Raw genomic sequence first — 115,343 nt, 5'->3', positions numbered from 1 at the left:
ATCGCAACTGTCAATCAGAACGGTGTAATCAGAGGCGTTGCTGAAGGTAAGACTACAGTAACGGTAGCTTCTGCATACGACAACACAGTTAAAGCAGCAATTAAAGTAACGGTTACACCTCCAAGGTATGTTCTTGATGGAGATACATGGACAATCCTTAATCGGAATGACAATGTTATTATCAATAATACCGATTCTGCAACAATCACAACAGAAGCAGGAGTACTTGGCGATAATAACTGGAAAAACATGTTCTCTATGGACGTACCGGAAGGCGATAAAGACTTTACAATCACAGCTAAGATTTCCGGTGGCCTTAAGGCCAATTATCAGGGTGGATTTATCACAGTCGTTAATAAAGCGAATCCGAATAGCTTATCGGTAGCAGCAGGGCGGCGTTATCACGGTGGCATCATGGGAAGTCACCCTCAGGCGTTCGGCGTAATGTCAACCGCCTCAGGAGCTACCTCTGAATATTACAACGCAGATGATGATTTCAATAAGGATGTTTACGTTAAAATTCAAAAAGTTGGAAATACATTTATTAATTCGTATAGCTATGATGGTGAAATTTGGACAGTAATTACCGACAAAGGAACACCAAAAACTACTACAAATGCAAATTTGGCAGCAAGTGCAAATCTTTCTGTAGGTTTCTATGCAGGTTCCGGCGGGGGACAAACAGCAATTGATATCAAAGTCAGCGATTTTACTTACAATGGTGTGAAGGTACCGATAGCAATTGACACCTTGGAACCAGGAGTTGTTGATAAGACGGCGCTAAATGATGCAATAGCATCTGTACAAGCATTAAAAGAAGCAGACTACACATCAGACAGTTGGGCATCATTATTAACTCAATTGAATGCAGGAAACGCTGTAGTTGCAAATGAGAATGCTACACAGCAGGCAGTGGCTGAAGTAACAGCAGCAATTAATGCAGCAGTAGAAGCACTTGTAGCTGTAGATCCAGAAGTTGTTGATAAGTCGGCTCTGAATGAGGCAATAGCATCTGTAGAAGCATTAAAAGAAGCAGACTACACAGCAGACAGCTGGGCAGCATTATTAACTCAATTGAATGCAGCAAACGCTATAGTTGCAAATGAGAATGCTACACAGCAGGAAGTGGCTGAAGTAACAGCAGCAATTAAAGCAGCAGTAGAAGCACTTACTAGAGTGACTGGAACGCCGACAGAAACACCAACAGAAACACCAACAGAAACACCAACAGAAACACCAACAGGAACACCAACAGGAACACCAACACCAATACCAACACCAGTGCCTGTACCCGTTCAGCCGGGAGTACAATTCATGGGCAATGTCGTTGATATTGCCAGTGTGCAAACCAGCTTCGCCCAAAAAATTGAGGAAGCTAAGTCGATTCCGGCTCCGTTGAAATTTACTGATACTTCTTCTCATTGGGCTGACTCCACAATTGGTATGTTTGTGAAGTTAGGATTGGTTACCGGATATCAGGACGGCAGTTTCCACCCGGATAGAAGCATCACCCGAGCGGAGTTCGCTACGGTTCTTGCCAAGGTATTTGGCCTTGCAGGCAACGCTGCCGGAAGCTCCTTAAGTGATATTTCCGGTCACTGGGCCGAAAGCTCCATTAGCGCCCTGCAGCAAAAAGGTATAATTTCCGGCTACGAGAACGGTACATTCCTGCCTGATATGGAAATCAGTCGCGCGGAGATTATTGCAATGATCTCCAAGATCATTAACCTGAATAGCGTTAATACTGCGTCCTCCAGCTTCTCGGATCTTGATGAGACATGGAATAAGGAGCAGATCGGGCAAGCGGCGGCAGCCGGCATCATTAACGGGGTGGGAAATAGTATGTTTCTTCCAGACAAGCAGGCTTCCCGTGCCGAAGCGTTAACTATTGTACTGCACGTTCTAGAAACTAATCCAGAGCTTAAGAGCCTCCTGGATACCCTGAAATAAGCAAGCCTTTGGTTTACTAAAGGGGCTTGTCCAAATAGAAGCCCGCCAAAGTAGGAACCTTCCCATAGCGATAAGCTACGGTCTGGGGATACTGGCGGGCTCTTTTTATTCCTTTGTCTATGCCTCTGAAATTATCAGTAGCACCTTGGAGCATATCCGATTTTGGCTGAGAGATGAATATAATGCCAATAGGGGAAGCAAGGAATTTTACACTTCTACTAACGAATATATGACATAAAAGAAACGAAATTATTACATTTTTTTTTGATGAACATTCAAATTCACTAAAAATAGAAAACGCTGATTATACTCACGGGGAGCACCGAATTGGGCGAGTTGTCTATCAGGACTGAGATTCCGCTTGATAAGTTACTTCAAAAGATCAGCAAGATCAAGCTCAATGGCATTTGTGAAATCCTTGACCAAACATACATTCTGGATGGTGAGGTGCGGCTACCCCGATTAAATATAACCTCTACACCTGATATTAAAAAGAGGCGTCGAGCGACATTGGGTCCCTCGATGACATCGATAATGTAAAGGTGAGCTCATTGATGAGGACTATACGGCATCGAGGAAATGTCTGGACTATCAAATACAGGTCGTTAAAGTTTTCCAAGTGCACACGGAGATGTTCTTCAGGTTATGCGTTAATTAGCGATATGAATGGTCCTTTTTATCATCTGCTAGGTTACCATGGGGTTTGTAAGGTATAAATAGAGATTGGTATAATCTCCTTTTATTTGCATAAATTTCACGCATTCAACAAACAATTGAATACAATTGGAATTTTGCAATATGAAGAGGAGGATTATCGTGTTAGATTGGGTAGAGATTGTTTTACGCACATTTTTATCAATTGTGGTGCTGTTCTTTATGACTAAGCTGTTAGGTAAAAGGCAAGTGACCCAGCTATCCTTCTTCGAATACATAACCGGGATCTCAATTGGTAATCTCGCGGCGTCCATATCGCTGGACATCGATACGAAATGGTATCTGGGGTTGGTCTCTCTTGGTGTATGGGTGACTTGTACGTTAGGCATTGAGTTTCTGCAGATGAAAAGTAAAAAAGCGCGGGATTTCATTGATAGTAAAGGAACTATACTCATTCGTGAAGGCAAGATTATGGAAGATAATTTAAAGAAAGAACGCCTTACCACAGATGAACTCATGGAGCAATTGCGCAAGAGGTCGGTATTTAAAGTTGCTGATGTCGAGTTTGCTATAATGGAACCAAGCGGAGAGATTAATGTCCTGTTAACGCGAGAGAATTTACCGTTGACTCCCAAACATTTAGGCATTAAGGTTGCACCAGAGAAAGAGCCCCAAGTGGTGATCATGGATGGTGTCATCATGGATGAATCATTGGCTACACTAGGTTATAGCAGAGCATGGTTGAATACCGAATTAGTTAAAATAGGTGTTACAGTTGAAAATGTATTTCTAGGTCAAGTAGATTCCTACGGCCAACTGTTTGTGGATTTGTATGATGACAAAATCATGGTTCCGGTCCCACAGGAAAAAGCTACACTATTTGCAACATTAAAAAAATGCGAAGGTGACTTAATGTTGTATGGACTGTCCACGAAGAATAAACAGGCTAAGGAAATGTACGAGCAATGCTCGAAGCAGATGGAAGACATCATTGCTCAATTGAAGCCGATCCTTAAGCGGTGATACGAAAATCGACAAGACTAGCGGCGACAACTGGACTTATAGCCATCTTGACAGCTCGCGAACCAGCGTGTGAAAATAAGAATAGGTAAGATTAGGAAAAAACATAATAAACGATAAAGTGGTGATCGCGATGAAGGATCGGCTGGAGCTTGATACCGAACAATCGCATATAACCCTCTTATTTAAAAAAAGGGGCCGTATGGAAGTTAACAACTTCCGTACGGTCCCTTTCTTTTGGTAAAGCGAGAAAGGAAGGAGTCTGAGTTGTCATGGCGACGGTATACAAACAGCAGGAAAATAGCCTAGAAGCGATCCCAGTGTTAGTAAACGGGGAGAAATTGATACCTGAGTTAGTCGCGGCGGTTGTTTATGATCATGTGCCGGTCCGAATAGATGAACAGGCGCTCCAGCGTGTGATTGCGTGCCGCAACATGGTGGAGGAACTGGTTGCAACCGGCCAAGTGGTCTATGGGGTCACGACGGGGTTCGGCAAATTCAGCGACGTGACGATTTCACCGCAAGACGCTGTCCAGCTGCAGGTTAACCTGATCCGCAGCCATGCCTGCGCCGTCGGCAGACCGCTGCCGGAACCTACGGTTCGCGCATTGATGCTGCTGCGCGCAAACGCGCTGGCCAAAGGACATTCCGGCATTCGTCCCGAAACACTGCAGCTGTTGATCGACTGCATTAACCGTGGCGTACATCCCGTCGTGCCAGAACAAGGCTCACTTGGTGCTAGCGGGGACTTGGCTCCGCTGTCACATTTGGCACTGGTTCTGATGGGCGAGGGGGAGGCATTTTACCAAGGTGAACGGCTGTCGGGTGAGAAAGCGCTCGCAAAAGCAGGCCTCAAACCGATCAGCTTACAGGCAAAAGAGGGGCTTGCGCTTATTAACGGCACGCAAATTATGACATCGATCGGTACGCTGGCACTTATCAACTCACAACGACTTGCGAAAATCGCAGATGTGATCGCATCACTGACAGTTGAATGCTTGCGCGGTATTCCGGAAGCTTTTGCGGAAGAGGTGCATCGGGTACGCCCTTATCCAGAACAGATCGGCGTAGCGAAGAACTTGTGCAACCTTCTGAAAGGCAGCAAGTTGACGACACGCCAAGGAGAGCTTCGCGTACAAGACGCTTACTCACTGCGTTGTCTGCCCCAAGTGCATGGTGCGACACGCCAAGTTCTTGCCTATGTACAGGATAAGATTGCAATAGAAATGAACGCTGCGACCGACAACCCGTTGTTATTCGTGGAGAAAGGTCTCGTCATCTCCGGCGGTAATTTCCATGGTCAGCCGATCGCATTCGCGATGGATTTTCTGAAAATCGGCATGAGCGAGCTCGCGAACATTTCGGAACGCCGTACTGAAAGACTGGTAAATCCAGCGCTTTCAGGTGGACTTCCTGCATTTTTGAGCCATCATCCAGGGATGAATTCGGGCATGATGATCGCGCAATATGTAAGTGCATCGATCGTTTCGGAAAACAAAGTGCTGGCGCACCCATCAAGCGTGGACTCGATACCGTCTTCAGCGAACCAGGAGGACCATGTGTCTATGGGAACAACAGCAGCGCGCCATGCCGCGCAAGTCATCGACAACGTGTCCAAGGTGCTGGCGATCGAGTTGATTTGTGCAGCGGAAGCTGCTGAATTTGTAGGGACTGAGGGCCTTGCTCCGGCGACCCGGGTTCTGTACGACAAGCTGCGGGCGCTCGTTCCCCCTGTTGTCGAGGACCGCTCAACTTCCCGCGATATCGAAAACGTGGCGACTGCTTTACTGGAAGGCGAGTGGCTACAAGCGGTTGAGGCTGTGACTGGCACGCTATTTTGACATGAGAGGAGATCACTATGATGAATGCCAATTCTCAGAAGCGAGAAATACGCGCCCCTCGTGGTACAGATCTGTCCTGCAAGGGCTGGGTACAGGAAGCGGCTATGCGTATGCTGATGAATAACCTTGACCCGGATGTCGCAGAACGACCGGAAGATCTCGTTGTGTATGGCGGCATCGGCAAAGCGGCTCGTAACTGGTCTTCCTTCGATGCCATCATCCGCGAATTGCAGCGCCTGGAAAGCGGTGAAACATTGTTAATTCAATCCGGCAAGCCGGTCGGTGTTTTCAGAACCCATGAACGGGCACCACGCGTGCTGCTCTCTAACTCTGTACTCGTGCCCAAATGGGCGAATTGGGAGCATTTTCGTGAGCTGGAGCAGAAGGGGCTGATGATGTACGGCCAAATGACCGCGGGCAGCTGGATTTACATCGGGACGCAAGGGATTTTACAAGGTACGTATGAAACCTTTGCCGAAGCGGCCCGCCAACATACAGGTGGTTCGCTCAAAGGTACATTGACGTTGACCGCAGGCCTTGGCGGGATGGGCGGCGCTCAACCGTTAGCTGTCACCATGAACGAGGGGGTCGTCATTGCAGTTGAAGTTGACCGAATACGGATTGAGCGCCGAATCCAAACCCGTTACTGCGATGTGCTAGCTGAAACGCTGGATGAAGCATTGCAGCTGGCAGGTCAAGCAATGGAAGCGAATAAGCCGATAGCCATCGGTCTGCTGGGTAACGCTGCGGACATATATCCCGAATTCGTGCGTCGCGGCATTAAGCCACATTTCGTGACAGATCAAACGTCGGCTCATGACCCGCTTATTGGCTATATTCCAATTGGATTTACGTTGGCTGAAGCAGCGCTGCTTCGTGAGAAGGACCCTGAGCAGTACGTGAAGCTTTCGAAAAGCAGTATGGCGACCCATGTGCAAGCGATGCTTGACCTTCAGCAAATGGGCTCCGTCGTGTTCGATTATGGCAACAATATTCGTCAAGTCGCCTTCGACCAAGGGGTTGCCCATGCTTTCGATTTTCCCGGCTTCGTTCCAGCCTATATCCGGCCGCTTTTTTGCGAAGGGAAAGGACCTTTCCGCTGGGTAGCGCTCTCCGGTGATCCGGAGGACATTCGCAAAACAGACGAACTTGTGATGAAGCTGTTCCCAGACAATGATCACCTGCGCCGATGGATTACGATGGCAAGTGAGCGTGTCGCGTTCCAAGGTCTCCCAGCGCGTATTTGCTGGTTAGGCTATGGTGAACGCGAAAAATTCGGTCTAGCATTAAACGACATGGTGAGAACTGGGGAGTTGAAAGCACCGATTGTGATCGGTCGGGATCATTTAGATTGTGGCTCCGTCGCGTCGCCAAACCGTGAAACGGAAGCGATGAAAGACGGTTCCGATGCCGTTGGCGACTGGGCAATCCTGAATGCGCTGATCAATACGTCTGCAGGTGCATCTTGGGTTTCGGTCCATCATGGCGGAGGCGTCGGGATGGGCTACTCCTTGCACGCAGGCATGGTGATTGTTGCGGATGGGACGGATGCGGCAGATGAGCGTCTCCGGAGTGTATTGACCTCAGATCCCGGCATGGGGGTAATCCGCCATGTTGATGCAGGTTACGACGAAGCGATTGAGACAGCGGAAAAACACGGCATTCGCATCCCGATGAATGAGCAGGGACAGTGAGGAGGAGTGAATAGATGGAGCGGATTGATGTGCTCGTTACGGGGATTGGCCGTTTGGTTACCCCTCCTGGGAATGTACCGCGCTACGGGCAACAAATGAAGGAAGTTGATGTAATCACGGACGCGGCGATAGCTATTCGCGAAGGGAAAATCGTCGCGTTTGGAGCAGCACGAGACGTCATGAGTCTCCTTGCAAGCGTAGAAATTGAAGAAACCATTGACGCAGGTGGACGTATGGTCACGCCAGGGCTGGTCGATCCGCACACCCATCTCGTTCATGGCGGTTCCCGTGAACATGAGCTGGCGCTGAAGCGGTCGGGTGTCTCGTACTTGGACATTTTGGCGCAGGGCGGTGGCATTCTTAACACGGTGCAAAGTACACACGCAGCGAGTATGCAGGAGCTCTATGATAAGGCGCATCGAAGTTTGAACGAGATGCTGTTGAATGGTGTCACGACGGTTGAGGCGAAAAGCGGCTACGGTCTCACTCTGGAAGATGAATTGAAGCAGCTGCGTGTGGCAAAATATTTGAACGATAATCACCCAGTCGAAATTGTCTCGACATTTATGGGGGCACATGCGGTGCCGCTGTCGTATAAAGGTTGTACCGAGGAATATGTAGACCTCATCGTCAATGACATGATTCCCAAGGTGGCGGAAGAGGAGCTTGCGGAGTTTTGTGATGTGTTTTGTGAGAAGGGTGTATTTACCGTCGAGCAGTCACGCCGAATTCTGCTGAAAGGTAGGGCGTACGGTTTGCTTCCGAAAATACATGCAGACGAAATAGAACCCCTTGGCGGATCGGAACTGGCAGGTGAAATCGGTGCGATATCCGCTGAACATTTGCTTGCAGCGACCGACAAAGGCTTCGCTGCCATGGCGGAACACGGCGTGATTCCAGTGCTCTTGCCGGGCACTTCGTTCAACCTAGGTCTGGCCAAACATGCGCGAGCACGCGATATGATCGATACGTTTAAACTGCCGGTGGCTCTCGCAACGGACTATAATCCAGGGTCCTGTCCGACCGAGTCGATCCAGCTCGTCATGATGCTGGCATCGCTGAACCTGAAGATGACGCCGGAGGAGATTTTAACGGCATGCACAATCAACGCGGCGAACGCGCTCGGACGTGGGGAAAGTATCGGTTCGATTGCGGTGGGAAAGCGTGCGGATTTAACCATATTTGATGCGCCGAATCTGGCATATTTGCCGTATCATTTCGGGATTAACCATACATTTGGGGTCATCAAAAACGGAAAGGTGATCGTATGGGACCGTACCCTTGTGATGGAAGAATCAGGTAAGGAGGAGGGGGCACGATGAGCCACGAAATTCCTTTTCTCAAATTACCTGATCAAGCTGTGTTCCGAGATCACATGGAAACCAAGGTTGCCCATTGGATTCGCCAATGGGACGGTCAAGAGCCATTGCTTGCAGGGATCATCGGCATTCCGTTGTCTAAGTCGTCGATCTCGCATTCAGGTGCTTCGACGACACCGTCGGCAGTGCGTTCAGCTTTCAAGTCGTTTACGACATACTCGATGGAGTATGGTGTTGATCTGCAAGACTTAGCCGTTCGCGACCTCGGTGATATCCAAATGCATGTGACAGACATCGCGGAATGTCACCGCCGCATTGAGGAAAGCTTGCGCACGCTATATATCGATCAGCCGAGCTTAATTCCAATCATTTTCGGCGGCGATCATTCGACGAGCTGCCCCTCGATCAAAGCTTTCGTGAGTCGTCATCCTGGGAAAAAAGTGGGTATTCTTCATTTTGATGCGCATCATGATGTCCGCAATTTTGAGGACGGTGGCGTCACCAACGGTACGCCGTTCCGCGGCATCCTCGAATCGGGTGTGGTAGAAGGACATCACATCGTACAAATCGGCATTCGAGGCTTCATGAATTCGAAACCGTATCATGACTACGTTAAGGATAAAGGGGTACATGTATATACATCTCGCGATATCCGTCGGATAGGCATGGATGCGGTGCTCGACCAGGCGCTTCAACACGCGGGGAACGGCACGGATGTGCTGTACGTGAGTTTCGACGTAGATGTGATCGATCAGGCCTATGCACCAGGTTGCCCGGCGATCGGTACGGGTGGGATGAATCCGTGGGATGCGCTGGATGCCCTCTACCGACTCGGATCGCTGCCGCAGGTGCAGGGTCTGGACTTCGTCTGCATCGATCCAACCATCGATGTGCGTAATGTGACCTCGCGACTAGCAGTACAGTTCATGCTCAGCTTCTTGGCAGGGGTCGCTGCGCGCCCGAAATAATAGTTGGCATTATGCTTAAGCTAGAAACGCCACTATTTCCTTATTACTGCAGCTAGCGGCGTTTTCTTTGTGTAGCAGGGGCGGAGACTGCGTTAGTCCGAAATTTCCGAATTAAAAATAGGATTACTTGTAAAAAAGACCCATAGTCCGATTCTGCCGAACTATTTACCGACTATCCTTGTTCGGAGGCTTAATTGGTGTATTTACTTGGGTTAATTCGGACTAAACACAATAAAATGAGGCGGATAGTAAGATTAATTTGGCAAATTCGAACTATTTGGTACCAGAAGCGTTATCCGTATCGTCCATACTCACAATATATTTGTAAAAAAAATTATACTATACTAGAGGAAAGCGTTACTATGAAAAATAAGGTATATGTACCGATTCTGGCAATGGGAAGAAAGACATTCTTGCAGGATTGTATGCGCTTACGAAATTATTCTATCATTCTAAATAAGATCGTGAGGGAGAGTAGGAATGATAAGTGGAGATAGCAAGAATCAACAGGTTTATACAGATATCTTGGTTGCCGGAGGCGGCATTTCGGGTGTTGTAGCTGCCATTGCGGCTGCGAGGAACGGTGCCAAGGTTACGCTTTGTCAGGATTGCTCGGTGCTGGGAGGCAATGCCTCTTCCGAGATCCGTATGCATATTGTTGGGGCGGCGCATTCCAAACGCGGGACAGCATTAGAAACAGAAGCGAGAGAAGGCGGTATTCTGGAAGAAATTCTACTGGAGTGAGCTGTTCGCAATCCACAGCGAAGCGCTTCGATGCTGGATCTCCTTTTATATGAAAAGTGCAGAGCCGAGCCCAACCTGACGCTAATGCTGAATACGCCATTATTGGTGTGCGAATGGGCGGAAATCGCATTGTGTCAGCTTGGGCAACGAGGGAAAGTACGGAACATAGCTTCGAAATCTATGCGAACATATTCATGGATTGTACGGGAGATGGCCGTCTCGGCAAAGAAGAAGGAGCGCGATTCACGACAGGACGTGAGTCTTCTGAGCAATATGGAGAGTCTTTCGCTGGGGCAGTAGCCGATACGTATTGTCTTGCTTCTTCGCTGTTATTTACAGCAAGAAATATGGGTAAACCGATGGCATTCATCTCCGGGAATCTCGACGATTCATTGGTCAACATGTGTTGACGCAAAGGGATCTGGAAGAGTCCGTTCATTTCGAACGGGACTTTGAGTGTGAACGTGGTCGCGAATGATGCGGCAATCTTGTATTTGAAAAAGTGATAAGCAGTATATGGTAACTTGTGTAAACTATCCAGCACAAACAGCTAATCGGCTGTCAATTGTGTGGATGGTTTTTTTTGCTTCGTTCTACATGTCAGGGATCGCGATTCTTGAATATGAGTTAGCAATGTGTGACAATAGGAGAGGTAACTCAGGAACAAGTAGTAAGTGATGCAGTTTTGAAGGAGGAATTATTTTATGATAAAAACAATGAAACTTGGAACAAGTAACTTAGAAGTTCCGGTTATTGCAGTAGGCTGTATGAGAATTAACTCGCTGGACAAGCTTGAGGCTGAACGCTTCGTACAAGGGGCTATGGATATCGGAGCTAATTTCTTCGACCATGCGGATATATACGGTGGAGGGACTTGTGAGGAAATTTTCGCGGATGCCATCCATATGAACGATGATGTACGAGAGAAGATCATTCTGCAGTCCAAATGCGGTATTCGCAAAGGGATGTTCGACTTTTCCAAAGAACATATTTTGGAATCGGTTGACAACATTTTGAAAAGGCTCAAAACGGATTACTTAGATATTCTGCTTCTACATCGTCCAGATGCTTTAGTAGAGCCTGAAGAAGTTGCTGAAGCGTTTGATTTACTGGAAAGCTCAGGGAAAGTCAGACATTTCGGTGTTTCCAACCAGACGCCTCTGCAAATTCAATTGCTGAAGAAATCGGTCAAACAGCCGCTTGTAGCGAATCAATTGCAATTAAGCATTACGAATGCAACGATGATTTCAAATGGTATCAATGTGAATATGCTGAATGATTCTGCAGTGGATCGTGATGGCGGCATTCTAGATTTTTGCCGATTGAATGATATCACGATTCAGCCTTGGTCTCCTTTCCAATACGGATTCTTTGAAGGTGTTTTTCTTGATAACGAGAAATTCCCAGAGTTGAATGGGAAGATTGATGAAATCGCAGCGAAATATGAAGTATCCAATACGACAATCGCGATTGCGTGGATTCTTCGTCATCCTGCGCGGATGCAGCCTGTTACAGGGACAATGAATATCAATCGATTAATCGATTGCGCCAAAGCTGGAGATATTCAGTTGACTCGTCAAGAATGGTATGAGATATATCGTGCCGCGGGAAATGTTCTTCCTTAGTGTCTAGTGGTTGAATCGAAGCGTTCACTCCCATGGAGTGAGCGTTTTTTGTCATTTTTTTGCCCGATCTGAACAAAAGAGGCAGTTTTACCTACATGGCGATTTGGTGCACATGAAAAACCAGTTAACATCTACAAAAGCGGAAGTTAACTGGTTTATTTACTATTTACTAGGAGTAACTAAGTCTTATTGGCGTTAGCTATGGTGGAACCTATTCCATATCTCGCAGGTACGTGTCATAATTTAATGGTTGGAAACTGTATCCAGTAAGGTTCGAACATAGGCATCAATACTAAACCAGCGCGTATCTATGGTAACAGGGACTTTATTTTCTACCATGTCAATAGCTTCTCTTGGATGCAGCAGATCATATCTAGGGCTGTACATTTCGGTGAACGGAGGCAGATCATCTCTTCCCTTTGGAGCAATTGGCGTGGCGCCTAGCAATTGAGCTTCGTAGAGTGCCAAAGTGAGACTACCGCCAATCGTGACAGATACCGCTGCTGTTGCTCTGGATAAAAGTTGATAATACTCAGCATGCGGCAGCCTTCCCACTTCAATGCCTAATTCTCTCCACATGGCAACTGGATAATGGGACAAAGGTGTAACAGGCGAGGCGATTACCACGCGATACCCTAACTCCATAAATTCAAACGCCAAGCGGACAGAGAGATAAGGCTGATAGAATTCATTCATGCGACCTGGGAAGACAATTAGTTTCTCCCGCTCATAAGAAGGTGTGATGCCATTCAAGGTGGCATTCACATAGTCATGGTCATAAGGAAAGCCCGCTGCGATGACTTCGACTTGTGATCCGGCAGGCAGACAACGTTTGCCCCAAGGCACCATGCTAGGATTCGTATAGAAAATAGCTTTCAATGAAGGATGACGGAAAATCCATAATGACTCTAAGTCTAACACGTTCGTAAAAGGGTTCCAGACGTCATGTTCTTGAATATATAGATACTGGGGAACTGGACTTGCTTCTTTGATCATATCAAATAGCGTGAAGCGTGTGATCAAAACGGGAGTCTTTGGGTCCTCCGGCAGCTGAGGGGAAAAGGAATACGGGACACCCGCGGAATCAAGTCCTTTTTTTAAACCGCTGAGATAATTGGGATACCACGCTGTTTGATCATTTTCGTCTACAAGTACATGTAACATGATAAGTAAGCCTCCATGGCGACTATGAATTAACTATATATGCAAAATATATCATATTTTTTCGTGGATATCATGCCTATTAACAATTGTGATATGGTAAATTATGATAATGAGCAGGACTAGGACGGTGAGAAATAATGACAGCAATGAACGAGAGAATCTTCTTAGAATCTGGCAAGGTTCGTGTTGGTATTCCGCATGTAAGAGAAGTTATCTATGTGGGGCGTAATGGTCAGAAAGTTGAGCGGATTCAGGCGAATGTAGATGATACGATAACGAGTTTTATTTATAAACCACTTACGAACTATCCCAATAAGGGAAAAGAAGTATGGCTGCAAGCGAATTTATTCGAACGAATTCCTGAGGTGAACATCCCCAAGATCCTCTTTGCTTCTCAAGCGCTGGAGCCGGAAGAGGAATGGATGGTTTTCGAAGATTTGGGCGAATTGGAGCATAACTTCAGCAGTGAGATGATGTTGAAAACATCAGAGTTCATCCCTTATTGGCATCTCTTGCCGACATCACTTCTACCAGAAGATTTTGAGGGTCACACTCCGAAAATTCAGGAAATTCAACGTTATATTTTGACTAAGGATATGCAAACGAGGCAATTATTCGAGCGTTTAGGATTTCTGGATGAGCATATCACTTACTTTTATGAGGATATTCTACACCAGGATCATCTTGAAAATGAAATCGTCATTTCGCACGGAGATTTGTATCCGTTAAACATCGCCGAAGTGAATAATCAAGTCTATATTTTCGATTGGGAGTACGCTCATACGAATAGCGTATTCTGGGATCTGTATACGTTGATGGACATTACGAGCCCTCAATATAGGCGATTGGTCATCCAGCAGGAGTCACGTATCGCAATTCTTGCTAGATATATCTCCGTTCGTGAAAACCTTCAAACGCCTACACAAGGTAACTTCATTACGGATTATCACAAATACAGTGCGCTGTATTCCGTCTGGCTGTTACTTTTAATAGAAGAGGATATCGCCCATGAAAGATTTGAGAAATCAGCCCTTTTACAGCAGTATAAGGAAACACTTGAGATTCTAAAAATCGTTCTTAGCTATCTAAAATACACCAATGGACAATTTTTTTAAAAAAACTGCAAAATTCGACAAAATTGCTTTATAATGAGAATACAAAATGCTGTTGAGGGAGTCGTAAGCATGTTTTCATCATTAGACAAGTTCCCATTAAAAACAATATTAATTTTCTTAATCGCCATATTAAGTATGAATTTAACGTATTTTCAACATTCGAAAGTGCTTTTAAATAATCATCAAAAAGAGAAAATACAATTAGTGACTTCTACGATTTCTGCCGAACTTGGAAAGCAAAGTGAAGTAGAAGCAACTTATGATGAAATGCTGGGTCATGAACTACGAACCGCTTCGATTGTGATTCAGAAGACTTTACATCCTGATTTCCACCAAGTCACGAACGAACAGCTGGTCACCTTAGCAAAGGAATTGAATATAGAAGGGATTACATTATTCGAGAGACGAGGTGATGATTTCATTGGGGTAAGATCCTCGGATCCCAAAGAAATCAACGCAAGCTCGAAAACGTGGGGAATCGTGTATTCCGCCCAATTGCAGTTAACGGATCGCAAAAGTGTCGACGTAGGTACCGGCTTGACCCTCGAAAATTTCTGGAGTGGCCCCATTGATACAGCTTCGACGGATGCTACAAATATCAGGAAATGGGGAGAATATTACGACGGAACGACGAATTATGTTATTAATCCCTATTTGGACGTATCAAGCAGTCTTGAACACTATCGGCAAAAAGTAGGTGTTGATGCAAGTATTCAAGAGCTCCTAGAAAACAATAAAGGAAATTTAATTGAGATTGGCGTCCTAAATCCGGAAAAGATTTTTGATAAAACGCCAACACCAAATAATAGGGCTAGCTGGTATTCAGAGCGACTCTTATTAAACGGCAGCTATAAGTATAGAGACGGCATTGAAGAGAGTAAAATCAAGGAAGCGCTGACCAAGAACAGTACGGTGTTTTACAATGTTGTAATTAATGGAACGAACATTCTGAAAAGCTTTACACCGATGGTCACAACCAATCTGAAATATAAGCGTGATGACTTACCCAAAGTGGTTATGGTTGCAACCGATTACACACAGATCGAAAAAACGTTACATCAGCAGTTTCGTGAAGTTTTTATATTCATGAGCATTGTCACGCTGCTAGTCTGCGTTGTTATTATCATTCTGTATTCGATTACGCGGAAGAAGAATGAAGGAGCTGTGAAAACAGTTCAAGATGTGTATCTGGCGAATATTAATTCGATTGTTCAATCGATCAAAGAACAGCGTCATGATATCATCAACCATATTACGACCATCTCCTGGATGATTAAATTAAAGAAATATGAAAGTCTGCAAGACTACATAGATCCTCTAATCCAAGAAGCGAAAATGATGGATAACAAAATTAAAGCGGTTGAAATTAATATTCCAGCATTAAGCGGAATTATCCAAGCGAAGTTGGCACAATCCGAAGTGCATAACATTGACATGCAGGTTGATTTTAAAAATATGGAAAATTTGCGTCTCACGACGATTAAAACCACTGATTTAGTCCGCATATTAAGCAATCTAATCGATAATGCATTTGACGCGACGATCGAGTTGCCAGTCAACGAAAGAAAAATCAATGTGGAAGGCATTGTTCAAGCTAACCAACTCACGATTCAGGTGCAGAATTCTTGTAATCCCGTTACTCCTGACATACACACAAGAATATTTGAATCAGGCTTCTCGACCAAACAAGGAAAGAACAATAAAGGTCTTGGCCTTCATATTATTAAGCAGTTAATTGAACGCTATAAAGGAAGTATTGATTTCACAACGCAAGAGACTGGCGTAACGTTCTCCATCGTCATTCCATTAAAACATGAAAAATAAATATTTGAATGTATAAGATTTCCTTACACTCCACATCCTAAGTTTACACCACAAGAAGGAGTGATTTACGAATGGCTAACAACAACAGTAGCAGAAGCAACACATTGCTAGTTCCACAGGCTAAAGCCGCTTTAAATCAATTGAAATATGAAGTTGCACAAGAATTAGGGATTGCCTTGCAGCCAAATGGTTATAATGGAAATCTTCTTACACGCGACGCAGGTTCAATCGGTGGTACAATCACGAAGAGACTAGTACAAATCGCTGAACAACAACTGCAAGGCTTTAACCGCTAGACCATTGGTTATAGGCAAGTTTAAAAAGACATCAATCACTCTTTCTACTCGGGTGATCTGGCGTCTTTTTTTTCTTTACAAATGCAATCGTTTAGGGAATTATGTAAGTTGAGACTATGTTAAAGTGAGAGGAAGCAACTATGATTTTACCTGGAATTGTATCCGTGACATTTCGTGAAAGATCAGCAATTGAAATACTCGAATTAAGCAGCCAATGTGGGCTAAAAGCAATTGAATGGTCGGAGAATGCGCATGTTGGGCCTGGGGATGAGGTCGAAGCACACAATCTGTACACAAGAACAATCGATTCCGGCATGCAGGTAGCCGCATATGGTTCTTATTTTCGATTGCTTGCAAACCAACAACCTGAGCAAGTTTTTCGAGAGAGTTTGATCGCTGCGAAAGCTTTGCATGCTCCGCTCATTCGCATTTGGGCAGGAGTAGTACCCTCTTCGGCAGCTGACTCCGATTATTATGCTCGCCTTGCTAAAGAAGCTACACATATCGCTGAAATGGCTGCTGCAGAAGGTATAAAAGTTGCGCTTGAGTGGCATAGAGGGACACTAACGGACACGAATCAATCGTCTATGCGGCTATTGGATGAGGCAGATCATGCCAATCTGTATTGCTTGTGGCAGCCAACACCGGAGCTATCCGTAAAGGAACGTTGTGAAGGTCTGCATGAATTAGCGGCGCGAAAGAAGCTGTTAAACCTTCACGCTTATTATTGGGAAGGCGATATTCGCAGACCATTTGCTGAGGGGATTCACGAGTGGTCTCAGTACTTGGCACAGATTGATAGCCGTGAAGACCGCTACATGCTAATGGAGTTTGTTATGGGGGACACAATTGAACAATTTAGAACAGATGCCGCAGCATTCCAGCAATTATTACATGATTTATCTTAGCGTCTCAAACGTATAAAAACGGAGCACCGCGATACGCGAGCTCCGTTTTTTTCCATTTTCACATACATCTTTAACAATTAGGATTGTAGTTACCTAACAATTATAGGCTAAAGTGAGTGTAATGAACGAAGTTATTACCGGTTACAACCAACTGGATAGGGGAGAGAAGCATGACTCAGAACTTGCAAAATTTATTACTGGACAGCGTCCGAGTATCAATTGACAACATGCTACCGCAATCATTAGATCAAACCGAAGTTCGTATAAGTAATGAACCGATCCGTAAGGATGAAATTGGCGTCTCCATCAATTTCACGAATAGTGAGTATTGTATGATTTTAGATGGGCAACGTGTCGTATTTAGTCGAATGAGCGAAGCGATTTTTGGGATGTACATGGAAGGTGAAATGCTAGATAGCTGTGTGAGCGAAATTGCCAACATTATTGCGGGCAGAACCACCACGATCCTTGGTGAACAAGGTGTTGCACTGGATATTACGCCACCGTCTTTATTGGAGGAAAATCACCATTTTGACTCTCAGACTAACAAACTGATGCTGCCCATTTCCATTCAGACAGTTGGAGATATCCGTGTCGTTTTATTGAAAGAGCAATGATAAGAGGAGTGAGAGATCATGGCAAAAATTTTAATCGTAGATGATGCAGCTTTCATGCGTATGATGTTAAAGGATATTTTGACGAAAGGCGGACATGATGTTGTTGGTGAAGCGGAAAATGGTCTAGTAGCTATCCAGAAGTACCAGGAGCTTAAACCAGATATAGTAACGATGGATATCACGATGCCTGAGATGGAAGGCGTAGAAGCGGTTAAGGAAATTAGGAAAAAAGATGCGAATGCCAAAATTGTGATGTGCTCAGCCATGGGGCAGCAAGGCATGGTCGTACAAGCGATTCAGGCTGGAGCCAAGGATTTCATCGTCAAGCCATTTCAAGGTGATCGTGTTCTGGACGCCATACGCAGAGCTATATAATACATAAAGAAGTACGCTCATCCTTCGCTGAATTTAGCAGAAGGAGGGGTGTTTTTTTTCGCTTTTTTATGTGACAAAATCCTTACAAATTAGGGTTTTTCTAATCACTTTAACCTAAAATACTGACAATCATTAGCTAATTATTAGTAAAAAACATGTTTAGCTAAAATCCGAAATAGAAGTTTCACAACAATTCATCGGTAAGATTAGGATATTGAGAAGTAACAAATTTTGTTATGGAATTGCGAGGGACCTACAACAATGAATCTAATCCACTACTATCGCGAGCAATTTCTCGAATTAATATCACAATTCGAGCCGAATTGGGAGGAGGAGCCATTTTGCCAATTTGGATTTCGATGGAACGCGTTTACGACGAATATGTATAAAGAATTTTTTCAGATGACACAAATGCCAAATGAAACATTGTACTTAATGTATGCCATTGAACTTCCTGAGAAATACAAGAACACGAATATAAGTGAAGTTGTTAAGAGTGTATCTTCTTCCTACGAGCTTTCTATGTATTATTTCACGGATAAGATTCTTTTAACATCCTGTATCTCGATTGAAAATTTACAACAAACATCTTTAGGTTTTTTAAATCAAGCACGTGGGGAAATCATTGATCTTGTGTTCTCAGCGATTCAATTAAAAGACATGTAACCAATACTTAGGGGGATTTAATGATGAAGGCAACAATTAGAATGAAATTATTAGCAGGATTTATCCTTGTACTCGTACTCACATTTACAGTTGGGCTAGTGGCTATTATGAGTATGAATGCCATTCAAAAATCAGCAGTAAATGTTCAGGGAAATTGGCTGCCTAGTATTCTCAAGATTGATCAAATTATGTAAAAAGTAGATATTTCCCGAGCGATGCCAAGTGGCAATCGCTTTTTTTCGATATAGCTTCTGGCAGGTGCTGCTAGGGGTGGGGGCATCCATATAACTGGAAAAACTCCATTTATATTTCAGTTATTAGCCTAATTTTTAAGTTTTAATGGAAAATGTACAGCTAATTCTCAGGATTTGAGTGGTTTCGAAGTATTCCATTCGAATTACATGTATATTTTACAGTTAAATGGAATTATTCAAGATTTCAGGTGAAAATAACTGTATCTTATCCATTTATTTCCTAATAAAATGAAAGAAATTTGTTCAATCCCCCTCTATGTTCTCCCCCCATTGTCAACTATACTGAACTCAAAATTGAATGGGCGGGCACATACAACATGAGTAAATATACTAGCGAGATGCCAGGCTGTTGAGACAAAGGGAGGGATGGCAAGGAAGTTGGATTGTTATTGAGCACACATGCAAGTAAGTCGTTTTATTTTCGCACAAAAGTTAAGCGCTTACAATTAGGGGGAGGCTAGGATCATGGAATTATTTATGAAAAAGGGTAAAAGGTTAAGTGCATTCGTCATAACCATTATGATGATGTTCTCTTTATTGATAATGCTTGTACCGGCAACCGTATTTGCTGCAAATACAACTTACTATGTCGACGCTGGCAACGGCAGTGATTCAAACAATGGCACAAGTACGGCAACGGCGTGGAAAACATTGACGAAAGTAAATAGCACAACGTTCCAGCCTGGCGATCGTATTTTATTTGAGGCCGGAAATACTTGGGTGGGTCAGTTATATCCGAAAGGCTCGGGTATATCAGGGAACCCAATCGTCATTGATCAGTATGGCACAGGAGCCAAACCAAAGTTTCAGGGCCAAGGTGCGGTGAAGGCTACCGTATATTTGTACAATCAGCAGTATTGGGAAATTCACAATCTAGATATTAGTAACCAAACAACCGGTTTCGTAGGTGATCTTCGAGGTGTACATATTACAGGAGCAGATATTGGAACGCTCAATTACTTCCGTTTAGATGGGCTCAATGTTCATGATGTAAGTGGTGAAGTCAATTGGATTGGCGGCGATGTGGCCGATAATGCAACAGGCATCACTTTCCAGACAGGGTGGGATCGTTCCAAGCGAACTGGCGGCATTGTATTCGATATGTCATCGAACGTGCTTGCTCCGGCCGCAGCAACCGTAAAGAGCAAATTCAACGATGTGATCATTTCCAATTGTTCCATTAAGGACACTTCTTTTGGGGGGATTATTCTCAAGCAATATACGGGTGATGGAAAAGATAACAATGGGAATACCTCCGTTTCGGTAGGTTGGGGTGTTCGCAGCTCCGCTTCGGATACAAATTGGGTTCCTTTTACGAATATTACGATTAAGAATAACTTCATTAGCCAAGCCAACACGATCTATGGTTGTAATGGTATTTATTTGACAGATGTTAAAGGAGGGTTGATTGAGAGTAATGTCGTTGCGGCTGCGGGAACTTCGGGGATTGAAACCTACTATGCGGATGATGTTATTATTCAGAAGAATGAGACGTATGGTGTGGTAAAAAAAGCCGGTGGTGCCGATTACAACGGCATCGATACGGATAAAGGTACGACGAAACAGGTCGTCCAATACAATTACATTCATGGCAATGGGGATGGGGTCCTGCTATGTCAATTCAGCTTTGGCGACTCCATCATCCGATACAATGTGATTACAGGTAATTCGAGATATCAAATTTATCTCCATTCCGATTCGGCTGCGACCTCGCAAATTTATAATAATACGATCTACAATACGAATAGCACGTATTTGATTTATGGTTACGGGTCCTATATTAATGCTAGCTATCATATAAGAAATAATATTCTGGATTCGACACAGAGTTCAGCGGTGCTAACAACTGGCGGAGGGATTGCCTATAATACGAATAGTTACTATGGGACTGGGCTTACGGTTCCAGTTGGAGATGCGAATCCGAAAACAGGTGATCCGAAATTAGTGAATCCAGGAACTGGCGGAACGGGAACAGAAGCGAGTGGACCCGCAATGAGCACATTAGGTGGCTATAAGCTTCAAACGAGTTCTCCGATCATCAATCAAGGCGTTACGATTGCGTCCAACGGTGGACTTGATTTCTGGGGAGATACCTTATACACAGGCGCAGCAGATATTGGTGCTGATGAAACACAGGTTACGGGTGGCAGTACTGGACCTACTTACTTGGTAAATGATACGTTCGATGCTGTGGCTACTGGCAGTAGCCTTCACGGCGAACACCTGGTATGACTTCAAAGTTGTGCTAGATACGAATACCGATAAATTTGATTTCTATGTTAATGGCACGTTGAAGCTATCCCAAGCAACAATGAGAGCAGCAGTAGCGAATGTGTCAAAGATCGAATTCTATGCGGATAACTCACAAACGGGCACAACGAATGTAGACATTGTAAAAGTATATACGCCATAACAATTAGTATTGTTGAAATCCCGAATTGCCGGAGACGGTGATTTGGGATTTTTTGTGCGAAGTGAACCCGAATGATTGGAATAGTGAAAGAGAATCGTTCATTTACCTACTGGTATTGATGGGAAAATCGATCTTATAATATGGCATATCGAAATTAAGAGGAGGTCACACATGTTGCTTCAGCCCAAAAGATTGAAATGGTCATCCTTGATCCTCGCCATTGTACTCGTGTTTGGAATTGTAAGTTCTCTGCTTCCGGTATCTCGTGTTCAGGCGTCACCCGTCACGGGGATGATCTACTATGTAGATGCGACAGGAGGTAATGATTCGCATACAGGTACAAGTGAAGGCACAGCTTGGAAAACGCTAGAAAAAGTAAACGCTACCACTTTTCAACCTGGGGATCAGATTTTGCTTAAATCAGGTGAAGTTTGGGAAGGTCAGTTATGGCCCAAGGGCTCAGGTAGCCCAGGCAAGCCGATTATCGTTGATCAATATGGCAGCGGGAGTAAGCCTGCCATACAAGGGAAAGGCTTGGTAGAAGATGCGGTTCGTTTATTCAATCAGGAGTATTGGGAGATTCATCATTTAGACGTATCCAATGCTAAGCCAGCAACGGCTACACCAGGTGAGAACCTTGGTGATTACAGGGGCATTCATATCTCTGGTGATAATAGTTCAACATTGGATTATTTCCGTATCGTAGCTGTCGATGTTCATGATGTAACAGGACAAATCAACTGGATTAGCGGTACACAGCCAGTTCCACCACAGCCAGGCATCCGTTTTAAAACAGGCTGGGACGGCTCCAAAAAAACAGGAGGCATCGTGTTCGACACAACTGTGCCGAATATATTTAGTCCCCCTAGTCAAGCGACTGTTATTAATGATGTAATTGTGGAACAATCCACAATTACGAATACTTCTTTTGCGGGTATTACATTTAAGCAATACACAGGGGATGGAAAGGATGCGGATGGGAATACCATTGCCGTATCAACGGGCTGGGGCGAGCGTGCCAATGGGACCGATCCGAAATTCACACCGCATACCAATATTATAATTAGAGACAATTATATAACGCAGAAAGATACGGCATATGGCTGTAATGCGATGTATTTGACAGATATAAGAGGCGGACTTGTTGAAAATAATGTCGTCTATAAGGCAGGAACCTCAGGGATTGAAATGTACTATGCAGATGATATCGTCGTGCAGCACAATGAGGTTTATGAGACTACGCAAAAAGCGGGCGGAGCCGATTCCAATGGGATTGATCCGGATAAAGCGACAACAAAAATACTCATTCAATATAATTATATTCATGATAATGGAGATGGCATTCTAATCTGCCAATTTTCATTCGGCGATACCGTGATTCGTAACAATGTGATTAAAAGCAACACCAGATACCCCATATATCTGCATTCAGATAAGAAGGCGATAGCCGAGGTGTATAACAACACCATTTATAATGATAAAAGTAATTATTTGATCTATGGCTATGGCACTTCCTTAGACGCAACCTACAACATTCGTAATAATAATCTGTACACGACACGTGCAGGAGCGACAATAACTACTAGTGGAACAACGTTCTACGAGAATAACAACTATTTTGGTACTGGATTAATGATTCCTACTAGTGATACCAAGGCCCTACAAGTAGATCCTAAATTTGTTAGCACGGTGAGTGGCCCCTCTGGAACAATCGAAACAGGACCAAGGTTGGATTCAGCGCTGGGTTTTCGTTCAAAATCAGGTTCAGCGATGATTAATGCCGGAATGGCGATGCCGAACAACGGTTCGAAAGACTATGCGGGTAAAACGCTGTATAACGGACTCCCGGATATCGGGGCATTTGAATATTACACAGAAGCAGACAGCCCAACAGAATCAGTGAACGGAAAAGTAAAGGATGGTTCTGGCAAAGCAGTTGCTGGAGCGAAGGTATCCATGGTTGTTAATACGGTGAGTTATACGGCAACCAGTGATGCGAAAGGCTCGTTCGTGATTGCGGATGTACCGTTAGCTACGGGAGTAGAGCTTAAAACTGAAAAAACGGGTTATACGACGACGACCTCGACAATCGCGATTCAACCACCGAATATGACGACGTTGGATATTGTCATTACTTCCACAAGTCCTTATGGCAGTCTACGTGGAACCATTTTGGATGAGAAGATGTCCGCTCTTGAGGGAGTTTCTGCCAAAGTCATGTATGAAGGTGAGGAAATTGCAAGCGGAGCAACCGATCATACAGGCATTTTGCAATTAGGTCAGGTGCCGATCGGCGAGAATTACACAATTGTGCTTTCGAAAGCAGGTTACTTTACGGTTTTCAAAGGTAATGTCAGCATTACACCGGAGAGTCTCACGGATATTGGCAAAGTGCTGCTATCGAGCAAACAACCGCAAGTGCTGTACAATCATACATTTAATAGTCTTTCGACAGGAACATTGAGCTCGGGAAATAATTTGACAATCAGCGCCAGTGGCGGAAGTGTTGAGGTCGCTGAGGTCCCTAGTGTGTCAGATAAAAGTGTCCTCTTAACGAGAAGCAGCAACTCTGGAAGTACTAGTTTGTCTCAAACTTTTGCTACACCACTAACAGGGATTGTCACCATTGAAGCCGATTTGAAACGAAAAGACACGTATGTTAACGGGAATAACTGGATTAGCTTGCCCTATGTGTATGGCAGTACGAATCTAACGAACCCTGGCATTAGCTTTGCTTTTGATAAAGGCATAATGAAGGGATATAAAGGTACAACGACGACTGATTTTATGAAGTATGTTGTTGGCCAATGGTATAACATGCGTATGGTGATCGACATGGCTGCACAGAGTTTCGATCTATACATCGATGGTCTTAAAATAGTAGACCGTGCCCCATACCGAATCGCCATGGCGGATATTAAGAAAATTGATTTTTATGCGAACAGTACCAATTATGGCAGTGTGTATATCGATAATGTCCGCGTCACGCAAGGGATTGGTTACTCGAAGACAGACGCAACCCTTGCAGAGTTATCGAGTGATGCAGGAACATTAACACGTCTGGATGAAACACATTACGCGATACAAGTGCCGAGTAATGTGGAGCAGGTGAATCTGACACCTGTAGCTAGCAGTCCTAATGTAAAATCAATTCTTGTAAACGGTGTACCTGTTGGAAGTGGTAATAGCTCTGATTCCATTGCTTTAACTGGAGATGACACGGACATTCCCATTGTTGTAACAGCAGAAGATAATCTGACAACGGCAACCTATACCGTTTCGATTCATCGGATCTCTGCTCAGGTCGATGCATCTTTACAAGGACTACTTGTGAATGGTGGTACATTATCACCTGATTTTGATCCGAACATAACGCTATATCAAATCAATGTACCCTATGACATTCATGGCCTCACACTCGTTCCGACTGCAGGCAACAGCCAAGCGGATATCACGATCAATGGAAAAACGGTGTTAAGTGGTGCAACTTCAGAAGTAATTCCATTAGTGGAAGGACAAAATCTCATTGTCGTTTATGTAGTTTCACCTGATGGAACTGCAAACGAAACGTATGAGATTGGCGTTCACAGGGCCAATAGTCCTTATGGTCAAATATCAGGAACAGTCAAGGATCAAAGTAACCATAATGTATTTGGTGCTCATGTAACGCTTTCTAAACTTGGCGACTCAAGAACTACGATAACAGATGCGTCTGGTACATTTACCTTCTCTGACGTGGTGCCTGATACAGAATATACGATTACAGCACAAAAAGCAGGCTATGACGAAGCTACGACGGGGAATGTCACTGTGACAGTTGGACAGACTACGTTGGTTAACGCAATGTTCTTGCAAGCACACGGAGCTATTGCATCTTTAACAGGCGTCGCAGAAGCGACACCAGGCCAATCGATGCAATCTACTTTCCAAATTAACAATGTGTCGAGCAGTGTGTACTCGGCCGTGTATTCGGTTGACCTCATCGTGGGCTTTGATTCAACAAAGCTGCAGTGGATATCCACACTTCCAAGCTCATCGCAATTGCAAATAATACAGGCTGATCAAGCAACTGAGGGATCACTTACGATAAAAGTGTTGATGGCGGATGTCAATCAAGCTATCCCGCCTGATACCGATCTCTTCGTTGTAAAGTGGAAGGTAAAAGACTTAGCTCCCGCAGGTGAAACAGTAATCCGATTAGCGAAATCAGATGTAACGAATGGTCGGGGAGATCTATTTCAAGCGACGGCTTCAGAACATGCGCTTGAGATCAAACGGGTAGTGATTGTAGATCCTGATCCGAGACCAGATCCAGATCCAACCACAGATCCATCACCAGATCCAGATCCGGTTACGAAGCCAGACACGGGAACGAATACGACGAAAGACCCGTCCCAACTTTTGTTAGAGTCGAACGACCAAGGGATTGCTATGCTTACGAAAGCTAACTTAGAAAGCGCTATTCAATCTACACAAGATGATTCCAATGGCAAAAAAGTGATCGTTGTTAACTTGAAATCCAACAACTCATCCTTAGATCAATTTGGCCTGCTGCTCTCAGCTGAGCTGTTGAAGGCGAAGGAGCATGCATTTGAACTTAAGCTTCAATCGGAGTTAGGCACTATTGTGATCTCTGATCAAATGCTGAATGGTCTCAACAATCTAGGTGACATGGTGGAAATTCGCTTAAAGAAAGCTAACTCGATTGATAATCATCCTGTTTACGACATACAGCTGCTAGCGAATGGAGAGTCGATTGCTTGGCATAATCCAGAAGCACCAGTAACGATTCAGATTCCTTATTTGCCTTCACGAGAAGAAAAGCAGAATCCGGATCACATTGTCGTTTTTTATGTCAATCCACAAGGACAGATGATCCCTGTACCGAATGGGCATTATGACGTACAGTCAGGTCAAGTCATCTTTACTACTAAACATTTTAGTCAGTATACAATTATGTATAAGAGTCCGACTTTCACCGATCTAGCTTCAGTGAAATGGGCACAAGCGTCGATTGAAACACTTGCAGCCAAGGGAGTTATTGAAGGTAGAAATGTACAGGAGTTCGACCCACAAAGCAGCATTACACGAGCAGATTTCATTGTTCTATTGATGCGAGCACTAGATCTTTCAGCGCGAACAGTAGATGCCTTCACAGATGTTGACAGCAGTAACTATTATTTCAATGCGCTCACCAATGCCAAGGCATATGGCATTACAACGGGTACAGGAAATAACCTTTTTGAACCGACGAAACAGATCACGCGTGAGGATACGATGGTACTGACCGCAAGGGCACTTCAAGTAAGTAAGCAGCTTCCTAGTCGTCCAAGTTCAATAGAGGTAAAACTAGACTACACAGATGCTTCCGACATTTCTGACTACGCCAAAGGCAGCATTGCAGCCCTTACCGCCAAAGGCTTTGTTCAAGGTGATGAAACAGGCATTCATCCGAAGCAGGAGCTCTCCCGCGCACAGGCGGCGGTTCTGATTCATCGGATTGTAGTGAATAAGTAATCGTATAGAGGCAAGACCCAGGGCGAAAGTGCTCTGGGTCTTCTTTTTTTACTGTGAAATAGTGAAAGAACTTCATTCGATGCGCAATGTAACTAATCGGAGATGCCTTTTATAATAAACCTATAAGATAACAAGCGAATCTCGTAGCGCTTTGAACAGGGAGTGGAATGATTAATGGAAAGCACCGTGGAGCAAACAGACCGTTTGCTTGCAAAACCGAAGAAAAAGAAAATCCCGTTTCTTAGCCGATGGGAGTCTCCCGTGGCCGGATACCTCTTTTTGTCCCCGTGGCTGATTGGTTTTTTCCTGTTAACACTAGGGCCAATCTTGATGTCCTTGTATTACTCGTTTACGGACTACTCCTTGCTGGATGCACCGCATTGGCTTGGGGCACAGAACTACAAGCATATCGTGATGGAGGATGATACCTTCCGCGAGTCCATCAAGGTAACCTTACTATTCGTCGTATTCTCCGTACCGCTGAAGCTCGTTACAGCTCTGTTGGTGGCGATGCTGCTGAATAAGAAAATCAGAGGGATTTCCTTCTATCGGACGATGATCTACTTCCCATCATTGATTGGGACGAGTATCGCAGTGTCGATTCTATGGAAAAATATTTTCAGCAAAGACGGCTTTATTAACCAAGCCTTAGCACTTGTTGGCATTCAAGGGAAGTCATGGATTGCTGACCCTGACACTGCGTTAGGGACACTAGTACTTCTTATTGCGTGGCAATTCGGATCGGCCATGATTATTTTCCTTGCCGGACTGAAACAAATTCCAACGGATTTGTATGAAGCTTCCTCTGTAGATGGCGCTAGCAAGGTACGACAATTTTTCACGATCACGCTGCCGATGTTGTCTCCGATTATTTTGTTCAACTTTGTGCAATCAACGATTAATTCCTTCCAGATGTTTACACAGGCATTTATCATCACCAATGGGGGGCCAGTAAATTCAACGTATGTATACGTCATGTACTTGTATGAGCGAGCGTTCTCGAAGTTTCAAATGGGCTATGCCTCAGCGCTAGCTTGGATTTTACTGGTCATTATTGCAGCGGTAACCGCGCTTATTTTCGCAACCTCTAAATACTGGGTTTACTATGAGACGCAAGGAGGGAAGGGGAAATGATGGCAAGACGCCAAGGTTTGACCCATCTTTTATTACTAATTTCAAGCATCATTATGATGTATCCCGTTTTCTGGTGGTTAGGCGCTTCGCTCAAAACGAATGATGAGATGCGCTCGCCGAATTTATTTCCCGAAACATTCCGTTGGGCTAATTACACCGAAGGCTGGGTATCAGTACCTAACTATGACTTCAGTGTATTTTATATCAATAACTTTCAGTTAATTATTGGCGTATTATTCACAAGTATCGTATCTTGTTCACTAGTTGCGTTTGCTTTCGCCCGACTAGACTTCCCGCTTCGTAAGCTCTGGTTCGGTATCCTGCTGGTGACGTTAATGCTTCCGACGCAAGTAACGATCGTACCTCAGTATGTATTATTCAGTAAATTTGATTGGATTAATACGTATTTACCATTCTATGTCCCTCATTTGCTCGCAGGCGGCGTGGGAGGCCCCTTCTTTATCTATTTGCTAGTGCAATTTATTCGTTCCATTCCGAAAGAGTTGGATGAGTCTGCGAAAATAGATGGATGCTCTTGGTTCGGAATTTACTGGCGCATTATCATTCCATTGACCAAGCCTGCACTGGTTACTGTCGCCATTTATTGTTTCCTTTGGAACTGGGATGATTTCTTTGGTCAATTACTGTATATCAATTCCGTCGATAAATACACGGTTAACTTAGCCTTGAAGCTGTTCATTGATTCTGCAGGAACGGTGCCGTGGGGGCAAATGTTAGCCATGTCCTTAGTCTCTGTTATGCCTGCCGTGATCATTTTCTTCATCGCTCAGAAGCATTTCGTCGAAGGTATTGCTTCGGGTGCTTTAAAAGGATAAGCTTAGGATTGACTAGGAAAGCTGCTGCATTTGCTGCGGCTTTCTTTGCATAAGAGCTTAGTTTGAATCATACGGAGGGCAGAGACATGCTGCAAAATCCATTCAAAACATATCGCATTATCGCGGTTTATTTCTTCAGCTCAGCCGTCATTATTGCCATGCTGATCGGCATTGTTATTGCCGTTAGTTACTCGGGGACTTCGAGTGAAATTGCTTCCAATACTTCTTTTTATCAGCAGCGCTTGCTGAATGAATTGAGCAAAAAAATGAGCACAAGCTTAATTGGTATTGAGCAGACCTCGGGAACCTCGGCTAAGAATGTCGATCTCCTATACGGCCGATTACGAGATAAGGACGCTTATGAGCGCCTGCAAATCGAGACGGATCTGCAGAGTCAATTGAACTATCTTGTCTTCGGCACACCAATTCTGCAATCGATCCATGTCTATTCGGATTACCCGTTTACATCGGACACCCAAGGTCCTGTTACGTTCTTCCAGATGTCGCAATTAGATAAGGAAGCATGGTATCCAAGTATTCTAGACACGGACAGCGCTTGGCTTGGCGAGCACAAAATCATGTCCAATGGACGAGAAGAATCGGTGATAAGTTTCGCCCGTAAGGTCATCAATAATAGCAACCAGTATTACAGCTTGATGGTTTTCAATATTAAAGTATCGAGCATTCGGCATCTGATTTCAAGTGAAGACGATACGACCAATATGGCGTTACTTGATGCAGCAGGCAGATTGATTACGCATTCTGGCAACAGCAGCAAATTGCAGCAAGCGACACTCACATTGAAGGGGGAGTTGGATAAGCCAAGCGGTTCCTTACGTGTGGAGGATGATTTCTTCGTTTGGGCCAAATCACCAGATTCCCAGTGGACTCTCTTTGAGGCAAGCTCTTGGGGTGAAATGACCAAAGGCAGTAAAAGCATGGCGAAGCTCTTCCTTCTTCTTGGAGCTACCTCGATTGTGCTCGTGCTGCTGCTTACCTTATTCTTATCCCGCAGATTCATGAGACCGATGAATCAATTGATTCGAGCCATGGGGCAGTATTCACCAGGGGAAGATCAAGGTTTACCAACCGACTATAAGAATGAGTTTGGGAAATTATTTCATGGGTATCGTAAGTTAACACAACGTATCGAAGACCTCTATGAATCTCTGCGGGAGCAGCATGTGCAGCAGCGGGCAGCAGAGCTGAAATCGTTGCAAATGATGATCAATCCTCATTTTCTATATAATACGCTTGATCAGATTAACTGGACGGCGATCGAGGCGGGGCAGAATAAGATCAGCTCTATGCTCGCGCAAGTCGCGAGTATGTTTCGTTTAGCGCTATCTAATACGAACAGTCTAGTGGCTGTGACGGAGGAAGTCGCGCACATTGAACACTATTTGAAATTTCAGCAGGTGCGTTGGGAAGATAAAATGTCATATCAAATTAAAGTGGATGAGAGTTGTAAGAACTCGCTGATGCCGAAGATTTTTCTACAGCCGTTCGTAGAAAATGCGTTTATGCATGGCTTTCATGGCGCTTCCGAAGCTGAGATAGGTATAGACATTAATCGAGATGAGAACAACTTATATGTAACCATTACGGATAATGGCAAGGGGCTCAGTGTTAATTGGCAGAACAAGCCTAGGAAGCGCGGAGGCTATGGACTTCGTAATGTGAAGGAAAGGCTGGATGCCCTATTCGGCAAGCAATATAGCTTGCAACTGAGTAACCGGGAGCAAGGCGGCGTTCAAGTTGACATTCGATTCCCACTATCAGACGAATAACCATATTTATAACATAAGGGAGTACACGAGCATGTGGAAAATAGCGATAGTGGATGATGATTTTCAGGTTTTGCGAGGTTTACGGCATATCATACCTTGGGCTGAGCTGGATGCCGAATTCGCAGGAGAGGCGATTGACGGAGAAAGTGGACTCGAGTTAATCCGTGAAGTGGAGCCTGATATCGTCATTACGGACTTATATATGCCTGGCATTAGCGGTATTGAAATGATTGAGAAACTGCGGGGGGAAGGTTTTCAAGGCAGATTTATTATTCATAGCGGTTATACTGATTTTGAGTATGCGAGGCAAGCGATTCGACTGGATGTCGACGATTATTTGAATAAACCAATAACGATTGAACAAATTCGCGAAGTTTTGTTTCGGACGATTGGACAATTAGAAGATTTCTATCTGGAAAAAATGGAGAAAAAGCGGCTTGTTCGTTTTGTTCAAAACTATGAGAAACAAATGGCCGATGAGCAGCTAGCCGCTCTGCTTAATGGTACTCTTCAGCCTAATTCGGCTGACATGAAGCTTCCCCATGTCGAAGCGTACTGGACAGATTATGATCAACAGGTCGTCGTGCTTGAACTAGTGAAGACAGACCGAGTTACGGATATCTCGGTGGCAGATTGGCATTTATTTCGCTTCGCCATGTCCAATATTACGAAGGAATTAACGCAGCAGGAATGGCCGGAATCAGCGTTTATTTGGTTATTCGGGCCGTATTCAGCACTTGTTCTGCACATTCCTCGCAGCGAAGCAGATGAGAAATCTCTTGAACGATCTGCTCGCTTCATAGAGACCTTAACAAGCAGCATGCTGCGGTATTTGGGTTTAACGGTGAAAGCGGCGGTAGGTGAACGCATAAGTAAATGGGAAGATTTGAAAAAGTCAGCAGATGTTGCTTTCGAATCATTACAAGCATTTGAACAAGGACAAGGTGCGGTGGATCTGGTTCGTTACCTGTCCCAATCTTTGCAGGAAAGCAGTGAAGAAGAGCTGTGGTCGCATATTCAGCGCTTCATTAACCGGCAAGAGGCGTCAGCCAAAGGCGGCGATCCCAAGCTATTCTATCGTGTCTTAGCTACGGAAATTTGGACGTTGCTGCAATATGCAGCACAGCAAGCTGACATGTCGATCACCCCTACGGATGAGAATGAGTTGGTTACGTCAACGGATACGATTATTCATCGTGCGGATGTAGAGAGCTTCCTGCAAGCCAAGGTGAAGAGCATTGGACTCAAGCGACAGCCAAGCGTTAACCAGAAGCATAAAGGAGCCGTCGATTTCATGCTCGGTTACATTCATGAGCATTATGCGAAAGACATTACGATGGATGAGTTGGCGGGACAGCTATTTATCTCGAAAAATTATTTGAATCAGTTGTTTAAAAAGGTGACAGGGGAAACCTTTATGAACTATGTCATTCGTGTCCGACTGGAGAAAGCGAAGGCTCTTCTCTTAGAAGGCAATTTGTTGATTTATGAAGTCTCTGAGCAGGTTGGATATCAAAATGTGCCATATTTCAGTACTCTTTTCAAGAAATATTGCGGAATTAACCCGAGTGATTTGCTGAAAAAGTAGGTTTTCTCCCCACTTGTTTCAAAAACTGAAAGAAATCAGTTCGATTCTCTCCTATACCGTTCAGGCTTTCAGCGATACGATAAGTGTGTGAGATCGACATATGCGAGAGGGGTAATTATACAATGAAGAAAAAATTAATGACTACTGCACTATCACTTGTTGTCGTGGCATCCATGTCAGCTTGTGGATCCAAAACGGAGGAAGCTCCAGCGAAAGCTACGGTTCAACCAACAGCAGCTGCCACGACTAAAGCGGAACCAGCCGCTCCAGTCAAATTGCGTATTGCTTGGTGGGGAGCGCAAGAGCGTCATGATGCGACTCAGAAGGCATTAACTCAATATACGGCACTTCATCCAAATGTTACTTTTGAAAGCGAATTCTCCGGTTGGGACGGCTACTTCGATAAGCTCGGCGTTCAGTTCGCAGCGAAAAATGCGCCTGACATTATCCAAATGGATGCTGCTTACTTGAATGAGTATGTTGGACGTAATTTGGTTGCTGATCTAGGCAGCATTAATGTTGCAGATATGGATAAAGCGCTTATCGAATCAGGTAAAGTGAATGGCAAGCTCTTCGCAATGCCGTTAGGAACTGCCGCACTTGGCATGGCTTACGATAAAACGGTGATCGAGAAATTAGGTTTAAAGGCACCGGCTTGGGACTGGACTTGGGATGATTACTATAAATTCGGTCAAGATGCCAAAGCCAAACTAGGGAAAGATAAATACGTTTTCGTTGATCAAAGCTCAGATTTAGTTGACTATACAGCTTATCAGCTTAGTCAAGGTAAAGGGCAGTCTTTTACAGATAACAAGCTATCGATCGATAAAGATACATGGATTACCTACATGAATAAGCAATCCGAAATGCGTAAAGCAGGCATCGTTACACCTGCTGATATTACGGTGACAGACAAAGAACTTGATCCGAAAATGGATAGTGTGGTCAATGGAACAGCGCTTGCTCGTCACATTTTCTCCAACCAAGTTGGTGCTATTAATGGTCTTAAACCAGACGCTTTTGGATTTACAACACTTCCTAAAGCAGGTCAAACGGGTGGTTGGTTGAAACCAGGCATGTTCTGGAGTGTGAACGCAGGCTCCAAGCAACAAGATGAAGCGAAGAAATTCGTTGAATGGTTCATTAACGACCAAGAAGCAGGGAAAACATTATCATTAACACGTGGTATTCCAGGAAATGCGAAAATCGTAACGACTTTAGCACCAAATTTCAGCGCGTCTGACAAAACATCCGTTGATTTCATTAACAAAGTAGGACCGGCAGCACAGAAATTCGTGGCTGAACCGCAAGGCTGGGGTAACTTCAAGAAAGACTACAAAACGATCGTAGAGAAAGTTATGTTCGACAAAGCAACAGCTGATCAAGCTTACGAAGAATTAATGAAAAAAGCTAAAGAGTATGATACAGCAGTAAAAAAATAATAGATGGCATAGAATCATGGCGTTGTCGCTTCTTAGGACGCGCCATGATTTTTTCCTTCGATAGGGGTGTAGACTTGCATATAAATGTGAATAGTAAATCAACGTTACGGCTGGAGGGAAGGCTTTCTATTTGTCCGCCAGATCGATTGGGAATGCCAGTTCGTCATGCCTTAAATATGCTTACTAGAGATATCCTACATGTGCTCGGTACGGAACCAATTCTAGTAAATGAACCCGCACATGCAGAGATTGTCATTCGTTATGCGTCTGAGCATGATAGCTGTGCGATGCATACGGAAGCATTTGCTCTACGATATACGCACGATGGTGAGAAGTTGCAATTACATGTCGTTGCTAATGATGACTTGGGGCTCGTTTACGGTATCTTGCATGTGAGTGAAACGATTCTAGGCATTCATCCATTCTGGTATTGGATGGATCAGCCGATTCAGAAATGCACTACGATAGAAGTGAATTGCGAACCCTATAACTCACCTGTAGCTAAAGTGAGATTCCGCGGGTGGTTCGTCAACGATGAGGTATGTCTCATAGGATGGAAAGAGACGTACCCACCTTCGCGTGAAGTATGGCTGCCCGTTTTTGAAGCGCTGCTTCGCTGTGGTGGAAATATGGTGATTCCGGGGACGGATCTACCGAAGACAGGTATTCATTTAGAGCTAGCAGCAGAAATGGGGTTGTGGATTACCCATCATCACGCGGAGCCTTTGGGCGCAGAAATGTTCCTAAGAGCTTATACTGGCAGATCGGCCAGCTACAAGGAGGCCCCTGAATTATTTGAAAAGTTATGGCTGAAAGCCATTGAGAAGCAAAAGAATCAAAACATTCTGTGGGTGCTCTCATTCAGAGGGCAGGGGGATAAGCCTTTTTGGGAGAATGATCCATCCTTTGATACACCAACAAAGCGTGGGGAAATGATTTCCCGCGTCATATATCGCCAATACGAGATGATTAAGGAAGCCGTTGATAACCCCGTCTATTGTGTAGCTTTGTACGGTGAGATTGCAGAGCTATATAAAGACGGTTATATTGAATTGCCTCATGATGTGATCAAAATTTGGGCGGATAATGGGTATGGCAAAATGGTGTCTCGTCGGCACGGGAATTTGAATGTGCGGATGCGAGCGCTGCCTGCTGCGGATGATGGTGGTCAGCATGGTATCTATTACCACGTGACCTTCCATGATCTTCAAGCATCGAATCATTTGACGATGTTTCAGGGTTCGGCTGCCTTTGTGAAGGAGGAACTGGAGAGCGCTTTTGAAGCGGGATGTACCGATTATCTCCTGCTCAATTGCGGGAATATTCGTCAGCACGTGTATTTGCTAGATCTTGTTCGTGAGCTGTGGCTTCAAGGAACGATGGATGTCGAGACTCATTTACAGGCATTTGTTAGTCGCTATTACCCAAGTCATCAGGAAGAAATTGCTGGTTTGTATCGCACGTATACAGATGCCTCCATTGCATATGGGCCTCATGCTGATGATCTGGCTGGAGACGAGTTTTATAATCATCCTGCGAGAAGATTGATCGGTCATTGGCTGCAAGGGCGTACAAATGAAGCGGATCGTGGCTTGCTGTGGGCGACGGGAGAAGGTAGTTTCGCTGAGCAAATACAATGGTTTGAACAGCGAGCTGAAGAGGGACATGCTTCTTGGTCCAAGTGGGTCAAGGCATGTGAGGAGCTGCTTAGCAAATTGGATGGTGAGGACAAACAGCGAGCTATTGACCATTTGTGGCTGCCAGGTGTCATTCACCAGACAGGTTCGGAAGGATTGCTATGGCTCTGCCGTTCCTATGTAGCTGCTCGGAGCGAACAATATGCGCAAGCCTTCGTATTTGCTTCACAATCCATGTGGTGTTACGACAAAGGTTTACAGGCACTTCGCTTGGCAGAGCATGGCAAATGGGCGAATTTCTATCGTGCCGATTGGTTAACGAATATCGCGAGTACCGTTACTAATATAGATACACTGCGCAGATTCCTGCGTATGCAGGGGGATAGTCCAGACTTTTTCCACTGGTACAAAGAATACCTTATGCCAGAAACGGAGAAATATATTTACTTGGAAAACACACACAGGAATCCCCTTTCGGATGATGAGCTCGCTAACCAATTACAGCACTATTTTCTTAAACAAAAATAGCGTGATTTGAACCATTCTTTATTCCGACGTATAATAACAGGACTTCTAGATAAAGGATGGTATTCATGAATGACAATAATGGTAGAGTCTACATCCGGTTTCTGGATGTAAGTGACACTGATGATATGCTGAACCTCATGCTGCGTAATCGTGAATTATTCGAGGGCGTTAGTCCTAAGCGCAATGAATCTGTTTATACAAAAGAAGTACAAGAGAAGGGCATTGAAAACGGGATCAAACAAAGAGAAGAAGATAAGCGTTACGCTTTCGGCATTTTTCTAACGGAAACGGATCAACTTATTGGTGATATTTCGCTTTTTGAAGTCCAACGTGGGCCACATCAGAAGTGCATTCTCGGTTATAGCATGGACCAGGCGCATAATGGAAAAGGGTACATGACAAAAGCGATTCAACTGATCATGAAATTCGCGTTTGAAGAAATAGGATTACTACGTGTAGAAGCAGGTGTCATGCCGCGTAATGTGGGGTCGATGCGTGTGTTGGAAAAAGCAGGCTTCAAGCAAGAAGGGCTGGCACGCAAGTTGTTGGAAATTAATGGCGTACGTGAGGATCACGTGTTGTTTGCTATGTTGGCTGAGGATTATTTGGACGTGTAAAAGAATAATACTTGAACGGTAATGCGGTAGCTCTAGACTTTATATAGGTCTGGAGCTATTTTTTTTCCACAATAAGGAACCTTTTCCGGGTTGTACGGTCTTATTAGTTGAGGTGAGCGCGTGGCGAACGATTTCGAGTATTTAAAATATTTGGCTCAAGGGTATGACCGGGAGCTTGTACTACGAGACTTAATGGAAGAGTTCGGGGATGATGTATGGAACTTTGCCTTTTTCTTAACACGCCGTTCTCATGTGGCAGACGATATATCCCAAGACGTATTTCTTGCGGCATTTACTGGGATGTATGCGTTTCGCGGGGATTGCTCTGTGAAGAGTTGGCTGCTTACAATCACAAGAAATAAATCACTCCATTACCTGCAAGGGGCATTCTTTCGAAAAGTAACTTTGACGGATCGGTTCATCTCGACGGGCAGCTCGCCAGCTGCGGAGCAGGTTGTTTTCGATCGGAATGACACACGTGATCTCTGGGACTTGGTGATGACATTACCTCGTAAATATCGGGAAGTGCTTATTCTGGATTATCATTATGGACTCAAAATGATTGAAATTGCCAAGCTATTGCATGTCTCGGTTGGTACCATCAAATCAAGATTAAATCGGGCCAAGAAAAAGATGAATGCGTTAGTTACCTATAACAAGGAGGAGGTGTAGGGGATGAATGATGAAAAGCCTGCCTGGGCAAAGCGAATGGCAGATTCGCCTTTTGAAGATCGACATTTTACAAAGAAACTCACAAATCGTGTCCTTCATCGTGTCACTGAAACGAGTGATTCCTCCAAACAACGATATAAATTTGGGGCGGCAACTATGATGATTCTAGTTATTGTGATTGTGTTTGGTTTCGTAGGTGGGCCAAGTCCCGAATATGCAAATATCCATGAGCAGAAAGCTTACTATGAGCAGGGGCGTCTGATTTTTTATGTAGCTCCTGAGCCTAACGCGAGGGCTGGAGAAATGAATGGGTATATGTTTCATTTTGAAGCTGCAATGGAGACCTTTATAGGTAAAACGTTAACTATTCAGGCTGTACAGCTACAAACTGGAAGAAGTGAAACGGTCGCTTCTGAGAAAATTGAAACACCTAGCCCTGGGTATCTTAGCCTTGAAAGGTATACGACCCGATTTACGCTTCCCCTTGAAGGCATGTGGCGACTAGACGTGAAATTAGACGATCAGTTATTCGGACATGTAATCGTAAATTTGGAAACACCATCTTGGGAGCTAAGTCCGATGTTTCAATCAGGGAATTATTGGATGCGCGGTATTGCGAAACAGATTGGCTTTATTGATGCTGGATTTATAGCTGGAAGAAATCAGAAATATATGTGGCATTTCTGGGGGACGGATGAAGAGCTTGCTGGGCCATTCCAAGTTTATGCCGTAAAAGAAGGAACGAATTCATTTGTCGAAGTATTTTCATCTAATCTCTCGGCATCAGCTAACGTCTTAGGGCCAGCAAACAATGGTGCTGACCGACATCTTCCTACCCTGATGATGCTCCCGGAAAAAGGTCGTTGGCGTTTACTGCCGTACGTACACGGACGATTGCTGCCTTCCATTGTGGTCGATGTGAAGTAATGTTGCTGTTTAATCGCTGATCCCCCTATAATGAAGGGAAATAACCGCTGGAGGATTACTAGTTATGAGTCTACTACAGTTAAGCGACATTCATTTCCGCGATCCGTATGTCTTAGTTGATCAGACGAACGGCAAATATTATTTGTACGGTTCTACTGGGCAAAATGTGTGGGAAGGTCCAGCAATCGGATTTGATGTGTATGTCAGTGAGGATTTAGCTGGATGGGAAGGACCATTTCAGGCTTTCCGTCCATCGCCTGACTTCTGGTCAAATAAACACTACTGGGCTCCGGAGGTCTATGCGCGTGACGGGCGCTATTATACGCTGGCCAGCTTCAAAGCCGACAATCGATGCAGAGCTACCTGTTTGCTGATCGCCGATACGCCGCTGGGGCCATTCGAACCTGCGGGTGATACGCTTACGCCTCGGGATTGGGAATGCTTGGACGGCACGCTGTACGAGGATGAATCGGGGACTCCATGGATGATTTTCTGCCGGGAGTGGCTGGAAGTGAAGGATGGAGAGATGTACGCGGTTCAGCTGCAGGCGGATCTTCAGAAAGCCGTTTCCGAGCCGATCCTTTTATTCCGTGCCTCGGAGGCTCCATGCTCAGTTGGTTTTGGCGAGCAGTCAAGCAACTATGTCACGGATGGCCCTTATCTACACCGAATGCCGAATGGCGAACTTGTCATGCTCTGGTCGACGACTGGGGTAAATGGGTATACGATGGGCTTAGCCCGCTCGTCCTCAGGTAAGGTGACCGGACCTTGGATACAAGATGCGGAACCGCTGGATATCCGCGATGGCGGACACGGCATGATATTTCACAAATTTGACGGTACGCTCCAGTTGACCATTCATCAGCCGAACAAGCATCCATTGGAGCGTCCAGTTATGTGGCCCATCGAGGTAAACAAAGGGATGATTCAACTCGCTAAACCGGCTGAGTAAAGCAGTTTTCGTAAATAAATGGAAAATATCCAGTTATTTCAACTCAATTTGAACTAGATTGGATTTTAACTGGAAAAGCTCCATCTAATTTTCGTGTTTCGGCTACAAATGACGAGAATGATTGATTTTAGCTGTATGTTTTCCAGTTATTTCATAAAACAGGGAAGGAAACACGGAAATAGATGTACTTTTTCCATCTAATGCAGCTGATAGATACAAATGCTCCATACAACTGCCGCAGATCACTAATCTGCGGCAATTTCTCTTTCTCATGAGTCATGAAACATGCCGCCACTGAACAAAATTGCTAATTCTCACTCTCGTAAATGCAAGAAATTTCACGTTAAATTCAGTACGATGGAAGGGAAGTAATCAAGGGATCTTAAGGAGGCAGTCGCGATGTCACGAGTTACGAACTTTCAATTAACAGAGGAAATGATCAACCAGTTTTATCGGGAGGGATACTTTTACGCACCAGGATTTATAACTGCGGAGACCGTGGAAGCGATCAACAATGAGAATGCCGTGTTCGCGAATACGCTAGGCGACGGGCAGTGGAAAAGTCATGCAATTATCGACATCGCCAAAGAGAAAGCTGCTTATCCTGAAACAACAAGCTTTCTGACGAATCAGGATGTCGTTGGTGTGTTTGAACGAATTTTGGGCGATGAGGTCAAGCTGTGGATGGGGATGTATGCCGTTGTGGATCCGCAGGGGAAGGGACTCGAGTGGCACCAGGATAATCAATACACACATATTCTTGGTCACATGCTGAATGGTTTTATTGCACTTGATCATATCTCGCAGGAGAATGCGGGACTTTGGCTCGCGCCTGGTTCCCATCTTCTAGGTCGACAACCAAATCTCAATACAGAAGAGGGGCATAAACGAGCAGATGAGCCTGCCAACGGAACGCCATGCCATCCGATGGCACCGGGGGATGCGGTATTTTTCCATCGCGAAACGCTCCACCACAGTAAAATGAATCATACGGATAGACCAAGACGTGCCTATGCTTTCCAAGTTGGAGCGGTGAACTGCCGTTACGCGAAGACGGGCAAGTTGCTGGAAGACCGCGTACAGCTATCAGGATACCAACTCTAGACGGAGTGGGTACGACAAGGGTTCAACGCTTGCGATATTCCCTCGGAGTCAAGTGATGGAGCTCTTTGAATACTTTATTAAAATAACTCGCTGATCCGAAGCCACAAGTTAGGGCGATGTGCGTAATGGATTTCGCTGTCGATTGAAGCATATGACCGGCATATTGAAGACGTAACCGAATGATAAATTCATTCGGAGTTAATCCCGTCACTTCCCTGAATTTGGTATAGAACCACGTTTTCTTGAGGTGCGATTGTTCAATCACAATGTCCATATCCAACTCTTCTGCCCAATGCGCCATGAGATAGTCAATTGCCTGGATAATGCCCTGCGCGGAGGAATCCTCTAGTAGTTGATCGCGGTTATGCATCAAATAGTACCTCTGCATATGAACAAGCATTTGGATCATCAAGGTTTGCTGCTGAAGTTCCCATCCGGGGAGCGAGTGCTTCGCTTCCTCGAGCGCTTCAAGGGCCAGTCTTTTTACCGATTGAGCGTAATCCGAATCCGCTGGAATGAGTGGTGAAGTATTCGTCATGTAAAAAGGTGTAAGCAAACTGGAACCTCGGGGCATGACCCCAACGAAAGAAGGAGAGAAAAGCAGCATGATCCAACGACTGGGCTGCCCCTCCTCTTGGGTTAGATTCCAATGCGGCTCGAAGGGACGCAGCAGGAAGATATCCCCTGGACCTGCATAATAGCACGCATCTCCGATCTTGTATTTCATCCCTTGGTCCAGCGCTATACTGACCTCGAGAGCATCGTGCATATGTAAATCATGGTCGGTGAATTGGGCGTATTTCTCTTGGATCGTGTAGCCGGCAGCTAGGGGCAGGCGCTCATACTGCAAGGATGGATCACTCCTTTTAGGGGATTCATATGATTAAGTATAACTTTTTTGAAAAAAGGAAAACAGCAGCATATCCGAATATAGAACTGGATGTATGTTCACCTAGAGAATGGAGATCGACGGAGTGAAGCACACACCGTTTCATTGCATAGCGCTCATTGGAGTGATGCAGGGGAACGGTTTTTTGTTCGTAACGGACTCAACTGGCCTTATTTGCTCCAAATCAGTGTTTTTGAAATTCTAACGGACACAAACGTCGCTATTCACTAGAATTTTGCTTATTTCCTATTATTAGGTGCAAATAAAGGCAATCGTGTCCGTTAGATTCAGGGAAGTCTCACTCCATGCCAAATAACGTTTTTCTTGTCCGTTAGGAGATGAAAGATTCTGAATATGCGACGGTAACGGGTATAAATTAGGTGGGAAAAAAATAGCAGTCAACCATATAGTGATTAATTCCGTCGCCTATCTCAATAAAAAGCACGGATTTATGTTTAACAGTAATTTTTATTCTCGAGCTACAAATGCTCGAATAAACAGCAATAGGCTGAATCTCACGTAGATCTTCTACAGAGAGATTCAGCCTCTTCATGTTAGTTTGTACACGCTTCGGAAATGATTGGGCGTGATGCCTTCACTTCGTTTAAACAACTTAATAAAATAGCTCGGACTTTCAAAGCCAACTTTTGCCGAAATATGGTTTATTTCGAGATCAGGGGATAATTGAAGAAATTCTTTCGCTTTAAGAATCCGATACTGATTGATGTAGGCGAAAGGCCTTGTGCCTAACGTTTGCTGAAATAGAACACACGTATATTGCGGTGTAACACCCAGTTGATTGGCCAAGTCCTGAAGGGTTAGGGGCTGCTCAAAGTGCTGCTGGATGTAGTCGATAACCGGCTTTAGCTGCTCCAATTGCTCCTGATTCGAGCGAGTATCTGATGTGGATGTATATCGAAATAAATCCATAAGCAAGCCATACAACAGATGGGAACCATCATAGCTTGAGATTTGATTACGAATGCTGTAAAGATGATTAATTTCATTGATTCTGGCTTCGACCATGTCAGGCTTCGTCATAAAGAGAACCATAGAGCAGTTAAATTGCATGGATTGCAAAAGTGGCCCAGCGAAATGGCCATTAAATTCAACCCATTGTACCGTCCATGGTTCCTCTACGGGATAATATCGGTGAGGTACTTCCGGGTATAGTAACATGCCCTGTCCTTTGGAAAGTGTCATCGATTTCCCTTCGATTTCGAGAACTCCTTGCCCGTCAAAGCACTGAATCCATTGATATGCCTTGTAGCCATCCTTTCTCACTACGGTTGGTTGATTCACCCAGTAGCCCGTTGAGACCAGATAAAGAGGTAATTGAAAATCAATATCGGTTAGGACATGCCAGAAGAAATGTTTCATTGTCATCACGCTCATCCCTTTACATTAATATTGTTATATTAGCATAAATATTCTTTGATTGTTGAAGGTTTTGTTCAGGAATATAATTTCAATAAAGTTATATAGCATACATTTATTGTTAAAGGAGTGCATTGAAATGACGTATCAAAAAGTAAGATCGAAAGAGCATTTCGACAAGGATTGGTTTTTCCATAAAGGAGATATATCGATTCCATACGCCGTAAAAGCAGGGAAGACAGGTGGTATCACAGACATTGGGAGTCAAGAACTGGGAGAATGGTTAGAAATTGCTTTTGTAGATCAAACGACAGAAGATGCCCTTGTACCAAAGGATTGGCAACGGATCAGCATTCCTCACGATTGGGTTGTGGAGGAACAAGTGCGGAATGACCCGAACCTTGGAAGCCGACCTGGCAGTCATGGATATTTGCCTACAGGGATTGGCTTATATCGGAAAATGTTTGCGCTACCCGCTGAAGATTGTGGGAAAAAGATAAGCATACATTTCGATGGTGTCATGGGCGTCAGTACCGTATGGCTTAATGGACATCTGCTTGGAACACATGATAGTGGATATACGGAAGTCTATTATGATATTTCTGATCAAGCGCGCTACGGTGATGAAGGGAATAATGTCATCGTTGTGAGAGTCGATGCTACGCGATATGAAGGCTGGTGGTATGAGGGAGGCGGCATATATCGGCATACTTGGCTGCAGAAAACGGACCGTCTCCATGTCGCACATTGGGGAACTTATGTAACGACACCTCATGTGACGGAGCAGCGTGCTGAGGTAGTCATCCGCACAGTTATTCACAACGAGTATGAGAAGGATCGCGGATGTTGGCTCACTTCCACGATCGTGAATGAAGCCGGTGAGATGGTTGCTTTTACATCGGAAAGCGTAGAGGTAGCCTGGTTCGATCAGGTGGAAGTTGAGAACAGGGTAGATGTGGCACTCCCACAATGCTGGTCACCTGATCATCCAGTTCTTTATAAATTGATCACGGAAGTGAGTATTGGGAAGAAAGTCGTGGATACCTATGAAACCCATTTTGGGATACGTACGCTTGCTTTTACGAGAGAAGGATTTCTACTCAATGGAGAGTCTGTTCTACTCAAGGGTACTTGTAATCATCAAGATTTTGCAGGGGTTGGCGTTGCCTTACCAGATCGTGTTATCGCATATAAGCTTCAGTTATTGAAGGAAATGGGCTGCAATGCCTATCGAAGCGCACATCATCCGCCTACCCCGGAATTGCTTGCCATCTGTGATCGTATAGGCATGATGGTCATTGATGAGAATCGGAAGCTGGATAGTTCTCCTAGCGGGCTTGCCGATTTAGAAAGCTTGATCCGGAGGGATCGTAATCATCCTTCAATTATTGTTTGGTGCATGGAGAATGAAGAGATACTGGAAGGAAAGATAACAGGCTCGCGTATTCTTCGAACACTTGCCAATGTGACCCGCAAACTGGATCCTACTCGACCAACGCTTGCGGCTATGAATCATGGCTGGAATGGAGAGGGGTACAGCGATCAAGTTGACATTGTTGGCTACAATTACGGGCAAAGAAAGCAACAAGATTTGACCGATCATTTCAATTATCCGTCTAGAATCATACTTGGAAGTGAGAGCGCTAGCAGCACAACCACCCGCGGTATATATGCCATTGATACAGAACGAGGCTATTGTCCATCCTATGAAGGAATGTATATGCCTTCTTGGTCTTGTACCGTGGAAAAAGCGTGGAACGACGTAATTGAGAATCCATTTTTGACTGGCGTATTTCTTTGGACAGGTTTTGATTATCGTGGCGAGCCTACTCCTTACAGGTGGCCGTGCATTTCTTCTCATTTTGGCATCATGGACACATGCGGTTTCCCAAAAGATGTTTATTATTATCTCAAATCTGTATGGACGGAAGAGCCTATGGTTCATCTGTTGCCGCATTGGAATTGGGCTGGAAAAGAAGGCGAATTGGTGGACGTCTGGGTCTATTCCAATGGGGATGAGGTTGATCTGCAACTAAATGGACGTACGCTTGGCATCCAGCCTATGATTAAAGCTGGGCATTTAGAATGGAAAGTTCCTTATGAGCCTGGGGAACTTACAGCAATTTCCTATAAGGAAGGCGAACTTTTTGCTGAGAAAAAGGTGAAGACGACGGATTTCCCATACCGAGTACACATGGAGCCAGATCGCACCGACATACAGGCGGATGGAACGGATGTCTGTGTAGTTAAAGTTTCGATTCGTGACCAAGCGGATAACCTTGTACCGATCGCGGATAACGAAGTATACTTCACGGTAGAGGGCGCCGGGACCATTCTGGGGGTTGGCAACGGTAATCCAAGCAGCCATGAGCCTGATAAAACGAATCGTCGTCGGGCATTTAATGGCTATTGCCTGTTATTAATTCAGAGCGGAAATACCCCAGGGGAGATTGTGGTTTCAGGAACATCGATCGGTCTCCAATCTGCCGAAATTACGCTAGCGGCACGATAATCAATACGAAGCGAAGGAGAGAAGATATCAAGTGGAAAACGAACATCAAAACCGGGAAAACAATCATCCGCCTCTGCCATGGAACCTGGAATCACTGTATCAAGCGACACAAGCAGTATCCGTTCCTGAAATGGATGATGATCAAATCAAAGCCATTATGTACGAGGCATTGCCTTACCAAGGTAAGCAAACACGCGTATTTGCCTATTATGGGATACCTGATGCTGCATTAGGAGCCAAGGTCCCTGGCGTAGTTCTCGTTCATGGAGGCGGGGGGACCGCTTTCAGAGAATGGGTACAGCTGTGGAACGACCGCGGGTATGCAGCCATCGCCATGGATCTGGAAGGGCATATCGCTACGTCCAAGACTACGGAAGGTGTATGGCCAGAACACACATGGAGCGGACCCTCTCGCCAAGGTGAATTTGCAGATTATGCAAGCCCCGTGGAGGATCAGTGGATGTTCCACGCCGTTGCGAATGTCATTCTGGCGCATTCCTTTCTGCGTTCCTTTGAAAATGTGGCTAGCGATCAAATTGGTTTGCACGGGATTTCGTGGGGAGGGATCGTGGCCGGTATTGTCGCAGGCGTGGACGAACGGTTTTCTTATGCCATTCCAGTCTATGGCTGTGGCTATTTGTTCGAAGCAACCAATAAGTATGGACAAAGCTTTCAGCAAATGCCGCCTGAGTATGCTAATAAGATTAAGCAATTGTGGGATCCTTCGGCGTATTTCGATCGCATTACGATTCCCATGCTATGGGTGAATTGGAGTCATGATCCTCATTTTCCGCTTCACTTATTTAGTAAATCGTATCAAGCATCACGCAAGAGCAGCGTGGACTCAAGCCTTAGCATTCATTTCGGATTGAGACACTCGCATGCGGCGGGATGGAAAGCACCAGAGATTTATGCCTTTGCTGATCACATAACGAAGGGTGGTCACGCACTGCCACAGATTCTACGTGAAGAAGTGAACGTGGGGGAAGTAATCGTCGTATTTAGGTCAGAGCTTCCCATTGTGAAGGCAGAGCTGCGATATGCAACACAGATATCAGACTGGTTTGAGATTGAATGGCTTACGAAGGAAGCACACATCGAATGGGGTCCAAATGAAATTCGAGCACTACTTGAGGAAAATACGTCTGCATGTTTCATTCAAATCACGGATGAACGCGGTTATATCGTGAGTACACCTGTGCATGTCTTTGGGCACCAGGGTTAGTCACTTTTTATAAATAAACACAAGATCAGTGTAAAAAAATACATGCCCTTCGGTTATTTGGAAGATTAAGATAGGAATAACCAAGTGTAACTTGAGTTAATCTTGAAATAGAGGTGGGTATGTGAAACAAATATGGGGTAAGGTATGGCTCGGTGTTTTGGCGATCAGCGTAATTTCAGGATGCAGCAGTGAAGTTACACAGAAGAGCAGTGAAGAGAGTGCAAAGGTGAATGAAAAGCTAAAATTTTCAATGTCGATAACGACATCTGGGAATAAATATGCCGAGAAGTCAGCAGATGTCAATAAAGAAAAGTGGGTGATGAAGCTCGAGGAATTGACCAAAGCGGACTTAGACCTTCGGATGATCCCACTCAAAGATTTTGATTCCAAAATGTCCTTGATGTTTTCATCCAATGATATTCCTGATGTTGTGCAAAATGTTGGAGGCGCTACCACAAAAGGAATGGCTGGCTCGGTGGAAGCCGGTGTGTTCATGCCGCTTGATGATCTGCTCAAACAATATGCACCGAATATTATGAAAGCGGTACCGAAGGAAGCATGGCAAGAAACGAGCTTCAACGGAAAAATATACGGAATACCTTCTTGGTTATCCAATCCATCTAGGCGTGCAACATTCATTCGAGCTGATTTGCTTGCCCAGACAGGTCTGCCCGCACCCAAAACAGTTGATGATTTCTTGAACGTCATGCGTGCTTTTAAAAAGATAGGAGTTGAAAATCCCTATCAATTGCGTGAAAACTTCAAATATGCGGATACCATACTGGGAGCTTATGATGTCCTTCCCTCTCAATTCGAAGTACAGGGAGACCAAGTGGTTCCGAAATTTTTTGATGTAGATAATATGTCAAAAGCACTTCAAGCGTACAAAGCGATGTTCGATGAAGGTTTAATTCCGAAGGATTTTGCGTCCATTTCCTCTACGGACTACGGCAAAAACATTGACGCCGGCAAGGTCGGGATGTGGTCGGCCAACGCGGCGGGATTATCCAATTACCGCAACAAAGTCAAGACGGCAGTTCCGACTGCCCAAATTGACATTATTCCTTCTCCGCGTGGACCTGAGAATTGGGGAGGTCACATGCTGTATTCAAGTATTAACACATCTTACTACTTGAATAGTAAGCTATCGAAGGATAAAGCGATTAAAATCATTCAATTCTTTGAATGGATGACGACACCGGAAGCTGAGAAATATTTCTCTTTCGGCATTGAAGGCGAAACGTACACCATGGAGAATGGCAAAGTGAAATTTACGCCGCCAACCAAACCAGAAGAGATCGATGAGGACGGATTCCGGGGCATGTTCTGGTTCGTCCATGATGCGAAATACAACAAGGCAAGAGAAGAATTGACGCCGGAAGGTCGAGATATGATTCAGTATCTGGACACGGTTGTTTCCAAAGAAGGACTAGGATCGGTTCGTTTTGTACCAGGACTTGAATCTTTCTCCAGGTATCCGGATTTAGCGCCACTAGGCGATGATGTTGGTCCTAAACAGATCATTGACCATATGATCAAAATGATCTATGGCAAAGAGCCGATATCAGACTGGCCGAAAGTGATTGAGGAATACAAGAGCAAAGGCGGAAACGAGATTCTTAAAGAAGCAAACGACCGTTATAAAAAAGGCTCAGGTGTGATCGTTTCAAGTAATCGAAAATAGCTGCCAACGTGCATGATGGAAAGTATTTGTTTGGTTTTCCAAGCAAATACTTTTCCTTCTTTATGCACAATGACTAGGAGGATACATCAATGAACACGAGAAATCTCATCTCAATGAACTATCCAGCTTCTTGGTGGCGTTCTTTATGGCGGGAAGCATTGCCTTCTGGTAACGGTAGGATTGGAGCGGCTGTCTACGGTGGGGTTCACGAAGAGACGGTTCTTCTGAACCACGAAGACTTATGGTGGAACGGTGTTACGATGCCGCTGCCGGATGTGAGTGATCGATTGGGAGAGGTAAGAAGCTTGCTGAATGAAGGTCAGGCTCCGGAATCAGACAAAGTGCTTTCAGATGCGCTGAAAGATCAGGGTTACCAACCCAAACTGGCGTCCCCTCTGCCACTGGGGGATTTTAAGATATTCATGCCCCTTCGCCGAGCATTCCGCTCCTATAAAAGAACGCTTCAAATGGAGACCGGGGAGGTGTCGGTTAGCTGGACAGATGGGGATACCCGTTATGAGAGGAGGTTGTTTGTATCCCGAACTGCGGATGCCGTCGTCATCGATATTCGTAAATGGGGACCGCAATCGATTGAAGCGCAGTTACGCATGCAGCTTCATGATAAAAGAGATTTTCGCAAGTCAGGTATTGTGTTCCCCGAAGGCGAAGACATGCAATCTAAGGGTAATACCATTTATTATGCCGCACAACATCCGGACGGGAATGATTTCGGAGGCGTAGCCCGCGTCATCCATCAGGGAGGACATACAAGTTCAGGACAGGTTGGCTTAACCGTGAAGAATGCGGAGTCGGTCTTCGTCATCATTAAGTTATTTACTCGGGGAAATAGGGAAAATGAATGGCGCAGATTGGATGAAGAGCTGAACGAGCTTCCACTTTGCTATGATACCTTGCTTTCAGATCACGTGCTTGAACACGGCCGCTTATTTCAGGCGATGGCGTTTGACTTAGCAGCAGATGGGCGAGAGTTATCCAACGAAGAGTTGCTGATGCAAGCCTATCAAGGGGAAGCACCAGATGCTCTAGTTGAGAAAATGTGGGCATATGGTCGTTACTTGCTAATATCAAGTTCTCGTGCGGAGGGGCAGCCTTGCCATTTATACGGCTTATGGTTCGGCGATTATGACGCTGTTTGGGCATTTCACATGGTCAATGAAAACCTTCAGATGATGTATTGGCAGGCATTGTCGGGCAACATGACAGAGCTGTTGCTTGCCGTCTTTAACTATATGGAAAAGCTCATGGATGATTTCCGAGTCAATGCCAGACAGTTGTATGGCTGTCGCGGAATCTTTATCCCCGCTCCTAGCGTACCGGGCTCAGGGCTGTTAAAGCATACGTCCCCGCATATTATTCACTGGACAGGTGGAGCGGGATGGGTCAGTCAACATTATTATGATTACTACCTGCATACGGGAGATTTGGCATTTCTGCGAGAGCGGGCGCTGCCGTTCATGCGGGAGGCTGCTTTGTTCTATGAAGACTTTTTTACGATGGATGATGACGGATACTGGAAGAGTTCCCCTTCTAATTCACCGGAAAATACACCAGGAAATTATTGGAAGGGTCCTGGCAGCTCAATGGGAACCACGATGAACGCAACGATGGACTTTGCCATTGCCAAGGAGCTTCTGACACACCTCATCGAAGGGGCCGAGACAACTGGGATGTATCTGGAAGACATTTCGACATGGCGGCAAATGCTTGAACGAATCCCACCGTATCAACTAACGGAAGATGGCGCCGTTAGAGAATGGATGCATCCTTATTTTGAGGAAAACGATCATCACCGCCATGAATCGCATGTATACCCTGTATTTCCCGGAACTGAGGTAACGCGTGAGAGCGATCCTATTCTTTACAAAGCTTTCGTCACATCCATTGAGAAACGCTTAGGCTTAGGATTGAAAGAGCAATCAGGCTGGTCACTGGCGCATATGGCGAACAATTATGCGCGAATGGGTCAAGGTGATTCGGCACTCGAATGTCTGGAGACATTAGCCCGATCCTGTGTCATGAACAATCTAATTACCCTGCATAATGACTGGCGCGGTATGGGAATTGGTGTTGACATGGAGTGGGCTCCCGTGCAGATCGATGCCAACATGGGATGGACATCTGCCATCCAAGAGATGCTGCTCTTCTCAATTCCCGGTGAGCTGCATATTTTACCTGCGCTGCCTGCCCGTTGGAGAAAAGGAAAAGCGGGTCCACTGCTAGCGCGTGGCGGAGTCGAGTGCACGTTAGAGTGGGATGTGTCTGAATGTAGGCTCGACATCATGCTCCGCTCTACACAAGGCAGCAAACCAATAGATCTATTTTTGCCTGACTCAGCTGTTGGACTAAGAGGCAGCACTGACACATTTGAACTGAAGCTGTGGCAAGTTTCGATCTCGGAGGCTCCGCTTCATTTATCAGTCATACTTAGGCGTGTGGAGGATTGAAGGATGAAAGTACTGATTGTGGATGATGAACCGATAATTCGCAGCGGGATGATGAAGATGGCCCAACAATACACGCAACCATTTCAAACGATTGAGACGGCGAATAACGGACTCGAGGCAATCGATCGGTTTAGCCATTTTGAGCCGGACCTACTCATCACCGATATACGTATGCCCAAAATGGATGGATTAGAGCTCTGTCGCATCCTGCACAATAGTCATCCTAATTTGCTTAAGGTCGTGATTTCCGGCTATAACGATTTTGAGTATGCACAGAAATGCTTGTCTTACGGGGTAAAGCACTATTTGTTGAAACCTGTTACACCGCCTGATTTGCACGATATATTCGATCAGATTCTCAAGCTCCATGCGCAAAGTTGTATATCCATTTCAGGGTACGTAGAGTGGATTGAACGGATAAAAGGGAGTATCTGGTCGCTGCAGATGGATGAAATGACCAGACTCATGACGGAGTGGCGAGAACGTTGCAGCTTGTTAACTATCAATCAATTGAAATATCAATTAGATGATGTATTGCATCTATTGGACAACTATTTTCAAGAAAAGAAACAATTTAGCATGCCAGGTTTGCAAGATCCGCTAAAGGCTTCGACGCGAGAGGATCTGTATATCTTGTTTGAGTGTCGCATGAGAGCGTTGATGAAAGAACTACAATGTTCACGGCAGGGTAATTACAAGGATCCAATGGAAGAAGCGAAGCTCTACATCGATACGCGATTATCTGTTGAGATCACGCTAGCAGAGGTGGCGGATTTGATCGGGGTTTCTCCATCCTATTTCAGTACGTTATTTAGAAGGATGACGGGCGAAACGTTTGTCAGCTATCGGATGAATAAAAGGATGGAGAAAGCGAAGGACATGCTCGCCATTCCCCATATGCGAACGTTTGATATCGCCATTGAAGTAGGTTATGAAGACTACCCGCATTTTACCAAAACCTTTAAGAAAATTTATGGGGTGTCCCCGTCGGAATACCGTAATTCCATAGGAATTAAATGAAAAATTTCAATTTATATCAGAAGTTGTTTCTATCTTACCTCGTCGTCATTTTAATATCTTTAACTAGCGTAGGTTACTTCTCGTACAAAGCCTCTTCGCGTGAGTTGGAACAAATTGTTGAGAAGCAGTTGACTCAAGTCGTAGGTAATGCTGTGTATCACACTGACTATTATATTCGCGCATATGAGCGCTCCATGGTGTCTTTGCTCAGCAATAACGATGTTAAACGATTCATTGATCTGCCAGAAGGGGAAATCGGATATCCGTATTACGAACTTCGTAAACTTGTCAAAGAAGTAGGCATCGAACCTATTTTTATAAGAAATCCGGAAATTACTGATATCTTCTTAATGAATTTCAACGGTAACGCCATGTATGTTTACAATGGGATTAACGCGGGTTCGTTCACAAAGGAGCAAATACAACAGCAGCTAGACTTTTTCCAACATAATACGACGACGAATGGCAGCTTGGTTGTACTGAATCATAGTATTTTACCGGAGCAAGCCAATCAGACACTGACGCTCGTTCGCCGTATCCGCGGGCTTTCTTCTACAGAACTTAAGGGTATTCTCGCCATTGAGCTGAAAGCATCGGAGCTTTCTGAGTTATGGAAGGGCATCGATTTAGAGAGCGATGGTTATTTCTTTATCACCGACGGTAATGGGAACTATGTTTATCATCCAAATGCTGCGCAGATCGGCAAGGGGATGCCGGAAGCGATTCATCAACAGGTTATAGAAGCGGGTACTCACGCATTCACCTCTAAGATTGATGGGAAATCACGTATGTTCATGAGCCGTCGTTCCCAATATGGCAATTGGCGGCTTGTTGTCTCCATGTCCGTCGATGAATTGCATAGACCAACCGACACGATACGGACTACAACGATTATTGTCGGAGGGTTTACACTCATTCTCGCTTTATGGCTTGCCATCAGGTTTGGTAAGTCGATCACAGGCCCGATTCGCAAACTAAAAAGCGCGATGCGTGAAACGGAGAAAGGAAAGTGGGTCATTCTGCCGCTTCCCAATCACCGAGATGAAATTGTAGAGCTGATTAATCGCTATAATCTGATGGTTAGTCGACTCGCAGAGCTTGTTGATGAAGTATATCAAGCCGAGCTAAGGGATCAGGAAAATCGCATTGAGCGTCAGAAAGCTGAGTTTCAATCGCTGCAGCTTCAAATTAATCCCCACTTTTTGTATAACACGCTAGAAACGATCGTATGCTATGCGGTTATTAAGGATAGTAAGGAAATCTATGAGATCGTGAAGGCAATGGCGTATATGCTTCGCTATTCTGTACAGACTCATTTGGAAGAAATCACAGTAGCCAATGAACTTAAACATGTTCTGCACTACTTACTCGTGATGAAACACCGGATCGGACGAGAGTTTGATATGGAAGTGGACATCGATCCGACGTATTTGCTTCGTCATATGGTGCGGCTGACACTTCAGCCGTTAGTGGAGAATACGTTTCAGCATGCTTTTCCAGACGGTGTGGAGGACCACCATGCTATTCGTGTTCACGCGGGCGAAGATAATTCAATTTTTTGGATTAGTGTAGAAGATAACGGCGTAGGGATTGCAGAAGCAAGACTGCAAGAGCTGCGGGAGAAGCTTAGTGAGAACCGGCTTGCAGAAAGCGGCTCGACGAAAGGGATCGGCGGCATAGGTATCTTAAATGTGCATCGTCGGATTCAAATGGTGTTTGGTGAGCAGTATGGGTTGCAGATTGTAAGCGAGATAGGCCAAGGCACGAAGATCATTATGTTGATGCCAAAAAAATGAAGGGAGCTAATCGTATGGCTTCGAAAACGGACATCTCTGCAGAAAAACAGTTCCAGTTTGCGAATGCTCGATCTCAGTGGGCATTTATTCAGAAATATTGGCCCTTGTATATGCTTTCAATTCCTGGGCTCCTGTATTTTGCAGTGTTTAAGTATATCCCCTTATTCGGTTCCTCCATTGCGTTTCAAAATTATAATATATTCAAGGGGATATCGGGTAGTCCTTGGGTTGGTATGGTACATTTCAAACGTTTATTTACGTATCCGGAGTTTCTGATCATTTTGAAAAACACACTGTTAATCGGTATGTATGACCTTATATTTGCTTTCCCCGTACCTATTATTCTGGCCTTATTACTGAATGAAATTCGGTTCAACGGATATAAGAGATTGGTACAAACAATTATTTACATGCCGCACTTCCTGTCATGGGTCATTGTCGGCGGAATTATTATTGGATTGCTGTCCCCGACAACAGGCATTGTAAATCAAGTGTTAGGTTGGTTAGGTGTGGATTCTATTTATTTTATGGGCGAGAGCAGTTACATCCGATCTATTCTGATTGGATCTGGCATATGGAAAGACAGCGGCTGGGGTACCATTATATATCTTGCTGCAATTGCTGGCATTAACCCAGATTTGTATGAAGCAGCTGAGATCGATGGAGCGGGCAGGTTCCGTCAGGTGATGTCGATAACTTTACCATCTATTTTCCCGACGATTACGATATTGCTACTGCTGCAAATCGGGCATTTTATGGACTTCGGTTTTGAACGTGTGTATTTATTCCTGAATCCTCTGAACAGCGAAAATGGAGAAATTCTGGATACCTATGTGTATCGAGCAGGGTTGGTTGATCGTCAATATAGCTTCACCACTGCAATTGGACTATTTAAATCATTTGTTGGTTTGGCATTAATTATTGTTGGCAATACGCTGAGTAAAAGAACAACAGGAGAGAGTCTATACTAACGCTAGTCAAAAGGAGGTAACCGATGTGATTTCTACAACCAGCCAGCGAGCATTTCAGGTATGTAACATGATTTTGCTGTTAATGATCGGACTTACCATGCTTCTTCCACTTCTGCATGTGATTGCTCAATCCTTCAGCGACGCTGTCGCAATCAATAGTAGAAAGGTCAGCCTATGGCCGGTAGGATTCACGCTTGAGAACTATCATATGATTCTGAAGGATTCCACCATCTGGATGGCATTTCGCAATAGTGTAACGATTACCGTTCTCGGAACGTTCATTAATCTAACGGCAACAGCAAGTTTAGCGTATCCGCTATCTCGTTCAGAATACGTATTTCGGAAACCTGCATTGGTTTTTGTGTTGATAACGATGATTTTCCATGCACCATTGATTCCGAACTATTTGCTTTTGAAAAATCTGCATATGCTTAATACACTTTGGGTATTAATGATTCCATCCGCGATTAGCGCTTTTAACCTGTTCGTTATGCGTTCTTTTTTTATCCATCTTCCCATTGAGCTGTTGGATTCAGCCCGTATTGATGGCTGTGGTGAGCTTCGCATGATCTGGAAAGTGGTGCTGCCACTGTCGAAACCGGTCATGGCAACAATGGGGATTATGTATGCGGTATCGAATTGGAATATGTATTCACAAGCCCTCTATTATATTGACAAGCGCTCGCTGATTACGCTGCAAGTGCGGTTACGCGAAATTGTTATTACGGATAATATGGGATCATCGGATACAACCTCAGACTTGATGCTCTTGGTCTCACCCGAGGGGCTGAAAATGGCCGTTATCGTCGTTGCTACAATACCGATCATGTTGGTATATCCGTTCTTGCAAAAGCATTTTATGAAGGGCATGATGGTTGGGTCCATTAAATCGTAGGTGGAGTTGAGGAAGGCATATAGTAAAAAAACAAATAGGATCGTAAAATAACATAATACATGAGTAGGACTATGAGGCGTATAGTGTAGAAAAAAGTTACTCTTATGAATTAGCACTGTGGTAAAATGTTCACAAGGATTTTTTTAACCCAGCTCAAAAAGGGAGTGCTTGCGAAATGAAACATATCCTCATTGTAGATGACGAACCGATGGTTCGGATGGGGCTGGCCCAGCTTGTCAGGCAGTGCAGCCCTTTATTTCGCACGGTCGTCGCAGCGAATGGGGTAGAGGCTCTCGAGCAAATCAACAAGCAACGTCCGGATATGATGCTAACGGATATACGGATGCCAAAGATGGACGGATTGGAATTGTGTAAAGCCATTCAAGAGTTGCATGTGAATTTCCCTGTTGTTGTCATTTCTGGTTATGATGATTTCTCTTACGCTCAGAAATGCCTTACTTTCGGCGTCAAAGAATATTTATTGAAACCGCTTACGGAACATGAATTGTATCCCGTGCTTAATAAATTGCTTGTACAGCAAGATCAGGCGACGCCCATCTCCTTCTTTCAAATAGAGGAGTGGCTGGAACGCGTTGAAGCAACGATTTGGTATGCGGATTTGGCTGCACTCCATGCCCTTATAGATGAGTGGTCACAAAGCGACATGATGAAAGGGATTCAAGTTCAGCAGTTGGATCAGATGATGGCAGATGGGTTGAAGATTGTAGTCAAAAAACTGAACTCTCGTGGCTTGGTGACTTTTACCACGCAGGCTTCGCCAGTACAATTGAATAGCTTGACCGAAGCTATGGACTATTTACGGTCAGAATTCGTCCACCTGTATCATCAATTGTTTCAATGGCGGGGTGGGAATCAGAAGAGCTTATTTGAAGAAGCGAAGTCCTACATTGACAATAACATTTCGGAAGAGCTGAGCCTCGAAGAAGTGGCAGAGAAAATGGGACTTGCACCCACATACTTTAGTTATATTTTCAAAAAAATGACGAATGAAACGTTTGTTCAATACCGTATGAAGAAACGGATCGAAATGGCTAAGAAACTTCTCGAGATGCCACATTATAAGGTTGTTGATGTCGGTGTGACGATTGGTTATCAGAACTACCCTTATTTCACTAAAATTTTCAAGAAGATGACAGGCTGCTCGCCGACGGAATACCGTAGTATGCTGGGGATCAAATAATGAGATCTAGCTTGGCATTGCGTATGTTCGTATATTTCGTGATCGTCATAGTGATATCTTCCTCTATCGTCGGCCTAGTTCTGTATGTTCAATCCACCAAGGAAGTGGATAAGCAAACTAATGAGCTCTTAACTCAAATCGTCGATAATGCGATGAATCATACGGATATGTATTTGAAGAAATACGATCGTGCTACCGTTTCGATGATTACATCAACGAATGTGAAAGAGTTTTTGAATCTAGATGGTAACAATTTCATTCCTTATTTCCTATCCATCAGACCGATGAAAGAGAAGGTCCTTCAGCCTCTTTTTATTAATAATCCGGAAATTAGTATGGTGTATTTGCTCGGATATAACGGGCTTAGCATCTATGATCATAATTCGGATACATCAGATTTCAGCAACTCGATCCTGTTGGATAAGCTGGACTCCTTGAAGGAAATTACAGATAAAGACGGCAAATTAACGATTATGGATTGGAGTTTTCTGGACGGGAAGCTAGCACTAACACGCAAAATCTCAGATCGCCAGACATCGAAAATCTTCAAAGGGATACTTGGCATTGAGCTTAATATCGAAGAGCTGACATCTTTGTGGAAGGGCATCCGTCTGGGGGAAACAGGGTATTTCTATATTGTGAATGACACGGGGAAAATCATCTATCACCCGATGTCCAGCATGATAGGCAAGCAGTTGGATGCCAGACTGTTTACCAAACTGCGTGAAAATCAAAATCAGATTTTCGATTATAAAGATGATGTTGAACGTGTCCATTTTAACCGAAGATCAGACTATACGGGCTTGACGTTGGTTGCCTCCATGCCGCTTGATGAGCTTAGAGCGCCTGCGTTAAATATTCGTAAAACAACGGTATACACCTGTGCGATTGCGCTAGTAATTGCGTTGATTCTTGCCTACCGATTCGGGCAATCCATCATTCGGCCCATCAAAATGCTGGAAAACGGCATGCGCAAAACGGAAAAAGGAAACTGGACACATGTCGCCATCAGCGGCAGAACGGACGAAATGGACCGACTTACGGTCAGCTACAATATGATGGTCTCACGACTGCAAGAGCTTATGGAGCAAGTGTATGCCGAGGAGTTGAAGAATAAGGAATACTTGCTGAAAAGGCAGTCTGCTGAATTCCAAGCATTGCAATTACAAATTAATCCTCACTTTCTCTACAATACGCTGGAGACGATCGTTTGTTACGCTGTCGTTCAGGATTCGCAGGAAATCAAAGAGATCGTTAGATCTCTATCGTATATGCTTCGTTATTCGGTACGTGCCGACTTGGAGGAAATAACAGTTGCCAATGAATTGAAGCATGTGCTTCATTTTATGAATATTATGAATTACCGCTTAGGTCACGAGTTTGAAATCGAAGTTACAGTCCCGCCGGACCTTTTATTGAAAAAAATGGTGCGCCTCACCTTGCAGCCGTTAATCGAGAATGTGTTTAAGCATGCATTTCCTGATGGCATCGAGAGCCACCATCGGATCCGTATTGATGCCTGTATGGATGGGGATGATTTCATCGTAACCGTTACGGATAATGGCGTGGGTATTACGCCAGAAAGACTGGAGGAACTGCAGGCTAAGCTAACCGCACAGCATGTGAGCACTTCCCAGTTGCCCGTTCGTATAGAGCGCGAGGGTGGGATCGGGTTAGCCAATGTGCACAGCCGGATTCAAATTGTTTTTGGTGAGCAATACGGGTTATGCATTGACAACAATGAGACTGAGGCAGGGGCCAAGTTAACGTTGCGCATGCCGAGTCAGCGAGATGAGCGGAATTATACCTCAGCTGCAATAGCCATATAGCCAACTAGGATGAAGTTCCTTCAATAGGAGGTACGCCATCCTTTTTTTGTGTGTAAAAGATAACTGGAAAACCATAAATTAGTTACCTAGGTGCTTAAAAAACTAGTATGTTCGCCTTCTCTTGAAAACGTATCATAAAGATAACAAAAGAGAGGAGGAGACTTGGCGTGGAAATCGTCCGTAAAGTGACTAGCTCACAAGGCAAAGTAAAAATCAAATTCGGAAGTAAGTTATTCACGAATATCAGAAAAGTTCCTCAATTGTATGTATTATCCATACTGCCTATCCTGTACATTCTTATCTTTAAATACATACCGATGTACGGTGCAGTCATTGCCTTTCAAGATTATGTGCCTCATAAAGGTTTTTTTGGGAGTGACTGGGTTGGGTTAAAGCATTTTAAAAACTTTTTTAACTCCTATGAATTCTGGAAGGTAATCAAAAATACGCTTGGCTTAAGCTTTTACAGCTTGCTTGCAGGGTTTCCGTTCCCGATCCTGCTGGCGCTTTGCTTAAACTACGTAAATCGTTCTTTCGTCAAGAAATCGGTGCAGTTGATTACCTACGCCCCGCATTTCATTTCGATGGTCGTGATGATGGGGATCATTATCCAACTGTTGGATCCCAAAACTGGTATCGTCAACATGATTATTGCGCAATTGGGTTTTGAGAAAATCGATTTCTTCGGAAATCCGGACAACTTTAAGTCGCTGTATGTCTGGTCAGGTATTTGGCAAAATGTAGGCTTTGGCTGTATCATTTATTTAGCCGCTTTGGCTGCCATCGACCCTTCTCTGCATGAGGCCGCTGTCATGGACGGTGCGAGTAAAGTGCAACGCATGAGACATGTGGATATTCCCGGGATTTTGCCGGTTGCTGTTATATTGTTGATTCTTAGCGTTGGGAATTTAATGGATGTTGGTTTTGAAAAAGTGCTGTTGATGCAAAATCCACTGAATCTCAGTTCATCTGAGGTTATTGATACCTACGTGTACAAGGTGGGTCTGCTCTCAACGGGAATTAAATATTCCTACGCTTCCGCGATTGGATTGTTCACTTCTGTCATCAATCTTATTTTATTGTACACAGTTAACAAAGCAGCCAAAAAATTAGGGCAAACCAGCCTGTGGTAGAGAGGTGCAAAGAAAAGAATGAAGTCGACCCGAATTCAAGAATCCAGAGGCGATCAACTATTTAATATCGTGAACTACACGGTGCTTTGCCTCTTTACACTGTCTGTCTTATACCCCCTCATTTATGTGTTAAGCGCTTCCTTCAGTTCATCAACGGCCGTCATCTCTGGTAGGGTATGGTTGTGGCCTGTCGATATCACTTTGCAGGGATACGAAGCCGTATTCAAGAACAATCGCGTTTGGGTGGGGTTTGCCAATTCATTGTTCTATGCGGTTGTAGGAACCATCATCAATGTCATGATGACTCTGATTGCGGCTTACCCTCTGTCACGTAAAGACTTCTATATTCGCAATGGGATAATGGCGCTCTTTGTATTTACCATGATGTTTGGTGGTGGGTTAATACCTAACTATCTCTTGATTAAGGAACTTGGTTTACTCGACACCCGCTGGGCGTTGATTATCCCAGGTGTCATGAGCGTCATGAGTGTCATTATCGCAAGGACATATTTCCAAACGACGATTCCTGATGAAATTCTAGAAGCCGCACATCTGGATGGGTGCAGTGATTATAAATTTCTAGTGAAAATCGTGGCACCATTATCAGGACCTATCATTGCGGTGCTCTCGTTATTTTACGCAGTAGGACATTGGAATACCTATTTTGCCGCTCTTCTTTATTTGAAATCACCGGATCTGTTCCCCCTTCAAATCATTCTGCGTGAAGTGCTAGTGAAGAACACCTTTGATGAAGAAATCATCACGGATGTCGTAGGTGCAGCACAACGAGAAGGAATGAGAGAACTTCTCAAGTATTCATTAATTGTTATTTCGACAATTCCGGTTTTAGTTGTTTATCCTTTTATTCAACGTCATTTCGTCAAAGGCATGATGATCGGTTCACTAAAAGGGTAAACTTATATACATTTTAGAGATAAATAAGGGAGGATTTTCACATGCAAAGAATGAAGTTGTGGGGCCCAGCGATCAGCCTAATCTTAAGTGCAACAGTGGTGCTAAGCGGTTGTAGTAAAACATCGGGTACGAGCTCTGAGGCTACGAAACAACCTGATTCAACAGCATCAGCACAGAACGAAGTCGTAAATCCACCTGGTGTGCTTCCGATTACCAAGGAGAAAACGACGCTTAAGGTATTGTCTCGAACGAATCCAGCTGTTGAAAATTTTGAGACAAACGAGTTTACCAAATGGCTGGAAGAAAAAACGAATATTCATCTCGAATGGGAAGTGGCAAGCGATCCAAAGCAAAAACTTAATATCTCATTGGCTAGCGGTGACTATCCGGATGTGTATCTAGGTTTCAACATCGATCAAATTCAATTGACCTTATATGGTAAAGACGGAGTGTTCATCCCACTCAACAAGCTCATAGACAAATATGGCGTTGAATCCAAGAAAATGTTTACTTCACTCCCGTATACGAAAGAACTTTCTACTTCACCAGATGGCAATATTTATGGTCTACCGTCAGTTAATGAGTGCTTTCACTGTACGCAGCCTACCAAACTTTGGATTAATCAGAAGTGGCTTGATGCTGTTGGGATGAAGATGCCAACAACGACAGATGAGTTTTATCAGGTATTGAAAGCGTTTAAGGAGAAAGACCCGAACGGAAATAAAAAAGCGGACGAAATCCCGTTTATCGGTGCCAACATTGCCAACTCTTACATTGATACTTTTCTCTTGCAAGCATTTATTGACAGTGACCGCAATATGCAGTTCATGAAAGACGGCAAAATTAACGCAGCCTTTACGCAACCGGAATATAAGGAAGGGCTTAAGTATATTAACAAGTTGTTCAAAGAAGGTTTGCTTGATCCGCAATCATTAACTCAAGATCGGAATCAATTAAGGAAATTGGGTGAAAATCCGGATAATGTTATTTTGGGCGTAGTTGCGGCTCAACATCCGACAATTTTCAATACACTGGAGGGGACGCGGTGGTTGGATTACGTTGCAGTGCCGCCTTTAAAAGGACCTAATGGCGTTCAAGTATCCAAATACATTCCACAAAGTATCACATCTGGATCATTTGTGATTACGAATAAAGCCAAAAACCCGGAAATTGCAATGCGTCTAGCTGATTTCCTATACTCTGAGGAAGCCACCAATCGCGCCATACTAGGCAGACCGGACATGGAATGGAAAGTAGCTGCTCCTAATGAGATCGGTATCAATGGCAAGCCTGCCAAATATACATTAATCGGTAATACTTCTCCTGGAGCAAAGAATGCTACTTGGGGACAAGTTGGTCCTTCCTTACGTACGAATGAGTGGCGTTTAGCGCAGACGGCTGATCCGAAAAATCCACTGGAAGACATCCTGTATAAAGAAACGTTAACGAAATATGAGCCGTACAAACCAGACCCTAAAAAGATGATCCCGGCTTTAAGCTTCACAAACGAGCAGACCGATGAAATCGCCAATATTAGCAAAACGATTGATGATTATCGGAAGGAGTCAACCGCGAGAATGATTATCGGGGACTTGGACATTGATAAAAAGTGGGATGAATATTTGAAGAATTTGGATAATATGAAACTGCCGAGGTACTTGCAAATTTACCAACAAGCATTCGATGCAAAGAAAAAATAAGGGGAAGTACTTTAACGACTGAACTATGCTCCGCCTGCCTTGGGTAGGTGGGGCTCAATCATCTTTCTGGAAATGAAAACGCTTTAATGAGGGAGGTGAAGGAATAAGGAGGTGCGAGATCTCCAATCAAAGAAGTTTCATTGCATGCAATGAATTCGAGCTAGATGACAGCAAATACTCCAACCGATGGGGATGTGTAAAGAGGGTTCTATAATGTCATTGTTAACCAGTTCTCACCTCAAAAGGAAGCATCGTGTTTTTACTTTCTCCAAGAAACAACTTATCTTATTTGGAGTAATTATCGCTTTTGTCATTGGATTGTTCCAGGGAAATCAAGCCTTAGCTGCTGGTCCAATGGTGGTTGACAGTTTCGATGGACCCATCACACAGAACGAAATAAACTCCTTCAAATCCTATATTCAGACAGTGGAGCCTGTTGTCTGGCCCAATACCGGCTCCATGCAAAGTGAATATGCGCAGGGCAAAAGTGGTGAGAACATCAAAGCGATGGGTCTCATGTATGAGTTAACGAATGATACGGAAATCCTCGACCGTATGATCTATTTCTGCGACGTGCTCCTTTCCCAGCGTAACGATATCCTTCCTGCTCCTTATGGGCAACGCACCGTGTGGACCAACACGATTGCGCCAGTATGGCCGGGGAATAATACCGGTACAGCTTCTGCAGATTCAGCCAATGGAGACTCGATTGGTCATCTTGCCTATTGCGGCAGACTGATCCTCCAGACCCCGGCAATTTCAAACACGACGGTGCCCATCGGCGATGCTTATGGACACGGAGCGACCTATTTACAACGTGCAAATACGTTTATTACAGAGGCTGATTATGTGGTTAGCCAATTCCTCTTTCCGAAACTGCTAGATCTTTCGAGAGGGAATAAACTGTATTTCCAAACGCAATCGCCTTACATGCCCGGAGGCGTATTCCCGTGGAACCAGCAGATGATGATCACTTACGGTTTGCAGAATCTGGCTGCTGCTCATGCGATCAAAGGCGATAATCCTTCTCTGGTTTCGCAATACGACGGGATTGTTCAGACGAATCTCAATTGGTTTTTCAGCGACAATTCAGCCAAACAAACCTATACAGACAGTAAAGGAAATACCGCATATAACTGGGGCTATAATCCGACCTTACTGGGAGGCGAGGATTCTAATCACGGCGCTCTAGACGTATCGGGCTTTTATCGAGCGTTTCTGATCGGTCGTTATGGCATAACAGCGTCAATGATGACGCCATTTGCCAATATGTATGCCGACGTGATGATGAGGGGACCAGGGGATTACGCGGGTCGAGTTGACGGTACAGATGGAACGGGGCATGGTGCGCCGACCACGTATCCTCGAAGCGGCAATCTCCAATTAGCAGCGCTCCGCCCGGATGTTTATTACACATTGGCCAATGCGACGATGCCTAATATGACGAGTACAACGATGGCTTCATTCGCTCGCCTTATGTATGTGAAAAACCAAAGATACACAGGCAGTGATACGCAAGCACCGACTACACCGACTAATTTGACCGCAAGCGCAGCATCAAGCAGTCAAGTGAATTTGAGCTGGACGGCTTCTACAGATAATGTGACCGTTACTTGGTATAACGTCTACCGTGGCGCCACACTCGTCGGCACTTCGACAACGACATCGTACAGCGACACGGGACTCAGTGCTTCGACCGCATACAGCTATACGGTAAAAGCGAAGGATGCGGCAGCTAATGTATCAGCAGCAAGCAACACTGCTAGTGCAACCACATTGGTATCATCAGGGAATCTCGCATTGGGCAAAACCTACAGTGCCTCCACTACATGGAGCACATCCTACTTGGGGGATAAAGCTTTTGACGGAGATGCTGCGACTCGCTGGTCAGCATCGAGCGGTTCCTTTAACAATCAATGGATAAGCGTCGATTTCGGTACGCCAACTGCTTACAATCAGGTAGTGATCAAAGAAATTTCGTTCCCAAGGGTGACGGCTTACAAGCTCCAGTCCTCGACCGACGGTACCACGTACACAGATATCTCGGGCACGACAGGAACTACGATTGGGGCAAATAAATCGATTAGCTTCTCGAATGTGAGCTCCAGGTATTTAAGACTGTATATCACGTCAGCCAGCAACATACCCAATATCGAAGAGATGGAAGTTTACGGCACAAGCGGAACGGATACTACCGCACCTTCGGCACCATCCAATTTGACAGCAAATGCAGCATCCAGCAGTCAAATTAATTTGAGTTGGTCAGCTTCGACAGACAATGTGGGGGTAACGGGCTATAATATCTATCGCGGTGCCACTTTGGTCGGAACTTCGACGACAACCTCTTACAATGATACAGGACTTACTGCTTCAACTGCCTACAGCTATACGGTAAAAGCGAAGGATGCGGCAACTAATCTTTCGGCTGCAAGCAATACAGCTAGTGCAACGACGCAAGCGCCTTCAGATACACAAGCGCCAACCACACCGACGGGCTTGACTGCAACGGCAGCATCCAACAGTCAAATTAATTTGAGCTGGACTGCTTCGACAGATAATGTGGGCGTAACGGAATACAATGTATACCGGGATGGCACATTAGTTGGGTCTTCAACATCGCCATCCTACAGCGATACGGGGCTTAGTGCTTCGACCGCATACAGCTACACGGTAAGAGCAGAGGATGCTGCAGCAAACTTGTCCGCAGCAAGCAACACAGCGAACGCAACGACGCAATCGGGCGGGGGCAATCTCGCGTTGGGCAAAACGTACAACGCATCTACGACATGGAGTGCAACTTATCCTGCGGCGAATGCGTTTGATGGCAGCTCAGCGACTCGTTGGTCAGCATCGAGCGGTTCACTGAATAACCAATGGCTAAGCGTTGATTTGGGTGCCGCCACTTCGTTCAATCAAGTCGTTATCAAAGAAATTACCTACCAGAGGGTGACATCATTCAAACTTCAGTCCTCGAGTGACGGCACAACCTATACAGATATTGCAGGTGCATCAGGCACTACGATCGGCGCAAACAAGACGATAACCTTCACTAGTGTGAACGCCAGATATTTACGTTTATATGTGACCACAGCAAGTGCCGTACCAACGATCAACGAGATGGAAGTGTATAATCAATAAATTGATGTGAGGAGTTATCCTAAAATTAACTAGTATTGACAGGCATTGAGAAGGAGATTAGCGGCATGCTTGCGCTAATCTTCTTTTTTTGTCACGTTCAACGATATAAGGCTACAATCATAATTTTGATAAATAAGAGCTTAAAAAAATAGTATGCTTGAAGGCGTAATAAAAATTATGATTGCTTATGAAAGCGATTTCAGAAGGTCGCGATAATAAGGAGGGTTCGTAATGTCATCAGCAATTCCAGCAAAAATGACGAAAGGTTGGCGTAAACTACTTGTCTCATGCTTGGCGCTTACGCTTAGTTGCTCGGGGATTTGGTCTCCTTTAGCACCCAAAGCCTCTGCTGCCACGGGAGCACCCATGGTGGTTAGCAGCCTAGAGGGCCCTGTCACGCAAGAGGAAATTAATTCGTTTAAGCAATATATCTTATCTTCTTCCGTCGGTCTGCCGGTTAGTAATATCGGAAATGATTTCGTCTATGGTCCTAGCGGTCAGAACGTAGAAGCAATGGGCTATATGTACGAAATCAGTGGAGATCAAGCTATACTCGATCGGATGATTTCATTTAGCGAAAATATGCTTTCTGCTAGGAATAATCCAGTGACGGGCCGTGTTCTATGGAACGGAAATAGGGAGCTGGCATGGCCGAACAAGAAGGTTGGCGAAGTCAATAGTGATGGCTTGCTCATTGAAGGATATTCAGGCAGCGAGAACGGCGATGTAATCGGGCACATTGCATACAGTGCGAAACTGATTCTTCAAAACAAGTCCTTGTGGAACAAAACGGTACCCATTGGAAATGGTTCACTCTATGGCGAGACGTATTTGCAGCGAGCGAAATCATACATTATCGAGTTAGATAAATCCATGGATACGTATATGATCCCGAATTTCGTAAAGCCAGATACATTACGCCAGTATTGGCCGAATGATACACGCTGGAGCACAACAGGCAGTGGAGCACCTAACTCAGCGATACCTTGGAATCAGCAGATGATGATCAATAACGGTTTTATGCGTTTGGCGGAATGTCACGAGCTGTTAGCCGATGATCTGGCTAGAGTAGACCTCTATGACCGAATCGTCAAAGCCTCGATCGATTGGTTTACCGCTTCACTGGAACCTTATCAAGTGCAAGGTCATGATGTATATAAATGGTGGTATGTTGCTGACTATTTCGGCAAAGTCGAGGACGCCGATGGCGTTCATGCTGCGAATGATATCATGGGCATGACTAGGGCATATGATCGCGGGAAATATGGCGTTACACAAGATACATTAATTAAGCTTGCCAATACGATTCGATATGTAATCTCAACTGGCACAGGTAACTTCTACTGTAAAGTGGACGGCCTTCCAACGAGCTGTACATTGACGAATCTCTGGAGCGAATATCTGCATATTTCTCCTTATGCTCCAGATCCAACTGTCTATAAATTGCTAACGAATCCCTATTATATGAGCACTGTACTAACCAGTCCCATCTATTTTGCCCGGATCATGTGGGCCAAAGATCACACAAGCTGGACACAGCAGGTGGATGCAGATTTATCACCAACGCGGGAAGCAGAAAGTTACTCAAGCAGGGAAGGGGATTTTACAAGAGGGGCTTGTGACACATGTTCCAAAGGCGCTTTCATGCAATCTTCAGAAGAGGAAGCAGCCTCATTAACGTTTGATTTGAACGTCACGCATGGCGGCAGTGTGTATCTACATATGTTGGGCTCTGCAAGTGGAGCAGGTGTAGGAAACCTCAAGGTATCTTTGGACGGCGGGACAGAGGTCAATTTGTCTACAGACGCGTTAGGTTGGGGCTGGTCGACGGCCGATCTGCCTTTTATGCTGACAGATGGCTTCCATCAGTTGACGATAAAGTCGCAAGGAAACGCTGCACAGTTAGATAAGCTTGTATTGTCCAAAAGTCATACACCACCAATTGAATCCTTATTGCCAAAATTAACGGATATTCAAATCAATGGTGTATCTATCGCCAATTTCTCACCTTCTACGTATGCCTACTCAGTTGCAGTGCCGCTGGGTACGAAGGTCATTCCAACGATAAGTGCAGCTAGCAGTCATATTGTGGAGATTGCGCAACCTCAGCAAGTGTTTGGAACGGCAATTATTACGGTGAAGGACCGCCAGGATCCGTATTTGCAAGCTAAATATGAGGTGCTGCTGACGGGTTTCCCTATTTACGGTGAGGTGCCGGATCGTTTCATTAGTTATCCTATTCAAAATGTTTCAGCAAGCGCAGGTTATCATGCAAGTTTTCCTCCTGCGAGTGCAATCGATGGCGATTTGACAACCCGCTATGCGGCCAAGGGAATTACACACTGGATCCAATTTGATCTAGGTGTAGTGAAACCTGTACGTTCTGTGCTTATTGCATTCCTGAAAGGGGATGTCGACAAGTATAACTTTGATTTGCAGGTATCGGAAGATGGCGTCAGCTGGAAGACTGTGTTTAGTGGGAAAAGCAGTGGCAAAACTGCAGGATTAGAGATTTTTCAGTTTGGGAAAGAAAACGCGCGATATGTTAAATACAACGGTAAGGGCAACTCCAAGGATACGTGGAACAATATTAATGAAATCTACGTAGGCGGAGATGCAGATGTGACTGCACCGATCACCTCGGATGATGTGCAAGCTGGATGGCATAAAGATACCCAAACGATTCATCTCTCCGCAACAGATGGAGGCAGTGATGTTGCACATACGTATTACAGTGTGAACGGTAGTACCTTCACAGAAGGAACTACCATTCAGATTGATAGCGAAGGTACGACGGAGCTCAGGTATTATAGCGTTGATGGAGCAGGGAACGAAGAATCTCCGAAGTCCGTCACGCTTCAATTGGATCGAAGCGCTCCGAGCATGATCTCAACTGTCTCCATGTCGGTTTACTTGACAGATGCCATTCACTTGGACTTTGGGATCACGGATGCGCTGAGCGGCATTGCTAATCAAGTAATCCTACTCGATGGCAAGCCAGTTGATCCACCCTATGTCATTGAACCGATGTCACTTACATGGGGGAACCACGTAATTTCTGTTACTGCGACAGATCGGGCTGGCAATTCAACAACGCAGCAATTTAACCTGCAAGTTCAAATGGACTTAGACCACTTGGACGAAGTTATTACGATTGCGAAACAAAAAGGTTGGATCAAAAATGAAGGCATCTACAGAGGATTAATGACCTTGGTTAACCTCATTCAGAAGGCATCGAAACTAGACCTTAACCCTAAGCTGTATGCACTACAAGCACTTGTTCAAGCGCAAAAAGGCAAATTCATCGAGGAATCGACGGCAGTACAATTGCTGGATTGGTTAAAAGCTTTACAGAATTAATAGTGAAGATCACGAACAAGAACCAACTAGGTGTACGACCTAGGTGGTTCTTTTTGTCATAATCCGTGCTCCATCATAAAAAAAGACATAGGGGTATAAGTATGAACAATGACAAAGGGGAACAAGGATAGTAACATCGAGTCGGAGGTCGTTTTATTCTCATTTTAGTAATAGCAATGTAGGATGGGGAGGTTCTAACATGCAGTACAGACGATTAGGCAACAGTGGCTTAAAAGTAAGTGAACTCAGTTTAGGCAGTTGGCTAACCTATGGTGGAGCGATCGATGACAAACAATCGGAATCGATTATTGATAAAGCCTACGAGTTGGGCATAAATCTGTTCGATACAGCGAACGTCTATCATAAAGGAGATGCAGAGCGAGTGGTGGGCCGGGCGTTGTCCAAATATCCCAGGGAATCCTACGTGTTGGCAACCAAGGTATGTGTGCCCATGGGGGACGGACCCAATGACCGCGGATTGTCCCGCAAACATATTAGGGAGCAATGCGATGCCAGCTTGCAAAGACTCGGTGTGGATTACATTGACCTGTATCAATGCCATAGATATGACACGGATACTCCGCTTGAAGAAACGCTACGCGCTTTGGATGATCTGGTCACGCAAGGTAAAGTCCTTTACACGGGCGTTAGCATGTGGAAAACAGAGCAACTGCTCGACGCCGCACATATGGCGAAGAGGCTGAATTTACACCCAATTATCTCGAATCAGCCGCAATATCATATGTTTCGACGCGGCATTGAAAAGGAAATTGTGCCTTTATGTACGAGGGAAGGGATCGGGCAAGTTGTGTTTTCGCCGCTGGCTCAAGGGATTCTGACAGGCAAGTATAAAGCAGGCACACCCTATCCGAGCGACTCCAGGGCAGCGGATCCAGAGCAAAATGGCGCGATTATACATTTTATGAAGGAAGAGCTGCTTGACAAGGTAGATAAATTGAGAACGATTGCAGAGCGCAATGAACTAAGCGTTGCCCAACTGGCGTTGGCATGGGTGCTTCGTCTGGATAATGTCGCAAGCTGCATTATAGGTGCATCCCGCCCCCAACAAGTGGAGGAGAATGTTAGGGCTTCTGGCGTCAAACTTTCTGACATAGATCTATTGGAAATCGAAGAAATATTACAGGGATAGGTCTTTAAAATAGGGGGAAGATCAATGTCGACAAAAGATCATTTAATGGATAACGCAGAAGCGGACAGTCAACGAGGGAGTCAGCTCCCAGAGTTGTTGGCCGATGAAGCGCATGAGCAGCGAATCAAGTGGTGGCGCGAGGCCAAAGTAGGTTTATTTATTCACTGGGGGTTATATTCGCTGCCCGGTGGTGTATGGAAAGGAGATCCCGTCAATGCTGCTTACGCGGAGCATCTGCAGTTAAGGGCTCAAATTCCAATTCATGAATATGAACGCATCGCCGATCAATTCCATGCTCATCAATTTGATGCGAGTGCATGGGTTCGTGCTGCGAAGGATGCTGGTTTGAAATACATGATCTTCACGGCTAAGCATCATGAAGGCTTTGCGATGTACGATTCGCAAGTAAGTGACTACACAATTGTTAAAGCAACCCCTTTTGGCAGAGATCCCGTGGCGGAATTAGCTGATGCTTGTAAGCGCGAAAATATGGTGCTTTGCTTGTACTACTCGCATGCAATGGATTGGCATCATCCGGATTCCCAAGGAAACACCTTGGATTTCCCGGCAAATATTAGTGCCTATGATCCGCTCCACGCATGGGTAGAGGATGACAACAAACGTACTCGCTATGAGCAATATTTACAAGAAAAAGCTTTTCCTCAAGTGAAAGAGCTCCTAACGCAATATGGCCCTATTGGCATCCTTTGGTTTGATTGTGGACACAAAATTACGGATGAACAAGGAAAGCAATTTGTGGATTTGGTCCATGAAACGCAACCAAACTGTCTAGTCAACCGTCGAGTTCGTCGTGAGGGATTCGGCGATTATGAGAATACAGGTGATAACCAGCGCCATATTAGCGCACAAAAGCGAGATTGGGAATCGATCGCAACGCTAAATCATTCGTGGGGATATAACCAAACGGATCATGCTTGGAGAAGTCCCGAAGAAGTCCTCCATGACATGATTCATGTCGTCAGTATGGGTGGAAATTATGTCATCAATGTGGGGCCAACAGGAGATGGTAATTTCGATGCGAAATCGTTGGAATTACTTGGCGTGATCGGGAATTGGCTGGAGCTGAATGGTGAAAGCATCTATGCCTCACAGGGCAGTCCGATCGGTAGGACCCCTTGGGGGCGCTGTACACGCAAAGGCAGTACCTTATATTTGCATGTCTGGGATTGGCCTGCTCACGGTGAACTCTTACTGCCTGGCATTCGTAATTCGATCCAGGATTGTTATCTATTGGCAGATACAGCGAAAACCACATTATCGCATCGGTTACTGAACGATTGCGGTGATCACCTCATCGAGCTGCAGACTGAAGCACCTGATTCCATGTGTATCGTTGTTGCAGTTGAATTCGATGGCGAACTAGATGTCAATCCTAGACAAGTGTTGTTTGCTGGCGGTGTTACGAATGTTTTTGGCGTATTTGACGGAGAGCTGTATGGGGAGGCGTTACGTTATGATACGGGGAAAAAGGGAAGAGACAACGTGAAAAACTGGTCCTCTAGGCAAGATTACATGCAATGGAAGTTTCGAGTGATGGACGCTGGGGCGTACAAGGTAACTGCTGTGTACGGTGCAGATGAAGCATCTGCGGGAGGCTCCTTCGAGATTGCAGTTGGTCAAGATAAGTTAGTTGCTGCTGTAACGAATACGGGCGGCGAATACCAATTCCAATCCTCCGAGATCGGACTCTTTCACTTTCATGCTCCTGGAGAATATGTGATAACGGTTCAGCCAAACACGATCTGTGGAAACGTCTTGATGAACCTGAAAGAAATTACGCTAACGAGTCATGAATTCATATGAATGAAAGCAAGTAGGAAGGAGAATGTTGCTATGCTTCACAATTTCTTGCCAGCTCCACGAAACGGTGGATTCCAAATGGAGGATTATTGGGTGTGGTGCGGATCTGCCGTTCAAGGTGATGATGGCAAATTCCACTTATTTGCCTCTAGGTGGCCTAAATCACTTCCGATGCATCCAGGTTGGTTGGTCTCCTCTGAGATCGTTCGAGCTGTTTCAGATCAGCCAGAAGGACCCTATACGTTCCAGGAGGTCGTACTGCCTGCGAGAGGAGCCGAATATTGGGATGGGCGGAGCACGCATAATCCACATATCGTTAAGCACAAAGACAAGTATTTGCTGTTTTATATGGGGTCAACACATCCGTTTCCGGATCCGATGGAGGGAGATGGATATGGGCTCCAAGATCCGCGATGTATCGTTGCTCGAGCGAACAAGCGTATTGGATTGGCGGTGTCGCATAGTGTGTTCGGACCTTGGCAGCGGCGTGATGAACCTATTGTATCAACAAGGCCAGGGAAGTTTGACAGTTTCTTAACGTCTAATCCTGCCCCGTGCATAGCGGAAGATGGTTCCGTGCTGTTGATCTATAAAGCAAGACAATATGAAGGCAATGGGCATGGGAAAATGACGTTTGGGGTTGCGCGAGCAGATCATTACGAGGGACCTTACCGTGTTATGAGTGAAAACCCGCTTTTCCCGCCCGACGCACATTTGGAAGACCCTTTCGTGTGGCGTACAGATGACGGTTATGCCATGATCGCGAAGGATATGGATGGCGATCTATCCGGTGAAAAGTACGGTGGTGTATACGCCTTCTCGAAGGATGGCATGAATTGGGGAATTCATCCATCGCTTGCGTATTCTCGAAAAGTCACATGGGATAATGGAACTACCCAAACAATGGGTAATTTAGAAAGGCCTTTTCTACTGTTTCAAAATGGTAAACCTACTCATTTATTTGCAGCTACATCAGATGGTACCAAGGGATTTCATGACGCTACACAAACTTGGAATATGGTGATTCCACTAGCTCATGAATGAGCAGCATCAGGATGGAGGGACGCTTGAATGTCTAAAACAGAAGCAATAACGGAAATTAATCTCGCTCAAAATTGCGAAGTAACCTGCAGCTCAGAACGTACGAAGGGGACTGGCCGTCACGCGGTAGATGGTTTCCTTACTACCTTTTGGCAGCCAACAAGTTCCGATCAAAAGGATGATAACCACGTATGGATCACGGTTGATCTGGGTGATTGCTACTCGTTCAATCGTGTCCTGTTGAAGCTGGCATCCGGTTTCATCTCTAAATACCGTATTCTTCATTCTTCCAACGGAGTCATTTGGCATGAATCCTTTAGTCGAGAAACGTCAAGAGGCGGAATTCGTACTGACGAAAGTGTTTTGTTTCCAAGAGTTAAAGGACGATATGTCAAGTTGAAAGTGGAGCTATTTGATCCGGAACGTGATTTTCAGCTCATTGATTTCGGTATTTATGATCGGTTAGCGATTCCTGCGGGTCCCTTGTTGGATCGTGTAGTTTGCACGGTAGGAGGCCGCGATTACGATCAAGATGATACATTATCGGTGCAAGTGAACAACCGAGCGGAGTTGGATTTGAAAGGAATTTTGACAGATGGTTCGGATGCTGACTTAGCGTATGGGGAAATTTCAATTCGTAGCAGCCATGAGGATGTGGCGTCTGTAAATGAGAATAGGGTGATAACCTGTCTCAAGTCAGGCATCTCACAGATTAAGGCTAATGTAACTTTAGATGGCGTGATGCAAGAGGCAAGCTTTTATATAGATGTGTATAATCCCATGGAGTGGTTGGTGGATATTGATCTTGTACATCCTTCCTTGGTTATGGAAATTGGACAGCCAGCTTTCTTGGAACTTGGTCGTACACTTCCAGAGTTGCATGTAAGGCCTTCAGAAGCGATGACCATGCAAGTTGCATTGGTGAACATGTCCACGGATCAGTTGATTGTGAGTCTTCCCGTGTGCAAATTGCGAGTGGATACGTCTACGACATTCACATTTCCTGGCGAAGCGAGGGACCCTGGTCAATACCGGATAAATGTTGTGATGGAAGTAGAAGATGGCAACGCCTTCTATGATGCTTTTTATTTTACCGTTAAGCCCGTTCATAGTTCGAAAGCGGGGCAAAGTGAAATCGTACATGTCGATAAAAATGGGAAACTGGTTTATGTGCCTGATTTCAAGGGGAATCAGATCATCGACTTCTCGAATTGCGGATATGGTGGAGGCGGCGTAGCGATTCCTGATATTGCACCTGTTATTTCACTTGAACCTGTAGGGGGAGATAATACGACACATATTCAGGACGCGATTGATCAGGTAGCTGCATTACCGCCATCTTCGTCAGGCTTTCGCGGCACCGTTCTGCTGAAGAAGGGCGTCTACCCTATTGATGGTACCTTGCAGATTAGGGCAAGTGGAATTGTCTTACGCGGTGAGGGAGAAAACGAAGGTGGAACCTTACTGTATGCTGCAGGTACAAAACAGCGGAATTTGATCGAGATCAAGGGAGAATCAGCTCCTTGTCTACTGGCTGAAACGCAGACCTCCATTTCCGATCTTTATGTGCCATCGGGAGCTCGAACGATTCATGTTAGCGATGCTTCCTTTTATCGGGTCGGAGACACTGTTAAAGTGCTTCGCTACGGTAATGAACGCTGGATTCATGCCATTGGCATGGATGCCATTCGCATGAGGCCCGTTGCAGGCGGGACGGCTCATTGGCTTCCCTTCCAGTTGGAGTTTGACAGAGTAATCACCCATATGGATGGCAATTGCATCACGCTGGACGCTCCAATCGCGAATGCGATTGAAAGCCGCTGGGGAGGCGGGGCACTTATTAAGTATGAGGATGGAGGCCGGATCGAACAGATCGGTATCGAGTCCTTGAGGGTGGTAGTTTCGTATGATCCAAGTATCATGGAATCGCGAATTGACGGTAATGAGGGCGGAGAACCATACCTGGCCGACGAGCAGCATGCGATTAATTTTATTTATCTGGATTATGTCAAAAACGCTTGGATACGCAATATCGTTGGTTTCCATTTCCAACATGCACTGGTGCAGGTTGGACGCTCTGCGAAATGGATCACGATCCAGGATTGTGCAGCCTATGCCTTTATCAGCGTGATCACGGGAGGCCGCCGCTATTCGTATCATCTGATGGGTGAATTAACGCTCGTGCAGCGATCTTACTCGGAAACCGCAAGACATGCTTTTGCAGTGGATGCACGGGTTGCGGGACCGAATGTATTCCTCGATTGCGAGTCGCAAAAGGATTACAACACGAGTGAACCGCATCATCGGTGGTCAGTGGGATGCCTCTATGACAATGTAGAGGGACGTATCCATATTCAGGATCGGGCCTGGTTAGGGAGCGGTCATGGTTGGTCAGGGGCGAACTATGTTACTTGGAATACGTCCAATGAGCTGGTCTCTCAACAGCCACCAACCGCTCAAAACTATGCGATCGGACATGTTGGAAGTCAAGGCAAGCCACTTCTTCCAAGTCCCTATGATCAAAGGCAACGCAAGGATGCCTATTGGGAAAGTTTCGGGAGCCATGTAAATCCTCGCAGTCTTTATACACAACAGCTACAGGACCGTCTCATACAGCCTATTCTCACTTAAGGAGTGAAAAGAGTTATGACAAATGCTGCTACGCTTGAAAAGTATGAACACATCATTTCAAAGCTGATTCATCAAATGAAAGCTTTAAAACCAGCATTTCAAGAAAGTGTCGCGATTGGCATTGTTTCGATGGATAATTGGGAATGGCCGCAGGGCGTTGGATTGTTTGCTTTGTACTCCTATTACAAGGAGACTGGCAATTTGGCGATCAGAGATGAGCTCATACAATGGTTTGACAAGCGGATTGCTGAAGGCTTACCGGACAAAAATGTAAATACGATGTGTCCCATGCTGACGTTAAGTTATTTGGCTGAGGAAACAGGGAATAAGGCGTATGTGGCGCTTTGTAAAGAATGGGTTACTTATGTGATGGAAGAAATGCCGAGAACGGATGAATGCGGCCTTCAGCATTGTGTTACACGGAATTTGAACGAAGGCCAATTATGGGATGATACCTTGTATATGACCGTTTTGTTCGTAGCACGCATGGGTGTCCTTTTGCAAGATGATGCTTATTTCCAAGAGAGTATCCGACAGTTCTTAGTCCATCTCAAATATTTAACCGATGTGAAGACAGGGTTGTTCTTTCACGGTTGGACATTTATCGGGCACCATCATTATGCGCAAGCCTTATGGGCTCGTGGCAATTCTTGGTATACAGCAGGACTGGTAGATTATCTGGATATCGCTCCTCTACCAACGGGGGTAAGTCAGTTCCTGATCTCGTCACTCGAACGACAGGTGAGAACACTGGCCACACTTCAGCATGAAAGCGGCCTATGGCATACTCTGTTGGATCAGCCTGATTCGTATTTGGAAACATCAGCGTCTTCTGCGTTCGCCTATGGCATCTTGAAGGCAGTACGAAAAGGTTTTATTGATGAGCGTTATCGCGCTGTGGGACTGAAAGCACTGGAAGGTGTCATAAGCAAAATTGATGATGAAGGGATTGTCCATGGTGTTTCTTACGGTACAGGCTTAAAGGATAACCTTGACTATTACCGCAACATCAAACAATGTCCGATGCCGTATGGGCAGTCCATGGCATTGATGCTTATGGTGGAAGCATGTAAATAAATCATAGGAATGATCGTCGGTGGTCCATGCAACTGAGCATGGGCCTCTTCCTATGCCTGACATCCATATTTGAATAGCGAGTTTAGGTAATGAGGGTAATCAGTTTCGATTTTGAAGATGCATTCACGATTATGATGATGCTTATTTTCCGTGATTTGTATTAAATTGGTGGAGAGTGCACGCACTCAATATGAATGAAAGGAGTTCAATGATTAGATTGGATACATGGTTTCAATTGAAAATCAAGGGAGGATGTATTTATGCGAAAAGGTAAAAAAGTAGGTATTGTTATGCTATTAATTAGTTTGTTTCTTACCATGATTCCTTTTGCTGGTTATGCGGCAGACGCGAAACTGACGGTCGCGGCATCTGGGGTAACAGCGAGCGCGGATGATGGGAATGTGCCTGCCAATACGGTGGATGGGAACTTAACGACTCGTTGGTCAGCAAGCGGAGATGGGCAGTGGATTAAATATGATCTGGGCGCTGTGAAAAAAGTATCTTTCATTAAAATCGCTTTTATAAGTGGAGATACGAGAACCTCGAATTTTGATATTCAAACCTCTACAGACAATATTACGTTTACGACGGTTCAGGCCAATGTGACGAGCAGCTTAAATACAAGCTTGCAGACCTTTGATTTTCCTGATGTAGATCCAGCTCGTTATGTGCGGATTGTCGGACACGGCAACTCTGCGAACTTATGGAATAGTTATACCGAGGTAGAAATTTACGGCGACACTTCTGTAAGCGCTTCCGTAGATACTAAATTCTCTATCGCAGGGACTTCCGTAACGGCAAGCGCGGATGATGGCAATGTGCCTGCTAACACAGTGGACGGCAACTTAACCACGCGCTGGTCAGCTAGCGGCAATGGTCAATGGATCAAGTATGATTTAGGCTCAAACGTCAGGGTTGCCTATATCAAAATCGCTTTTATAAGCGGAGATACGAGAACCTCCACTTTCGACATTCAAACGTCCACGGATAATGTAAACTTCACGACGGTTCAGTCCAATGTGACGAGCAGTTTAAATACAAGCTTACAAACGTTCGACTTCGCGGATGTAGCGTCAGCTCGCTATGTGCGAATTGTTGGCCACGGCAATTCCCTTAACTTATGGAACAGTTATTCCGAGGTGGAAATTTATGGTGATGCCCCGGTGATTCCTGGTGTTTCTGTTTCCACTTCCGCTCAATTAGCAACCGCCTTAAGCAATGCAAGCGCAGGTACGACAATCGTGCTAGCCAATGGGACTTACTCGCAAACAGGACCATTTGTCTTAAGTGGTAAAAATGGTACAGCGAGCAGCCCGATCACGATCAAGGCTGCGAATGCAGGTCAGGCGATCATTTCTGGCGGTGCTTCTCTGCAAATTCAAAATTCGTCGAATGTCGTTATCGAGGGATTAAAGTTCACAAATTTAGGAAACACAGCACTGCTGCTAGACGGTTCTAATAACATTCGTGTGACTCGAAATCGATTCGCCCTTCAAGCAACAGGAGGAACCCTCATATGGCTGCAGGTTAGTGGTGTTAATAGTCATCATAATCGCATTGACCATAATGATTTTGGTCCGAAGAGCGACACGGATCCGCTTATTGCGTATCAAGGTGATGGAAACGGAAACATCTCTCAGTATGACGTTATTGAATATAATTATTTTCATGATGTAGGACCATGGGTTGCGAATGGCAAGGAAACGATACGACTTGGCTTATCAGGGATATCCTTATCCAATGGGTTTAATACGATCCAGTACAATCTGTTTGAAAACTGCGATGGTGAACCCGAAATCGTTTCTGTAAAAAGCAGTAATAATACGGTTCGCTATAATACCTTCAAGACGTCCAAGGGTGGACTCACCTCAAGACATGGACATAGCAACTCCTTTTACGGCAATTATTTCCTCGGTGATGGTGTAGAATCGGAACAAGCAGGAATCCGCATTTATGGCAACGATCATAAGATCTACAATAATTACATGGAGAATCTGACGGCTAACGCGATTATTCTGGATAACGGTAACTACGATGGAGGTACGGGGGGATATCCTTCGAATCCATCGGCGGAGGACTTGACAGCACAATGGAAAATATACCGAGCGCAAGTTGTCAACAATACGATTGTGAACAGCACGACGGGAATCATTGTTGGTTCTACGAAGACATATGCTCCTCAAGACAGCAGAGTGGCAAATAATATCGTGAAAAATTCCACAGGGACTCTGTATTATGAAGTTGGCACCACCAACACGGTATTTGAGGGGAACATAGGGAACGGCAGCACAGTAAGCAACAATGGTTCAAGGACTACGGCTCAAATATGGGCAACAAACCCGTTATTCACGACGGTAAACGGCTTGCAAAAATTGTCATCGACCTCTCCTGCAATTAACGCTGCGGTTGGAACATACTCCTATGTGACAGAGGATATGGATGGAGAAACACGTTCCTCCAATGACATTGGAGCCGACGAACGCTCTACAAGCACATCTTTTGGGAAACATCCACTGGCAGCTTCAGAGGTTGGACCTAGTGCACCATAAGTTCGATTAAAGAGGGTTATCCATCAAGAGCGCAACAGCTTGACTGTGCGTTCTTGATTTATTTTGTAATCGTTATCATTTTAATGACAACTAGGCAGGATAATAGGTGAGAAGGGAGAATAGTATTCTTGTGTTTGCGTTACTTCCGAGCTTTTGCGATCTTAGACACTGTTTATGAATGGGACTAACTCAGCATAACTACTGTGTGAGGGGAAGAAGAGAAGATGGCAGGAAATAAAGCAGTTGTTTACAGCAAACCAGGAAGTGTTGAAATTCGTGACACCGATTATCCGGAATTAGTATTAAAAGATGGACCTGGCGTTAATCCTTTGAATGTCGGTAGAAAATGTGAGCATGGTGTTATTCTTAAAGTCGTAACGACCAACATTTGCGGCAGTGATCAGCATATGGTAAGGGGTCGTACAACCGCACCCTCAGGACTTATTCTAGGTCATGAAATTACGGGGGAAGTCATTGAAGTAGGTCGTGATGTCGAGTTTATCAAAAAGGGAGACCTCGTTTCCGTACCTTTTAATATTGCCTGTGGTCGATGCCGTAGTTGTAGAGAGCGGAATACCAATGTTTGCTTGAATGTAAATCCAGATCGTCCAGGTTCTGCTTATGGTTATGTGGATATGGGTGGATGGGTTGGCGGACAATCCGAATATGTGATGGTTCCCTATGCCGATTTTCAACTGCTGAAATTCCCGGACAAAGAGAAAGCGATGGAGAAAATTCTAGATTTGACGATGCTTTCTGATATTTTCCCAACAGGTTATCATGGCGCTGTTAGTGCAGGCGTTCGTCCAGGCTCGACCGTATACGTAGCTGGAGCGGGTCCAGTTGGTCTTGCTGCTGCGCATTCTGCACAGTTGTTAGGGGCTGCGGTTGTCATTGTTGGGGATCTGAATGCAGAGCGCTTAGCACAAGCGAAAAGCTTTGGCTGCGAAACCGTTAATCTGCGTGAGAATGCGGACCTAGCCGGGCAAATCGATCAGATTCTGGGCTCACCTGAAGTGGACTCCGCGATTGATTGCGTAGGCTTTGAAGCACATGGTCATGGCAAAGCGCATGGTGAAGCACCAGCAACCGTGCTCAATTCCATTATGGAAGTTACGCGTGCAGGAGGCAGCTTGGGGATTCCGGGATTATATGTCACAGGGGACCCTGGTGCAGTGGATGAAGATTCTAAGATCGGGACGTTGAAAATTCGCTTTGGGTTGGGCTGGGCCAAGTCACATACATTTGTTACCGGACAAACACCTGTCATGAAATATAACCGAGATCTGATGATGGCGATTCTTAGTGGCAAAGCACAGATTGCCAAAGCGGTCAACGCGACCCTCATTTCTTTGGCCGAGGCGCCTCAAGCGTATCAAGAATTTGATCGTGGTGTTTCTCGCAAGTTCGTCATTGATCCACATGGACTTGTAAAATAATTTCATATTTTATATTTCGAGGCTGTCCTACATATGGGGCAGCCTCTTTACGATGCTAACTATTTCACTTATTCATTGTCATTTGTATATGGCCCTGAATAACATGTTATAGATGCCTAAGCCTACGGGATATAAGAAGAAAGGATATGATCGTTAACAAATGAAAAGGACATATAAGGTCAATGAGATTGCACGTTTAATCAAAAGAACGCAAGGAACAGTCGTGGAATGGTCCAAACAATTTGCTGATTTTCTTCCGTCCACCACTGTTGGAGGAGGCTTAAGATATACAGAAGAATCAGTCGAAATATTTCGAGTGATTGCAAAAATGAAAGATGCCAATAAATCACTTAAGATGATTAGCGAACATTTACAGGAAATGTCCCAGAAAGGTATTCGTACACCTAGTGGTGGTGAGATCCCTGTCACTTCTTCAGCTGTGAGTGTTCCAGAATTGAATGTACCACTTGTAGAAAACAAAGTTAACCCACTTGTAAGTAATGAAATTTTGGAATTACGTAACCTGGTACAGTTATTAACGCAAAAAATAGAAGCAATTAAAACACCAAGGCGTATAAACGAAGTAGTAGATGATAGTCAATCGGTTGGTATATCTTCTATTACAAGTGCTAGACAAGTCGCGCCAACTAAAAATGACGTCAACGGTCTGTTCGATGAGCTTACGAATGAAGTCGCAGAACTTCGGAATATTGTTCTTACATTTATGGAAAAGATGATCGAAGTCAAGAAGGACGCTAATCAGGATGAACGGATTACAAAAATAGCTGAATCCTTAAATTTTCAATTTAATAGCATTTCTGAAGAAGTTGCAGAGCTGCGTAATATCATCAAGATTTTTACTTGCAAGGTAGCTGAGGTCATTGAACAAGACGACAGCAACGAAGTTGCCGCTCACATTGATGTACTCAACATACAATATAAGAATGTTTCAGAGCAGGTTAATGAGCTGCATAATGTCCTCTATACCGTTCAGCCGAAGCTGATAGAAACATTAGAGCACGATCTCAAGGGTGAAATCCTCGCAGGAACAACGAAGCTGCAAGATCAGCAAAATGAAAGCTTCGCGAAGTTAGAAGATGAGCTCCAAGAGCTCAATACCGTTCATCTCAAGATGACAGAAGCTCTGGAGCAAAGTCTCAGAGGAGAAATACTTGCATCATCCAATGAGTTACAGAAGCAGTTTCATGAAAGTGTCTCGTCATTGGAGCAAGAACTCCATGAGTTCTATACGGTTCAGCCAAAGCTGAGAGAATTGCTAGAGCAAAATCTCAGAGGTGAAATGCAGGCAACGGCAAGTGAGTTACAGAAGCAGCAACAAGAGAGTGTCTCGCGGTTGGAGCAAGAACTCCAAGAGCTCTCGACTGTTCAGTCCAAGTTGACAGAAGCTCTGGAGCAAAACCTGAGGAGTGACATGCAGGCAACAACAAATGAGATAGAGAATCAACTTCAAGAAAGTGTTTCCAGATTGGAGCAAGAACTCCAAGAAGTCACTACGATTCAGCCCAAGTTGACAGAAGCTCTGGAGCAAAACCTCAAGAGTGACATGCAGGCAACGATAAGTGAGTTAAAGAATCAACTTCAAGAAAGTATCTCGAAGATGGAACAAGAACTCTGTACCATTCAACCCAAGATCACAGAAGTTTTGGAGCAAAATCTTAGGAATGAGATGCATGCAGTGACCTATGAATTGCGCAAGCAACATAAGGAAAGTATCACAGAGTTAGAGCAAGAAATGCGTAATAATTACGCTATCAATACTCAGAAATTAAATGAGCTAATTGATGATGCAGTTAGCAATCAAGTCGTTTCAAATGAAGAAGTACTGAACAATCGGTTTGACACGATATCGATACAGTTGTCTTCCCAACAACGTTTGCTTGATAAACTTGCCAAATTTTTAGGCATTTAAGTAAGGAAGTCATATAGAAAGCCACGCGTACTGTGTGGCTTTTTTCACGTGTAAACTTCAGCGTTGTGAAGACATATCAAGCTCCAGAGAGAGAATTCCCCTTATTTTACCAATTATTATGATACAATAGATCTTAATACGTAGTACTTGAATAATTAGGGAGTGTGAAAAATGTGAGCATTATTCTAAGTAGAGTCGGAGGCATTTTTATTCCTGTGAGTAACATTAGAGACGCAAGAGAATGGTATTGCGGTATTCTTGGACTGGAGCCTGCGTTTGAAATTATCGCCGACCATCTTTGTTGCATACCATTGGATAATAATGGGTCAAATCTTATATTGGACAGCAAAATATATCATGTGGATGCTACATATAGAAATCCTGCGTTCCATTTTAACACGGACGATATACAGAAGGCTTACCAATTCATGAAAGATAGCAATGTTGAAATTGTCACGGGAATTGAGCATGGACATTGGTTTAATTTTAAAGATCCAGATGGCAACTTGTTGATGATATGCAAATGTTGAGGGGGTATCCAACAAATCTCCTGGAGTAATACATTAACATCACCATATAGATAAAGATTAGCCGCCAAATCAGGTGGCTTTTTTCATCCATTAGCAAGCGCGGCGAGTCGCATCACCTAGCTCTGAGGTATACGACATGGTAAAATGGTTGCGTGTGTGGAATATCAGATTGATGGAGGAACGACCTGTGCAAGTGACCATCGGTAAAATAAGTGAAATTAATCGGCATCCCATTAAGTCATTCGCCGGAGAGCGATTGACATCTTGTCAAATTGAAACCTATGGGATGCTAGGGGATCGGTTTGGAGCCTTTTATGATGAAGCCAAATCGGGCTGGTGGCGATATGTTACGGCACGAAATATGCCTAACATGTTAACCTATCAAGCGAGTTATCTCAACGGAGATATCCAAATAAAAGCTGCTGATGGGCGAATATTCGGCTGGAATGAGGCACTATTGAAAGAAATTCAAAGTCAAACGAAGACTCCCCTTACCATGTCGCGATTAAAAGAGCAGCATCCAGAACATCCACATCTGCTTTCCGTTGATGGTGCCAGCATACTTCTTATCACAGATGCAAGCTTAAGGAAACTCGAGCGTCTGCACGGTAAGGATTTGGATCAACGTCGCTTCCGTGGCAATTTCGTAGTCGCGTTAGATGACGATGCCTGCTCCGAAGGAGAATGGATAGGTCGACAGATTGCAATAGGCGAAGTACAATTGCAGGTAGACAGCTACTGTGAGCGATGTATGATGATTACGATAGATCCAGATTCACTGGATAAAGATCCTTCTGTACTCAAAAAAGTAAACGAAAGCTTTGACCTGCAGTTTGGTGTCTATGCTTCTGTCGTTCAAACAGGTCAAATTCGACTCGGTGATACGGTCAAATTATTGTAATACAGCATTAATTGAAACGGTTATGGATAGTCAAGTTTAAGTGAGGTATGCGCATGGAAAGAAAATATTGGGTCCCAGCACTTGAAAGAGCACAAGATGTTCTCCAATTAATTGCGGAGCAGCCTTCTAAACTTAGGTTAATGGACTTGAGCGGTGCAACGGGGATTAATAAGAGCACGATGTTTTCGATTTTACATACGATGGAGACATTGAATTGGGTCATCCGAGAAAAAGGGGATACCTATGTGCTCGGCTCCTTTTTCGGTGTGATTGGCAACGCATATTTCTCTGGTATGTCGCTAGTGAAGTTATTTGAGGAGAAAGCTGCTCGCTCCGTGGAGCGACTTGGTGAAACCTTTCAGTTGGCTAGATTGGAGAAAGGCGAGCTCGTGTATTTAGCCAAAAAAGAGGCGCCAACGCCAGTTCGTCTCATCTCTGAGCCTGGCATGCGTATGCTTGCCTACGCGACGGCGATGGGTAAGGTATTACTGTCTGCTTTGGAGGATGCACAAGTGCTCGCCTTGTACGAAGAAGGAAGTTATCAAGCGTTTACTCCGAATACTGTTCGAAGCGGAGAAGAACTGTTGGAACAGCTTCGAATGGTAAGAAAACAAGGATATGCGATGGATCAAGAAGAAATCGTGCTCGGCTTTTACTGCTTCGCCATGCCGATTGCTGATCGGAACGGTAATTGGATAGCGGCTGTTAGTTGCTCGATGCCTATACATCAATGGACGCAGAAACAAGATCTAGCGAGGGAAGAGATTCAGATTCTCGCACAAGCGTTATCGGCAACCGTGCCACTGTAGCCACCAAGACGAAGTTACAGGTAAACCAGTTTAGATCCGGGGCAACGGGTTGTATCTGGTTTATTTGGCGTTGACGCGATTGACGTCGGATGATAGACTTAGTCTATAATATTTTATAAACTAAGTTTATTATAATAAACCAAGAGGTGAAACCAGATGAGATTACATCAGAAAGTAATTCTAATAACAGGTGCAGGATCAGGCATCGGGCGAAGCACAGCACTGCTTTTTGGAAAAGAAGGAGCACATGTGATCGTCAATGATTTGGATGCGGTCAAAGGTGAGGAAACGGCATCCGAAATTCAAGCGAATGGTGGGGACGCGCTCTTCCTACAAGCCGATGTGACGGATCCAGATTCCGTCAAGACGATGGTAGACCGAGCAATCGAAGCGTATGGACGAATTGATGTGCTTTTTAATAATGCAGGAATTAGCGGTGTTGGCGCTCTACACGAGTTAGAGCCGGACCAATGGGATCGTGTCATTCGTGTGAATATTCGCGGCGTATTCTTGCCGTCCAAATATGTTATTCCCCATATGATGGAAAAGCGCAGTGGATCCATTATCAACATGTCCTCTTGCGTTGCCGAGATTGGGTTAGCCAGACGCGCATCCTATGCAGCTACCAAAGGAGCCGTATTGGCATTGACGAAATCCATGCAGGTCGATTATGCTCCCTACCAAATTCGGGTAAATGCGCTGTTGCCTGGTACGATTTTAACACCATTTGTTGAGAATTATTTGAAAACCTCTTATGATGATCCTGAGGCTGCCATTGCCGCTCTGAAAAGTAGACAACTTAGCAATGAACTCGGAACGCCAGAGGATGTAGCGCAAGCTGCCTTATTCCTAGCATCCGATGATTCCAAATTCATGATGGGCTCACCTTTATACATTGATGGTGGCGCGGTATTCGGTAAGAATGCGTAAGTAAGCTCAGCGTTAACAATTATTCGAAGAGAGAGGATGTTCATTTTGAAACTAGTTACGATTAACCATTCCGGTAGTAGTCATCTTGGTGTGAAGTTGGACAACAAGGTATTCGATATAACAGCAGCATTGAAAGCGTTCCCTGAGGACGGAATTCCAACTGACATCATGTCGGTCATTGCGAACTCTGAAGCGGTGATTCCTGGGCTTGAACGTTATATAGCAAGAGTTCTTGAAGGTGCAGCGGCGGAAAGTGCCTACTTGTTAGATGAATCTCAAGTAAGCTACGGTCCCTGTGTCACCAATCCGGGTAAAATTATATGCGTTGGCTTGAACTATCGTAAGCACGCCGAAGAAACGAATGCGGCCATTCCTCAGTATCCGATTTTGTTTAACAAGTTCAATAATACGATTGCCGCACCTGGCGATGATATTCCGCTTCCGAATCGTGTCACGAGTCAGGTTGATTATGAAGCTGAGCTTGTTATCGTCATCGGGAAACAGGCGAAATATGTGTCCAAGGAGCAAGCATTAAGCCATGTGTTTGGATATTGCAACGTGAATGATTTATCGGCGCGGGATTTGCAAATGCGTACACAACAATGGCTGCTGGGGAAATCCTGTGATAAATTCAGTCCACTGGGTCCGTATTTGGTCACGGCGGATGAAGTTGGTGATCCGAATCAATTGACTATCACTTGCACGGTGAATGGCGAGACGAGACAGAGTTCGCATACGTCGGATATGATTTTCCACTGTGATGAAATCGTCAGCTATATTTCCCAGCATATGACGTTGTCGCCTGGTGATATTATTTTGACAGGAACGCCTGAGGGTGTTGTGCTCGGTAAGCCGGTAGATCAGCGTGTTTACTTGAAGCATGGCGATGTGGTAACGATTGAAATCGAGAAATTAGGTGCACTAACGAATCGTATGGTGGATGAGCAGGTATAGTAGTTTAATAAAAGAATACCGCTTAGTGAGAGGAAAAGGCAGCCTGCGGGTTGTCTTTTTTGTTACAGCGAAATGAAAAACAGTATGAATTAGATCCGTTTGCACACGGGGTATTTTCCATTTATTCGAGATATGGGGAAGACGTTGCCACAAGAAGGCTGGATTCATCCGGATTGGAAATCTTAAGTAAGAAACCGATGGAGATTTTTCTGGCGTGCAGTGAAGATGCTGAAAAGGCTGCGTGCCTCGTTTAACTGGAAAATGTACAGCTCTTTTCATGATTTACGACTGGAATTTACAAATACATGGAAAAAGGGTAGTTAATTTTCGTGTATCGCCTACTTTAGCTGAAAACGCATAAATATAACTACATATTTTCCAACTATTCTATTTTAAAGGTGAATTATGGCGGATTTAACTGTATTATTTCCATCTATGTAGCTGATTTGGTTTGATAACCTCCTGCATTTTAACGCAAAGAGGCGAGATGAAGTGGGAATAACATAGCTTATCATTCAAGATGTTCATATGTAACCTGCAATCGTTCTCTACGATAGCGTTTAGGAGAAACACCTTTGATACGCTTGAATTGTTTAATGAAATAGCTGGTATGATTAAAGCCCGTTTCCAAGGTGATTTGCGAAGCAATCTGGTAGCCCTCATGAAGCGTGGTTTGGCAACCCACATAGAAGGGTCTGTCGATATCGGTTAAACCACTTTGGTTTTTATTTTGCTCAAAATAAGGCTGTAGAGACATAAGGCTTCATGCAGCTCCTTCATGTTCATTGTTGCAAGCGATATCGGCGGGGAGAGAGCCCTGTCGCTTTCTTAAAAAGCGAGCAGAACTGCGTATCGATGGAGAAACCACTCTCATTAGAAACGGCGGATATGGAGAGATCCGTTTGTTTCAACAGTCGTTTGGCCAGTTCGAAGCGCTTGGACATCACGTATTGCATAGGTGAAAGACCATATTCTTCTTTAAATAGATGACGGAATCGATCATAGCTGTAGCCAACCAAATCTGCTAATAGGTCAACACTGATCTTCTGACTGACATTCTCATCGATGTAGTTTTTGGCATAAATGACCTTATCAACAGATGGCTCGGAGGTAGTGAATTCATCATAACGGAGGAGTTCAATAATTAATTCGCCAACTAGATGATTCAGCTTAGCCGTATAGAAAGAGCGTTTATTCTGCATTTCAATGATCATTTTTTGCAGCAAGGCAAGAATCGCTCCTTCTGATTGGTCGACATATAAACCTTCTCGAAGGGGATATTTCCCTAGCTCCGCTTGAAATCCGACAAATAGAACTTCACTGTCCGTCGCATGTTTCTCGTCATGCAGCGTATGCGGCTTAATTAACGTGAAGGTGTCATTGTGAAAGAGGTGAGTGTGCTCTCCAACTCGAGTTGAGCCACTTCCTTGTATGTAATAAACCAATTCATAGCACTGGTGTTTATGAGAATGAATCATCCCATTCTGAGGCCTTGTTGTTCGAAAAAGAAAATCCAAATGTCCATTCATCGCAGCTGATCCTTCCACATGAAATATACCATAGATAGCCGAATCGTATAAAAAATAAGCCGATCTATGATAAAAATATACCATGAATTTAGGTAGAATATCTCTATATTCTCAATTGTTGAGTAAATATGTAAGCCAATTCATGATATAAAAGGTGAGGAGTTGTCCTATGCAATATCCACTAATAACGGAAGAACAACGAATGGAACGATTGAATTCACGAACCGGCAAGATAAGAATGGTGCTCGATACGGATACCTTCAATGAAATTGATGACCAGTTCGCTGTTGTGTATGCTTTGAAATCGCCAGAAAGACTTCAAGTGGAAGCTTTCTACGCAGCACCTTTCTTTAACGAGCTGTCGACTGGGCCGAAGGATGGCATGGAGAAGAGCTACCACGAGCTGCACAAAATTCTAAATCTGATGCAGCGCACAGACATTCCAATTTACAAAGGGTCTGAGGCGTATCTACCAGATCCGGAAACTCCGGTGGAGAGCGATGCAGCCCGCAATTTGGTGGAACGTGCAATGGCTTCCTCGCCGGAGGATCCCTTGTACGTTGTCGCTATTGGCGCCATAACGAACGTGGCTTCCGCCATTCTTATGGAACCGCGTATTATCGAGAACATCGTTGTCGTTTGGTTAGGAGGGCATGCGCTCCACTGGCAACATACGCGGGAATTTAATTTGGAGCAAGATATTCCTGCAGTACGCATTATTTTGAATAGTGGTGTGCCACTCGTATTAATTCCATGTATGGGCGTTGCCTCGCATCTACAAACAACGTTATCCGAGATGAAAGATTATGTGAAGGAAACTGGTGTGATTGGGGAGTATTTATATGAGACTTTCCGACAAGTTCATCCTGATCATTTCGCTTACTCTCGTGTCATTTGGGATATTTCAACGATTGCCTATCTTGTGAATGAACGAAGTACACCGAGTGTACTTCTATCCAGTCCGATCGTATCCGATGAGGCAAGATGGAGCCAAGATCAATCACGGCATCTCATTCGCTATGTTCATTATATTGATCGTAATCACGTATTTCGAGATTTTTTCCAGAAGCTGTGCGGCTCAAACTAGTTTTTGATGGCACATCCCGACTGGCTTGATTCTCGGCAAAAGAAGGAATTCTTGCCTTGTTGATCGAATCTGTAAGGAAACTTTGTAATCACCATTCATATACATTTTAATAGAAGAAGGTGTCTAACTGCATGAAGACAGTACGCATTGCTGTTGTAGGCAGCTTGAATATGGATTTAGTCGTGTCCATGAGCCGAATGCCTAAGATTGGCGAAACTTTGCAGGGAGATGAACTGCATACCATCCCTGGAGGCAAAGGGGCTAATCAAGCTGTCGGTTGTGCGAAGCTCGGCGCACAAGTTGCCATGATCGGGGCGGTGGGCCAAGACGGTTTTGGGGATGCGTTGCTAGCCCAAATGACCGCTCATGGCATTCACACAGAGGCCATTGTTCGCAGAGATGATTGTTCCACGGGTACGGCAACCATCTTACATACCATGGATGACAATTGCATCGTCATTGTGTCAGGAGCGAACGGCAAAGTGACTCCCGAGCAAGTGCACCAACATGCCAAGCTCATTCAAGAAGCGGATGCTTTGCTGGTGCAGCTCGAGATTCCGCTGCCTGCCGTGCAGGCGGCGCTTGAGATTGCGCGAGGAGCTGGCGTTCGCACCGTACTCAATCCTGCGCCAGCGGTTGAACTGCCAGCTGAGTTGCTGCAGCTCGTTGATTTCATCACACCGAATGAAACAGAATTTGAGCTGCTCAGCGGAGCTGCTTATGCGAACGAGCTTGAGCTGCTGGCTGGCATGCAGCAATGGGAAACGACGGGACCTCGGTTGTTGCTCACACGAGGTGAGAAAGGCGTAGCTATGCTGGTAGCGGGGAACCTGACCACGATTCCAGCACCACGCGTCCAAGTTGTGGATACGACGGGTGCAGGGGATGCGTGTAACGCAGCTTTCACCGTCGCTCTTGCTCAAGGCAAAGAGGTGCTTGAAGCAGCGACGATTGCTGTTAAGGCGGCTTCGTTGTCGGTGACGCGCTTTGGTGCACAGGCTGGGATGCCGCTGCTTGCGGAATTAAGCTAGACAATAGGAGGCTCGGCACGTGATTCTCACGGCCGGGCTTTTTGCTTTAGTTAGGTGAACGTATCAGAAGGGGGCATAGGTGGTGCGAAAGGGAACGTCCTAGTACGGGCATAGCTTGCTCCACTTGCTTCTTTACACCTCTCACGCCGTCACGCGCCACTAATGCGCACTAAACGCCACTTTAGTCCGATTTCTCCGAATTATTCGGAGGATTCCTCTCCCAAAAGGAGTAATAGTCCGATTCTGCCGAACTATTTCTCTTTTTTCCATATGAAAGGGGTTTTCGCAGCGAATTAGTTGGGTTATTTAGGACTAAAGTTGATTTCATGATGCGGACTGAGAGTTTAGTTCGGTAATTTCGGACTAATGGCTGCGGGGGGAGTATTCCGCACTGAAATCGTCATGCATATGTCATGATTTGGATTTAAAGACACAATAACGATTTGTCTTTTATTCATGAACAGGGGTATACTTGATCATATTGATGATGCAAAGGAGCCGTCACACATGGATATTCCGAATCGAATTGCCATTGGGATATTAGGGCCAGAGGCTCTGGTGAATAAAGTATTGAGTGTGATTGCGACGTCCTTCCCGTCCTTCGAGCCTATCGCACGCGCATGTTCGGCAGAAACGGCGTCAGAGATTGCCGAGCAGCTGCTGTTAGAAGTGGAAGTGCTGCTAGTTACAGGCCCGACACTCTATCGAAGAGTAAAAGAGAATGTGCTTACCCATTTGCCTGTGCATATGATCCCGCTGACTGACACCGGGCTATTTAGTGCGTTGTATCGGCTACGCAGTAAGCCGCAGCTTCATGAGGTGGATGCGATTTTTAGTATTGATTCTTTTACATCCTCAATGCTAAGTAGGCATGTCAAAGAAATCGGTGAAACACCTGCTAGCTTTCTAATCTATGATGGCGTACCGTACCCGCAAGTGGAGATAATGACGCAATTTCATGAGGAGGCCTTCTTCAGGGGAGCAACGAAAGCGGCGCTAACCACAGATATTCAGGTCGCTGACGCGCTGAACAAGCAGGGGATTCCGTGTGAGTGGATTACACCGACCGATCAGAACATTATAGTGGCATTGGAACGTGCACTCCTCTCGACGGAAACACGGCGCAGCAAAGAAGCACAGATCCTAGTTGGCATGATCAATGTGGATGAATTCGGCAAAAAGCTGCAGCAGCAAAGTACAGAGCATGATATTCAGCGCTTCAAGCTGGAAGTGCACAGAAAACTGATCGACTATGTGGAGTCGTTGGATGGTTATTTAACACATCTGGGCGCTGATGAGTATTTGTTTTTTACGACCCGGGGGATTTTTGAACGCGAGACGGTTGGCTATAAATCGGTTCCGCTCGCACGGGAAGTTTGGAAATCACTGGGTCTCTCTCTTAGTATGGGTATCGGCTTCGGTCGTAGTGCGAATGAAGCGGGTACGCATGCTCGCCTTGCGCTGCGCAGATGCAAAGAAGCCGGAGGCAACACCTGCTTCATCGTGCGGGAGGACAAGACGTTAATTGGCCCTCTGGAGATGGCTGACCCCCTTAGCAGGGACTTGTCGATGACAGATCCTGAGTTGCTGAAGAGTGCAGAAGATGCCGGGATGACATCGACGTATTTGAGTCGTCTCATGACGACTGTAGCACGGACAAGCAAGCTGGATTACGAAGTACATGAATTAGCGAGTATTCTTGGCGTAACTGTCAGAAGTACGCATCGGCTCCTGCTGCAATGGATGGATCACAACTTAATTTCGAGTGTAGGCTATGTGAAGGTGCCGAAAGGAAGACCGAAACAAACGTTTCGACTTCACTTTCTGGAGAATTTGGCGGCTGATACCAGCAGAGTCTAAGCTATAGAAGATAAACCGTTCCAGCGCTGGCTTCAGCCACATGGAGCGGTTTCTTTCTTTTTAGAACATGTAAGATTGTATTTGTTTAGAGGTCGTGGGGTAAGCGATTCTTACCCTTATCTATTAATGGCGCGATGATGTGTGGCTTGCGCACCAAGCGAATAGATGGATTTTCTCCATCTAAATTTCGGGATAGCCTGATAAAACGCAGAATAGCTGGAAAACATACAGTTAATTTTGTGGATTTTAGCCGATCGGAACAAATGAGGCAGTTTTAACTACATGTTTTACAGCTAAATCAAGTTTTCAAGGAAATTACGCATAATTAGCTGTATATTTTACAGTTAATGGTATCTTTACGTAGCTCTAGCTGCTCCAAGCCTACACATCCCGCTCGCCGCCCTCCCGCACATCCGCCCATCGCTCTCCCGCCCTCGCGCACATCCGCCTGTCGCTCTCCCGCCAGTCCCGCCCACCGACCTCCCACACATCCGCTAAATCGGATGTTATCTCGTTTAACGAAGAAGTTGCGTTTATTAAAAGACAATATAAAGATTTGTCTTTTATGTTTGAGAGTCCGTATACTACAGTCAGGAAGCTTAAATATAGATCATGATGTGAGGAGATTGCGAGAATGAGAACTTTAGAAGATTTGGATAAAGTCATGTCAGCACCATCACCTGCTTTAATACAGTTTATGCAGGAATTAGAGGGAGATATTATGCTGCTTGGTGTCGGTGGGAAAATGGGACCGAGTCTAGCTAGGCTAGCGATGAATGCCATCCGGGCAGCAGGTGTGGATAAAAAGGTGTATGGCGTTTCGAGATTCTCCGAAAGTGGTTTACAGGAAGAACTGCAATCCTTTGGGGTAGAAACAATTGCTTGCGACCTGTTAAATGATGAGGCGCTTCAGGCATTGCCAGATGTTCCTAATGTGATTTACATGGCTGGCACGAAGTTTGGGACTACGGGTAAGGAGCATTTCACTTGGGTGATGAATGCCTACCTGCCGGGACGCGTAGCTGAGAAATATAGCAAGTCCCGTATCGTTGTATTCTCAACAGGTAATGTATATCCGTTCACACCGGTTACGTATGGCGGGGCTCATGAAGCCATTAGTCCCGCTCCAATTGGGGAATACGGACAGTCCTGTCTTGGCCGCGAGCGAATGTTCGAGCACTATAGTCACAAGAATGGAACGCCAGTTTTGATCTATCGTTTGAATTATGCCATTGATTTGCGCTATGGCGTGCTATTGGAAATTGCGAAGTCCTTGAAGGAAGGACGTGCCATCGATCTTTCCATGGGGCATTTCAATTGTATTTGGCAAGGTGATGCGAATGAAATTGCGATCCGCTCCTTGTTGGCGACACAGAGTCCAGCTAATTTCTTGAATGTGACGGGGCCAGAGACCGTATCCGTGAAATATGCGGCACAGCAGCTGGGGCAAAGACTGGGTATTGAGCCTATCTTCAAGGGGCAAGAGTCAGAAACGGCATTGCTTAGCAACGCGGCGAAGAGTATGCAGCTATTTGGATACCCGCGCGTATCACTTCTCCAGATGCTGGATTGGGTTGCGGAGTGGACCCTGCATGGGGGCAGTATGATTAATAAACCTACTCATTTTCAAGAGCGAGAGGGGAAATTCTAACTATGACGCAACGTAGGGAATTAAGTAATGAGCAACGCATAGCGTTGCATGAGGGGCTCGTCATTCCAGCACATCCACTTGCCTTAACCGCAGATCGTCAGCTGGATGAGCAAAGTCAACGCGCATTGACTCGTTACTATATGGCTGCAGGTTCTGGTGGTATTGCTGTTGGTGTGCATTCCACACAATTTGAAATCCGCGATCCGAAATATAATTTGTACGAGAAAGTACTTCGTATGGCTGCTGAAGAGGTGAACCGCGCAGGACTTACCAGGCCATTTATTAAAGTTGCCGGTATCTGTGGCCCTACCGAACAAGCGGAGCAAGAGACAGATATCGCAATCTCACTGGGCTATGATGCTGCGTTATTATCAATGGGAGGCTTGACTGGCTGGACAGAAGCACAAATCTTGGAACGTACAGCTCGTATTGCCGAGAAAATGCCTGTCATCGGCTTCTATCTTCAGCCATCTGTTGGAGGCAAGGTATACAGCTTCGACTTCTGGAAGCAATTCGCGAACATTCCAGGCATTGTCGCGATCAAAATGGCTCCTTTCAATCGCTATCAAACGATTGATGTGGTGCGTGCTGTCTGCTACTCGGAGTGCCGCGATGAGATTGCCCTCTATACAGGGAATGATGATAACATCATTACTGATCTTCTAACTGTTTATAAATTCCAATTCGAGGGTAAGAACATAGAGAAAAGAATTGTTGGTGGTTTACTTGGTCATTGGGCAGTATGGACGCAAAAAGCGGTGGAGTTGTTAGACGAAATCAAGGGAATAAGAATGAACCCCACACTGGCATCGGAATGGCTTACCCGTAATATCGAAGTAACCGAAACGAACGCAGCATTCTTCGATCCTGCCAATGGTTTTGCTGGATGTATTCCGGGTATTCATGAAGTGCTCCGTCGACAAGGGCTGTTGAAAGGAACTTGGTGTTTGAATCCGCATGAAGAATTGTCCCCAGGACAATCGGAAGAAATCGACCGCATGTACAAAGACTATCCACATCTGAATGATGATGCTTTTGTGAAAGCAAATCTATCAAATTGGTTAGCCGAATAAGGAAATGATAGCCCGCCAGAGAAGTTTCTGATACATTGAAAGAATGTAATAGACTTATTTTGGGAGGATTTCCAATGCGCATTCGATTTGACCGATTTCCACAAGGTGTTACCAAAGCTTTAACGCTAAGTTATGATGATGGGAGGGAACATGATCGCAGGCTCGTGCGTATATTGAATGAGTATGGGATCAAGGGAACTTTTCATTTGAACAGTAGTTTCTTGGGAAAAGAAAGCTATATTGAGGCATCTGAGGTGGCATCCTTGTTCGAGGGTCATGAGGTATCTGCTCATACCATGGATCATCCTTTTTTAGAGCAGTCACCAATGGATCAAATTGTTCGTGAAATTTCGCAGGATCGCGAAGCTTTGGAATCTTTAGTTGGCTATCCCGTGCGTGGCATGAGCTACCCTTTTGGAAGCTACTCAGATCGTGTCATCCAGGCGCTGCCAACACTAGGTATTGAGTATGCGCGGACGGTTGCTAGCCACGGCAGCTTTGAAATGCCGAAAGATTTCTTGCAGTGGCATCCATCATGTCACCATAAGAACATGCTCGCGCTTGCTGATACGTTCGTACAGTTAGAACAAAGACATTCACGCATGGCATTATTCTATGTATGGGGACACAGTTATGAGTTTGAAAACGACAACAACTGGGAGATCCTTGAGCAATTTGGCGAGAAAGTAAAAGGACGATCCGACATTTGGTTTGCAACCAATGCTGAAATTGTGGCCTATATGAAAGCGCTTGACAACCTGCGATTCTCTGTTAATTGTCAAATCATCCATAATCCTTCGGCTATCACGGTGTGGCTCAGTGTTGAAGGCGAATCGTTGGAAATTCCAGCAGGTCAAGTGATCAAAATTTAACAATTTTCTGTAAAATTTCGTAAATTCGTGTATTTTGCTAATAGTTTCTTAACAATATTCAATTATGATAAAGGTAACAAAACGTGTGAGTTATCCACAATAGGAATTTCGAAATCGGAGGGATCAATATGGGATATCGTTATGAGTTGGAAGAGAAGATTGAGACATTACGCAATGAACTGAATCTTGCTAGTCAAACATACGGCCTATTGTCTGAAACGGTATTGAAACTTTCTATCGAGTTGGATGAACTGTTGAATACCTATTATCAATTGCTTTTTCTCCGAACGATCGCATAACTAGCTTGACCGAGTTCACACTTACGGGTGTGCATCTCGGTTTTTTTTGTTTTTGAGCGAATGCTTCAGGTTCGTTAAGACATTTATAATAAATGAGGTTAAGTTCACACACGTTTGTCCAAATTTGTCATTATTTTAAACGCATATACGTAAAATGCATCACATCTTTCGTTGATATTAGTTGTACACTCGCTTCCAAGGACATGGTATAATTTGTGAGGAAATTATTAGTAAGTAAGAAGAAGCAAAAGTGGTAAATCAAAGGAGGATTCGTTCGAATGGCAGTATGGTTGGAGCAAGGAGATATCGTACTATTTCAAGGGGATAGTATTACAGATGCCGGACGTGTTCGTGAGAATGGCAATGATTTAGGCAAAGGCTACGCACTTATGACAGCTGCTCAATTTTCAGCGAAATATCCAGAGAAACAAGTTAAATTCTTAAACCGCGGAATATCTGGCAATCGTGTGCCTGATCTTCAGGGGCGGTGGCAAGAAGATTGTTTGGACTTGAAACCTAATCTCGTTTCGATTTATATTGGCATCAATGATACGTGGCGCAGATTTGATAGCAATAATGGGACCTCGACCGAAAAGTTCAAAGAGGGATATCGTCAACTGTTGGATCAAACAGCCAGCACAGGAGCGAAATTGCTTCTTATCGAGCCTTTTGTACTACCCGTGCCGGAAGATCGCAAGCTATGGAGAGAAGATTTGGATCCGAAGATTACCGCTGTGCGTGAATTAGCAAGAGAATTCGGCGCGCGTTTATTATGTTTGGATGGGTTATTTGCACAAGCGTCAACACAAGCTGACAGCGCTTTCTGGGCACCGGATGGGGTACATCCATCCCCTGCTGGGCATGCATTAATTGCCAATGCATGGCTAAAGGCAGTCGGGGCAGCAGAGTAATACATATGGTTTGGAGAAGGAAGCTTCCGCTTGTTGCGTGAGGCTTTTTTTCATAATAGAGAAGAGCTCAATTTTTGACGTATAGAGGTAAAGATAATAACTAGTTTGTTGAAATCGGTAGCGGTTATATTTAAAGGTAAACGAAATCGTATGTGCATAGGGAGGTAGAACGATGAATAGTCGATATCTATTAGATGCTTTGCTAGAAGCTGAAAGCGATCAAGGCAGTTTGTTTCACGAAGCTTTGCAAGTGGCCACAACACCAATAAGGCATACGGAGAGTCCTTTACTTACTTCTGTCTATAAGGAGATTTCACCGCTGACCAAGGAGTTCGGGAGCAAGCCAATCGCAGCATTACCCTTTAGAGAGTGGGATTTGTTTCGATCCAAAGGAACACGAATTGAATTCGAAGCGCTCTATTTCGATCGTCGTCGACGGTTAGCGGCTTTGGTGGTAGCGGCGCTGAAGGATGGCGTTGAACCTTATCTGCCCGCTTTGGAAGATACAATTTGGGCTATTTGTGATGAATATACGTGGTGTCTGCCTGCTCATCTGATGAATCATGATGCTGCTGTAGAAGGAGAAGAATATAAGCATATTGATTTATTTGCTTCAGAAACGGCCCATGCGCTAAGTGAGACTTGCCATATGTTCCAAGCTAAGTTAAATGGTCTCGTGGTAAGAAGGGTGCAACGTGAAATTATGGAGCGGGTTCTTGAGCCTTATGTGTCACTCAAGAGAGCTTATTGGTGGGAAACGTGCGATATCAATTGGTCGGCTGTTTGTGCGGGAAATATCGGTATGACGGCCATTTACCTCATTCAGGATTCGAAAACACTGATGCCTGTCATTGCACGAGTGATCGCATCGATGGATTGCTTTCTTGAGGGGTTTTCGGAAGAAGGCGCCTGCTTGGAAGGCTTGGGTTACTGGTATTATGGTTTCGGCTATTACGTGTATTTCAGTGAACTTCTGAAGCAGCGTACAGGTGGTAAAGTGGACATTCTTCAATGGAGTGCCAAGGCTCGCAGAGTGGCTCAATTCCCACAAAGCTGTTTCCTGCAAGGCAACCATATTGCCAATTTCTCTGACTGCTCACGGAACAATGGCATTCAAATTGGTATCTTCAGCCGTTTGTGCGAACAATTTGACGAGATTCGGATTCCAACATTGGACAACCAGCCAGCAACGATTGATCATTGTGGTCGCTTCGCTAGCGCCGTACGCAACGTGGTGTGGTTGAATGAAGATCTGCTTCGAGAACGTGAAGAAATGCCGCTGCAAACGGATTTCTTGCCAGAAGCACAATGGATGGTGAGCAGGGCGAAGGTAGGCAGCAAGCTGGTTAGCTTTGCAGCTAAAGGCGGACATAACGATGAGCCCCATAATCACAATGACATCGGACACTTCATATGGATCGTGGATGGGGTCAGATGGTTTGAAGATTTGGGAGCGGGCCTATATACCAAACAATATTTTGGTGAGGAGCGGTACGCGATCCTTTGTAACAGTTCGGCGGGTCATAGTGTGCCAATCATCAACGGCAGACACCAGGAAGCGGGCATCCAGCATCGTGCACAGGTACTAGCTGCGGAATGTACGGATGCAAGTGACAAGTTCAAGCTTGAACTCAGTCATGCCTACGCAGTGCCAACACTTGAGAACTTTGAGCGAAGCTTCGAGTTTGATAAACGGCAAGGCAAGCTGACGATCTTGGATTCATTTGACTTCCGTGAGTCAGGCGCTTCAGTAACAGAACGTTTCGTTACACAGCACAAACCAGTTATCGTGCAGGAAGGTGAGATTCGATTGGAGCTTGGTTTAGGTCAACAACAACTAATGCGCTTTGATGCGAAACAGTTGAAGGCTTCGATTCAATCCGTTGAACACCAGAATCACGAGGGCGGGACAGAGCTTGTCTACTTAATTGATCTATCTGCGGCTGAGGTGGGAGATCAGGTGAGTATACGGGTTACGTTGGAGCTGGAGTAGATAAAGTTCATTCTAGTTGGAAAACCTACAGCTATTTATCGGGTATCAGTTGCATATGCAGAAAACAGCCCGAATTAGCTGTAGGTTTTAGTCCATCCTAATCGTTCAACCACAGACTAAATTGCTGCCGATACTGCAGCGGGGTTAAGCTGGTTTTGATTTTGAACATGCGAGAGAAATAGTTTGAATTCTCGATGCCAAGTTCATAAGAAATTTGAGAAATGGGCTTCACGCTAGTCGCGAGAAGCTTTTTGGCTTGTTCAATTTTGATGCTGTGCACGAAATGGAGCGGAGCCTGTCCAGTTTGTTTGATGAACAATTTGCGCAAATGAGAATCACTCAGCTGAACAAGCTCAGCTAACTCCTTTATTTCAGGCAACTGTTGCGGATGCGCGTGAAGAAAATGGATGATGGTATGGATACGCTTGTCCAAGTGTGAGTAACTGGAGTTGGACACCGCTATATTTTCTGTGCGCAGAAGCTCATACAAAATTCGAAGCAAGGATGACTGCTGTAGAAGATGAGCATAAGCTGTCACCTCATTCTCAGGAATAAGCATTTCGTGGACAATCCGCTCAATCTTGTTGGCCTTGTCTTCAAAAATATTTGGAAGATTCAGAAGCTGCACCCAGCTTCGGTTGCTAACTAAGGAGATTTCGGCATCGAAGTTAATGCTTGTTAGCAATAATTCATCCGAAATGGCATGAAAACTAATTGAGCTATGGGCTGGCAAAATGATGATTTGGCCTTCATTGCACCGCATGGAAGCTTGATCAATCGCAAGTTGGAAGCTTCCCTTATGCACAAACCACATCACACAGTGCCGTAATTTGCGCTCCTTGGCCTGCCAACGATAATCAAGTTGATACTGAGTAATATGTAGAAATCGAATCTCCAACGCCTCAATCATCATCTGAAAAGAATTCAATGCTTTTCCCTCCGCACCCCGGATCTCGTCTGCTCTTATTATTCTATCATGCCTGGATGCAGAGGTGGCAACGATTTCCTATCTAATCCTGAGGTACGATACCCTTAATATCTTCGTTTCGGTTCAAACGATCCTCACCGTTTACAAGGAAGGTACGGATACGCGAGGTATCGCCGCCCCACTCATCGATTTTGAACTTGACCTCAGGCGTCGTATAGCGAACCGAGAAGGCTACTCGCGGTATATTCGATTTGTTATTTTCAGAACCATGGAAGGTAGCTTCATTGAAAAAGGCAATCTGACCTGGAGACATCTCAAGGTCTATCGCTAACGATTCATCAATCGACTCCGCTGGCAATCCTTGCTCGAACGCACTTTGATCAGTTCCAGTTGAAACATGCTCGACGATCGACTTGTGTGTGCCAGGAATCACGCGAAGACAACCATTTTCACGAATCGACCATCCTAAGCTCACCCAGGCGGTTGCATTGATCGCAGGCTCCATCGGCCAATAATTGATGTCCTGATGCCAAGGGATGAATGTATCATTATTAGGTTCTTTGTACCAAAAATGCATGGCCCACAACACTAAGTCATCTCCAAGAATCTGTTTCATCGCGTTAACGATACTTGGATGTGTAGCTAGCGTATAGGCCCAATGATGCCGCTGTTGCCAGGCTGACAGATTCATTTTGGTAGGACCGGGTTCATATTTATTCTGTTCGATGACCTCAAAGAAACGATTATAGTACATATCGGATTCTTCAAGCGTTAGTCCCTGCATAGGCCCGCTATAGCCTTCATTAACATATTGACTAAGTGAGAATGGATTCCCTTTTGTTATCATGCGTGTAACCTCCCGTATTTGCTAGCTTATAAATACTTGCATAAGACAATTGTAAGCCTCGCAGCACGTTCGAATAAGGAGGTAAAACGATTATGATTAGCACAAAACGATTGTTTTGGTGGTAACTTTCTATGTCGCTTTGGTGTTAACTATTCATAACGTTTTGTAACTAGAATGGTGAATGTAGAACTACTTAGGAAGGATACGAAAGAATTATGTCGAATAGATAGTACAATAGGCCCATCACGGTCGAAAAGCTTAGGTTATTCGGATAAAGGAGTCCTACGGATGACAATTCCTGCAACGACAACATTGGATTTGAATTTACTGCAAATGATGCTGGATGATATTGAAGACTCTATTTACATTATGAAAGTGACGGGTGCGGAGATTACGTATTATTACGTTAACAATGCCGCGACGAAATTTAGTGGAATCACGATGGATCAGATGGGAACTACTTTTTTTGAATCGAATTCGAGCCAAATGGCAGATTATTTATATGAAAAATATGCCAGAGTAATCGATGAACGGCGGACGATTCGATACGAGGATGGCGTCAAATTACCTAATGGTACTTTAAGTGGCGAGAGCATTTTAACGCCTATATTGGATGCGCATGGAAATGCTAGCTTTATTTTTTCAGTGACTCGAGATATTACAGTGCGCAAACAGCATGAGAACATTCTGTACAATTATGCTTACCAAGATGATCTCTCTAATCTGTTCAATCGCAGATATTTACTCGAGCATATATTGGAGCCGCCGACGATTTATTTAATGGATTTGGATAATTTCAAAAATATTAATGATACCTTCGGCCATCAGGCTGGAGACTCAGTACTTGTTGAAGTCGCATGTCGGCTGATTGAGGTATTCGGTGATAGCCGTTATTCACTTATTCGCTTAGGTGGTGATGAATTCGTAGTCGTGGATTCCGTACCCTACACTCGAATTGAAGAGACGGCAGAGCAGTTGAGCGGGCTTTTCCATGAACCCTTCCGCGTCGATGAACATGCAGTGAAAGTGACAGTGAGTATTGGGATTGCTGAGCGAAAACAGGATGAAACGATTCAAGATCTGCTAAAGCAAGCTGATATTGCTTTGTACACAGCGAAAGGAACAGGTCGCAAACGCTATCATTTGTACGAAGCCTCTTCTAGATACGATCATGTCGAAAATTTCATCCATGAGTTAGCCCTTTCGCAAGCGATGGATAAGAACGAACTGTATTTGCATTATCAGCTTATTTATAATCCAGCCTCAGAAATGGCGATTGGTGCGGAAGCGCTCCTCAGATGGCATAGCGAGAATGGCGGGCACAAACAGCCAGGAGATTTTATTCCGATTGCGGAGAAAACAGGACTTATCGTACCGATCGGCTATTGGGTTATTCGTCAAGCCTGCAAGGATTGGCATCAGCTGAAGGATATTTATGGTCCTTTGTTCAAAATATCTGTCAATATCTCACGCATCCAACTCAATGAATTGAATTTTGTTGCTCAAGTCTTGCAAATTTTGCAAGAAGAGGGTGTAAACCCAACCGCCATGGAACTTGAAATTACAGAAAGTACGACTTTGCACTCGTTGCAAGAAGTACAACTCATTCTGGGTAAGCTGCGGAATGCAGGCTTTACCGTCGCATTGGATGATTTTGGAACAGGATATTCATCGCTAAGTATGCTGACGCAGCTGCCGATTGACAAGCTGAAGATCGACCGTATTTTCATCGCAGATGGCAATGTACCATTGATCGCAGCTATTCTTGCCATGGCGAAAGCATTGAATCTACTAGTTGTTGCAGAAGGCATTGAAACGAGTGATCATTTCCATATGCTTGCTGACATGCAGTGCTGGGGTATTCAGGGCTATTACATCAATAAACCCATGCCTTATATGGAATTGCCTTCTCACCATGCTTTTATAGCTCATTAATTTCGAGTGTCTCCATTCGCTGTAGAGCGGTTGGAGGCACTTTTTTTGGTTCTGCTATCAGTTATGTTAAAATAACAACGGTTAATTAAGCGTGGGAGGTCACTTATGAAAGCATTAATTTTCGAACAATTCGGAGGTCCCGAAGTTCTCCAATATAAAGAGATTCCTGACCCGATCGTAGATAGCGAACAACTTCTGGTTAGGACGAAAGCGATAGGTCTTAATTTCGCGGACGTCTATCGTCGCAAAGGGAATTATCATTTGGCTGGGAATCCGCCATATATTCTTGGGTATGAAGGTTCAGGGATCGTTGAAAGCGTGCCTGAGCACATCCAGCATATTCAAATTGGGGACCGGATTGCGTTTGCCGATGTGCCCTTTGCTAATGCGGAGCTAGTTGCCGTTCCTATTGATCGGGCGATTCCGTTACCCGCGGATATCTCGTTTGAACATGCGGCGGGCCTGCTTTTGCAAGGCATGACTGCACATTATTTGGCGAACGACAGTTATCCCGTCCAGGCTGGAGATGAAGTTCTGATCCATGCCGCAGCAGGCGGTGTGGGTCAACTTTTGATCCAATTGTGCAAAAAGAAAGGGGCAAAGGTGATCGGACTCACCTCATCCGAAGCCAAAAAGCAAGTCGCGCTAGGCGCTGGAGCAGACGAAGTCATTCTATATACCACGGATTGGGTCCAGGAAGTGTTACAGTCGTCCCATGACAAAGAAGGTGTCCGAGTAGCGTATGATTCGGTAGGCTCCACCTTAATGGGCAGCTTTGCCGCAGTCCGAATCAAGGGAACCGTCGTTTTCTATGGTATGGCAGGTGGAGACCCAGCACCTGTGGATCCAAGAATGCTAATGGATACCTCCAAAACGTTAACCGGCGGCGACCTCTGGAATCACGTGACCAGCTTGGATAATCGGATTAAGCGGGCTCATGATTTGTTTGGAGCACTGCGTGAGGGGAGCCTGAAGATGGATACGCTGACGTCGTTCTCCCTCAAGGATGGCGCCGAGGCGCATCGATTACTTGAGAGTAGACAGAGTATAGGCAAAATTTTGCTAATACCGTAAGCGAACAGTGATGAATCTTCGGGGTCATTTTGAACATATAGTCCATGGAGCTGCTTATCTTAGGTATTCTCGCTATGTCCAAAGCATGTTAACTTTAAGTAGTAGTTATTTAAAGGGAGGCTGGAATGTGCAATGAGCATAAACAAGTTGAGAATTGGTGTTATCGGTGCAGGTTCAATTTCAGATTTGCACTTTGCTTCTTATACGAAATCCGAGGATGCTGTCATTGTCGCTGTCTGTGACCTTAATCGTGAACGAGCTGCCGCGAAAGCGGAGAAATATGACATTGCTAACATTTATACCGATTATAACGAGCTTTTGGCGAACCCGGAGATTGACGCAGTGAGTATTTGTACTTGGAACAATACGCATGCCGAGATCAGTATTGCTGCTCTTCATGCTGGCAAGCATGTTTTGGTAGAGAAGCCATTATGTAAAACAGTAGAAGAAGCGCAACGTATTCAAGATGCGGTTCGTGAAACAGGGAAGATTCTTCAAGTTGGATTTGTGCGAAGATATGATACGAATGCTCAGCTTGTGAAGCATTTTATAGATAATGGTCAACTAGGTGAGATTTATTATGCCAAAGCTTCTTGCCTTCGTCGATTAGGTAATCCAGGCGGTTGGTTCTCGGACGTTGAGCGCTCTGGCGGCGGGCCGCTGATCGATATTGGTGTACATGTGATTGATGTATGTTGGTACTTGATGGGCAAGCCGAAACCAGTTGCGGTAAGTGGGCATACGTATAACAAGCTGGGCAATCGGAAGAATGTGAAGAACCTATCTTTCTATCAAGCAGCGGATTATGATGCGGAACGCAACACGGTTGAGGATTTGGCGAATGTATTGATTCGTTTTGAAAATGGGGCTTCCCTCATGGTGGATGTAAGTTTCACTTTGCATGCTAAGAAGGATGAAATCGCTGTCAAATTGTATGGCGACAAAGGCGGCGTTGAGCTTGAGCCTGAAATCGTGTTCGTAACGGAGATTTTGGATACGATTACGAATGTAACGCCTCAAATCAATAACAAATCGATCGATATCAACAGTGCTTTTCAAAATGAAATCAATCATTTCGTATCTTGCTGCCAAACTGGTGAAACACCGATTAGTCCGGTTGAAGATGGTCTAGAAATAATGAAAATCCTATGCGGCATTTATGAATCTGCAGCGAAGGGTCAAGAAATCAGATTATAGTCCGAACGAATCGGAGCATAGGAGGAGCGCATATGAAGTTAGGTGTTAGCACATATAGCCTGTATCAGGCATTAAAGTCTGGCGAAATGTCCATCATGGACGTCATCGATTGGATTGCGGATCAGGGAGGTGAACATGTCGAGATTGTCCCATTGGGGTATGATTTACCGGGTAACTTTGCGCTTGCGGATGCGATTCGTGAGAGGGCTCAGGCTCGAGGTATTGATATTTCCAATTATGCCATCGGCGCTAATTTCCTTACTGAGACGGAGGAAGAGTATCAGCAGGAAATCGAGCGTGTGAAGGGCGAGGTTGATCTTGCTGCCAGATTAGGTGTTACCAAAATGCGGCACGATGTTGCTCGAAGTGAGGATCTCTCCATTCGTAATTTCAACGCCAATTTGGATCGCTTAGCAGAAGCATGTCGTCAAATTGCTGATTATGCGAACCAATTTGGGATTGTTACGAGCGTAGAGAATCACGGTTTCTTCGTACAGCATAGTGAACGTGTTCAAGCCCTGATTCATGCTGTTGATCGTGCGAATTTCCGGACAACTTTGGATGTTGGTAATTTTGTATGTGTGGACGAGGATTCTGTTGCCGCTGTGACGAATAATCTTCCTTATGCTTCTATTGTCCATGTGAAGGATTTCTACATTCGTCCTTCCAATCAGAATCCGGGAGAAGGCTGGTTCAAGTCAACGTATGGCACTTATTTGCGCGGAGCGATTGTGGCGCAAGGTGATTTGAATATTCCTGAAATTCTACGTGTGGTCAAAAGCTCAGGCTACGATGGATACATATCCCTGGAATTTGAGGGGATGGAAGAGTGTAAGCGAGGCACATTGATCGGATTACAAAATATCCGAAGAATTTGGGACGAAATTAACTAACGCTAAGCTCGCGATAGCTTATGCTTACGATGCCAGTTTTTCTAGCGAAAAACTTTAAGGAGTGTTTAAGATATGATCAGCAATCCAATCGGTATTATGGTAGATAGTTTGCGACTTGGCCTACGGGACGGATTAAAGAAGTCGAAAGAATTAGGGGCAGATGGCGTCCAAATATATGCGGTTTCTGGCGAGATGGATCCTACGAACTTAACGCCGGGAGCACGTAAGGAATTACGCGACTACATCGCGTCATTGGATCTTCAAATCTCAGCCCTTTGCGGCGATCTAGGTGGACATGGCTTCCAAGATCAGACCGTAAATGCCGCGAAAATTGAGAAATCCAAGCGCATTCTTGATCTTGCTGTTGAACTAGGGTCGAACGTGGTAACGACGCATATCGGTGTTGTACCCGAGGATCGGAACGATCCTATTTATCAAACGATGCTGCAAGCATGTGAAGAGCTGGGTGTGTATGCGAGCAGCTTAGGTGCCTATTTCGCAGTAGAAACAGGGCCAGAACCTTCGGCACATTTGAAAAGCTTCCTAGACAACCTATCTACCAAAGGTGTTTCGGTTAACTTTGATCCAGCGAATATGGTGATGGTAACAGGTGATGATCCGGTTCAAGGTGTCTACACGTTGAAGGATTATATCGTTCATACGCATGTGAAGGACGGTATTCGACTTCGTCAAGCTGATCCGCGTGAAGTATACGGTTCACTAGGTTATAAGCCGATGTCACACGAGAACATCGCTGAGGCGGCGACATCTGGAGATACTTACCGCGAGTTGGCCTTAGGCGAAGGTCATGTAGATTTCGGACGTTACTTCCAAGCGTTGCAAGAAATTGGCTACAAGGGCTACCTGACAATCGAGCGTGAAGTTGGCGCTCAGCCAGAGAAAGATATTGCAAGCGCGATAGCTTTTATTCAAAAATATAAATAGGTATGGAAACCTCGCCAGTGGCGAGGTTTTTTGCATCTAGTAACTTCTAATGACGCTAGGATTACCAACAAATATTTACAAATTGGGCTTCTTAATCTTCCAAAGAAAGAGTAAAATAAAGGACAAGAGGAGGATTGATTTATGATGAGTACATTGAAGAGTTTCACGGATTCGGAACAGCAGATTTCGTTGGAGTTACGAGATGATCATTTAACAGTGCTTCGTTTCTATGGTGAAACATCCATCTATCCGTTCAAAAATATTTCACTTGCCTCTGACCCCATTCCCGAGTACCCCCTTAATCGAGTTGCTCTAACGGTTATTGATTTCCATACGGGTGTAACCGATTTCAAATTTTCGTCGAATTTACGAGACTTTGAGAGTTTCGTCCAAAAGCTGCTCGAAACGCATAGTGAATTCGTTCCAAATCACTAATTTATAGATGTTTTGAAAAACCGCCGCGGCGGTTTTTTTGCGTGGAAGATTCACGTTCACTTCAAATACGGCTGCCTGAATACATCCGGCGTTTGCCCAACGGCTTTACGGAAGGTCGAAATGAAATGCGATGCATCGAGAAAGCCCGTGGCTTCTGCGATTTGTTTGACTGTTAGATCAGGCTGTGCGATCAGCATTTCTTTGGACTTCTGCAGGCGCATCTGGAGCAGGTATTGATATGGAGAGAGTCCGAATGCGCGGCGAAATAACGTATTCACATGCTGCGCAGAGACACCGAGCTGAGTCGCCATCCAGCTAAGTCCGACGTGCGCAGCGCCGAAGCTATGCTCCAACTCGAGCAGCAGCGGCAGAAGCCGTTCATGACTTTGCGAGAAGGAGGCGCTCTTGTTGATAATGCCGTGCTTCTTCAGCAGCGTCAGGAATTGATAGATTTCTACGGAGCCGTTAGTGCCGGTGAAGTCGTGGCTATCGCGGTATTTATGATAGTAATACTCATGAATACTAGCAAGCGGTGTGTCGGCCCCCCAGCTAATTGGGGTAGAAAGCGGGATTTCCAAAGCATGCACAATAGAGGCAGCTAATGCACCATCGAAGGTTAAATACCAAGTCGACCAAGGGGTGTCTGGGACTTGATAGGCATGAGGGACGCCGCCAGCGAGCAGCATGCCTTGCCGTTCACTCAGTTTGACGGGGCCGCTGTCTAGAATAATTTCGCCACTGCCGGAAATCGTTTGCAGCCAATGAAAACAAGGGTAGCCTTCTTCACGTACATAAAATTGCTGCTCGCGCTCATATCCGATCGTTTCGAGAATGAGAGGGAGTTTGCGGTCGGTTTCAGTAATAACAAAAAACTTTCTATAATCAATCGCCAAGGAACAACCATCTCTTTCATTTTTTAATATATCACGCGTTGTTTCTTATATTTTAAAAGAAATAATTGTCTTGTACAATAAGGGGGTAAGCTAAATTGTTATCCAATAACGTAAAGTGAGGAATTTCACCCATGGCGAATAAATTTGTATACACAGCTCCTGAAAACGGTTACCCCGAATGGAATAACAATCCGCAAATATATCAATTGAATCGCTTGGAAGCACATGCGACCCTCATGCCTTATCATACGGAAGCAGAAGCGCTGGCTGGCGTACGGGAAGCATCGCAATTTTATCAAAACTTAAATGGCACATGGAAATTCCATTTTGCCGAAAATGCAGAAGGACGTCCACATGATTTCTATAAAAAAGACTTTGACACCAGCAATTGGGCGGATATGCCTGTGCCGTCACATTGGCAACTGCAAGGTTTTGATTTCCCGCAGTATACGAATATTATTTATCCATGGGTCGGCCATGAGGATCTTAAGCCTCCATTTGCCCCGGTAAAGTATAACCCTGTTGGCTCTTATGTGCGTAGTTTTTCGATCCCCGAGGGTTGGAACAGTCAGCCTGTGTATGTGAGTTTTCAAGGTGTGGAGTCGGCCTTCTATGTATGGGTGAACGGTGATTTGGTTGGTTTTAGCCAAGATTCGTTTACACCAGCGGATTTTGATATCACGCCTTATTTGGTTGAGGGTGAGAACAAGCTAGCTGTTGAAGTATATCGTTGGAGCGATGCAAGCTGGTTAGAAGATCAGGATTTCTGGCGTTTGAGCGGGATTTTCCGTGATGTGTATTTGTACTCGACACCAACAGCACATATTGCTGATTTCAAAGTAAATACGAATCTGGATGCGGCTTGCGAGGATGCTGAGCTGCACATTCAAGCGACGATCACTAACTATGACGGGAAGAGTCAAGGTGTCCATCATGTGGAAGCGATGCTATACGATGGTGAGCAGCAAGCCCTATGGGGAGAGCCGCTTCGAGTAGGCATTCAAACGAGTGACATGGCGAGCCAAGCGGTGGAATTCTCCGCGCCTATGGATCGACCTGCCAAATGGAGTGCTGAGAATCCATATCTGTACACGCTCGTTCTTCGTTTATGGAATGAAGAAGGAACGCTTCTAGAGACAGAAAGCTGTAAAGTTGGTTTCCGCAAGTTTGAAATTGAAGATGGTTTGATGAAAATCAACGGCGAAGTCATTGTCTTCAAAGGTGTGAATCGCCATGAATTTGACCGTGATCGCGGGCGTTCCGTCGATGCGGAAAGTATGCTTGCCGATATTTTGCTCATGAAACAATATAATATCAACGCTGTACGGACTTCGCATTACCCGAACAATCCGATATGGTATGAGCTTTGTGATCAATACGGTTTGTATGTCATTGATGAAACGAATCTTGAAACGCATGGTTCCTGGACGTATGGGCAGGAGGAATTGGGTGAATCGGTGCCAGGAAGCCGACTTGAATGGACAGGTGCTGTACTGGATCGAGCGAACTCGATGCTGCAAAGAGACAAGAATCATCCTTCCATCGTGATCTGGTCACTTGGCAATGAGTCCTCAGGCGGGGACAATTTCTTAAAAATGCATGATTTCTTGCGTGAATCCGATCCTTCCCGTGTGGTTCATTACGAAGGTGTTTTCCACTGGCGTCCATCAGATCGTGCGTCAGATATCGAAAGTCATATGTATTCCAAAATTGAAAAGATTGAAGAATACGCCAAAAATAAGCCGAAAAAGCCGTTTATCCTTTGTGAATATAGTCACGCGATGGGGAACTCTTGCGGTAACCTATTTAAATATTGGGAGCTGTTTGATCAATACCCAGTCTTACAAGGTGGATTCATTTGGGATTGGATCGATCAATCCATTCGTACAACGACGCCTGATGGCGTTACTTATCAAGCGTATGGCGGCGATTTTGGCGACGCGCCTAATGATGGCAACTTCTGTGGCAATGGCTTGATCTTCGCTGATCGTTCGGTGTCACCGAAGCTGCACGAAGTGAAGAAGTGCTACCAGAATGTGAAGTTCGAAGCGGTTGTTGCGGCTAAGGGGCAAATCAAGGTAACCAATCAATTCTTGTTCACAAACTTGAATGAATTTGATTGGACTTGGACGATTGCACGCAATGGGGTTGTCGAAAGCCAACCGTTCACTGGATCTTACTCGGTTGCACCAGGTGAAACGACTGTGGTTGAGCTAAAGCTTGACGGTGTTGAGCGTCTTTTCCCGAACGATGAATTCGTGTTAACACTGAGTTTGGTACTGCGAGACGATACGTTATGGGCAGCTAAGGGACATGAAATCGCATGGGAGCAGTTTATTCTTTCTGCAGTGAATGCAGCATCCCAAGCACGCAACTGGGAAGTGGAAAAAGAATCCGCGGCTGCGCTATCTACGGAGACTGCTGTTCAAGTCGTGTTCACTGCAGAGCGTATCAGCTTGCAAGGGGAGCGTTTTGCACTCCAAGTTGACGCAGGTACTGGCGATATTACTTCCTATCAGTTTGACGGGGGCGAGTTATTCCAAAGTGGGCCAGTACCTAACTTCTGGCGTGCCTATACGGATAACGATCGCGGGAACCAGCACCACATTCGTTGCGCACCATGGCAGGAAGCGGGCAGCGGACGTAAACTCCTTTCACTGGACGCGAAAGTATTGGATGCTGGACGTGCTGAGGTTCGTGTACGTTATGAATTGGCGACAAAACCTGCTTCCGAAGTTCAGCTGGTTTACACCGTGTCTGCAAGTGGGGAAGTTGAAGTTGGGATGCAATTAACGCCGGGTGACAAACTGCCAGAAATTCCTGAAGTAGGCGTCATGTTCGAACTAGATGCTGCTTTCGAGAACTTAACCTGGTACGGCCGCGGGCCGTACGAAAATCACTGGGATCGTAATGTCGGTGCAAAGCTTGCACTTCATAACGGAACTGTCGAAGAGCAATTCGTTCCATACTTGCGTCCACAAGAGTGCGGCAATAAGACCGATGTTCGCTGGGCGACCCTAACGAATGCGGCTGGACGCGGACTCCGAATTGCGGGCTTGCCAACCGTTGAGCTTAATGCGTTGCCGTACTCGCCATCCGAGTTGGAAGCGCACGATCACCCTTATAAACTACCTGCGAGTGATAAAGTTGTGGTTCGTGTGAATTACAAGCAGATGGGCGTTGGTGGAGACGATAGCTGGGGAGCAAGAACGCATCCCGAGTTTACGTTATTCGCGAACCGAACGTATGCGTATGCGTTCACTTTCCAAGGTATTTAGTCGTTGAGAAAAGCCGTTCCATGGGTGGTTTCACCTGTGGAACGGCTTTTTGTTTTGGTGAAAGCGAGGCAGTTCCCTTGTTTATGGGGGCGAGGAGCTGTTGTTCATTCTTGAATGGCTTCGATAGCGCACAAAAATTGTGCGCTAGGACGTCTGCGCTGAAGTCCGTCGCAATCTAGCGCACAAATATTGTGTGCAAAGGCGGTAGCACTGCCTCCGTTGCCCGCTAGCGCACAAATATTGTGCGCAAGGTCTACTACTCCGTCGCCGATCGCACGCTAGCGCACAAAAATTGTGCGCAAGGTAGTTAGCGCCGTCGTCCGTCTCACGCCAGCGCACAAAAATTGTGCGCTAGGACGTCTGCGCTGAAGTCCGTCGCAAGCTAGCGCACAAAAATAGTGCGCAAGGTCGTCAGCGCCGAAGCCCGTCGCACGCCAGCGCACAAAAATTGTGCGCAAGGTCGTCAGCGCCGAAGCCCGTCGCACGCCAGCGCACAAATATCGTGCGCAAGGTCGTCAGTGCCGAAGCCCGTCGCACGCCAGCGCACAAAAATTGTGCGCAAGGTCTGCTACTCCGCCGTCCACCGAACGTTAACGCACAAATATTGTTGCCGTATCACGTTTGACCAGAAAGGAAGAGGGTGATAAGTTTAAATGGAGATATAATCGACTACTAGATACCTGGGAAAGGTGGACATACAGATGACATCAGATACAGCAAAACCAATCATAGGACTCATTGGCACAGGCGTGATGGGTAAAAGCATGGCAGGACATTTTATTCACGCGGGATATGAAGTTCATGTGTACACACGTACAAAAGCAAAGGCACAGGAGTTATTGGAAATGGGGGCAAATTGGCAGGACACGCCTGGCGCATTAGCACAGAAGTGTCAGGTGATTATGACGATGGTTGGATTTCCAAAGGATGTCGAAGACATCTATTTTGGGCACGATGGCATCCTTACCCAGGCAGAGCCAGGTAGCTTCCTAATCGATTTGACGACGTCGAGCCCCTCACTTGCCAAACGGATTTATGATGAAGCGCTGACGCGACAACTATTCGCCTTGGATGCACCTGTTTCTGGTGGAGATATTGGGGCAAGAGAAGCACGCTTGTCCATTATGGTTGGCGGTGCTCGCGACGTGTACGAGCAGATGCTGCCTATTTTCCAAAAAATCGGCACGAATATCGTCCATCAAGGTGAAGCGGGAGCAGGGCAACACACGAAGATGTGCAATCAAATTGCGATTGCAAGCAACATGATGGGTGTTGTTGAAGCGCTTGTTTATGCGAAGAAAGCGGGGCTTAATCCGACAACGGTGCTGCAAAGCATTGAAACAGGTGCCGCGGGCAGCTGGTCTTTAAGTAATTTGGGGCCGCGAATGATTGCTGATAATTTTGCGCCAGGTTTCTATGTGAAACATTTTATTAAGGATATGAAGATTGCTTTGCAATCGGCCGAAGAAATGAAAGTAGAGCTACCAGGTTTAACTCTTGCCAAATCACTTTATGAACAATTAGCCGCAATGGGTGAAGAGGAAAGTGGCACCCAAGCGTTGTATAAATTAATAGATAAATAAGCGTGAGCTGTTCGACCTGGAGGTTGACTAATGAAAATCGTGATTGCACCTGACTCTTTTAAAGGCAGTCTTAGCTCAGAAGAAGTGGCCAAGGCGATAAGTGAGGGGATTCTGCGGGCTATGCCAGACGCAGAAACCGTCCTCATCCCGATGGCAGATGGAGGGGAAGGGACCGTAGATAGCCTTGTGCAGGCCACACAGGGTAGTAAGATCACTGTTCCCGTGCGAGGTCCGCTGCAAGATGAGGTAATGGCTTCATATGGCGTCCTAGGAGACGGCATTACGTGTGTGATTGAAATGGCGTCAGCTTCCGGTCTTGTGCTAATTCCAGAGGAAAACCGAAACCCGATGCTGGCGACAACCTACGGCACGGGTCAATTAATTCGCCATGCACTCGATCATGGTTACCGTTCCTTCATTCTTGCGCTCGGCGGCAGTGCAACGAATGATGGTGGAAGCGGCATGCTTCAAGCCTTAGGCTTACTTCTCCTAGACGCGGAAGGGCGTGAGATTGGAGCAGGGGGACAAGCCCTTTCTCACCTTACACAAATTGATGCCTCAAAGTGGGATGAGCGCGCTATCCGTGAATCGCGGTTTACCATTGCTTCAGATGTCACGAATCCATTTATTGGTCCGCAAGGGGCATCGCATGTCTTTGGACCGCAGAAAGGTGCGACACCCGAGATGGTTGAAGCCCTTGATGCAGCACTCACCAACTTTGCCAATTTGATGCTAGCGCATACGGGGATTGCGGTGCATCATCTCCCTGGAGCTGGCGCCGCGGGTGGGCTTGGCGGTGCGTTTCAAGCGTTCTTCCCTGCAAGCACGCAGCGAGGTATCGACGTGGTCATCGAGATGACCAAGTTAAATGAGCATATGCAGGATGCCCATCTTGTCATCACCGGCGAAGGGCAGACGGACGCTCAGACCGCCTCCGGCAAGGCGCCGATGGGGATAGCGCAGGCGGCTTCAAAGCTTGGTGTACCTGTTATTGTTTTATCTGGATCCATCGGGTATGGGATTGAGAAGCTATATGAATATGGTATGACGAGTATTCACAGTATTGTGAGCGGTCCGATGACACTTCAGGAGGCGATGATTCGCACACCTGAGCTTTTAGCGCAGAAGGCAGAGCAAGTCATGCGTACTTTTTTGGCTGGACGAAAGAAGGAGGTATAGACCATGTCAACGAATAAGCAAGTGGAAGACCAGTTGGTACTCCCCAAAGGTGTAGCGGCTCCAGCGAGGCGAGCGTTAGCAGGAGCAGGTATTACGAAGCTCCACGACTTCACCCAAATCACCGAGACGGAGCTTATGAAGCTGCATGGCATGGGCCCCAAAGCGAGAGATTTGATTCGAGAAGAACTAGCTGCGAAGGGCTTATCCTTTAAACCAGGCTCCTAGTGAATGAAAATGGTATACCGACAAGCTCCTAGTCATAAATAAGGATATTATGATGTGCAAAGGAGTAAGCTCATGCTAGTATCAACCCAATTGTATGTAGCGACAACCGGCAATGATGATCACGATGGAAGTAAAGAAGCGCCATTCTAACGTTTTATTATCCAAGTAATCCGCCAGGTAAAGATCAGGCTCTCGTGAATGAGGAAGTCAATAAATATGTGAAGAGTAAAATCAATGCCACAGTAGACCTTAAGCCACTTTCTTTTGATGAATACGATCCGAAATTGAACACCATTATGGCCTCCGGTGAAGCCTTCGATGTGGCTTGGGGCTCGAAATATTGGCTGCTCAGCTATCAGCCGAACATTGATAAGGGTGCGCTCTTGGAGCTGACCGATGCGATGATTAGCAAAAATGCGGCCGCAGCCCGGAAGAACATTCCCGACAAATTCTGGCCGGATATGAAAGCGACGGATGGCAAAGTGTACGGCTTCCCGGTTTATCAAATCGCAGCCAAGACGAAAAGTCTCGTCATTCAAAAGCAATTCGTGGATAAATATAAATTGGATGTTAATTCAATTAAGACGTATAAAGACCTCGAGCCTTTCCTGAAAACGGTTAAGGACAATGAAAAGGATGTTATTCCTTTCGGGATGGCTCAGAATTCATGGGGCCTCTATACAGACCCGAATCTGGTCGCCGCAGATGGTCTTGCGGTTGCTTACAAGAAGGATGATAAAACGTACACGTCCATCACGAAAATTCAGCAGTTGCAAAATAAGAAGGACTTCTTCACGACGATGCATAAATGGTCTTTAGCTGGCTATATCAACGAGGATGCACCGCTGCTCAAAAACATTACAGATCTCAAGAAGAAGGGGAAAGTGGCGGTAAGCCTTGAGTTTACGACGAAGCCAGGCGGCGAAGTGGATGAAATGGCGAATAATGGCGGCAACTCTGTTGTGTATGTGCCGATTTCGGATTCCTACTTTACGGGGGTTGCGAGCGCTATGCAGGTGATTAGCAAAACCTCCAAAAACCCAGAACGCGCCCTCATGTTCATAAACCTTCTTAACACAGATAAAGTGTTATATAATCTGATTTCGAATGGGTTAGAAGGCAAGCACTATACGAAAAAGGATGACAAATATATTGAACCGATCAAGGATTCCGGTTATGCGCCGAATGTGGATTGGGTGTTCGGGAACCAATTTAACGCGTTCTTGAAAGGTGCACAGACACCAGATGTATGGGACAAAACGATTAAATTGAACGAAAGCGCCATGGTTCCGGCTTCCTATGGCTTCGATGTCAATAGAGACACCATCAAATCTGAGGTTGCCAATGTGACTGCCGTGGATAACGAGTTCCAAGTTGCGCTTGAAACCGGTGCAGTAGATCCTGCCGATCAACTGCAGAAATACATCGACAAGCTGAAAGCGGCTGGTCAAGACAAGATTGATGCGGAAACAACGAAGCAATGGCAAGCTTTCTTGAAAGCGAAAGGCTTGTAAATAGTGTAGTTTAAGAAGCCGTCCCTTGTGGTCATTTGACCTCATGGG

The 115,343-nt window shown here is 45.1% G+C and carries 87 protein-coding genes (1 of these 87 running past the window's edge); 79 read left to right on the top strand and 8 right to left on the bottom strand.

All coding sequences use genetic code 11. From position 1 onward, the window contains the following. From AC1DLM_RS15440 to AC1DLM_RS15400, 9 genes are all read left to right on the top strand, one after another. Positions 1-1,950, top strand: partial view of a glycoside hydrolase family 97 N-terminal domain-containing protein gene (locus tag AC1DLM_RS15440; RefSeq protein ID WP_477570457.1) — the final stretch only. It extends 3,156 nt beyond the left edge of the window; 1,950 of the gene's 5,106 nt are visible here — the last part of the coding sequence; its start codon lies beyond the left edge, outside the window; its stop codon occupies positions 1,948-1,950. 816 nt (positions 1,951-2,766) lie between these two features. After that, positions 2,767-3,627, top strand: a complete 861-nt coding sequence (locus AC1DLM_RS15435; protein WP_477570456.1) for a DUF421 domain-containing protein — start codon at positions 2,767-2,769, stop codon at positions 3,625-3,627. 269 nt (positions 3,628-3,896) lie between these two features. After that, positions 3,897-5,465: a histidine ammonia-lyase gene (gene hutH, locus AC1DLM_RS15430; RefSeq protein WP_477570455.1), complete on the top strand. Its 1,569-nt coding sequence runs from the start codon at positions 3,897-3,899 to the stop codon at positions 5,463-5,465. Positions 5,466-5,485: 20 nt separating this feature from the next. Further along, entirely contained in the window at positions 5,486-7,159 is a 1,674-nt protein-coding gene (hutU, locus tag AC1DLM_RS15425) for a urocanate hydratase (RefSeq protein ID WP_477570467.1), read from the top strand. A gap of 14 nt (positions 7,160-7,173) precedes the next feature. Beyond that, a complete protein-coding gene (gene hutI / locus AC1DLM_RS15420; RefSeq protein ID WP_477570454.1) occupies positions 7,174-8,481 on the top strand; it encodes an imidazolonepropionase in 1,308 nt (435 codons plus the stop codon). Further along, entirely contained in the window at positions 8,478-9,446 is a 969-nt protein-coding gene (hutG, locus tag AC1DLM_RS15415; protein ID WP_477570453.1) for a formimidoylglutamase, read from the top strand. Before hutI ends, hutG begins: the two co-directional genes overlap by 4 nt. Positions 9,447-9,926: 480 nt before the next feature. Then, a complete protein-coding gene (locus AC1DLM_RS15410; protein ID WP_477570452.1) occupies positions 9,927-10,190 on the top strand; it encodes an FAD-dependent oxidoreductase in 264 nt (87 codons plus the stop codon). Positions 10,191-10,246: 56 nt separating this feature from the next. After that, complete coding sequence (locus tag AC1DLM_RS15405) at positions 10,247-10,600, top strand: FAD-dependent oxidoreductase (RefSeq protein WP_477570451.1); 354 nt, start codon at positions 10,247-10,249, stop codon at positions 10,598-10,600. 297 nt (positions 10,601-10,897) lie between these two features. Then, entirely contained in the window at positions 10,898-11,815 is a 918-nt protein-coding gene (locus AC1DLM_RS15400) for an aldo/keto reductase (RefSeq protein ID WP_477570466.1), read from the top strand. Between the two features lie 243 nt (positions 11,816-12,058). On the opposite strand, the gene AC1DLM_RS15395 is transcribed toward AC1DLM_RS15400, so the two are convergent. Beyond that, complete coding sequence (locus AC1DLM_RS15395) at positions 12,059-12,979, bottom strand: hypothetical protein (RefSeq protein WP_477570450.1); 921 nt, start codon at positions 12,977-12,979, stop codon at positions 12,059-12,061. A 137-nt stretch (positions 12,980-13,116) separates the two neighbouring features. Between AC1DLM_RS15395 and AC1DLM_RS15390 the strand changes: the two genes are divergently transcribed. The 22 genes from AC1DLM_RS15390 (at position 13,117) to AC1DLM_RS15285 (ending at position 40,191) form a co-directional block, all read left to right on the top strand. After that, the gene (locus AC1DLM_RS15390; RefSeq protein WP_477570449.1) at positions 13,117-14,094 is read left to right on the top strand and encodes a phosphotransferase family protein; all 978 of its coding nucleotides are present in this window, start codon (positions 13,117-13,119) and stop codon (positions 14,092-14,094) included. Between the two features lie 69 nt (positions 14,095-14,163). Beyond that, positions 14,164-15,918: a sensor histidine kinase gene (locus tag AC1DLM_RS15385; protein ID WP_477570448.1), complete on the top strand. Its 1,755-nt coding sequence runs from the start codon at positions 14,164-14,166 to the stop codon at positions 15,916-15,918. Between the two features lie 71 nt (positions 15,919-15,989). Continuing rightward, positions 15,990-16,214 carry an alpha/beta-type small acid-soluble spore protein gene (locus AC1DLM_RS15380; protein ID WP_441987019.1) on the top strand — a complete coding sequence of 75 codons (225 nt, stop codon included), beginning with the start codon at positions 15,990-15,992 and terminating at the stop codon, positions 16,212-16,214. Between the two features lie 140 nt (positions 16,215-16,354). Continuing rightward, the gene (locus AC1DLM_RS15375) at positions 16,355-17,122 is read left to right on the top strand and encodes a sugar phosphate isomerase/epimerase family protein (protein ID WP_477570447.1); all 768 of its coding nucleotides are present in this window, start codon (positions 16,355-16,357) and stop codon (positions 17,120-17,122) included. Positions 17,123-17,292: 170 nt separating this feature from the next. Beyond that, positions 17,293-17,739, top strand: coding sequence for a chemotaxis protein CheX (locus AC1DLM_RS15370; RefSeq protein ID WP_477570446.1), 447 nt, complete (start codon positions 17,293-17,295; stop codon positions 17,737-17,739). Positions 17,740-17,757: 18 nt separating this feature from the next. Then, positions 17,758-18,114, top strand: a complete 357-nt coding sequence (locus AC1DLM_RS15365) for a response regulator (protein ID WP_056615144.1) — start codon at positions 17,758-17,760, stop codon at positions 18,112-18,114. A gap of 261 nt (positions 18,115-18,375) precedes the next feature. After that, positions 18,376-18,780: a hypothetical protein gene (locus tag AC1DLM_RS15360; protein ID WP_477570445.1), complete on the top strand. Its 405-nt coding sequence runs from the start codon at positions 18,376-18,378 to the stop codon at positions 18,778-18,780. A gap of 41 nt (positions 18,781-18,821) precedes the next feature. Beyond that, positions 18,822-18,974, top strand: a complete 153-nt coding sequence (locus AC1DLM_RS15355; RefSeq protein ID WP_477570444.1) for a hypothetical protein — start codon at positions 18,822-18,824, stop codon at positions 18,972-18,974. Positions 18,975-19,499: 525 nt separating this feature from the next. Then, positions 19,500-21,266, top strand: coding sequence for a right-handed parallel beta-helix repeat-containing protein (locus AC1DLM_RS15350; RefSeq protein ID WP_477570443.1), 1,767 nt, complete (start codon positions 19,500-19,502; stop codon positions 21,264-21,266). Next, the gene (locus tag AC1DLM_RS15345; protein WP_477570442.1) at positions 21,220-21,447 is read left to right on the top strand and encodes a hypothetical protein; all 228 of its coding nucleotides are present in this window, start codon (positions 21,220-21,222) and stop codon (positions 21,445-21,447) included. The genes AC1DLM_RS15350 and AC1DLM_RS15345 overlap by 47 nt, the downstream gene beginning before the upstream one ends. Before the next feature lie 171 nt (positions 21,448-21,618). Beyond that, positions 21,619-26,964, top strand: a complete 5,346-nt coding sequence (locus tag AC1DLM_RS15340) for a carboxypeptidase regulatory-like domain-containing protein (RefSeq protein ID WP_441987012.1) — start codon at positions 21,619-21,621, stop codon at positions 26,962-26,964. A 174-nt stretch (positions 26,965-27,138) separates the two neighbouring features. Then, on the top strand, positions 27,139-28,098 hold the full coding sequence (locus AC1DLM_RS15335) for a carbohydrate ABC transporter permease (protein WP_171629600.1): 960 nt from the start codon (positions 27,139-27,141) through the stop codon (positions 28,096-28,098). Further along, the gene (locus tag AC1DLM_RS15330; RefSeq protein WP_171629844.1) at positions 28,098-28,934 is read left to right on the top strand and encodes a carbohydrate ABC transporter permease; all 837 of its coding nucleotides are present in this window, start codon (positions 28,098-28,100) and stop codon (positions 28,932-28,934) included. The genes AC1DLM_RS15335 and AC1DLM_RS15330 overlap by 1 nt, the downstream gene beginning before the upstream one ends. 86 nt (positions 28,935-29,020) lie before the next feature. Then, positions 29,021-30,724: a sensor histidine kinase gene (locus tag AC1DLM_RS15325; protein WP_441987011.1), complete on the top strand. Its 1,704-nt coding sequence runs from the start codon at positions 29,021-29,023 to the stop codon at positions 30,722-30,724. A gap of 31 nt (positions 30,725-30,755) precedes the next feature. After that, entirely contained in the window at positions 30,756-32,312 is a 1,557-nt protein-coding gene (locus AC1DLM_RS15320; protein ID WP_477570441.1) for a response regulator transcription factor, read from the top strand. Positions 32,313-32,434: 122 nt separating this feature from the next. Beyond that, positions 32,435-33,754, top strand: a complete 1,320-nt coding sequence (locus tag AC1DLM_RS15315) for an ABC transporter substrate-binding protein (protein WP_441987009.1) — start codon at positions 32,435-32,437, stop codon at positions 33,752-33,754. A gap of 74 nt (positions 33,755-33,828) precedes the next feature. After that, positions 33,829-35,919 carry a glycosyl hydrolase 115 family protein gene (locus tag AC1DLM_RS15310; RefSeq protein WP_441987008.1) on the top strand — a complete coding sequence of 697 codons (2,091 nt, stop codon included), beginning with the start codon at positions 33,829-33,831 and terminating at the stop codon, positions 35,917-35,919. A gap of 65 nt (positions 35,920-35,984) precedes the next feature. Further along, positions 35,985-36,536, top strand: coding sequence for a GNAT family N-acetyltransferase (locus AC1DLM_RS15305; RefSeq protein WP_441987007.1), 552 nt, complete (start codon positions 35,985-35,987; stop codon positions 36,534-36,536). Positions 36,537-36,656: 120 nt separating this feature from the next. Continuing rightward, a complete protein-coding gene (locus AC1DLM_RS15300; RefSeq protein ID WP_441987006.1) occupies positions 36,657-37,208 on the top strand; it encodes an RNA polymerase sigma factor in 552 nt (183 codons plus the stop codon). A 3-nt stretch (positions 37,209-37,211) separates the two neighbouring features. Further along, positions 37,212-38,135, top strand: a complete 924-nt coding sequence (locus AC1DLM_RS15295; RefSeq protein WP_477570440.1) for a DUF4871 domain-containing protein — start codon at positions 37,212-37,214, stop codon at positions 38,133-38,135. A 64-nt stretch (positions 38,136-38,199) separates the two neighbouring features. Next, complete coding sequence (locus tag AC1DLM_RS15290) at positions 38,200-39,087, top strand: glycoside hydrolase family 43 protein (RefSeq protein WP_477570439.1); 888 nt, start codon at positions 38,200-38,202, stop codon at positions 39,085-39,087. A 399-nt stretch (positions 39,088-39,486) separates the two neighbouring features. Continuing rightward, on the top strand, positions 39,487-40,191 hold the full coding sequence (locus AC1DLM_RS15285; RefSeq protein WP_441987003.1) for a phytanoyl-CoA dioxygenase family protein: 705 nt from the start codon (positions 39,487-39,489) through the stop codon (positions 40,189-40,191). Between the two features lie 22 nt (positions 40,192-40,213). Here AC1DLM_RS15285 and AC1DLM_RS15280 read toward each other — a convergent pair whose 3' ends face one another. Together AC1DLM_RS15280 and AC1DLM_RS15275 are read right to left on the bottom strand one after the other, a co-directional pair. After that, positions 40,214-41,041, bottom strand: coding sequence for a helix-turn-helix domain-containing protein (locus AC1DLM_RS15280; protein ID WP_477570438.1), 828 nt, complete (start codon positions 41,039-41,041; stop codon positions 40,214-40,216). Positions 41,042-41,629: 588 nt separating this feature from the next. Further along, positions 41,630-42,466, bottom strand: coding sequence for an AraC family transcriptional regulator (locus AC1DLM_RS15275; protein ID WP_441987001.1), 837 nt, complete (start codon positions 42,464-42,466; stop codon positions 41,630-41,632). Positions 42,467-42,596: 130 nt separating this feature from the next. Here AC1DLM_RS15275 and galA point away from each other — a divergent pair, with 130 nt between their 5' ends. From galA to AC1DLM_RS15135, 28 genes are all read left to right on the top strand, one after another. Continuing rightward, complete coding sequence (galA, locus tag AC1DLM_RS15270) at positions 42,597-44,969, top strand: beta-galactosidase GalA (RefSeq protein ID WP_477570437.1); 2,373 nt, start codon at positions 42,597-42,599, stop codon at positions 44,967-44,969. Between the two features lie 31 nt (positions 44,970-45,000). Continuing rightward, a complete protein-coding gene (locus AC1DLM_RS15265; RefSeq protein ID WP_477570436.1) occupies positions 45,001-46,194 on the top strand; it encodes an alpha/beta hydrolase family protein in 1,194 nt (397 codons plus the stop codon). A 121-nt stretch (positions 46,195-46,315) separates the two neighbouring features. Beyond that, positions 46,316-47,878 (top strand): type 2 periplasmic-binding domain-containing protein, encoded by a 1,563-nt coding sequence (locus AC1DLM_RS15260; protein ID WP_477570435.1) that lies wholly within the window; start codon positions 46,316-46,318, stop codon positions 47,876-47,878. Between the two features lie 89 nt (positions 47,879-47,967). Next, on the top strand, positions 47,968-50,343 hold the full coding sequence (locus AC1DLM_RS15255) for a glycosyl hydrolase family 95 catalytic domain-containing protein (protein ID WP_477570434.1): 2,376 nt from the start codon (positions 47,968-47,970) through the stop codon (positions 50,341-50,343). 3 nt (positions 50,344-50,346) lie between these two features. Beyond that, positions 50,347-51,363, top strand: coding sequence for a response regulator transcription factor (locus AC1DLM_RS15250; protein WP_441986996.1), 1,017 nt, complete (start codon positions 50,347-50,349; stop codon positions 51,361-51,363). Further along, complete coding sequence (locus AC1DLM_RS15245) at positions 51,360-53,159, top strand: sensor histidine kinase (RefSeq protein WP_477570433.1); 1,800 nt, start codon at positions 51,360-51,362, stop codon at positions 53,157-53,159. Before AC1DLM_RS15250 ends, AC1DLM_RS15245 begins: the two co-directional genes overlap by 4 nt. A gap of 14 nt (positions 53,160-53,173) precedes the next feature. Further along, positions 53,174-54,130 carry an ABC transporter permease gene (locus AC1DLM_RS15240; RefSeq protein WP_477570432.1) on the top strand — a complete coding sequence of 319 codons (957 nt, stop codon included), beginning with the start codon at positions 53,174-53,176 and terminating at the stop codon, positions 54,128-54,130. A gap of 67 nt (positions 54,131-54,197) precedes the next feature. Then, entirely contained in the window at positions 54,198-55,025 is an 828-nt protein-coding gene (locus AC1DLM_RS15235) for a carbohydrate ABC transporter permease (RefSeq protein WP_477570465.1), read from the top strand. Between the two features lie 175 nt (positions 55,026-55,200). Continuing rightward, complete coding sequence (locus AC1DLM_RS15230; protein WP_477570431.1) at positions 55,201-56,226, top strand: response regulator; 1,026 nt, start codon at positions 55,201-55,203, stop codon at positions 56,224-56,226. Then, on the top strand, positions 56,226-58,055 hold the full coding sequence (locus AC1DLM_RS15225; RefSeq protein ID WP_477570430.1) for a cache domain-containing sensor histidine kinase: 1,830 nt from the start codon (positions 56,226-56,228) through the stop codon (positions 58,053-58,055). Before AC1DLM_RS15230 ends, AC1DLM_RS15225 begins: the two co-directional genes overlap by 1 nt. A gap of 173 nt (positions 58,056-58,228) precedes the next feature. Next, positions 58,229-59,188, top strand: coding sequence for an ABC transporter permease (locus tag AC1DLM_RS15220; RefSeq protein WP_476739354.1), 960 nt, complete (start codon positions 58,229-58,231; stop codon positions 59,186-59,188). A gap of 18 nt (positions 59,189-59,206) precedes the next feature. Continuing rightward, positions 59,207-60,103: a carbohydrate ABC transporter permease gene (locus tag AC1DLM_RS15215; RefSeq protein WP_171629583.1), complete on the top strand. Its 897-nt coding sequence runs from the start codon at positions 59,207-59,209 to the stop codon at positions 60,101-60,103. A gap of 41 nt (positions 60,104-60,144) precedes the next feature. After that, positions 60,145-61,803, top strand: a complete 1,659-nt coding sequence (locus AC1DLM_RS15210; RefSeq protein ID WP_477570429.1) for an ABC transporter substrate-binding protein — start codon at positions 60,145-60,147, stop codon at positions 61,801-61,803. 213 nt (positions 61,804-62,016) lie between these two features. Beyond that, a complete protein-coding gene (locus AC1DLM_RS15205) occupies positions 62,017-64,941 on the top strand; it encodes a discoidin domain-containing protein (protein WP_477570428.1) in 2,925 nt (974 codons plus the stop codon). Between the two features lie 231 nt (positions 64,942-65,172). Next, on the top strand, positions 65,173-68,301 hold the full coding sequence (locus AC1DLM_RS15200) for an OmpL47-type beta-barrel domain-containing protein (protein WP_477570427.1): 3,129 nt from the start codon (positions 65,173-65,175) through the stop codon (positions 68,299-68,301). Between the two features lie 199 nt (positions 68,302-68,500). Then, positions 68,501-69,451 (top strand): aldo/keto reductase family protein, encoded by a 951-nt coding sequence (locus AC1DLM_RS15195; protein ID WP_441986974.1) that lies wholly within the window; start codon positions 68,501-68,503, stop codon positions 69,449-69,451. Positions 69,452-69,475: 24 nt separating this feature from the next. Next, positions 69,476-71,275, top strand: coding sequence for an alpha-L-fucosidase (locus AC1DLM_RS15190; RefSeq protein WP_441986973.1), 1,800 nt, complete (start codon positions 69,476-69,478; stop codon positions 71,273-71,275). Between the two features lie 30 nt (positions 71,276-71,305). Further along, positions 71,306-72,316 (top strand): glycoside hydrolase family protein, encoded by a 1,011-nt coding sequence (locus tag AC1DLM_RS15185; protein WP_441986972.1) that lies wholly within the window; start codon positions 71,306-71,308, stop codon positions 72,314-72,316. Positions 72,317-72,343: 27 nt separating this feature from the next. Further along, positions 72,344-74,944 (top strand): discoidin domain-containing protein, encoded by a 2,601-nt coding sequence (locus tag AC1DLM_RS15180; protein WP_477570426.1) that lies wholly within the window; start codon positions 72,344-72,346, stop codon positions 74,942-74,944. A gap of 15 nt (positions 74,945-74,959) precedes the next feature. After that, entirely contained in the window at positions 74,960-76,021 is a 1,062-nt protein-coding gene (gene bglB, locus AC1DLM_RS15175; protein ID WP_477570425.1) for a beta-galactosidase BglB, read from the top strand. A 260-nt stretch (positions 76,022-76,281) separates the two neighbouring features. After that, positions 76,282-78,570, top strand: a complete 2,289-nt coding sequence (locus AC1DLM_RS15170; protein ID WP_477570424.1) for a chondroitinase-B domain-containing protein — start codon at positions 76,282-76,284, stop codon at positions 78,568-78,570. A gap of 224 nt (positions 78,571-78,794) precedes the next feature. After that, complete coding sequence (gene fdhA / locus AC1DLM_RS15165; RefSeq protein WP_171629576.1) at positions 78,795-80,009, top strand: formaldehyde dehydrogenase, glutathione-independent; 1,215 nt, start codon at positions 78,795-78,797, stop codon at positions 80,007-80,009. 160 nt (positions 80,010-80,169) lie between these two features. Next, a complete protein-coding gene (locus AC1DLM_RS15160) occupies positions 80,170-81,939 on the top strand; it encodes a MerR family transcriptional regulator (protein ID WP_477570423.1) in 1,770 nt (589 codons plus the stop codon). 215 nt (positions 81,940-82,154) lie between these two features. Beyond that, entirely contained in the window at positions 82,155-82,469 is a 315-nt protein-coding gene (locus AC1DLM_RS15155; protein ID WP_477570422.1) for a VOC family protein, read from the top strand. A 136-nt stretch (positions 82,470-82,605) separates the two neighbouring features. Continuing rightward, on the top strand, positions 82,606-83,370 hold the full coding sequence (locus AC1DLM_RS15150) for an MOSC domain-containing protein (protein WP_477570421.1): 765 nt from the start codon (positions 82,606-82,608) through the stop codon (positions 83,368-83,370). 53 nt (positions 83,371-83,423) lie between these two features. Beyond that, complete coding sequence (locus AC1DLM_RS15145; protein ID WP_477570420.1) at positions 83,424-84,179, top strand: IclR family transcriptional regulator; 756 nt, start codon at positions 83,424-83,426, stop codon at positions 84,177-84,179. A 156-nt stretch (positions 84,180-84,335) separates the two neighbouring features. After that, positions 84,336-85,109, top strand: coding sequence for an SDR family NAD(P)-dependent oxidoreductase (locus AC1DLM_RS15140; protein ID WP_477570419.1), 774 nt, complete (start codon positions 84,336-84,338; stop codon positions 85,107-85,109). A 45-nt stretch (positions 85,110-85,154) separates the two neighbouring features. Continuing rightward, positions 85,155-86,063: a fumarylacetoacetate hydrolase family protein gene (locus AC1DLM_RS15135; protein WP_477570418.1), complete on the top strand. Its 909-nt coding sequence runs from the start codon at positions 85,155-85,157 to the stop codon at positions 86,061-86,063. A 511-nt stretch (positions 86,064-86,574) separates the two neighbouring features. On the opposite strand, the gene AC1DLM_RS15130 is transcribed toward AC1DLM_RS15135, so the two are convergent. Together AC1DLM_RS15130 and AC1DLM_RS15125 are read right to left on the bottom strand one after the other, a co-directional pair. Beyond that, on the bottom strand, positions 86,575-86,820 hold the full coding sequence (locus AC1DLM_RS15130) for a helix-turn-helix domain-containing protein (RefSeq protein ID WP_477570417.1): 246 nt from the start codon (positions 86,818-86,820) through the stop codon (positions 86,575-86,577). A gap of 25 nt (positions 86,821-86,845) precedes the next feature. Further along, entirely contained in the window at positions 86,846-87,592 is a 747-nt protein-coding gene (locus AC1DLM_RS15125) for a helix-turn-helix transcriptional regulator (RefSeq protein ID WP_477570416.1), read from the bottom strand. 169 nt (positions 87,593-87,761) lie between these two features. Between AC1DLM_RS15125 and AC1DLM_RS15120 the strand changes: the two genes are divergently transcribed. The 9 genes from AC1DLM_RS15120 to AC1DLM_RS15080 all read left to right on the top strand — a co-directional run bounded on the left by AC1DLM_RS15120 (position 87,762) and on the right by AC1DLM_RS15080 (position 98,369). Then, positions 87,762-88,679: a nucleoside hydrolase gene (locus AC1DLM_RS15120; protein ID WP_477570415.1), complete on the top strand. Its 918-nt coding sequence runs from the start codon at positions 87,762-87,764 to the stop codon at positions 88,677-88,679. Between the two features lie 131 nt (positions 88,680-88,810). After that, complete coding sequence (gene rbsK, locus AC1DLM_RS15115; protein WP_477570414.1) at positions 88,811-89,710, top strand: ribokinase; 900 nt, start codon at positions 88,811-88,813, stop codon at positions 89,708-89,710. A 507-nt stretch (positions 89,711-90,217) separates the two neighbouring features. After that, the gene (locus AC1DLM_RS15110) at positions 90,218-91,570 is read left to right on the top strand and encodes a hypothetical protein (RefSeq protein ID WP_477570413.1); all 1,353 of its coding nucleotides are present in this window, start codon (positions 90,218-90,220) and stop codon (positions 91,568-91,570) included. A gap of 634 nt (positions 91,571-92,204) precedes the next feature. Continuing rightward, a complete protein-coding gene (locus AC1DLM_RS15105) occupies positions 92,205-93,221 on the top strand; it encodes an NAD-dependent epimerase/dehydratase family protein (protein WP_477570412.1) in 1,017 nt (338 codons plus the stop codon). A gap of 2 nt (positions 93,222-93,223) precedes the next feature. Next, positions 93,224-94,294: a dihydrodipicolinate synthase family protein gene (locus AC1DLM_RS15100; RefSeq protein ID WP_477570411.1), complete on the top strand. Its 1,071-nt coding sequence runs from the start codon at positions 93,224-93,226 to the stop codon at positions 94,292-94,294. 74 nt (positions 94,295-94,368) lie between these two features. Next, complete coding sequence (locus AC1DLM_RS15095) at positions 94,369-95,166, top strand: polysaccharide deacetylase family protein (RefSeq protein ID WP_477570410.1); 798 nt, start codon at positions 94,369-94,371, stop codon at positions 95,164-95,166. 128 nt (positions 95,167-95,294) lie between these two features. Further along, positions 95,295-95,465, top strand: a complete 171-nt coding sequence (locus AC1DLM_RS15090) for a Spo0E family sporulation regulatory protein-aspartic acid phosphatase (RefSeq protein WP_441986956.1) — start codon at positions 95,295-95,297, stop codon at positions 95,463-95,465. Between the two features lie 278 nt (positions 95,466-95,743). Beyond that, positions 95,744-96,376, top strand: a complete 633-nt coding sequence (locus AC1DLM_RS15085) for an SGNH/GDSL hydrolase family protein (RefSeq protein WP_477570409.1) — start codon at positions 95,744-95,746, stop codon at positions 96,374-96,376. A 172-nt stretch (positions 96,377-96,548) separates the two neighbouring features. Further along, positions 96,549-98,369, top strand: a complete 1,821-nt coding sequence (locus AC1DLM_RS15080) for a heparinase II/III domain-containing protein (RefSeq protein WP_477570408.1) — start codon at positions 96,549-96,551, stop codon at positions 98,367-98,369. Between the two features lie 97 nt (positions 98,370-98,466). Here AC1DLM_RS15080 and AC1DLM_RS15075 read toward each other — a convergent pair whose 3' ends face one another. Then, positions 98,467-99,297 (bottom strand): helix-turn-helix domain-containing protein, encoded by an 831-nt coding sequence (locus AC1DLM_RS15075; RefSeq protein ID WP_441986953.1) that lies wholly within the window; start codon positions 99,295-99,297, stop codon positions 98,467-98,469. Positions 99,298-99,379: 82 nt separating this feature from the next. Continuing rightward, on the bottom strand, positions 99,380-100,144 hold the full coding sequence (locus AC1DLM_RS15070) for a phytanoyl-CoA dioxygenase family protein (protein WP_441986952.1): 765 nt from the start codon (positions 100,142-100,144) through the stop codon (positions 99,380-99,382). 288 nt (positions 100,145-100,432) lie between these two features. On the opposite strand from AC1DLM_RS15070, the gene AC1DLM_RS15065 reads away from it, so the two are divergent. The 6 genes from AC1DLM_RS15065 (at position 100,433) to AC1DLM_RS15040 (ending at position 106,623) form a co-directional block, all read left to right on the top strand. Beyond that, on the top strand, positions 100,433-102,079 hold the full coding sequence (locus tag AC1DLM_RS15065) for a putative bifunctional diguanylate cyclase/phosphodiesterase (protein ID WP_477570407.1): 1,647 nt from the start codon (positions 100,433-100,435) through the stop codon (positions 102,077-102,079). Positions 102,080-102,184: 105 nt separating this feature from the next. After that, positions 102,185-103,153, top strand: a complete 969-nt coding sequence (locus AC1DLM_RS15060; protein ID WP_477570406.1) for a quinone oxidoreductase family protein — start codon at positions 102,185-102,187, stop codon at positions 103,151-103,153. Between the two features lie 132 nt (positions 103,154-103,285). Further along, on the top strand, positions 103,286-104,350 hold the full coding sequence (locus tag AC1DLM_RS15055; RefSeq protein WP_216626054.1) for a Gfo/Idh/MocA family protein: 1,065 nt from the start codon (positions 103,286-103,288) through the stop codon (positions 104,348-104,350). A gap of 32 nt (positions 104,351-104,382) precedes the next feature. Then, positions 104,383-105,243 (top strand): sugar phosphate isomerase/epimerase family protein, encoded by an 861-nt coding sequence (locus AC1DLM_RS15050; RefSeq protein ID WP_441986949.1) that lies wholly within the window; start codon positions 104,383-104,385, stop codon positions 105,241-105,243. A 72-nt stretch (positions 105,244-105,315) separates the two neighbouring features. After that, positions 105,316-106,188: a sugar phosphate isomerase/epimerase family protein gene (locus AC1DLM_RS15045; RefSeq protein ID WP_441986948.1), complete on the top strand. Its 873-nt coding sequence runs from the start codon at positions 105,316-105,318 to the stop codon at positions 106,186-106,188. Positions 106,189-106,329: 141 nt separating this feature from the next. After that, positions 106,330-106,623 (top strand): hypothetical protein, encoded by a 294-nt coding sequence (locus AC1DLM_RS15040; RefSeq protein WP_441986947.1) that lies wholly within the window; start codon positions 106,330-106,332, stop codon positions 106,621-106,623. Between the two features lie 56 nt (positions 106,624-106,679). On the opposite strand, the gene AC1DLM_RS15035 is transcribed toward AC1DLM_RS15040, so the two are convergent. After that, positions 106,680-107,516: an AraC family transcriptional regulator gene (locus tag AC1DLM_RS15035; protein ID WP_441986946.1), complete on the bottom strand. Its 837-nt coding sequence runs from the start codon at positions 107,514-107,516 to the stop codon at positions 106,680-106,682. A 131-nt stretch (positions 107,517-107,647) separates the two neighbouring features. Between AC1DLM_RS15035 and lacZ the strand changes: the two genes are divergently transcribed. The 5 genes from lacZ (at position 107,648) to AC1DLM_RS15010 (ending at position 115,295) form a co-directional block, all read left to right on the top strand. Beyond that, positions 107,648-110,794, top strand: a complete 3,147-nt coding sequence (gene lacZ / locus AC1DLM_RS15030; RefSeq protein ID WP_441986945.1) for a beta-galactosidase, LacZ type — start codon at positions 107,648-107,650, stop codon at positions 110,792-110,794. Between the two features lie 701 nt (positions 110,795-111,495). After that, complete coding sequence (locus AC1DLM_RS15025) at positions 111,496-112,377, top strand: NAD(P)-dependent oxidoreductase (protein WP_441986944.1); 882 nt, start codon at positions 111,496-111,498, stop codon at positions 112,375-112,377. A 30-nt stretch (positions 112,378-112,407) separates the two neighbouring features. Beyond that, a complete protein-coding gene (locus AC1DLM_RS15020; protein WP_441986943.1) occupies positions 112,408-113,556 on the top strand; it encodes a glycerate kinase in 1,149 nt (382 codons plus the stop codon). A gap of 3 nt (positions 113,557-113,559) precedes the next feature. Then, positions 113,560-113,781, top strand: coding sequence for a helix-hairpin-helix domain-containing protein (locus tag AC1DLM_RS15015; protein WP_441986942.1), 222 nt, complete (start codon positions 113,560-113,562; stop codon positions 113,779-113,781). Positions 113,782-113,999: 218 nt separating this feature from the next. Continuing rightward, the gene (locus tag AC1DLM_RS15010; protein ID WP_477570405.1) at positions 114,000-115,295 is read left to right on the top strand and encodes an ABC transporter substrate-binding protein; all 1,296 of its coding nucleotides are present in this window, start codon (positions 114,000-114,002) and stop codon (positions 115,293-115,295) included. Positions 115,296-115,343: the final 48 nt, after the last annotated feature.

The organism is Paenibacillus sp. 01T442, assembly GCF_056398345.1.
This window is presented reverse-complemented; position numbering and strand designations above follow the sequence as displayed.

Coding starts and splice junctions, on each gene's coding strand:
- hutH (WP_477570455.1), top strand. CDS start 3,897: ATGGCGACGGTATACAAACAGCAGGAAAATAGCCTAGAAGCGATCCCA.
- hutU (WP_477570467.1), top strand. CDS start 5,486: ATGAATGCCAATTCTCAGAAGCGAGAAATACGCGCCCCTCGTGGTACA.
- hutI (WP_477570454.1), top strand. CDS start 7,174: ATGGAGCGGATTGATGTGCTCGTTACGGGGATTGGCCGTTTGGTTACC.
- hutG (WP_477570453.1), top strand. CDS start 8,478: ATGAGCCACGAAATTCCTTTTCTCAAATTACCTGATCAAGCTGTGTTC.
- AC1DLM_RS15410 (WP_477570452.1), top strand. CDS start 9,927: ATGATAAGTGGAGATAGCAAGAATCAACAGGTTTATACAGATATCTTG.
- AC1DLM_RS15395 (WP_477570450.1), bottom strand. CDS start 12,979: ATGTTACATGTACTTGTAGACGAAAATGATCAAACAGCGTGGTATCCC.
- AC1DLM_RS15390 (WP_477570449.1), top strand. CDS start 13,117: ATGACAGCAATGAACGAGAGAATCTTCTTAGAATCTGGCAAGGTTCGT.
- AC1DLM_RS15385 (WP_477570448.1), top strand. CDS start 14,164: ATGTTTTCATCATTAGACAAGTTCCCATTAAAAACAATATTAATTTTC.
- AC1DLM_RS15380 (WP_441987019.1), top strand. CDS start 15,990: ATGGCTAACAACAACAGTAGCAGAAGCAACACATTGCTAGTTCCACAG.
- AC1DLM_RS15375 (WP_477570447.1), top strand. CDS start 16,355: ATGATTTTACCTGGAATTGTATCCGTGACATTTCGTGAAAGATCAGCA.
- AC1DLM_RS15370 (WP_477570446.1), top strand. CDS start 17,293: ATGACTCAGAACTTGCAAAATTTATTACTGGACAGCGTCCGAGTATCA.
- AC1DLM_RS15365 (WP_056615144.1), top strand. CDS start 17,758: ATGGCAAAAATTTTAATCGTAGATGATGCAGCTTTCATGCGTATGATG.
- AC1DLM_RS15360 (WP_477570445.1), top strand. CDS start 18,376: ATGAATCTAATCCACTACTATCGCGAGCAATTTCTCGAATTAATATCA.
- AC1DLM_RS15355 (WP_477570444.1), top strand. CDS start 18,822: ATGAAATTATTAGCAGGATTTATCCTTGTACTCGTACTCACATTTACA.
- AC1DLM_RS15350 (WP_477570443.1), top strand. CDS start 19,500: ATGGAATTATTTATGAAAAAGGGTAAAAGGTTAAGTGCATTCGTCATA.
- AC1DLM_RS15345 (WP_477570442.1), top strand. CDS start 21,220: ATGCTGTGGCTACTGGCAGTAGCCTTCACGGCGAACACCTGGTATGAC.
- AC1DLM_RS15340 (WP_441987012.1), top strand. CDS start 21,619: ATGTTGCTTCAGCCCAAAAGATTGAAATGGTCATCCTTGATCCTCGCC.
- AC1DLM_RS15335 (WP_171629600.1), top strand. CDS start 27,139: ATGGAAAGCACCGTGGAGCAAACAGACCGTTTGCTTGCAAAACCGAAG.
- AC1DLM_RS15330 (WP_171629844.1), top strand. CDS start 28,098: ATGGCAAGACGCCAAGGTTTGACCCATCTTTTATTACTAATTTCAAGC.
- AC1DLM_RS15325 (WP_441987011.1), top strand. CDS start 29,021: ATGCTGCAAAATCCATTCAAAACATATCGCATTATCGCGGTTTATTTC.
- AC1DLM_RS15320 (WP_477570441.1), top strand. CDS start 30,756: ATGTGGAAAATAGCGATAGTGGATGATGATTTTCAGGTTTTGCGAGGT.
- AC1DLM_RS15315 (WP_441987009.1), top strand. CDS start 32,435: ATGAAGAAAAAATTAATGACTACTGCACTATCACTTGTTGTCGTGGCA.
- AC1DLM_RS15305 (WP_441987007.1), top strand. CDS start 35,985: ATGAATGACAATAATGGTAGAGTCTACATCCGGTTTCTGGATGTAAGT.
- AC1DLM_RS15295 (WP_477570440.1), top strand. CDS start 37,212: ATGAATGATGAAAAGCCTGCCTGGGCAAAGCGAATGGCAGATTCGCCT.
- AC1DLM_RS15290 (WP_477570439.1), top strand. CDS start 38,200: ATGAGTCTACTACAGTTAAGCGACATTCATTTCCGCGATCCGTATGTC.
- AC1DLM_RS15285 (WP_441987003.1), top strand. CDS start 39,487: ATGTCACGAGTTACGAACTTTCAATTAACAGAGGAAATGATCAACCAG.
- AC1DLM_RS15275 (WP_441987001.1), bottom strand. CDS start 42,466: ATGACAATGAAACATTTCTTCTGGCATGTCCTAACCGATATTGATTTT.
- galA (WP_477570437.1), top strand. CDS start 42,597: ATGACGTATCAAAAAGTAAGATCGAAAGAGCATTTCGACAAGGATTGG.
- AC1DLM_RS15255 (WP_477570434.1), top strand. CDS start 47,968: ATGAACACGAGAAATCTCATCTCAATGAACTATCCAGCTTCTTGGTGG.
- AC1DLM_RS15250 (WP_441986996.1), top strand. CDS start 50,347: ATGAAAGTACTGATTGTGGATGATGAACCGATAATTCGCAGCGGGATG.
- AC1DLM_RS15245 (WP_477570433.1), top strand. CDS start 51,360: ATGAAAAATTTCAATTTATATCAGAAGTTGTTTCTATCTTACCTCGTC.
- AC1DLM_RS15240 (WP_477570432.1), top strand. CDS start 53,174: ATGGCTTCGAAAACGGACATCTCTGCAGAAAAACAGTTCCAGTTTGCG.
- AC1DLM_RS15235 (WP_477570465.1), top strand. CDS start 54,198: ATGATTTTGCTGTTAATGATCGGACTTACCATGCTTCTTCCACTTCTG.
- AC1DLM_RS15230 (WP_477570431.1), top strand. CDS start 55,201: ATGAAACATATCCTCATTGTAGATGACGAACCGATGGTTCGGATGGGG.
- AC1DLM_RS15225 (WP_477570430.1), top strand. CDS start 56,226: ATGAGATCTAGCTTGGCATTGCGTATGTTCGTATATTTCGTGATCGTC.
- AC1DLM_RS15215 (WP_171629583.1), top strand. CDS start 59,207: ATGAAGTCGACCCGAATTCAAGAATCCAGAGGCGATCAACTATTTAAT.
- AC1DLM_RS15210 (WP_477570429.1), top strand. CDS start 60,145: ATGCAAAGAATGAAGTTGTGGGGCCCAGCGATCAGCCTAATCTTAAGT.
- AC1DLM_RS15205 (WP_477570428.1), top strand. CDS start 62,017: ATGTCATTGTTAACCAGTTCTCACCTCAAAAGGAAGCATCGTGTTTTT.
- AC1DLM_RS15200 (WP_477570427.1), top strand. CDS start 65,173: ATGTCATCAGCAATTCCAGCAAAAATGACGAAAGGTTGGCGTAAACTA.
- AC1DLM_RS15195 (WP_441986974.1), top strand. CDS start 68,501: ATGCAGTACAGACGATTAGGCAACAGTGGCTTAAAAGTAAGTGAACTC.
- AC1DLM_RS15190 (WP_441986973.1), top strand. CDS start 69,476: ATGTCGACAAAAGATCATTTAATGGATAACGCAGAAGCGGACAGTCAA.
- AC1DLM_RS15185 (WP_441986972.1), top strand. CDS start 71,306: ATGCTTCACAATTTCTTGCCAGCTCCACGAAACGGTGGATTCCAAATG.
- AC1DLM_RS15180 (WP_477570426.1), top strand. CDS start 72,344: ATGTCTAAAACAGAAGCAATAACGGAAATTAATCTCGCTCAAAATTGC.
- bglB (WP_477570425.1), top strand. CDS start 74,960: ATGACAAATGCTGCTACGCTTGAAAAGTATGAACACATCATTTCAAAG.
- AC1DLM_RS15170 (WP_477570424.1), top strand. CDS start 76,282: ATGCGAAAAGGTAAAAAAGTAGGTATTGTTATGCTATTAATTAGTTTG.
- fdhA (WP_171629576.1), top strand. CDS start 78,795: ATGGCAGGAAATAAAGCAGTTGTTTACAGCAAACCAGGAAGTGTTGAA.
- AC1DLM_RS15160 (WP_477570423.1), top strand. CDS start 80,170: ATGAAAAGGACATATAAGGTCAATGAGATTGCACGTTTAATCAAAAGA.
- AC1DLM_RS15150 (WP_477570421.1), top strand. CDS start 82,606: ATGGTAAAATGGTTGCGTGTGTGGAATATCAGATTGATGGAGGAACGA.
- AC1DLM_RS15145 (WP_477570420.1), top strand. CDS start 83,424: ATGGAAAGAAAATATTGGGTCCCAGCACTTGAAAGAGCACAAGATGTT.
- AC1DLM_RS15140 (WP_477570419.1), top strand. CDS start 84,336: ATGAGATTACATCAGAAAGTAATTCTAATAACAGGTGCAGGATCAGGC.
- AC1DLM_RS15130 (WP_477570417.1), bottom strand. CDS start 86,820: ATGTCTCTACAGCCTTATTTTGAGCAAAATAAAAACCAAAGTGGTTTA.
- AC1DLM_RS15125 (WP_477570416.1), bottom strand. CDS start 87,592: ATGAATGGACATTTGGATTTTCTTTTTCGAACAACAAGGCCTCAGAAT.
- AC1DLM_RS15120 (WP_477570415.1), top strand. CDS start 87,762: ATGCAATATCCACTAATAACGGAAGAACAACGAATGGAACGATTGAAT.
- rbsK (WP_477570414.1), top strand. CDS start 88,811: ATGAAGACAGTACGCATTGCTGTTGTAGGCAGCTTGAATATGGATTTA.
- AC1DLM_RS15110 (WP_477570413.1), top strand. CDS start 90,218: ATGGATATTCCGAATCGAATTGCCATTGGGATATTAGGGCCAGAGGCT.
- AC1DLM_RS15105 (WP_477570412.1), top strand. CDS start 92,205: ATGAGAACTTTAGAAGATTTGGATAAAGTCATGTCAGCACCATCACCT.
- AC1DLM_RS15100 (WP_477570411.1), top strand. CDS start 93,224: ATGACGCAACGTAGGGAATTAAGTAATGAGCAACGCATAGCGTTGCAT.
- AC1DLM_RS15095 (WP_477570410.1), top strand. CDS start 94,369: ATGCGCATTCGATTTGACCGATTTCCACAAGGTGTTACCAAAGCTTTA.
- AC1DLM_RS15090 (WP_441986956.1), top strand. CDS start 95,295: ATGGGATATCGTTATGAGTTGGAAGAGAAGATTGAGACATTACGCAAT.
- AC1DLM_RS15085 (WP_477570409.1), top strand. CDS start 95,744: ATGGCAGTATGGTTGGAGCAAGGAGATATCGTACTATTTCAAGGGGAT.
- AC1DLM_RS15080 (WP_477570408.1), top strand. CDS start 96,549: ATGAATAGTCGATATCTATTAGATGCTTTGCTAGAAGCTGAAAGCGAT.
- AC1DLM_RS15070 (WP_441986952.1), bottom strand. CDS start 100,144: ATGATAACAAAAGGGAATCCATTCTCACTTAGTCAATATGTTAATGAA.
- AC1DLM_RS15065 (WP_477570407.1), top strand. CDS start 100,433: ATGACAATTCCTGCAACGACAACATTGGATTTGAATTTACTGCAAATG.
- AC1DLM_RS15060 (WP_477570406.1), top strand. CDS start 102,185: ATGAAAGCATTAATTTTCGAACAATTCGGAGGTCCCGAAGTTCTCCAA.
- AC1DLM_RS15055 (WP_216626054.1), top strand. CDS start 103,286: ATGAGCATAAACAAGTTGAGAATTGGTGTTATCGGTGCAGGTTCAATT.
- AC1DLM_RS15050 (WP_441986949.1), top strand. CDS start 104,383: ATGAAGTTAGGTGTTAGCACATATAGCCTGTATCAGGCATTAAAGTCT.
- AC1DLM_RS15045 (WP_441986948.1), top strand. CDS start 105,316: ATGATCAGCAATCCAATCGGTATTATGGTAGATAGTTTGCGACTTGGC.
- AC1DLM_RS15040 (WP_441986947.1), top strand. CDS start 106,330: ATGATGAGTACATTGAAGAGTTTCACGGATTCGGAACAGCAGATTTCG.
- lacZ (WP_441986945.1), top strand. CDS start 107,648: ATGGCGAATAAATTTGTATACACAGCTCCTGAAAACGGTTACCCCGAA.
- AC1DLM_RS15025 (WP_441986944.1), top strand. CDS start 111,496: ATGACATCAGATACAGCAAAACCAATCATAGGACTCATTGGCACAGGC.
- AC1DLM_RS15020 (WP_441986943.1), top strand. CDS start 112,408: ATGAAAATCGTGATTGCACCTGACTCTTTTAAAGGCAGTCTTAGCTCA.
- AC1DLM_RS15015 (WP_441986942.1), top strand. CDS start 113,560: ATGTCAACGAATAAGCAAGTGGAAGACCAGTTGGTACTCCCCAAAGGT.